Source organism: Achromobacter sp. SX5, from assembly GCF_056711425.1.
In genome coordinates this window covers 2866265-2979007 of sequence record NZ_CM160041.1, presented here as the reverse complement: position 1 = coordinate 2979007, position 112743 = coordinate 2866265, and the positions used below count along the sequence as shown (strand labels likewise).

Below are 112743 nucleotides of genomic sequence, written 5' to 3'. Positions count from 1 at the left end.
GACAAGCTGGATGCGCTGGTCAACGAGTTGTCCAGCGGCGAACGCCAGCGCCTAGGATTGGTGCGCGCGCTGGCGCTGGACCCGCGCGTGCTGCTGCTGGATGAGCCGACCGCTGCGCTGGACCAGGCCGCTACCGGACGGGTGGAAGAGGAGCTGCGGCGCTACCTGGACGGCGGTGCGGCGATCCTGATGGTCACGCACAGCGCCGAGCAGGCGCGTCGCATGGCGCGCCGCGCCTGGCGCATGGAGCAGGGGAGGCTGGAGGCGCTATGGACGTGATCAAACTGGATACGCTGGATCTGGTCGTCGCGTCTTTGCTGGTGGTGCTGAGCGCCGGGATCTCGTTCGCGCTGCGCGTGAACGTGCAGCGACAGCTGCTGTGGGCGGCGCTGCGCACGGTGGTGCAGCTGCTGCTGGTCGGCCATATTCTGCGCATCGTGTTCGCGCATGCGGCGCCCTGGCTGACCGCGCTGGTGGTGGCGGTGATGATGGCGCTGGCGGCGCGCGAGGTGGCCGCGCGCCCCAAGGCCCGGCTGGTCGGGCATGGCAACGGCTGGGTGGGCGCGGCGGCGGTGGCGGCGACGACCCTCATCACCGTGATGTTCATCCTCAACACCGCGCTGCACCCGGAGCCCTGGTACGACCCGCGCTATGCGATCGCGCTGATCGGCATCGTGCTGGGCAGCGTGCTCAACGCCGCCAGCCTGGCGCTGGATGGAATGCTGTCGGGCGTGCGGCGCGAAAAGCTGGCGATCGAGGCCCGGCTGTCGCTGGGCGCGCCGGCGCGCCAGGCCTTCTCGGCGCTGTTGCGCGAATCGGTGCGGCGCGGCATCGTGCCCAGCATCAACCAGATGTCGGCGGCGGGCATCATCACGCTGCCGGGCATCATGACCGGCCAGATCATCGCCGGCATGGACCCGATAGAGGCCGCGAAGTACCAGATCCTGCTGATGTTCCTGCTGTGCGGCGCCAGCGGCATGGCCGCCATGGGCGCGGCGTATGGAGCCATGCGGCGTCTTACGGACGAGCGCGGACGGCTGCGGCTGGATCGGCTGCAGGCCTGAGGCGCGAAAAAAAAACCGGCAGCCCCGCAAGGCTGCCGGTTTTTTTGCGTCGCGTCGCGCCGTTTAGGCGATGGCGGCGAGCGCCTGGTTCAGCGTGGCGCTGGGGCGCATGGCCTGGCTGGCCTTGGCCTGGTCGGGCTGGTAGTAGCCGCCGATGTCCACCGGCTTGCCTTGGGCGGCCTTCAGTTCGGCCAGGATCGTGTCCTCGCCGTCGGCCAGGGCGCGGGCGACGGGGGCGAACTGGCCGGCCAGTTCGCGGTCGTCGGTCTGCGCGGCCAGGGCCTGGGCCCAGTACATGGCCAGGTAGTAGTGGCTGCCACGGTTGTCCAGGCCGCCGACCTTGCGCTCGGGCGACTTGTTCTCGTCCAGGAACTTGGCGGTGGCCAGGTCCAGCGTCTTGGCCAGCACCAGGGCGCGGGCGTTGTCATAGGCGCGGCCCAGGTGATCCAGCGAGGCGGCCAGCGCCATGAATTCGCCCAGCGAATCCCAGCGCAGGAAGCCTTCTTCCAGGAACTGCTGCACGTGCTTGGGCGCCGAACCGCCGGCGCCGGTTTCGAACAGGCCGCCGCCGGCGACCAGCGGCACGATGGACAGCATCTTGGCGCTGGTGCCCAGTTCCATGATGGGGAACAGGTCGGTCAGGTAGTCGCGCAGCACGTTGCCGGTCACCGAGATGGTGTCCTGGCCCGCGCGGATGCGCTTGAGCGAGAACTTGGTGGCTTCGACCGGGCTGAGGATGCGCAGGTCCAGGCCGCTGGTGTCGTGGTCGTTCAGGTACTGCTTGACCTTGGCGATGACCTGCGCGTCGTGGGCGCGGTTCTCGTCCAGCCAGAACACGGCCGGCGTCTTGCTGACGCGGGCGCGGGTGACGGCCAGCTTGACCCAATCCTGGATCGCGGCGTCCTTGGTCTGGCACATGCGCCACAGGTCACCGGCCTCGACGGCCTGTTCCAGCAGCACGGCGCCGGCGGCGTCGGTCACGCGGACGGTGCCGGCGGCCGGGATCACGAAGGTCTTGTTGTGCGAACCGTATTCCTCGGCGGCCTGGGCCATCAGGCCGACGTTGGGCACGCTGCCCATGGTGACCGGGTTGAAGGCGCCGTTGGCCTTGCAGTCGTCGATCACGGCCTGATAGACGCCGGCGTAGCTGCGGTCGGGGATCACGGCCTTGGCGTCCTGCAGTTCGCCGGCGGCGTTCCACATCTTGCCCGAGTCGCGGATCATGGCGGGCATGGAAGCGTCGACGATGACGTCGCTGGGCACGTGCAGATTGGTGATGCCGCGGTCGGAGTTGACCATGGCCAGTGCCGGCAGCGTCTTGTATGCGGCGTCGATGTCGGCGGTGATGGCGGCCTGCTGGTCGGCCGGCAGCGACTGGATCTTGGCGTAGAGGTCGCCGATGCCGTTGTTCGGGTCGAAGCCGGCCTGGGCCAGCGCGTCGGCGTGCTTGGCCAGCACGTCCTTGTAGAACACGGACACCACGTGGCCGAAGATGACGGGGTCGGAGACCTTCATCATGGTGGCCTTCAGGTGCACCGAGAACAGCACGCCCTGGGCGCGCGCGTCGTCGACCTGGGTCTGCAGGAAGGACTTGAGCTTGGCGGCGGACATGACGGCGGCGTCGATGATCTCGCCGGCCTTGACCGGGGTCTTGTCCTTCAGGACGGTGACGGCGCCGTCAGCGGCGACCAGTTCGATTTTCACGTCGCCGGCGGCGGCGATCAGCGCCGACTTCTCGGTGCCGTAGAAATCGCCTTCGCTCATGTGCGACACGTGCGACTTGGAGTCGGACGACCAGGCGCCCATCTTGTGCGGGTGCTTGCGCGCGTAGTTCTTGACCGACAGCGGGGCGCGGCGGTCGGAGTTGCCTTCGCGCAGGACCGGGTTGACGGCGCTGCCCTTGACCCTGTCGTAGCGGGCCTTGATGTCGCGCTCGGTGTCGTTGACCGGGGCGTCGGGGTAGTCGGGCAGCTTGTAGCCCTGTTGCTGCAGTTCCTTGATGGCGGCCTTCAGCTGCGGCATGGAGGCGCTGATGTTGGGCAGCTTGATGATGTTGGCTTCCGGCTGCACGGCCAGCGCGCCCAGCTCGGCCAGGGCGTCGCCCAGCTTCTGGCTGTCGTCGAGGTAGTCCGGGAACACGGCGATGATGCGGCCGGCCAGGGAGATGTCGCGGGTCTCGACGGTGATGCCGGCGGGTTTGGTGTAGGCCTGGACGATGGGCAGCAGCGAACGGGTTGCGAGCGCCGGCGCTTCGTCGGTGAGGGTATAGATAATCTTCGGAGTAAGAGACATGATCCTTGAATCTGTTCGGCAGGCGCTAGGCGCAAACCCGAACATGCTATGCGGCGCGAAGCCGGTAGATGTTGTCGAGAGTGGGTTCGTCCGGGCAGGCGCGCAGGCCGTGAGCGTCTGCCCAGCATGGCCGGCGCCCGCCCTTTTTTGTTTGGCCGGCCGGGGAGGGCCGGTTGTACCGGCCGGACCCAGGTCCGCCTCCAGGGAGGTGCGACTGCCACGAACCTTACATTGTAATACCGCGGCCCGTCTGGCGCGCAGGAAAAACGGCGGTGTCGGGCGCGGGATACGCGCAGGCGCAGGCGATAAAACGGGGACGCATTATTTCGGGCAGGCCCGCCGCGGGTCTCGTTTGACAAAGCGCGGCGCTTGGAGGAAGCTACGGCCCATGAATTTCCGCGCCGTTCGCATTTCGCTGATTATTACCATCATTCCTGGAATGGTGGGTTAGCGCGCGACCGCAACAGTCACAGCCACCCGCCCCACGAGGCGGGTTTTTTGTGGCCGCCTCTGCCGGGCAAAGCCAACCCCCAAAGCAGAGAACCGCATGTCCGCAACTCCTTCCGCCAGTTCAGAAGCCGCTAACCCCGCCGCATTCCAGCACGGCAACGCCTCGCCGATGGAATACCTGAGGCAGATCCTCACGGCCCGCGTCTACGACATCGCCCGCGAGACCGAACTGGACCCCGCCCGCGGCCTGTCCGCGCGCCTGGGCAACACCGTGCTGCTCAAGCGCGAGGACAACCAGCCGGTGTTTTCCTTCAAGGTGCGCGGCGCCTACAACAAGATGCGCAACACCCCGCAGGCCGCGCTGGACCGCGGCGTGATCACGGCCTCGGCCGGCAATCATGCGCAAGGCGTGGCGATCTCGGCCGCCAAGCTCGGCGTGCGCGCCACCATCGTGGTGCCGCAGACCGCGCCGCAGGTAAAGGTGGACGCGGTCCGCGCCCACGGCGGGCCGACGGTGACGGTGGTGCAGGCGGGCGATTCGTACAGCGACGCCTATGCCCGCGCCCAGACGCTGGCCGCGCAGCATGCGCTGACTTTCATCCCGGCGTTCGACGATCCCTACGTGATCGCCGGCCAGGGCACGGTGGGCATGGAGATACTGCGCCAGCATGCGGGCGCGCCGCACGCGATCTTCGTGCCGATCGGCGGCGGCAGCCTGGCGGCCGGCGTGTCGGCCTACGTCAAGGCGGTGGCGCCCGAGGTCAAAGTGATCGGCGTGCAGACCCAGGATTCCTGCGCCATGGCGCAGTCGTTGCGCGCCGGCGAACGGGTCAGCCTGGCCGAAGTGGGGCTGTTCTCGGACGGCACGGCGGTCAAGCTGGTGGGCGAGGAAACCTTCCGCCTGTGCCGCGCGCACCTGGACGAGGTGCTCCTGGTGGACACGGACGCGGTCTGCGCGGCGATCAAGGACGTATTCCTGGACACGCGCAGCGTGCTGGAGCCGGCCGGCGCACTGGCGGTGGCGGGCCTGAAGCAGTATGTGGAACGCGAAGGCGTGCAGGGCTGTTCGCTGGTCGCCATCACGTCGGGCGCCAACATGAACTTCGACCGCATGCGTTTCGTGGCCGACCGCGCCGAGGTGGGCGAGGCGCGCGAAGCGGTGTTCGCCGTGACCGTGCCCGAGGAGCGCGGCAGTTTCCGGCGCTTTTGCCGCGTGATCGGCCAGCGCAGCGTGACGGAGTTCAACTACCGCATCGCCGATGCCCATACCGCGCACATTTTCGTCGGCGTGCAGATCGCGCGGCGCGGCGACGCCGCCGAGATCATGGCGGCGCTGCAGGAACAGGGTTTTTCCGTGGGAGACCTGACCAATAACGAGCTGTCGCGCCAGCACATCCGCTACATGGTGGGCGGGCGCTCGCCGCTGGCCGGCGGTGAACGCCTGTTCCGCTTCGAGTTCCCGGAGCGCCCGGGCGCGCTGATGAAGTTCCTGTCGGAGATGGCGCCCAACTGGAACATCAGCCTGTTCCATTACCGCAACCAGGGCGCGGACTTCAGTTCGGCGCTGGTCGGCATCCAGGCGCCGCTGGCCGACAGCGGCGCGCTCGACGCCTTTCTGCGCGAGCTGGGCTACGCCCATTTCGAGGAAACCGACAACGAGGCGTATCGCCAGTTCCTGGTTTGAACCGGGTTTATCCGGGCTTGCAGCCCGGCTTGTTATTGCGGGCCGAGCTTGCGTATCAGCGCGTCCAGCGCCTCCATCTCATCGGGCAGCAGGTCCGTCAGCGGCGCGCGCACCGGGCCGGCGTCGTGCCCGACCAGCCGGGCGCCGGCCTTGACGATGCTGACCGCATAGCCCGGCACGCGGTTGCGGATGTCCAGGTAGGGCAGGAAGAACGTGTCCAGCAACTGGTTGGCCGTGTCGTGGTCGCCGGCCGCGATGGCGCGATAGAACGCCATGGCCGTGCGCGGCACGAAGTTGAACACCGCCGAGGAATACACGGGCACGCCCAGCGCGCGGTAGGCGGCGGCGTAGACCTCGGCCGTGGGCAGCCCGCCCAGATACGAAAAGCGGTCGCCCAGCTTGCGGCGGATGCGCACCATGGCCTCGATGTCGCCCACGCCGTCCTTGAAGCCGATCAGGTTGGGGCAGCGTTCGGCCAGCTGGGCCAGGCTGTCGGCCGACAGGCGCGATTGCGCGCGGTTGTAGACGATGACGCCGATCTTCACCGACTTGCAGACCTGTTCGACGTGGGCCGCGATGCCTTGCTGCGAGGCTTCCGTCAGGTAGTGAGGCAGCAGCAGGATGCCCTTGGCGCCCAGGCGTTCGGCCTCCTGGGCATAGGCGATGGCGCTGCGCGTAGGCCCGCCCGCGCCGGCCAGGATAGGCACCTTGCCGGCGCAGGTCTGCACCGCGGTCCGGATGACGTCGGCATATTCCTGCGGCGCCAGCGAGAAGAATTCACCCGTGCCGCCGGCGGCGAACAGCGCGGTGGCGCCATAGGGCGCCAGCCATTCCAGGCGCTGCGCATAGCCCCTGGCGTTGAAGTCTCCGTTCTGGTCGAAGTCCGTCACGGGGAAGGACAGCAAGCCGTCCGAAACAATGTTCTTGAGTTCCTGCGGAGTCGTCATGGGGGCGCTCGTCCTGGGTGGTTTTTTGATTCAAGAGGTAGGTCATCGTACAACATGAAAACTGGGATAACAAGGAAGGGTCTGGCTAAATATGCGGCATTAAAGGGGAAACCCGAAATATATTTTTTATGTCGTTTGGAATTATTCTTGTAGTTGTACGATAACTAGCCTGCCGAGCGGACGCGGCGCATATCCTGGAGAGGAGACAGCATGAACCCGAGCAAGAGACAGTTCCTGGGCGGCGCCGCGGCGCTGTGCCTGGCGCCATGGTTGCCCGCGGGGGCGCAGCCGTCCGGCTGGCCGACCCGGCCGGTGCGCATCATCGTGCCATATCCGCCGGGCGGATCATCCGACATCATCGCCCGCCTGCTGGCGCCGCGGCTGAGCGAAGCCTTGTCGCAGACGGTGGTGGTCGAGAACAAGCCCGGGGCCAACGGCAATCTGGGCGCCGGGCTGGTGGTGCAGGCCGCGGGCGAAGGCCATACCGTGTTGCTGTGCGACGTGGGCGCGCTGGCCATCAGTCCGTCGGTCTATACCAAGCTGTCTTTCGACCCCTCCAAGGACTTGCGCGCCGTCGGCATGCTGGCCTATTCGCCGCACGTGCTGGCCGTGCATCCGGACGTGCCGGCGCGCACCGTGCCCGAACTGGTCGCGCTGTCCAGGAAGCAGCGCCTGAATTTCGCCGTGACGGCCATCGGCAGCGCGCCGCACCTGGCCGCAGTGGCGGTGCAGCAGGCCACCGGCGCGCAATGGGAGTACGTGCCGTACAAAGGCGGCTCGCAGGCGGTGACCGACACCATCGGCGGGCAGACCCAGATCATCATGAACGGCCTGCTGGCCACGCTGCCCCATATCCGCGCCGGCAAGCTGCGTCCGATCGCGATCTCCAAGCGCGAACGCATGCAGCTGGTGCCCGACCTGCCGACCATTTCCGAGCAGGGCGTGGCCGGCTTCGAATCCGGCACCTGGCAGGGCGTGATGGCGCCGGCGACCTTCACCGATCCGGTGGCCGAGCGCCTGTCCACGCTGATGGCGCAGATCGTCAACCAGCCCGAGGTCAAGGCTCAGCTCAACGAGCAGGGCGCAGAAATCGTCACGCGCAATCCCGCCGAGCTGGCGCAGTTCTTCGCCGGCGAACGCGCGCGTTGGGCCACGGTGGTCAAGAGCACCGACATCCGCCTGGATTGACGCCGGGCGCGCCGGCATGGAATCCTGGCGGCAGGCCCCGGCGCGCGGGGCGGAGCATGCAGCCATGAAAATGCGTGAAACAGCGGTATTGGCGGCCGGCCTGGCGGCGCTGTCCGCCGTTGCCGGCGCCCGGGGCGCGACGCCCGCCGTGCCGCAGCCGCCGCCTTCGGCCCGAGTCATTCCCGACACTTGCGTGGGCGCCGCCTGCCCACGGCTCTTCAATCCCGAGCCGGCGCCCGAGCCGTGCCTGGGCACGGGCTGCGCCAATGCCGGCAGGCCGCCGGGTCCGCCTCCGGCGCCCGGCAGCAGCCCGGGCCGCCAGCCGGGATGGGTCAGCCCGGCGCCGTCGCTCCTGCCGCCCATGCCTGCGCCGCGGGGCCAGCCCAGCGGGCCGCTGACGCCCGCGCCGCCGTTGCCGGTGCCGCGTTGATATATACAAATTTAATAATCGGAATTCAGACGGGCGAAATGTACGACGCTTTGCAGCAGTTCATGCCTTTATCGCCGGGCGAGCATGTATTGGCTCCCTTGCTTGAGCGGTCGGCGGCCGTGGTCAACCGAGCGGCCGAACTTGGAGGTGTAGCTCATCCGAGCACTCGGGCCGCGTTGCACGCACTGTTGCGCAGCATGAATTCCTATTACAGCAACGGGATCGAAGGCCAAAGCACAACCCCCAGGAACATCGACGCAGCTTTACATGGCAAGTACTCGAACAAGCCCGAAATTGCACAATTGCAGCGTGTTGCCGTGGCTCATATCGAGGCGGAACGGCAACTGGAAGGTCTGGCCGAGAGCCATTCGCCGCTGAGCGCCGATTTCGCTAGGCTCGCTCATCGAGCCATGTATGGCCGCCTTGCTCCGGCGGACAGAATCAGCAAGGACGGCCTATCCGTCGAACCGGGAGAGCTGCGGGAGGTTGATGTCGTCGTCGGTCGCCACCATCCGCCCGTCTGGCGCGCTTTGCCACGGTTCATGGAGTCGTTCACCGCGCACTATGACCGGCAACGGGCCGGTGATGCACAGCTTATCGCCATCGCCTGCGCGCATCATCGGATGGCCTGGATGCATCCTTTCTCCGACGGCAATGGTCGCTCCGCGCGATTGCAAACTCACGCTGCCATGTTGCCAATTACCCGGGGCCTATGGTCGGTCAATCGTGGCCTGGCTCGAAATGTCGCGGACTACTACGGCTATCTGGCCGGTGCGGACGCGCCGCGGCAAGGCGATCTGGATGGGCGCGGCAACCTCACTCAAAAGGGCCTGTTGCAATGGATCGAATATTTCCTGGGGGTATGTGAAGACCAGGTTTCCTACATGAGGGAAATGTTGGCGCTGGACTCGATGAAAGAAAAAATCAAGGCGTCGGTCCTGGTGGAAACGGCGAAGGGACGGTTGCGGCCCGAGGCCGCGTTGCCCATTTACCATCTGTTTGCCGCAGGTCCCACCACGCGCGGAGAGTTCATTCAGATGACCGGCCTGGGCGAACGCACGGGGCGCGCTCTATTGGCGGCGGCCCTGAAGTCCGGCCTGGTCGCTTCCGATACGTCCCATGCCCCGGTCAGGTTCGCTTTTCCACTCGATTCCTTGCCGATTCTGCTTCCTGCCTTGTATGGCGTGGAGCAATAGCGCCTGAAGCGCGTGCCGGGAAAGTGGCCGGCGTGGCCCCTTCACCCCGGACTGCCCGACAACGCCAACACCAGCGCCAGGCACAGCAGCGCCCCGCAAGCGGCCAGCGCGTAAGGCAGAAGCCCGGCGTAGACGGCGCGTTCCTGGCCGCGGCCGTGCGCAAGTCCGGCGGCGATGGACATCCGCACCGGCGAAAAAATGCCCAGCGAGGTCCCCGACACGTGCAGCAATGCGGCCGCGGCGGGCACGTTCAGGCCGGCTTGCAGCGCCAGCGATAGCTGGGACGGCATGAACAGGCTGTTCGGCGCGTTGCCGCTGTTGGCCAGGATGCCGAAGGCGCCGGCCAGCACGGGCGTGATCAGCACGGTCCAGTCGCGCAGGCTGGAGAAAAGGCCGTCGGCGTAGGCCTGCGAGATGCCGGCGCCGGCCAGCACCTCGGCCATCATGGCGAACAGGAACACCGAGTACACGGCGTGGCGGCCGGTGGTCCAGGCGGCGCGCGCCTGCGCGGCCAGGACTTGCGGCTGGCGTCGCAGCGCGGCCAGCGCCAGCGCGCCGGCGATGAGCCAGCTGCCCGCATGCAGCAAGGGCTGCCAGCCCGGCAGGTCGGCGTACGGGCGGAAGTCGGCCGGCGCCGAGAGCGCATGGTTCAGGCCAGGCAGCAGCCGGGTCGCCACCAGCCAGGCGATCATGACGATGTAGGGCAGGGCGCCGCCGGCGGCGGCCTGCAACTGCGCGCGGCCGGGGCGGCGGTCGAGCAGGAAGCGCGCGACGATGAGCGGGCCGTAGGCCGCCAGCAGCGCGGTCTCGGGACCGAGCAGCGCGGTGGCCGCGGCCAGCGCCGCCAGGCTCACGGTCATCCAGCCGGCTTCGCGCCAGTGTTCGGATGCGGCGGCGCGCAGCCTCGCGCGCGCGGCGGTGCGCCAGTACAGCGCCATCCATAGCGCCGTCAGCAACGCCACGGGCACCAGGCTGTAGAGCGCCAGCTGCGAGGCCGGCACGCGCGCATAGGCCGAGGCCAGCAGCGTGCCGCTGCCCATCGCGCCCCACGGAATCAGGGTCTGGCTGAGCAGCGCGAAGACCATGGTTTCGCGCGGCTGCAGCTTGAGCGGACGGATCAGCAGCACCGTGCCCAGCATGCCCACGCCGAAGCCGGTGGCCGCTTCGGCGAACGGACCCACCAGGAAGCAGGCGAAGTACAGCCGCCTGCGCCGCGCCAGCGTATCGCCCGGGCCGTCGGCGCCGGCCGCCTTGCCGGCGGGATGCTGGGCGGCCATGTGCCAGAACAGCAGTCCGCCGAGGATATAGGGCGTGATGATCGCGCCGATCCACAGGCCGCGCGTGAGCGCCTGCCCCAGTTGCCCGCCGTCGAATGGCGCGGGCGCGGCCCCCAGCGCCACGGCCAGCGCGGCCGCCAGCCCCAGGATGGCCGCGACCGTGGTGTTCACGCGTCCGCTGGCGATGGCGGCAATGACGATGAGGGCGGGCAGGGACCAGAGCAGATACGTCATGAGGGAGTCGTGCGCAGGCAGGGGCCGGGCGTTGCAGTGTATGCCGGTTGCGCCGGGCGGGCCGTGGTGGGCCGGCGCGTCATGGGGGATTGCCTGCCGTACGCCAGCCTTGCGGCCCGATGTAAATAATGCAGGGACGAGATGATGTGGCTGAATGGCAAAATGACGCCATAGCGTTCTACAAAGAGAACGCTGAATGAGCCGCGCGGCACCCGCTGATTCCGGAGATCCACGCCAACGCCCCGCATGCCAAGTACGTCGCGCGCAAGGGCGAGATCAACGCCTGGGACAACCCCGAGTTCGTCGAAGCCGTGAAGGCCACGGGCCGCAAGACCCTCATCATCGCCGGCACCATCACCAGCGTCTGCATGGCTTTCCCCGCCATCAGCGCCGTGGCCGACGGCTACAAAATATTCGCCGTGATCGACACGTCGGGCACCTATAGCAAGATGGCCCAGGAAATCACGCTGGCGCGCGTGGTGCAGGCCGGCGTGGTGCCGATGGACACCGCCGCCGTCGCCTCCGAACTGTAAAAGACCTGGAACCGCGAAGACGCGGCCCAGTGGGCCGAGGTCTACACCAAGGTGTTCCCGGCCTACCAGCTGCTGATCGAAAGCTACGCCAAGGCGCAGGAAGTGGTGAAGAACAACGAAGTGCTGGATTCGCAGCGCTGATGTTCTTGCGCTAAATGTCTCGCGCAGCTCCCTTCCTACGTGTTGTCGTCCAGCGTAGGATGGGTGCAGCGCGAGAATCCTTGGACAAGAACTCGAATATCAAGCGCGCGTAACCCATCGGGCCGGCGTACGCCGGCCTTCAACCGCTTGTCATTTCCGCGGGCCATCCATTCACTGCCCGCCGTAAATATTCCCCGCAATGCCGCCGGCCACGCCGCCGATGGCCGCGCCCGTCCAGCCGCTGCCGCCGGCGATGGCGGCGATGCCGGCGCCGGCCGCGGCGCCGATGGCCGCGCCCGACAGGGTGCCTTGCTGTTTGGAACTCATGTTGGTGCAGCCGGCCAGCGACACCATCGCCAGGCCGATGACGATCGAGCTAACTGTTTTCATGGCGGTCTCCTAGCGCGCGCGTTTCGTGCCGGGCACGACGATTTCGAACCAGAGCGTTTCGACCACCGGGCGGTCCATCCTCGTCGGGTTCGCCGCATACCAGTTGTCCAGGCTTTCACGCACCGAGTCCAGGGTCTGCGTCTGCAGTCCCTTGGCGAAGCGCGGGACCAGGCTCTGGGCGTCGGTGGGGGCGTGGCGCCGCTGGTAGGCCTGTTCCACCTGCAGCAGGTTGGCCATGCCCAGCAGGTAGGCTTTTTTCAAGTTGGGGTCGGACTGCGACCATTGCTGGCCGGTGAGGATGGGGGCTCCCTCGGAGGCGGCCGCGGCGCCGGTGGCGGGGGCCAGCAAGGCGAGGGCTAGAACTGCGGGACCGAACAGGTGTTTCACTTTCATCGCATCGCTCCTCAAGGGAACAGGGATAGAAAAACAACCTTCTGACGCCGTGCGCGCAGTTCGCTCGCGACGCAAGCGATATGCGGTATCGAAGAATTTATGCTTGAAAACTTGCTTGCGCAAGAGGGGGGACACATGGTTTAGTTGTACGGCATTGCGAGCGGCAGCGTCGGCAAGCATGGCGCCTCGAGACCGGCAGCGATGGCAGTCCAATCATCGGAGGAGGAGTCATGCGTACGTTCAATCGCAGGGCCGCTGCATTGCTGGCGGGCGGATTGGTGGCGGTGCTGGCGGGCTGTGCCGCGCCGGGAAGCAAGAAAGACACCATCGATATGGCCGGGCTGTCGCAGCCGGTGGAGATCGTGCGCGATCGCCACGGGGTGTCGCACATCTACGCGCAGAATCAGGCGGACCTGTTCTTCGCGCAGGGCTTCAGCGCCGCGCGCGACCGGCTGTGGCAGCTGGATCTGTGGCGCCGCCAGGGCGAGGGCAAGATGGCCGAACAGTTCGGCCCGCGCTTCATCGAGCAGGACCGCGCCGCGCGCCTGTTCCTGTTCCGCGGCGATATGCAGGCCGAATACGCCAGCTACCATCCGCAGGGCCAGGCGATCCTGACCGCGTTCGCGGCGGGCATCAACGCCTACGTCGACTGGGTCAAGGCGCATCCCGACCAGATGCCGCCGGAATTCAAGCTGACCGGCACCGAGCCCGGCTACTGGAGTCCGCAGACCTCGCTCATCCGCATCTACGGCCTGACGCGCAACCTCAACGAAGAAGTCAGAATGGCGCAGCGGGTGGCCGCGCTGGGCTTGAACACGGTCCAGGGCCTGAGCACTTTCGAGCCGCCGCTGGCGCTGCAGGTGCCGGCCGGGCTGGACGTGAAGCAGGTGGACAGCAAGGTGCTCGCCAATTACAGCCTGGCGCGCACCGGCCAGAAGTTCGTGGCGGCGGATTTTCCGCGCAGCCCGCTGGCCGAAGACCAGCGCGCGGCGCTGGCAAGCCGCCTGTCGGCGGGCATGATGGCCGCGCTGGACCCCGCGTTCGATCCCATGGCGACCCGCTACGAGAGCAACAACTGGACCATAGGCGGACAGCACACGGCCACCGGCAAGCCCATACTGGCGGGCGATCCGCACCGTTCGATCACGATGCCGTCGCTGCGCTACATGGTGCATCTGAACGCGCCGGGCTGGAACGTGATCGGCGCCGGCGAGCCGGCGCTGCCCGGCGTTTCCATGGGGCACAACGACCGCATCGCATTCGGGCTGACGATCTTCGCCTTCGGCGACGAGGAAGACCTCTACGTCTACGATACCAATCCGTCCAATCCCAATGAGTACCGCTACCGCGGCGGCTGGGAGAAGATGCGCCAGGTGGAGGAGTCGATTCCGGTGCGCGGCCAGCCGGCGGCGACGCGGCAGCTGAAGTTCACGCGCCACGGTCCGGTGATTTATGAAGATCCGGTGCGGCGCAAGGCTTATGCGCTGCGGGCGGCCTATCTGGAATATCCGGGCACGGCCGCCTATCTGGCCAGCCTGCGGCTGAACCAGGCGCAGAACTGGAACGAGTTCGTGGCCGGCATGGAAAAGCACTACACGCCCAGCGAGAACATGGTGTACGCCGACGTGGACGGCAATATCGGCTGGTTCGGCGGCAGCATCGCGCCGATCCGTCCGCGCGCCGACTGGTCGGGCATGCTGCCCGTGCCCGGCAACGGCGACTTCGAATGGCGCGGCGTGCTGCCCGGCAGCGCGCTGCCGCGCGTCTACAACCCGCCCGAGGGCTACTTCGCCACGGCCAACGAGTTCAACCTGCCGGCCGATTACCGCTACCGGGACATGTCGGCGCGCACCTGGGCCGAACCCTACCGCGTGCAGCGCATCCGCGAAGTACTGGCCGACGGCAAGGGGCTGACGGTGCAGAACTCGCAGGCCCTGCAGTTCGACAACCTGTCGATTCCGGCGCGCACGCTAGCCGGCTACGCCAAGTCGCTGAACTCCGCCGATCCGCAGTTGAGCCGGGCCTTGAGCCTGCTGAAGGACTGGGACTACAAGACGGGCACCGACAGCCGCGCCGCCACGGTCTATGAGTTCTGGCTGCCCGAAGTGGTCAAGCGCGTGTCCGACCTGTATGTGCCCGCCGCGGGCCGCAGCGTCTTTGGCGAGCTGTCCACGCGCAAGACGCTGGAGAAGCTGGCCGCGCCGGACGCCGCCTTCGGCCAGCGGCCGGAGCAGGGCCGCGACGCGCTGCTGCTGGCCGCGCTGGGCGACGGCGTGCAGAAGCTGCAGGCCAAGCTCGGCTCGGACCCGGCCCAGTGGCAATGGGGCAAGCTGCACCACATCCAGTTCGAGCACAGCCTGGCCGGCCTGCTGCCCGAGGCCACCGCCAAGGCCTACGGCACGCCGCGCTATCCGGTGGGCGGCGACAACGACACGGTGCATCGCGCCACGTTCCGCAAGTCGGACTTCCGCCAGATCAGCGGCGCCTCGTACCGCCAGGTGATCGACGTGTCCAACTGGGACAATTCGCGTGTGCAGAACGTGCCCGGCCAGTCCGCCGATCCGCGCAGCCCGTACTACCAGAACCTGCTCAAGGGCTGGGCCACCGGCGAGTACTTCCCCATGGCGTTCAGCCGCGCCAAGGTGGATAGCGAGCGGGCCGATACGCTGACGCTGCGGCCGGCGGGCAAGTAGGAGGGGCGCTTGTCAGATTGACAAGGGTGCTTACGCACGGTTTCGTGCCTGAACCGTCGATGCCAGTTAAGGTCTGGATAGCAGCGCGCGCCGCCCGCCCGGCGGCGCGTTCAAGCTGAATCTCCGCGCGCAAAAGCGCGCGGAGGTTTTCGTACCTGGAGTCAGAAACGACCGATGCATTCGCCTTTCCACTTCACCGCAGCGCATAAGTCCCCGTCCCGAACATCCATGAGCTGGCTGCAGGAGCGCAAGCAGTTCGTCAAGGCGTTACTTTCCAATCCCGCGGCCATCGGCGCCGTGGCGCCGTCCGGCCCGGCCCTGGCCGCGGCCATCACCTCGGCCATTCCGCCCAATGCGGGCAAAGTGCTGGAGCTCGGCTGCGGCACCGGCGTGTTCACCCGGGAAATGCTGCGCCGGGGCGTGGACCCGGCGCGCATGGTGCTGGTGGAGCAGGACGCGGCCATGAGCTCCAGCCTGCGTACGCAGTTTCCCCAGGCCGCCGTGCTGCAGGTCTGCGCGCTGGAGCTGTCGCGCCACAGCCATCCCGAGCTGGAAGGCATAGGCGCGGCGATCTGCGGACTGCCATTGCGCAATATGAGCGGCGCGCTTCATCACCGGCTGCTGACCGCGGTGTTCGACGCCATGTCGGAGGGCGGCTCGATGCAGCTGTTCACCTACGGCATGCGTTGCCCGGTGTCGCCCGGCGTGCTGGACGCCTGCGGCCTGTCGGCCCGCCGGATCGGGTTCGTGCCGCTCAATCTGCCGCCGGCCTCGGTCTTCAGCCTGGCCAGACGGGCGTAGCCAGCGCGGATTTTGAAACTTTTGCCTTCAGCGCCGAGCGTCGGCGCCTAGCCGCGGCCGTACAAGGCGCCGCGCATTTCGGCCGACGCGCCGAGCCGCCTGGACAGTTCGTCGGCGCGTTCGAGTATCAGCGCCTCGAACCGGGCCGCGTCCACCGTCTTCAGGCGCTCGGACGGCCCGGCGATGGTGAGCGCGCCGACGAACATATCGTCCTGGCCGATCACCGGCACGGACCACGACGAGGTGTAGGGGTCGCGCGCGCCGCAGGAAAAGATGGGCAGGGCGGTGTCGCCGCGCTGCTGGATGCCTTGCGCCCAGATCGCGAACACCTGGCCGGTGGAGGACTTGTCGGGCGGCATCACGCTGCCGGCGATGACCTGGCTGTGCAGCCCTTCGTGCGGCTGATGGCGGAACAGGCATAGCCGCTGCCCCGGCTCGCCGCCCTCGACGTAATAGGCCGCGCTTTCTCCGGTATCGGCCGAGAGGTTTTCCAGTATGGGCATCACCACGGCCGACAGGTCGAAGCCGCGCTCGTACACCCGCGCCAGAAACAGCACGCGCGGCCCCAGCCCATAGCGCCCGTCGGCCTCGCGCACCACGTAGCCGCAGCGCGCCAGCGAATTGAGCAGGCGGAAGATCGTGGTCTTGTGCAGCGGCAGGCGCTGCGCGAAATCGGCCAGCGACAGGTGTTCGGCCCCGGGCCGGAAACAATCCAGCACGCTCAGCGCCCGTTCCACCGCCACCACGCCGTCGTTACTCATCGAGTGCTCCAAGTATGTTGAATTTGCTGGTTGATTGTACTAGATACAACGGCATTTCATAAAAATACAATGAAGCCATTCCCAATCCGGAGAAAGAGATGGCGAGTTCGATGCTGGTGGTCACCGCGCACGTGGGCGACTTCGTCTGGCGTTGCGGCGGCGCGATGGCGCTGCATGCGCAGCGTGGCGTGGACGTGCACCTGGTGTGCCTGAGCTATGGCGAAAACGGCGAGTCCAATTCGGCGTGGGGGGATGACACCGCGCGCGATGACGTGAAGGCGCAGCGCCGCGCCGAGGCCGAGGCCGCGGCCGACATCCTGGGCGTGAGTTCGCTGGATTTTCATGACCTGGGCGACTACCCGATGCCGGAATCGGCGGACTCCGTGCGCCGCATTTCCGAAACCCTGCGCCGTACGCGGGCGTCGGTGGTGCTGACGCATCCGGAGCACGATCCCTCCAATCTGGACCATTGCCGCACGTTCGAAATGACGCTGCGCGCGCGCATGCAGGCCATGGCGCCCGGGCATGGCGCCGACTTCGTGGTGCCGCCGCAGGTGCTGTGTTTCGAACCGCACCAGACCGAGCTTTGCGGCTTCAGGCCCAACGTGCTGCTGGATATCACGCAAGTGTGGGACCGCAAGTGGGCGGCCATGCAGGCCATGCCGACGCAGCGCAATCTGTGGGCCTATTACGAACGCGTGGCGCTGCAGCGCGGCGCGCAGGCCGGCCGTCGCGGCAAGACCGGGGGCGCGCGCTACGGCGAGGCCTTCCAGAGCATTTTCCCGGCCGTCGTGTCGGCCCTGATGGAGTGAACGTGATGTCCGATGTGTTTACCGAAGGTCTTTGCAGCACCTTGCTGGCCGACGTGGGCGCGCGCGCGATGCACGCGCCGATCAAGCCGCTGCGGGCGGGATGGCTGTTGCGCGGCCGCGCGCTCACCGTGTCGGTGCCGGCCGGCGACAACCTGGCGATTCATGCCGCGCTGGCCGCCGCGCGGCCGGGCGACGTGCTGGTGGTCGACGCCCAGGGCTACGCGGACCGCGCCGTGATGGGCGGAATCATGTGCGCCCAGGCGGCGGCGGCCGGCCTCAGCGGCGTCGTGGTCGACGGCGCCATGCGCGACGCCGCCGAGCTGCGCGCCGGCGCGCTGCCGGTGTTCGCCGCGGCGCTGTCGCCGGCGGGGCCGACCAAGACCGGCGGCGGCAGCGTCGGCCGCCCGATCCGGTGCGGCGGCGTGGCCGTCAATCCGGGCGACTGGGTGCTGGGCGACGACGACGGCCTGGTCGTGTTCAGCCCCGACGAAAGCGACGCCTTGATCACCGCGGCGCTGGCCAAGGGCCGCGCCGAAGCGTTGCGCATGGCAGCCATCGCCCGCGGCGAACTCAGGCCGGCCTGGCTCGACGAGGCGTTGGGGCGCGCCACGCTGGACATCGCGCCGGCGCGCTAGTCGGACCCCGCACAAGAAGATTCCCGCATTACCTACAGGAGGAAGACAATGTTGCTCAAACAAACGCTGGGCGCCATCGCCCTGGTCGCAGCGCTTGCGCCCATGTCCCAGGCCCAGGCCGAATATCCGGAACGTCCCATCCGCATGGTCGTGCCGTTCGCGGCCGGCGGCCCGGCCGACATGGTCGGGCGCGAATTCGCCAAACTGTTCGGCGACCGCCTCGGGCAGCCGGTGGTGGTGGTGAACGCCGGCGGCGGCCACGGCGTGCCGGCCCTGAACCAGGTGCTGGGCGCCGAAGCGGACGGCTATACGCTGCTGATGCCGGCCTCCGGCAACATGACGGTGCCGTCCAAGGCGATGCAAGGCAAGAACGTGCTGGAACTGCTGGCGCCGATCAGCCTGCTGACCGAGAGCCCGCACGTGCTGGTGGTCAACGCCAAGCTGCCGGTGGATTCGGTGCAGGGCCTGGTCGATTACGCCCGCGCCCATCCCGGCAAGGTCAATTTCGGCTCGGCGGGCGTGGGCGGCGTGGCCCACCTGGGCATGGAGCTTTTCAAGAGCAACGCCAAGATCGACGTGGTGCACGTGCCGTATCGGGGCACCTCGCAGGTGCTGACGGACCTGGCCTCGGGCCAGGTGCAGGCGCTGTTCAGCAGCATGCCTTCGCTCAAGCCCATGATCGACAAGGGTTCGATCAGGGCGCTGGCCATGAGCGCGCCCAGCAAGGGCGCCGACACGGCCACGCTGCCGCTGGTTTCGCAGACCGTGCCGGGCGTGTCGTACACGACCTGGTATGGCCTGTTCGCCAAGGCGGGCACGCCGCCCGAGGTGCTGGCGAAGCTGAACCAGGCCGTGATCGAAACGCTGAAGAATCCCGAGCTGAACCAGAAGTTCGAATCCCAGGGCGTGGAGTTCGTGTCCAGTTCGCCGCAAGGGCTGGCCGACATCGTGCGGCGCGACACGAAGCAATGGACGGCGCTGATCGAGCAGGCGGGCATCGAGATCGAATGAAGGCGCGCGCCTGGCCGGGCGCGTATAGTGGCAGCATGAAGATCCGTCACTCAGCCCTCAAGCCAGTTCTTGCCGCGCTCGCCTGCGCGGCGGTCGCCGCCTGCGCCGATAGTCCGCCCCGGCAAACGGATATGGACTATCGGAGCCGGCCGCCTTCGGCCGCGCACGGAAGCCAGAGCGCGCCGGGCCAGCGCCTGACCATCCAGTCCGGCGAAGGCGAAAAACTGAATCTTCCCTGGTTCATCCAGGACACCCAGGACTGGATCAACAGTAATTGAACCGGCCGCTCAGCGCGAGCCGGGCCTGGCCAGCGCCAGGCCGGGATGGGGCGCCCGCGCGCACAGGATCGAGCCGGACACCGATTCGGTGCAGAACAGCTTGCGGCGGTCATCCATGCCGAATGCGATGTTGGTGGTGGACGCGCCCGCCGGACTGCGCCACACGATGAGCGGTTCGGCGCGGTGGTTGAGCAGCCAGACATACCCCAGGCCGGGATTGCAGACCAGCAGATTGCCTGCCTCGTCCACCGCCAGGCCGTCCGGCCCGCTGGGGCCGTACGAGGTGAAGAACTGGCTTGCCTTGCTGACGCTGCCGTCGGCCATCAGCGGCACGCGCCACACGCAGTTGCCGCGCGTGACCGCCAGGTACAGCACCTTGCCGTCGGGCGACAGCGCCACGCCGTTGGGGCTGGGCACGTTGTCCAGCAGGCAGTCCAGGCCGCCATCGGGGCGCAGGCGGTACAGCCGGCCGGTGGGGTCGTGCAGGCCGCTCTGGCCCTGGTCGGTGAAGTACAGATTGCCCCGGGCGTCGAAGATCAGGTCGTTCACGCCCTTGAAGCGCTCGCTGTTGCGGCGCGCCAGATAGGGCGCGACCTGGCCGCTCGCGATGTCCAGCGTCATCAGGCCATTCTTGTAGTCGGTGATCAGCAGGCGGCCGTCGTCCAGGAACTTCATGCCGTTGGGCTCGCCGTCGTACTCGGCCACGAGCGACCACTCGCGGTCCGGCCCGATACGGAACACGCGGCCCCACGGAATGTCGGCCACATACAGATTGCCGTGACGGTCGAACACGGGGCCTTCCAGAAAGGAGTCGACGGGCGCGCCGCCGCGGTTGGCGTCCGCCCAGTCGCTGCGTTCGGGACGGCGCCAGCGCTCGGGCATGGACGTCCAGACTTCGAATTGCGCCAACTCGGGCGCTTGCGCGTAAAACATGGCGTCTCCCCGGGGCCTACTTGGCGGCGTAGCCGATGCTGCGCGCCACCTTGCCCCACATCGCGTTGCTGTCGGCCAGGATGCGGCCGAACTCGGCGGCGTCGACCGCGCGCGGTTCGGCGCCCATCTTGGTCGCGAAGGTCTGCATTTCTTCCGAGGCCATGGCCTTGGCGACCTCGCGCTGCAGGCGTTCGGTGACCTCGGGCGGCGTGCCCTTGGGCGCCCACAGGCCGGTCCAGTTGACCACGCCGAAATCCTTCACGCCGGCTTCCGAAAAGGTCGGCACCTCGGGCAGCACGGCCAGCCGCTGCGTGCCGCTGACGGCCAGCAGCCGCAATTGTCCGCCTTGCACCGGGCCCATGACGCCGGTGGTGGAGGCGAACTGGAAGTCGATCACTTTGCCCAGCACCGCCTGGGTGGCTTCGGCCGCGCCCTTGAAAGGCACGTGCATGAACTTTACGCCGGTCGCCAGCGCCAGGCCTTCGGCGGCGAAGTGCGGCGTGGTGCCCGGGCCGCCCGAGCCATAGGTGACCGTGTCGGGCTTGGCGCGCGCCTGCGCGATGAGGTCATCGAGCTTGCGGTACGGGCTGTCGGCCGATACCGCCAGCGCCATCGGCGCGAACACGAAAGCCGAGATCGGCTGCAGGTCTTTGGCGGGATCGAAGGGCAGCTGCTTGAAGATATGGGGCAGCAGCGAGTAGGTCGTGTCGTTGGCCAGCAGCGTGTAGCCGTCCGGCGCGGCGCGGGCCACCTGGCTCACGCCGATGGTGCCGGTGGCGCCGGGCTTGTTCTCCACGATGAAGCTTTGGCCGGTCTGCGTCGACAGCATCTGCGCCATCTTGCGCGTGGCCACGTCGACCGCGCCGCCGGGGCCGTAGGGCACCACCACCCGCACCGGGCGGCTGGGCCAGGCGTCGGCGGCTTGCGCCGCCCCGCAGGCCAGGAGCGGCAGGGCGGCGGCAAGCATGAATGCGCGGGCTTGGATACGGTAGGTCATTTGTCTTCCTCCTGTTTTTCGTCGTGCGTCAGGCCCGCGGGCGGGCCAGCACGTCCAGCGCGTTGCGCGCGGCGGCCACGCCCATGTTGACGTAGGCCGCGCTGGTCACGCCGCCGATGTGCGGGCTGAGAATGATGCGGGGTTCCTGCTGGAACGGATGGCCGGGCGCCATGGGTTCGACCGCGAAGCTGTCCAGGCCGGCGGCTCGGACGTGGCCCGAGCGCACCGCCTGCAGCAGCGCGTCCTCGTCGACCAGGCCGCCGCGCGCGGTGTTCACCAGGATCACGCCGGGCCGGCACTGGGCCAGCGTCTGCGCATTGACCATGCCGCGGTTCTCGTCGGTGAGCGGGCAATGCAGCGACACCACGTCGGACTCGCGCCAGATCGTGTCCAGCGGCACGCTTGCGAGGTAGTCCGGCAGGTTCGCGGCGTAGGGGTCGAAGCCGATCACGCGCATGCCCAGCCCGTGCGCCATGGCCGCCATGCGCCGGCCGATGGCGCCCAGGCCGACCAGGCCGATGGTCTTGCCGCCCAGCTCCAGGCTTTTGTGGGTGGACTTGTCCCAGTGGCCCGCGCGCATGCGCTGGTCCAGCCCCACGACGGACTTGGCGCAGGCCAGCAGCAGCGCCAGCGCCTGTTCGGCCACGGCGGCGGCGTTCACGCCCACCGCCGCGACGACCTCGATGCCGCGCTGGGCGGCGGCGGTCTTGTCGATGGTGTCGGTGCCGCTGCCGTGCTTGGAAATCACCCGCAGCGCCGGGGCCGCGTCCATCGCGGCCGCGCCCACGCGGTTGTAGCGCACGATGATGGCCACCGGATTGTGCTCGCGGCACAGTGCGACGATGCCTTCTTCGGTGGGAGTCTGGCCGGCGTAGACCAGTTCGAAATCCTGCAGCAGCGCCTGCGCCTCGGGCGCCAGGTCGGCCGCGGTCACGACGATGGCGGGCTTGCCCGCAGCGGCGGCGCTCACAGCGATTCTCCTTCCTTCAGGACGCCGGCGGCGCGCAGCGCGGCGGCGAGCCACTTGGCTTCGGTGTCGCCGGCCTGGATCGCGGCGATGCGCGCGGCTTCGTCGCGCACCTTCTTCTCGGCCGCGGGCAGCAGGCCTTCGATCTTTTCGCGTTCGACCACCACCACGCCGTCGGCGTCGCCGATGATGAAGTCGCCCGGATTGACCGTCACGCCGCCCACCGAGACGGGATGACCGATGCGGCCGGGCACGTTCTTGGTGGGGCCGTTGGGATTGGCGCCGGCGGCGAACACCGGGTAGTCCATTTCAATGATTTCCGCCGTGTCGCGCGCGGCGCCGTCCATCACCACGCCGGCGATGCCCAGCTTGCGGCAGGCGTTCATCATGATGGTGCCCATCAGCGCCGAGCTGAGATCGCCCTTGCCGTCGATCACCAGCACGTCGCCCGGCCGTGCCAGGGACATCGCCGCGTGGATCATGAGGTTGTCGCCGGGGCGGACCTCCACGGTCAGCGCCGTGCCGGCCAGTTTCATGCCGGGATGCAGCGGGCGGATGCGGCCGTTGAGCGCGCCGCGGCGACCGGCCACGTCGGCCAGGATGGCGGGTTGCAGTTGCGCGGCGCGGCGCACGATCTCGGCGTCGACGCGCGGGAAGTCCTTGATGATGTCCTGATTGGCCATGAGTGTTCCTGTAGAGAGTAGGGAATCGGGGCGGGGGATCAGGCCGGCTTGATGCCGGCCTCGCGGATGACCTTGCCCCATTTGTCGAAGTCGGCCTTGCGGATCTGGTCCAGGGCCTGCGGCGTGCCGCCGGCCAGCGTGATGCCGAGCTGCCCGGCCAGTTCGACCAGCGCGGGGCTTTGCAGCGCGCGGCCGATACCGGCGTTGAGCCGGGCGATCGCCTCGGCGGGCGTGGCGGCCGGCGCGAACACCGCCTGCCACTGCTCCACCACGAAATCGTCGTAGCCCGCCTCGGCCATCGTGGGCACGCCGGGCAGGGCGGGCAGCCGTTGCGCCGAGGTGGCGGCAAGCGCGCGCAGCGCGCCGGTCTGCACGTGCGGCAGGGCAGCCGCCGCCGGAATGAAGGCGAACTGGACCTGGCCGGCCAGCGTGTCCTGCAGCGCCGGGGTGTCGCCCTTGTAGGGCACGTGCAGGAAGCGCGCGCCGCTTTTCTGCTGCAGCAGCTCGCCCTGCATGTGCAGGATGGTGCCCGTGCCCCCGGAGGCATAGGCCAGGCTTTCCGGGGCCTTGGTCCCGGCCGCGACCAGTTCGGCCACGCTTGCGTAGGGCTGCGCCTTGCCGACCACTAGCAGATGCGGGATCGTTCCTATGAGGATGACGGGCGCGAAATCGGCGATGGGGTCGTAGGTGAGCTTGCCCAGCACGTGCGGCGCGATCGCCTGCGGACCGATGGACGTGCCCAGCAGCGTCAGGCCGTCGGGGTCGGCCCGGGCCACGCGGGCCGCGCCGATGGTGCCGGTGGCGCCGGGGCGGTTGTCCACGATCACGCGCGTGGACAGCAGCGCGTCGAGCTGCTGCGCGATGGCGCGGCCCAGCACGTCGGTGCTGCCGCCTGCCGGGTAGGGCACCACCCAGGTGATGGTCTTGCCGGCCGGCCATGGCTGCGCGGCGCGCGCGCCGAAGGCGGCGCCGGCGGCCAGCGCCGCGCCGGTCGCCAGAAAGTGGCGCCGGGCAGGGGAGAGCGGGGCATGCATGGGAAGTCTCCGTGATGTCTGGGTCATGCCGGGAAGCCGTAAAGGGCTGCCGGGTTGTCCACCAGGACCTGGCGCAGCCGGGCGCCGCCGGTCCAGTCGGCCAGCCGGTCGAGCTGGCGCGCGTCGTCCGGCATGGGTTGCATGCCGGCGGAGGCCGACGCGTGGGGCCAGTCGCTGCCCCACACGACGCGTTCGGGATTGGCGTCCAGGTAGCCGCGCGCCAGCGTATCGAGCGCGGCGTCCTCGACGCTGCGCCGCGGGCTGACGATGTAGCCGCCCGACAGCTTGATCCAGGCGCGGCCGCGTTCGAGCAGGCGCAGCACCAGCGCATGGGCCGGGTGCGCGCCGGCCTGTTGCGGGCCGATGCGCGCCATGTGGTCGAACACGATGGGCGCGGGCAGCGCCGACAGCAGCGGCGCCAGCGCCGCCAACCGGTCGGGCGCCATCAGCAGCTGCACATGCCAGCCCAGCGGCGCCACGCGCGCGGCCAGCGGCAGGATCTGGTCGGCGCGGCTGTTCACGCCCAGGGAAAGATTGAGCCGGATGCCGCGCACGCCGGCCTCGTGCAGGGCCTGGAGCTGCGCATCGCTTTCGCTGCCGTCGATCACCGCCACGCCGCGCGCCTGTTCGCCCAGCAGCGTCAGCCCGTCCAGCATGGCGCGGTTGTCGGCGCCGTAGGTCGACGGCGTCACCAGCACGGGGCGCTGCATGCCCAGCCTGGCCTGGATGTCGCGGTACTGCGCCATCGACGCGTCCGGCGGCGACAGCGTTGCGCCGGGCACGGCCGGGTAGCGGGCGTCATAGGCGTGGATGTGGCAATCGCAGGCGCCGGGCGGGGCGGCCGTGGCCGGCCGCGCCTGGCCACTGGAGTACGGATAGCGAGGCAGCATAGCCGCTTACTCGACCTTGGCGCCCGAGTCCTTGACGATCTTGCCCCAGCGGATGCGGTCGTCGTGGATCAGCTTGGAGAACTCCTCGGGCGTGCTGCTGAGCACGCGCGCGCCTTGTTCCCGGTACTTGGCGCCCAGGTCCGGGGCCTGCAGCGCCTTGTTGAATTCGGCGTTCAGGCGCTGCACGATGTCCTTGGGGGTGCCGGCCGGCGCGGCCAGGCCGAACCAGGTCACGGCTTCGAAGCCGGGAAAGCCGCGTTCGGCGATGGTGGGCACGTCCGGCATATCGGGCACGCGCTGCGCCGACGTCACCGCCAGCGCCCGCATCTTGCCGTTGCGCACGTGGCCGATCAGTGTGGGCACCGACGACAGATACATGTCGATCTGGCCGCCGATCAGGTCGTTGGAGGCCTGGGCCGCGCCCTTGTACGGAATGTGCGTGAGCTGGATGCCGGCGGCGTTCTGCAATTGCACCGCGGCCAGGTGCGCCACGGTGCCGTTGCCCGAACTGGCGAAGTTCAGCGAGCCCGGCTTGGCCTTGGCCGCCGCGATCATGTCGTCGAAGGACTTCAGCGGCGAATTGGCTGGCACCACGATCACCAGCGGCGCGTCGGCGACCAGGCCGATGGCGGTGAGATCCTTTTCCGGGTCGTAGGGCAGCTTGGCGTAAAGCGTGGGATTGATCGCCAGGTTGCTGGTCTGGCCCAGCACCAGCGAATAGCCGTCCGGCGCCGACTTGGCGACCGCGTCCACGCCGATATTGCCGCCCGAGCCGGGGCGGTTCTCGGTCACGATGTTCCAGCCCGTATTGCCGGCCACCTTGATCGCGGCTTCGCGCGCCAGCACGTCGGTGCCGCCGCCGGGCGGGAACGGGACGATCAGGCGGATGGGCTTGTTGGGATAGTCCTGGGCCGCGCCCAGGCTGCTTACGCATGCCAGGGCCAATGCGGACAGGACGCGAGCGATCTGCTTCATGATTAGTCTCCGATCTTGTTTTAGGTGCTGCATTGTCGATCGGTGTTCCGGACAATACAATGCAAGTCCGTACAGTGAAACGTGTTGCGTAGAATGAAAAGCGAACAGACCCCCGATACCGACGACGCTCCGGCCGAGGAAGGCGTGGTGGCGGTGCGCCGCGCGATGAGCATCCTGGAGGCGTTCGGCGTGGACGACACGCACCTGACGCTGGCCGAACTGAGCCGGCGCACCGGCTGCCATCGCTCCACCGTGCTGCGCCTGGCGCGCACGCTGGCGATGGACGACTACCTGGCCCAGCGCCCGGACGGCACCTGGCGGCTGGCGCGCGCCGCCGGCTGGCTGGGCGCGTGCTACCAGGCCACCTTCAACATCGCGGAAGTGGTGCAGCCGGTGCTGCGCGAGCTGTCGGCGGCCACCGGAGAGAGCGCGACGTTCTACGTGCGCGAGGGCAAGCAGCGCATCTGCATGGCGCGCGTGGAAGGCCCGAAGTCGATCCGCCACCATGTGCGCGTCGGCGCCGCGCTGCCGCTGGAGCTGGGCAGCCCGGGCCGCGTCCTGCTGGCGTTTTCCGGAGAGCCGGGCGAGCCTTATGAATCCGTGCGCCGCGCGGGCTACATGCTTTCCCTGGGCGAACGCGACGCCGAGGTATCCAGCATTTCAGCGCCGGTCTATGGCATCAACTGGACCTTGCAGGGCGCGATCTGCATTTCGGGACCGATTTCGCGGCTGACGGAAGCGGTGCTGCTGGAACACAAAGAAGCGATTCTGGCGGCGGCCAGCAGGCTGTCGAGGTCGATGATGGGTGTGCGGCAGGGGCAGGGGCGGTGAGGAGGGGGCCGCGTCTCATTGCTACATTACGGCGACAAGTAGTTCAGATCGGAGCCGATAAAGCCAAGTGTCCTATGCGCATAATGTGTATTATGTAAAGTTAGAGTTATGCGATTCGGTGCCACCACCGCGGCATCGCAGCCAAAATAATTCAATAATCGTTGTATGATCGAATCATGAATGAAGATCAAGCCATCTCCGCCCTGAGCGCCCTTGCCCATCCCCAACGCTTGCGGACCTTTCGCGCGCTGGTCGTGGCCGGCGTGCCCGGGCTCATGCCCAGCGTGCTGGCCGAACAACTCGGCGTCGCGCGCAACACGCTGTCCTTCCATCTGAAGGAACTGGCCCACGCCGGCCTGGTCAGCGTCGAGCAGCAAGGACGCAACCTGATCTATCGCGCCGATTTTTCGCGGATGAGCGGATTGCTTGGCTACCTCACGGAGCATTGCTGCCAAGGTGCTCCCTGCGAGGCGTCCGAATCCGGCGTCTGCACGACTTGTTGAACATCCACTCGCTCCTGCCAGGAATTTTCATGTCGCATTCCCCTTTCAACGTACTTTTTCTTTGCACCGGCAATTCCGCGCGCTCGATCCTGGCAGAAGGCCTGCTCAATGGCCTGGGCGCCGACCGCTTTCGGGCGTACTCCGCGGGCAGCACGCCCAAGGGCGAAGTGCATCCGCTGGCCCTCGCCACGCTCGTATCCTATGCGCTGCCGGCGGACGGCTACCGCAGCAAGAGCTGGGACGAGTTTGCCGGTCCCGAGGCCCCGAAAATGGATTTCATCATCACGGTATGCGATAACGCGGCTGGTGAAGCCTGCCCGGTATGGCCGGGCCATCCGATGACGGCGCATTGGGGCATATCGGACCCCGCGGCGCACGAGGGAAGCGAGCAAGAGCGCCTGAAGGCGTTCCATGACGCGGCGCGCATGCTCAAGCGCCGTATCGAACTCTTCCTGTCCTTGCCGCTCGAACGTCTGGACGCCCTGTCGCTTCAGGCCGAGCTGCGCGGTATCGGCCAGTCCGGGGAGTAAGCCGATGTCGTCCAGTACGCAGGCCGTGGCCGTTGCGGGTCGGCGCCCCGCCATGAATCTGTTCGAGCGCTATCTCACGCTGTGGGTATTTCTCTGCATTGTGCTGGGCGTGGCGCTGGGCCGGCTCATGCCGGCCTTGTTCCAGGCCGTGGGGCGCTGGGAAATCGCCCAGGTCAATCTGCCCGTGGGCATCCTGATCTGGGTGATGATCATTCCGATGCTGCTCAAGGTTGATTTTGGGGCGCTGGGCCAGGTCAGGCAGCACTGGCGCGGCATTGGTGTGACGCTGTTCATCAACTGGGCCGTCAAGCCATTCTCGATGGCCGTGCTGGGCTGGTTGTTCATTCGCCAGATCTTTGCGCCGTGGCTGCCCGCCGATCAGCTCGATAGCTACATTGCGGGCCTGATTCTGCTGGCTGCCGCGCCGTGCACCGCCATGGTGTTCGTCTGGAGCCGCCTGACCGGCGGCGATCCGGTGTTCACGCTGTCACAGGTGGCGCTGAACGACACGATCATGGTGTTCGCGTTCGCGCCCGTGGTCGGGCTGCTGCTGGGCCTGTCGGCCATTACCGTGCCCTGGGATACTTTGCTGGTGTCCGTGGGCTTGTACATCGTGATTCCGGTGGTTCTCGCCCAACTTTGGCGCCGCGCGCTGCTGCGCCGCGGCCAGGCGGCGTTCGAGGCGGCGCTCGATCGGATCGGGCCGTTTTCGATGGCGGCGCTGCTGCTGACGCTGGTGCTGTTGTTCGCGTTCCAGGGCGAAGCCATCATGGGCCAGCCCCTGGTGATCGCTATGCTGGCGGTACCTATTCTGATCCAGGTGCTTTTCAATTCGGGACTGGCGTACTGGCTCAACCGCCGCGTCGGCGAAAAGCACAACATTGCGTGCCCATCCGCTTTGATCGGCGCATCCAATTTCTTTGAACTCGCGGTCGCCGCCGCGATCAGCCTGTTCGGCTTCCAGTCCGGCGCCGCGCTGGCGACGGTGGTGGGCGTGCTCATCGAGGTGCCCGTCATGCTGCTCGTGGTGCGGGTCGTCAATCGGAGCAAAGGCTGGTATGACGCGGGCGTTCGGCGGATCTGACATCAACAGAGGTATTTCATGAGTTTCACCACCGCCGACCCCCTGGCCGGTTTGCCCAACATCGATCCCGCGCTGTTCCAGCGGCCGGACCCGGCCGGACTTTTCCCGGCCGCCCGGGCCACGCACGCGCCGCGCTTTCTGCTGCTGTATGGCTCGCTGCGAGAGCGTTCCTACAGCCGCCTGGTGGCCGAGGAAGCCGCGCGGCTGCTGCAGGCGCTGGGAGGCGAAACCCGGGTGTTCAACCCATCCGGCCTGCCGCTGGTCGACGATGCCGGCGAGGACCATCCCAAGGTCCGGGAGCTGCATGAACTGGTCCAGTGGGCCGAAGGCATGGTGTGGAGTTCGCCGGAGCGCCACGGCGCGATGACGGGGTTGATGAAGACGCAGATCGACTGGATTCCGCTGTCGGTGGGCGCCGTGCGCCCGACCCAGGGCAAGACCTTGGCGGTCATGCAGGTGTCGGGCGGATCGCAGTCGTTTAATGCGGTGAATCAGATGCGGGTGCTGGGGCGCTGGATGCGCATGCTGACCATTCCGAACCAGTCCTCGGTGGCCAAGGCCTACCAGGAGTTCGACGACGCAGGGCGCATGAAGCCCTCCCCTTACTACGACCGTATCGTCGACGTGGTCGAGGAGTTGATGAAGTTCACTCTGCTCACCCGCGATGTCGCGCCCTATCTCGTGGACCGCTACAGCGAACGCAAGGAAACCGCGATCGCCCTGTCGAAGCGGATGAAGCAGGGTTCCATCTAGGTTCCGCGGGCCTCATTCCGGCATGAGGTAGTACGCGAGCATGGATACGACAACGCTGAAAGGCCTGCGCCCACACCCTTGCTTTATAGTGAATTTAGTGAAATTATCAGGAATCAATAATTTCCCTAATTTCTATAAACATGGACCCTGTCCGCAACCCCTATGCGCCTGGCGCCGGCAGCCCTCCCCCTGAACTGGCCGGCCGCGACGATGTTCGTGAAAAGGTACGCATTTGCCTGGCGCGGCTGCGCCTGGGCCGGCCAGCCAAAAGCGTATTGCTGCTTGGCCTGCGGGGCGTCGGGAAAACGGTGCTGCTGGATCAGATGCGTAACGAAGCGGAGGCCTCGGGCGCCCAGACCGTCCGTATCGAAGCGCCGGAGCACAAATCCCTGCCTGCCCTTTTGGCGCCTCAGCTTCGCCTGGCGTTGCTGCGGCTGAGCCGGATGGACGCGGCCAAGGAGTTCGCGGTGCGGGGATTGCGCGCATTGGCGGGTTTTGCGGGCAAGCTCAAGGTCGTGTTCGGAGATATCGAGGTGGGCATCGATTACGATGCCGAGCCCGGCCTTGCCGACAATGGCGACCTGGAGGGCGATCTTTCGGCCCTGCTGGAGCAGGTTGGCCACGCTGCCAGGGCCGCGGACACGGTGGCGGTGCTATTCATCGATGAACTCCAGTATGTGGAGTCGGACCAGCTTGCCGCATTGATTTCGGCGCTGCATCGATGCGCCCAGCAGAAGCTGCCGGTCACTGTGGTGGGCGCAGGGCTGCCGCAATTGCGCGGCCGAATGGGTGAGGCGAAATCCTATGCCGAACGGTTGTTCGATTTTTCGGAGATCGGCGCATTGAGTCAGGAAGACGCCAAGTTGGCCATCACCGTGCCCGCAAACGAGGAAGGCGTCGTGGTCGAGCCGGCAGCGGTGGATCTGATCGTCGCGCAAACCCAGGGCTACCCTTACTTCCTGCAGGAGTGGGGAAAATGCGCCTGGGACGTCGCCGATGCGAGCCCGATAACGGCCGACGATGTCGCGACGGCTTCGCGTGAAGCCGTCGCGGCATTGGACGAGAGTTTCTTTCGGGTTCGCTTCGATCGGCTTACACAGTCGGAAAAGAAGTACCTGCGCGGTATGGCGGAGCTCGGCCCGGGTCCGCACCGCTCGGGCGATATCGCCCAGCAGCTCGGCCGGACCGTCGCGTCCTTCGGGCCGGTACGCGGCGCCCTGATCGCGAAGGGCATGATCTGGAGTCCTACACATGGCGATACGGCTTTTACCGTTCCGCTTTTCGATGACTTCATGAAGCGCATCATGCCCGGCGATGCGTGGCGAGCTACATGACGTCCGGCGCCGCCCCGCAACACTCCCCCTACTGCGCCACCGCCTGCCAGCCGCCCTGCGCCGCGGCGGTGCGCTTCAGTTCGCTTTCGGTCACTGCGCGCCCGTAGTCCCGCTCCCGGACCTTGCCGTCAGGCCCGATGGCGAAACTGTGCAGGCCCGAGCTGCCGTGGCTGGCGGGCCATGCGACGAAGGAGCAGCCCGAGGCGTCCGCGGTCGGCAGGTAGGCGTAGCGATAGCCGTGCAAGGCGGCGTCGGCAGGCACGTCCGGGCCCATCACCAGCGCGTCGTCGTCCAGCGGGCTGGCGGCCGAGGCCGAGGCGGCGTCCCAGTACAGGCCGTCCTGCCGGCCCTGCGTGCTGACGATGCGCTGCGCCGGCTGGCCGTTGCCGGCCGTTTTGCGGTAGCTGTCCTGGGCGGCGCAGAGCCGTCGCAGGGTGTCGATGGCGGCTTCTTCGTTGCGGGCGATGCGGCGGTGCTGCATTTCCTGCACGCCGGCACGCAGGTCGAAACGCCAGCCGTTGTTTTGCTTGACCAGCGGCGCGGGGAACGACCAATCGTGTTCGCCGACCACGAATTCGGCGGTGGCGGGGCTGGTGTCGACGATCTTGTGCTGCCTGGACCAGGCCGCGAGGAAGGCGTAGATGTCGTCGCGGTCGATGCTGTCGCGCGGGACGAAGCGGCGGAAGTCGCTGCCCAGCACCTGCCTGAGGCCGTCGTCGTCGCCGGTCGCCACGGCCTGCACCAGGGCGTCGGCGGCCGCCTGCGGCGTGGCGAAGGCCGCCTGGGCCGCGTGGCCCTGAGTGGCCGCCAGGGCCAGGATGGCCGCCGCTGCGAGGCGGCCCAGAGTGTGTTGTGCGGTCTTCATCGTCTTCCATGCCCCCTTTCGATATGTGCGCCGCCCGAGCGTCCGGCCCGGCCCGAGGAGTGCGCGCCGGCGCCGGGCCCGGCCCGGCCTGCGGAGTGCGCCGCCGGCCTGTCATTGCCGCGGGTGCTGGCGTGGCGCGTGGGCGCCGGGCGGTCCACGCCGCGCAGCGCGTTGTCGCGGTTGGCGCTGCGCGAGCGTTCGATGGCCGCGTTGCGCGCGTCGTTGCGTTGCCGCGGCGCGTTGTGTGCGGCGGGCCGCGCGGCTTCGGGCCGATGCTGCGCGGCCCGCGCCCCTGCCCCTGCCCTTGCGCCGTCGGCCGCGGGCCGGCGGTCGTGCATGACCTGTTGGGCGTGATCGCGGCGCGCCTGGTCGGCCGACGGACGGTGCGCGGTGGCGCCGACGCGGCGCTGGGCGTCGTAGCGCTGGCGGGTCGCGGAGTTGCGATAAGGCGTGGCGCCGCGCCGCGCGGGATCGTGGTTCCAGGTCACGTTGTTGCTGCGCGCGTCCAGCCGGCGGTTGACGTTGATGTGGTTGTAGCGGTTGACGTCGATGTCCACGTCGTTGTGGCCCCAGTCGAAGCCGCCCCACAGCGAGTCGGTGATGGCGATGCCGGCGCCGAACGCCAGCCCGCTGACCATGGCCGAGGCGAACATGGACCCGGGCGGCGGCGGGTAGTAGGCCGGCGGGTACGAGGGATAGGGCCAGGTGCCGTAGGTGGTGGCGGGGTTGTAGGACGGCACGTAGACCACGTCGGGAGACGCGGGCTCGATGGTCACGACGGTGGCGCCGCCTTCGGTCTGGGTGGAGACCTTCTGCTGCGCGTCGCTGTTGAGCGTGCCGGCGGCCTGGGCCTGGGCCCGCAGGCGCTGGACCGAGGACATGACGTCCTCGGGCTGGTCCAGGAAGGCGTCGCCGACGTTGCGCACCCAGTCGGGCTGGCGGCCCATCATGTCCAGCACCGAGGGAAAGGCCGCCAGCGACATGACGCTGGGGTCCCAGGGCTGGTCCTGCACCGCCTTGACGGCGGCGTCGCCGCTCAGGCTGGTGTGCCCGGCCGACCAGGCCGCGGCCGCCGCGACGTCGTCGGGATAGGTCGACGCCATCAGCAGCTGCGACAGCAGCGCGTCCGGATAGAGCGCCACCGGCGCCAGCATCTGGTCGAGCTGTTCCTTGCCGAATGACGATTGCGCGTGGGCCGCCGTGCTTGCGCACAGCAGCGCCAATGTGATGAAGAAATGCCGTAATAGCCGTCTCATGGACCTCTCCAACTGGGACACCCGGATACCGCCGCAAGCCCCCCTCGGGCGTTGCCGGACCGGGAAATGCTCTGGGCGCGCCAGAGCGCTCAAGGTTTTCGGTGCATGGCCTCCTACAGAAGCGTGAAGAGAAGTTTGGAAAGCGTGCTCTTCAAGGGCCACTGCGTGGCGACCAGCAGCAGCAAGGGCAGCGCCGCGGGCAACGCGATCCTGAGCAGAATGGATTTGCTGATCACCGCCGGCCGCATGGCCGCCACGGATTGGTACATGGCCTGCACGTCCGCGACCGGGCCGAGCTCGGGCGCGTCGAGTATGGGCTGTTCCGCGATCTGCGCCTTGTGTATCCAGCGGGCGTCGACCAGCCTGCCGTGCTCGCTCAGCAAGGCGCCGTAGTCCAGCAGCGCCTGGCGCTTGGCGTGCGCGAGCATCGAAGAGAACACCAGCAGCGGCGCCAGTCCGATCAGTATCAGCACCAGCAGCAAGGTGGCGACCTGCACGTACAGCGTCGGGACGGCCACGCCGTGATAGAACACGGTGTGCGCCCACGCGCCGGCGACCACGGCCGACACCGAGAACAGGAACGGCGCATAGACCATGGGCAGCCGGTCCAGGAAGCCCAGCCCGCCCATGCGGTCGGGATGCATCACCACCAGCTTCAGCGGCAGGCGCGCGATGCGCAGCAGCAGGATGCCGACCAGCGTGAGCCGCCATACCCATGCCAGCAGCAGCACGGAGAACAGCGGCCGCGTCACCAGCAGGAACCACCAGGCGCCGAACGCCATGCGCTCGCCGTCGGCCGGCGTCCAGCGCAGCTCGTCCGGGTTGGGCGACACCAGGAAGGCGGCCGTCCAGGCGGCGGCCAGCACGCCGATCACGAGCCACGGCGATACCTGCCGCTTGAGCCGGATGACGTCTTCGACGATGCCGTCGAAACGCGCGGCCAGCGCGTCGTCCACCAGCCCGGAGCGCTTGAATTCGCGCAGGCAGACGAGCAGGTTCTTCTGCGCGACGACCTCGGCCAGCACCAGCAGCGGGATGGCGACCAGGCACCGGATGTGGATGCCGAAATGGCCCAGCAGGGATTCGGTGGCCTGCGCGTCGGCCGGCCCGCTCAGCCAGGATGCGACCACCAGCGGCAGCCACGCCACCAGGGCGTAGATGAGCGCGCGCCGCTTGACGCCGCCGCCGCGGGGCGCAAGGCCGATGCGGCGTTCCAGGCGCGACAGCGCGTCGCCCTGGACCAGGAGAAACGGCTCGTCGGTCGGCCGCTTGGGGACATCCGCATTCATGGTGCACCTCGGTCGGGGTTGGTATGGCGATGAGGTTCGAGCGCGCTTGACGGTTGGCGCGTTTGGCCGGACACTCGCCGCGTTGCTGGGAAGTTCAATGGGTTTTCCGATCTCACGCTTATTGGAGAGGCCTCATGTCCTGGACTCAGATCGCGGTCGATTTTTTCGTTCATCTGGCGCCCTTCACGCGTTTCGTCCTGTGGCTGTTGTTCTTCCTGCTGCTGCCGCTCATCTGCGAGCGCTGCCGCATTCCGGGCGTGCTGGGATTCCTGGTGGTGGGCTTTCTGCTGGGGCCGGCCGGCTTCAATCTGCTGCAGCCCGAGATGCCGATCGCCGAACTCGCTTCCGAGCTGGGCGTGGCGCTGCTGCTGTTTTTCATCGGCTACGAAATCGATTTCGCCCTGCTCAAGCGCGCCCGGGTCCAGGTGCTGGTGTTCGGCGTGCTCACCTTCGGCGGCGCCTTCGCGCTGGGATTCGGCGTGGCGCGGGCCTGCGGCTACGGCGCCAACGCGTCGCTGCTCATCGGCTCGCTGATCGCCTCGCACACGCTGCTGGCCTACCCCGTCGTCAAGCAGTTCGGGCTGACCCAGCGCGTCAGCGTCACGGTGGCCTCGGGCGCCACGGTGATCACGGACGTGGCCGCCATGCTGGTGCTGGCGGTCTGTCTGGTGACCCATGAAAACGGTTTCTCGGTGGCCGCCATCGAACTCCAGCTGCTGCAGATCGCCGTGTTCATCCCGCTGGTCGTGGTCGGCGGGCCGTGGATCCTGCGTCACGTGCTGCAGCGCATGCGGCGCGACGAGTCGCGCATCATCGTGTTCTTCCTGGCGGTCGCGTGCGCGACGCAGATGGCCAAGCTCTTCGGCCTGGACGGCATCGTGGGCGCGTTCCTGGCCGGCATCGCCGTGCGCCAGGCGGTGCCGCAATCGCGCAACGCCGGCGTGATGAAGCTGATCAGCGACACCTTCCTGATTCCGGCGTTCTTCATGACGACCGGAATGATGCTGCACCCGGTCGACGCCTTGATGACGTTCGTGAACCAGCCGGTGCTGGCGTTCGGGCTGCTGTTCGCGCTGGTGATCGGCAAGGCCGTGGCCGCGGCCGCGCTGGGGCTGCTGTTCCGCTATCCGGCCGCCGAAGCAGGCCTGGTGTGGAGCCTGACCCTGCCCCAGGTGGCGGCCACCCTGGCCGCCGCGACGGTGGCCTACCGCACGCTCAATGCGCAGGGCGAGCCGCTGATCGATACGCCGGTGCTCAACGTGGTGCTGATGCTGGTGGTGCTGACCTCGCTGGTCGCACCGGTCCTGACGCAGCGCTATGCGCGCAGGCTGGCCGACAAGGAGCCGCCGCCCGCGGCCATGCCCGCGCCGCCGGTCGAAACCGCGGGCCCCTGACGCTGGCGCGATGGTCGGCATGGGCGTCGCGCCTCAGAAGCCGCTTTCGCGGATGGCCAGGCTGGCCAGATAGCGCCAGCCCGCCAGCAGGCGGCTGCGCGGCGCGCCGGTGAAATAGGCCTTGCCGCGCTGCTCGCGCAACAGCGCCAAGGGCTGGTCCAGCGACACGCGCACGGCGTAGAGCGCATATTCGGGAATCAGCGCGTCGTGCTTCTGGAACGCGGGAATCGGGCCGTCGTGCACGGTCGCCAGCGTCGGCGCGGGCAGTTGCGCCAGGCGGGCCGGCGCGATGGCGTCGATGCGCCCGCACTGCCGCCCGGGCGTGGACTCGAAATAGAAGCAGCCGGCGTCGCCGGGCCGCAGCGCATGGATGTCGTCTTCGGCCACGTAGGCCTCGACGATCCAGTCGTCGGGGTTCACCAGGCGTCCCAGCGCCAGGCGCGGACCGACCCAGGTGCCCGCGCGCACTTCCGGCGCCACGTCCAGCCATACGCCGTCGAACGGCGCGCGCAGGGTCAGCCGGGATTTTTCGGCGGCCACGGATTCGGCGTTGGCGCGGCTGAGCGCCAGCGATTCGATGGTGGCGGCCTGCTGGTCCAGCCCGCCGGACTGGTCCAGCAGCCCCGCGAGGCGGGCCGAGCCGCCGCGGATCGCCGCTTGCGCCGCTTCGGCCTGGCTCGCCAGTTCCGGATTGTCCAGGCGCACCAGCACGGCGCCGGCCGCCACCCTGCCCGGCTCGGCGCGCAGCTCCACGCGCGCGGCCGTCGGCGCATAGGCGGCCCACTGCTGCGCCGGGCGCGCCAGCGCCGGGGCGCGCACCGAGGTCGGCGCGGGCACGGCAAGCCAGGCCAGCAGCAGCAAGGGGGCCAGCCACAGCAGGCCGCGCCGCCAGCCGCGGGTTTCGCGGCGGCGCTGCGACCAGGTGCGCATCTCGCGCCAGCACGGACGCACGATGAAGAAGCCAACCTCGACCAGGAACAGGAACACGCCCAGCGCCTTGAAGAAGAAGTGATAGACCGCCACCGCGATCCCGAGATAGACGGTCAGGCGATAGATCCAGGTCACCCAGGCGAACGCGATGAGCCGGCGGCGCAGCGGCGCGGCGAACGGTTCCGGCCACGGTTCGCGCCAGCCCAGCAGCCCGCGCCGCAGCGCCGTGCGCGCCAGCGCCCCGGCGCGTTCGTGCAGGTTGGGCATGTCCAGCAGGTCCGACAGGATGAAATAACCGTCGAAGCGCATGAACGGGCTGGCGTTGAGCAGCAGCGACAGGACCCAGCTCGTGGTCGCGAGGTAGAAGCAGGCCTGGCGCAGGATGCCGGGCGGCAGCAAGGCCCAGGCCAGGGTCGCGAGGCCGGCGATGGCCAGCTCGGTGCAGATGCCGGCGGCGGCGATCAGCAGGCGCTTGCGCGACGACGCCAGGCGCCACGATTCGCTGGTGTCGGTGTACAGCATGGGCCACATCACCAGGAAGGCCACGCCCATGTGCCCGACCCGTACGCCGAAATGCGTGGCCATGAGGGCATGGCCGAGCTCGTGCAGGGTCTTGGCGGTGAGCAGCGCCAGCGCGAAGCCCAGCGCGCCCTGCCACGACACCGATTCGAACAGCGTGTGCTGGAAAGTATCCCACTGGCGCAGCGTCAGCGCGATGCCCGCCAGCGACAGCGCGACGATGATCCACGGCGTGGCCGGATGGAACAGAAAGCGCAGGACGCGATACAGGCGGCCCAGCCTGTAGGTCGGGTGGATCAACGGGATGCGGAAGAACAGGTAGTTGTGCAGCCACCATTGCGGCCGGCTCCAGGGCCTGCGCGGCTGCGCCTGCGCCATGGCCTGGCTTTGCGACGGCGCCGGACGCAGCAGGTCGTTGGCGCGCAGGAAGTCGGCGAACTGGCGCAGCTGGCCGGCTTCGGGCCGCAGCGCGGTGCGCCGGCCGATATCGGCCAGCATGTCCTGCGGCATCATGCGCCAGCGCGACAGGAATTCGAATTCCAGCCAGCCGATGCGGAAATGGCGGTTGCGCACCGGGTCTTCGATGACCCAGGCCGGGCTGCCGTCCGGATGGGGGCCGGCGGCGAACAGGCGCAGGTCCTCGCGCAGGCGCGGCAGGGGTTCCATGACGGACGACGGCATCATGGGCGGCCTCTCACAATCCCAGGAACGCGCGCAGCGCGGCCAGCGGCCGGCGGATCAGCTCGAAGCCCAGCACCGACTGGCCGCCCGCCAGGCGCGCGGTGCCTTTGAGGCCGATGCGCGCTTCCTCGCCGGCGTCGACGCTGGCGCGCAGCCGGTAGCTGGCCACGCCCTCGGGCGTGAGCGCCGCCTGGTAGCTGGTTTCGATGACCTTGCCGCGCAGCGGCTGCATCGGCCGCACGGTCAGGTACAGGTCGACCGGCGCGCCGACTTCCAGCGCGATGGCGTCGGAGGCCGGCAGCTGGATCAGCATCGCCGGTTTGGCCGGGTCGGCCAGCTGCATGATGCGTTCGCCCGTCGCCACCGGCTTGCCGATCCAGTCGTTGGCGTCGCCGAACACCGCCACGCCGGCGCGCGGCGCGCGCGTCTCCAGCCGTTGCAGCTGCGAGCGTATCGAGGCCAGCTCGGCGCGCCGCTCTTCGGCCCGGCTTTGCAGCAGGGTCAGCCTGGCGCGGCTGTCCTCGTTGCGAAACGCCGTCTGGCTGGCGGCCAGGTACTCGGCGTCGGCCACGGCCACCGCGCGCGCGGCGACCTGCAGGCGGTGGCTGAGCGTGGTGTCGTCCAGCGAGAACAGCAACTGGCCGGCCTGCACTTCCTGGTTAGGCCGCACGTGCACGGCCTTGACCACGCCGTCCAGCGGCGCGCTGATCATCTCCAGGTCCAGCGAGGTGACTTCGGCCGGCGCCAGCGCGCGCTGGCGCACCGGCAGAAAGCACAAGGCCGCCAGCAGCACCAGCGCCAGCCGCAGCATCCAGGCGCGGCGGCGCCGCGGCCGGCGCCCGGCGCGCCCGGCCAGCAGCTCCCAGCTGTAGGACCAGCTCTGGGCCAGGCGGCCCATGACGGCGCGGTGCGCCGCCGTGGGCGGCTGTTCCAGCAGGTATACCGCCCAGCCCAGCGGCGTGCCGTCGCGGCGCTTGAGCGGCAGCAGCCACGCGCCGGCCGGCCACCATTCCCGCCAGCCCTGCGCCACCAGTTCGGCGCCGGGCGCCGTGGCGGGCGGCGGCTCCAGCCAGTCCCGGCCCTCGCCGGCCTGGGCGCGCAGCCATTTGCGCGCCTGCCCCAGCCACACCAGGTAAGGAGAATCATGGTCGGCCGACACCAGCCCCGAGACGTTCAGCAGGCGCCAATCGGCGCCCGTGTCCTCGTAGACCAGGGCCTGCCGGTAGTTCAGCAGCGGATGCGCGTCGTTGGCGACGTGAAAGCTCAGCTGCTGCACGTCGTCGGCCTGGCGCGCCAGGCCTTCGATCTCCGTCAGCTGCAGCAACAGGAGGATGTCGTCCTGCATGGGCCTCACCGGGGAAAGCCGAAATCGGCGATGCCGCTCATGCCCGGCAGCAGTTCGCGCCCGGGGTCTTCCGCCCTGCCCTCCAGTTCGATCGACTGCGCCACGGCGTCGACCCGCGCGTTGACCGCGGTGACGCGCGCCTGGTATTGCTTGCCGGTCTCGACCACGTTGAGCTGGAACGCCGTGCCGGCCTGGACCCGGCCCAGCTGGCGCGACGGCAGGTTCAGCCGCAGGCGCGGCGGCCCGTCGCCGACCAGGTCGATCAGCGGCGCGCCGGCGTTGACGGTTTCGAAGGGACGCACGTACACCTTGGCGATGCGGCCCGAGAACGGCGCGGCCACGGTGCAGTAATCGACCTGGGCCTGGGCCAGCGCCTGGGCGGCCGCGGCGCGCTCGGCGGCGGCGCGCGCCAGCGCGACCTCGGTGTCGCCGGCGGCGTCCAGTTTGCGCAGCCCGGTTTTGGCGCGCAGGTTCTCGCGCGCGCCGGCCAGTTCGGCCGAGGCCATGCGCAGCCGCGCCTGGGGTTCCTCGCAATCCAGGCGGAACACGACCTCGCCCTTCTCCACGTGGCGGCCCAGCTGCGCCTGCGTCGATTGCAGGCGGCCCGCCATCGGCGCGGCCAGCGTGCTCTCGGGGTCGGCCGCCAGCAACACCCGGATGGCGTTCGGATCGCTGGACAGTTCGGGCAAGGCGGCCGGCGCCAGGTCCTGGGCCTGCGCCGGCAGGCCGGCCGCCGCCAGGACCAGGGCAAGAAACGCGCGCGGCCGCGGCACGGGCAGCTTCATCATTTCGCCTCGCCTTGGGCCAGCAGCGTGGTGCGCTCCCAGCCGTTCATGGTCTTCTGGATCTCCGCGGCCAGCGTGGCGACGTCGTGGTTGGCGATGACGTCGGGCATCACGTCCAGGCCGACGGAGTTGTAGAGCCGTCCCCAGGCCGCCTGGGCGTCCGAGTAGGCGGCGTAGCGCTGGTATTGCGACAGCAGCCAGCGCGCGTCGGCGCGGATGTATTCCAGCTTGGAATCGGCGGAGATGCTGGCGCTGGCCTCGGCGTAGTCGCGCAGCCTGCCGTCGACCTGCGAGCTCTGGTCGGCGAACTCGAACTGTTCGCGCGCCAGGTAGTAGCGCTGGGCGGCCACGCGCACCTGCGTCAGCACCGCCATGGACAGCGCCAGGCGGCGCAGGTCGGCGACCTTGCTCTGGTTTTCGCCGGCCGCCTGCAGCGCCGGCCCCTTGAGCAGGCTCAGCAGGTTCCACGACACCCGCACGCCCACGGAGGACCAGCTGTTGTTGTAGAGGTATTCGTTGGAGTCGTAGTGCGCGCCGGCATTGAAGCTGATGTGCGGCCACAGCTCGGCCTTGGCGATGCGGATGTCGTTGTCCGTGACCCGCTTGCGATACCACTCCTCCATGATTTCCGGACGGTTCTCCAGCGCCAGCTGCTCCAGCGCGGGAACGTTCATGGTGGGCATGGGGATGGGCGGCGGATTCTCGTCGGCCACCTGGAAGTCCGTGCCGGGCGGCAGCGACATCAGGGCGGCCAGCTCGGCGCGCGCCAGCTCCAGGTCCTGGCGCCGGGTGGACAGCAGGCTGACGGCGTCCAGCAGCGCGCGCTGGTAGGCCAGCGCCTCCTGGCGCGGCAGCAGGCCGCGGCGCTCGGCTTCGCGCGCGTTGTCCAGCCCGGTGCGCACGCGCGCCAGCAGGTCGTCCACCGAGGCGATCAGGCGCTGCGCGCCGACCGCGCGCCAGTAGGCGTTGCGCACGTCCTGCAGCACGTTCTGCACCACTTTGCGGCGGCGTTCCTCGGCCATCAGCACCTGGTCCATCTTCTGCTGCGAGCGCTCGTAGGCGACCACGAAGTCCAGGGTGCTCCAGCTCAGCTCCAGGTCCGCCAGCCGGTGGTAGCGCTGTTCCGAGGTGGACGGGCGCAGGCTGACCTCGCCGTCCTCGATGCCGATGGAGGTGCCGCCGGAGTCGTTGGACCGGTCGGTATAGCCGGCCGAGGCGATCAGCTTGGGCAGCATCTCGTGGCGGGTCACGTCCACCAGGTTGCGCGACAGCGCGCTTTCCATCAGCTTGAGGCGGTAATCGAGGTTGTATTTCAGCGCGCGCGCCGAGGCCTCGTAGAAAGTGATCGGATGCGTGATCGGTTCCTGGTCCGAATACATCATCTTGCGATCCTGCTCGATACGCGCCAGGACTTCATCGTGCGTATACGGGCTGGCCAACTGGCTGGATGAACAGGCGCTCAGGCCCATCACGGCCAACGCCAGCACATTCGCGCGAACCACGAGCTTGCGCTTCATACCGCTCCCCCTTCCGTCTTCACCGAATTCTGTTGTTCCGCCGCCAGCCAGCGCTCGCGCCATGCGTCGCTGGCGTTGGCGCGGATCTGGCCGCTGAAGGACTGGGCCGCGCGCGCGGGCGGCTCGGGCCGCGCCTGGGCGCCGGCGCTTCTGCCTGCCTCGGGCATGCGCAACTCCTTGTAGGTAAACACCGAATCGTCGCGCAGCAGGCCGTCGGCCGACAGGAACACGTTGGCGTAACGCGTCTGCAGGCAGGCATCCTGGTAGCGCGCCTGCCATTGCAGCGCCTGGATGGTCCGGGTCAGCGGCGTCTCGTGGTCCTGGCCCAGGTCCGCGGCCACCGAATGCAGCATGATCTCGGGCGGCATGGCCAGCTCCGGCCGCTGCCCGCGCACGCTGGCGTCCAGATAGCGCTCGAACGCCAGCGTGTCGCGCACGGCCGGCGTGACGTAGACCACGGGGTCCACCTGCAGGTCCGAACGGAACGCCGGTTCGGTTTCGCGGCCGAACAGCGCATACGGGTCGGGCGGCGCGAAGTAGTCGGCTTCGAGCTTCAGGACGATGGTCAGGCGCGCCTCGGATTGCAGGCCGGCCAGGTCCGAGATCGTGTAGATGAACGGGTCCTGCAGGATGGGCCCGCGGCCCCGGGCCGCCTGTACTTCCGGGTTGCTCAGGTCGACTTCGTAGCGGTAGCTGCCGTCGGCGTTCATGACGAGAACGCCGTAGCGGCCCGCCAGCGCCTGACCGACCTGCCCGGCCGCGGCCCCTTCCTGCTGCGGCCGGATGCCGGTCACGGAAAGCGCGTCGCCGCCGTCCACGTCGCTGTCGTTGGGCAGCACGTTGCCCTGCACCACCGGCGGGCCGGAAACGTCGTCCACATAGGCCGTGTCGTCGCGCGCCTGCGGCGTGTCGTCGCGGCCCGAGATCGTGACCGTCAGCCGGGCCTGCGCCAGCGCGCCGTCGGCGTCGCGCATGGTGTAGGTGAACACCTCCGTCAGCGTATCGGAGGCGGTTCTCAAGGCCTGCACCACGGGATTGTCGTTGTCGACCACGTACTGGTATTCGCCATTGGCGCCCATGACCAGCGTTCCGTACCGGCCGGCGATCGGGCCGAGCGCGCCGGGCGCGGCCGGCCCCAGGCCGACGCCAATCACCGTCTTGGTATCGCCGGCGTCCACGTCCGTATCGTTGGCCAGCACGTTGCCGGCCGGGTTCACGCCGGGCACGCCGTTGTTCAGCCCTCCGGCCTCCACCGCCGCGGCCACGTCGTCATGCGCGACGGGGGCGTCGTTCTGGCCCACGATCATGATGACCAGCGTGGCGCTGTCCTGCAGGCCGCCGCTGTCCGATATGGTGTAGGTGAAGACATCGCGCAGGGTGTCGCGGGCCAGGCGCAGCCGGTCCACCTCGGGCAGCGAATTGTCCAGCACGTAGGAATAGGTGCCGTCGGCGTTGACGATCAGGTCGCCATAGGCGCCGCGCAGCACGGCGCCCACGGCGCCGGCGGTTCCGCCTCCGGCCGCCGGACCCGTGCGGATGCCCACCACCGTCACCGGCTCGCCTTCGGCGTCGAAGTTGCGCAGCGTCACGTCGCCCACGGGATTGCGGCCGGGGAACGGCTGGTTGTCGCGCACGCCCTGCTCCACCGCGACCCCGACCACCGGGTTGGCCAGCGGGGCATCGTTCACGCCCTGGATGGTGATGCTCAGCTGGGCATGGCTGGTCAGTCCGCCGCCATCGACCACGCGGTAGGTGAATACCTCCACCAGCGTCTGGCCGGCGTCCAGCGCGGCCACGGCCTCGTTGGTTTCGTCGGCGTGATACGTGTAGCTGCCGTCCGCGGCGATTTCCAGCCAGCCGTACAGCCCGTCGATGCGCTGCGGCGCCGTGCCCGTCACCGCCGTGAAGCCGGCGATGCCGGCGCCCACGCGTATGCCGTCGACGGCCTTGGTGTCGCCGGCGTCGACGTCGGTATCGTTGGGCAGCACATTGCCGGCCGCGTCCACCGCCGGCGACAGCGACGTGGCGGGCACCGCGGTGTCCGCGTCGTCCTTGGCCACGGGGGCGTCGTAACTGCCGGCGATGGTGATGGTCAGCGTCGCGGTGTGCGTCAGGCCGGCCAGGTCCCGCACGGTATAGGTGTAGGTCTCCTGCAGCGACTGGCCCGCCCGCAGCTGCTGCACGGCCGCCAGCGTGTCGTCGACCTCGTAGCGGTACGAGCCGTCGGCCTGCAGGTACAGGGTTCCGTACAGGCCCGCGGCGGGTCCGCCCACGACGCCCGCGGCCGCCTGCGAATTCTGCACGGCCGATACGGTGCTGCGGTCGCCGGCGTCCACGTCAGCGTCGTTGGCCAGCACGTTGCCGATGGCGGGCGAGCCCGGCGTGCCGTTGTCGGTGCCGCCGGCCTCCTTGGCGCTGCCGGTATCGTTCTTCGCGACCGGCGCGTCGTCGGCCCCGCGTATGGTCACCGTGAGCTGGCCGTCGCTGGTCAGGCCGGCGGCGTCGCTGAGCCGGAAAGTGAAGTACTCGACCAGCGTGTCGGTGGGCAGGCGCAGCGCCTGGACTGCCGCCAGCGCGTTGTCCACCACATAGGAATACGTGCCGTCGGCGTCGATGCGCAGCGTGCCGTAGCGGCCCTGCAGGGTCGTGCCGGCGGCGCGCATGGCTGCGCCGTCCCTGGGCTGGCCGGCGGCGAAGCCGGCGATGTGCAGGGTGTCGCCGGTATCCGGATCGGCGCCCGCCGCCGGCAGCAGATTGCCGCTGGGGTCCAGCCCGCCGGAGCCGTTGTTTGTGCCGCCCTTCTCTTCGGCCGTGATCGCCTGCGCCACGGCCTGGGGGGCGTCGTCCGCGCCGGCGATGGTGATGCGCAGCACGGCGCTGGATTCCAGCCTGCCCACGTCGCGGATCTTGTAGGTGAAGTCCTCGAACAGGGACGCGCCCGCCGGCAGCGCCTGCACGACGGGGTTGTCGTCGTCGACCGCGTACACATAAGTGCCGTCGGCCAGCAGCGTGAGCGTGCCGTAGGCGCCGGTGACCACCATGACCTGACCGGCCGCGTCCGGCACGGCGCCGCCGCCCGCGCCGCCGGCGCGCGCGCCGGTCACGCTGAGCTTTTCGCCGTAGGCCGCGCCGTCCACGTCGCCGTCGTTGTCCAGCACATTGCCCTGCGCGGCCTGGCCGCCGGAGGTGTTGGCGGCGCCGCCGGCCTCGACCGCCGCGCCGTCGTCGTCGGCCGCGACCGGGGCGTCGTTCTGGCCCAGGATGCGTATGCGCAGCTCGGCCTGGTCGCTCAGGTTGTCGGGATCGGAAACCGTGTAGGTGAACACATCCACCAGCGTGTCGCCGGCCGTGCGCAGGGCCTGCACCAGCGGATCGGTTTCGTTCAGGGCATAGCTGAAGGTGCCGTCGCTGTTCAGGGTCAGGGTGCCGTACTTGCCGGAGATGGGGGCGCCCACCGGCCTCATCGTTCCGCCGTCGGCCTCGGCGCCCGCGCGCACTTGGGTGACCGCCAGGGCGTCGCCGTCCGGATCGATGTCGTTGACGGTCACGTCTCCCGTGGCGGTGCGCCCGGGCGTGGCGTTGTCGACGCCGCCGCGTTCCTGGGCTACGGCGACGATGTCGCTGGCCACCGGCTGGTCGGCCACGCCGTGGATGCGGATGGTCAGCACCGCGCTGCTCTGGCCGCCGTCGGCGTCCTGCAGGCCATAGACGAAGCGCTCGTCGACCGTGCCGTCGGGGCCCAGCGCGATCAGCGTGGCGTTGAGGCTGTCGATCTCATAGACGTAGCTGCCGTCGCTGTTGATGCGCAGCACGCCATACAGCCCGTTGATGGTCTTCTCGACGCCGGCGGCCACGGCTTCCTGCGGGCCGCCCTCGGCGCCGATGGCGTTGACCGCCGCGGTCTCCATGGCGTTGTCCACGTCGCTGTCCAGCAGGGCCGGGTCGTCGACGGTGTACGGGTCGGTGATGACGTTGCCTTGCGGATTGCGCGGCACGCCGGTGATGGTGTTGCTGGCCACGTCCACGCTGGCGGTATAGCCTTGCGCCAGGTTGTCGGCCGCCACCGGGTTGTCGTTGGCGCCGTGGATGGTGATGACCAGCGAGGCCAGCGCGTTCAGGCCGCCCGCGTCCGTGACGACGTAGTCGAAGGTTTCGCGCAGCACGTCGCCCTGGTTCAGGGCCTGCACGGCCGCGTTGTCGTCATTGACCGTGTAGACATAGCTGCCGTCGGCGCCCAGCCGCAGCGTGCCGTAGAGGCCGGCAATCAGCGCGCCGTTTGCCGAGGTGGTGCCGGCCGGGATGGGCTGCGCGGGCGCGGGGCTGGGGCCGGTGTGATTGCGGGCCTGCGTGACGCTGCGCGTGTCGCCGGCGTCCACGTCGCTGTCGTTGCCCAGCACATTGCCGCTGGCGGGGCTGCCGCCGGTGTCGTTGGCCGTGCCGCCCTTCTCCTCGGCTGAGCCGGCGTCGTCCCGCGCCTCGGGCGCGTCGTTGGCGCCGGTCAGCGTGATGACGAGCCGGGCCGAACTGGCCAGGCCGCCGCTGTCGCGCAGGTTGTACGTGAACGCGTCCGTCAGGGCCGGGCTATTGGCCAGCAGCGCCTGGACGGTCGGGTCCAGGTTGTTCACCACATAGCGGTAGCCGCCGTCGGCGTTGATGTACAGCGTGCCGTAAAGCCCCGCCACCGCGGCCTCGCCGCTCAGCGGATCGACCGTCACCGTGCCGCCGGCGCCGCTGGCCTGGGTCACGCTGAGCACGTCGCCGTTGGTCTGGATGTCCACGTCGAGGTCGTTGTCCAGCACGTTGCCGGCCGGATCGACGCCGGGCACGTCGTTGTCCACGCCGCCGGCCTCCTCGGCGCGGTCGGCGTCGTCCACGCCCACGGGCGCGTCGTTGACCGCGATCACGCTGATGTCCACCGTATCGGTGTCGCTGAGGTTGTCGTCGCCCGCTTCGAAAGGCGTGCCGTCTCCGTCGGCGTCGCCGCGCTGGCCCAGGTCTTCGGTCAGGATGGTCAGGCGTTCGTTGCCGTTGTAGTTGGCGCCCGGCGTGTAGACCAGCGTGGCCAGCGCCGCGTTCAGCGCGTTCTGGCTGCCGCGCAGCTGCAGCACGCCGGAACCGAGCGCGCCCGCCACCAGCTCGACCTCGCCCAGCGTGAGCGTGAGGCCGCCATGCTGCACGCTCAACGTGACCTGCATGACGCCGTTGCCGGCATCCGGATCGTCGATGGACAGGCCGGCGATCGCCAGCGCGGTGTCCTCGTCCACGGACAGCGCGCCGGGCACGGTGTTGACCGGGCCGTCGTTGCGCTCGACGTAGCCGACGTTGCCGGCCGCGGTCGTTCCCAGGTCGCCGAAGCTGGCCAGCACCTGGCCCTTCGGCGAGGCGCCGTCGCTGTCGATGCGCGCGTTCACCACGCCGGTCGGCCCGGCCACCGTGATGGTGGCCGGCGCGTCGATGCGGAACACGCCCGCGCCCAGCACGCCGAAGTAGTAATAGCCGTTGGCGTCGGTGGTGGTGGTCCAGCTGCGGTTGTCGGCGGCGGTGGACAGGTCGTTGTCCGCCCCGCCCCAGGTCAGCGTGACCGTCTGGCCCGCCAATGCCGGGCCGTCCGGCGCGGTGGACGCGGTGGCGCTGTCGGTGTCGTTCCAGAGCGTGCCTTCGACGCGGCTCAGGCCCGCGGCGTCGCCGTCCAGGTAGGTGTTGGGTCCGGCGCCGCTGCCCGTGCGTTCGCCGCCCACCGAGCCCGCGGCGCCGACCTGGGTGCCCGCGAAGCTCTGGAAGCTGTCCGGCAGGCTGGTGTAGGTCAGGTTTGCCGAGGTGTCGGCCAGCGCCACGTTGTTGGGCAGCTGCGCGCCATAGGCGAGGCTGACCGTCGAGCCGGCCGCCAGGGCGTCCAGCCTGAGGGTGACGCTGCCGCCGTCCACCACCACCGACACGCCCGGCGGATAGCCGCCAGGCGCATAGGTGACGCCGTCGATCGTCAGGCCGGTGACGGTGAGATTCTGCCCGCCGGCGGGCAACGTGTCGGTCAGCACGACGTCGTAGGCAGTGGCCGTGCCGGTATTGCCGAAGCTCACCGCATAGCTGGCCTGGCCCGTCGCGCCGCCGGCGCCGGGGTCGAAACCGGTGACCGACTTCTGCATGTTGTCTATCTTCGGCTCCACCACGCGTTCGACGATGGTGTTCGTTCCGAACCGCACTTCCGCGCCGCTCAGGAAATCGGCCCGCACGGCCAGCTGGCCGCCGGCCGCCACGCCGGCGGCGTTGTCCACCCGCGCGTTGAACTCGAAGTACAGCCCCTCGAAATCCGCGTCCTGGTTCAGGTTCACCAGGTTGCCCAGCCGCAGCACGATCACGCGCGGATCGCTGGTGTCGATGGCGCCGGTGTTCAGCACGCCCTGCGGGCCCACGCCCGACAGATCGGGGTTGAGCAGCGTGCTGGCCTCGTCCATCACGCCGCCGTCGATATACGCGTTGCCCGAGGCGAACAGGCCCGCGAGATCTGTGGTCAGGCCCGGCGAGCCGTTGGCGAGCGCGTCGGCCAGCAGGCCCAGCAAGGCCGAGCCGTCGTTCATGAAGGTCAGCCCGGGCGGCAGGTAGACGCGGATCGAGGCATCGGGCTGGGTGCCTTCGGGCACCAGCAGCGCCACCCGGTAGTGCACGATTTCGCCGACCGCGACGTCCTGCGGATCGGCCGTGGACGGCGTGCCGCCCGCGGTGTCGGGCAGCCCGCCCACGTGGCTGATGGTGCCCGAGGCCGCCACGTCTTCGCTGTGCAGGCTGGTCACGCGGTAGTCGTTGAGCGCGCCCGAGCCGAGCTCGCCGTCGGCGCCCGTGCGTTCTCCGCTGTTGGCGCCGTCCAGGCTGCTCCATTGGACGGTGACCAGGTTATCGACCTTGCCGGAGGTGCCGGTGGTTTCGTTGAGCACGCCCTTGAATTGCAGCACCAGGGTGGCGCCCTTCGGAATATCCAGCTTGGCCCCGTCGGTCAACTGCAGCACGCCGTTCTGGATCACGAAGTCGCCGCCCGTCAGCGTGGCTCCACCGTATAGCGTCACGCCGACGATCTGCGCGCCGCTCAGCTCGGTGGGCAGCACGTCGGACAGGCGCACGTCGAAGGCGTCCACGTCGGTCGAGGCGGTGCCGTTGCCCACGGTGATGGTGTAGGTGATCTCGTCGCCCCGGTCCACGCCCACGGGAGAACCGGTGGTGACCGCGGTGTGCGACACCGACAGCGTGGGTTCGACGACGGTGGCCGACGGCAGCCCGCCGGTCGCGGCCACGTTGCGGTCCACCGGCGTGGCGCCGTTGGGCGTGTCGCCGTCCGGGTCGCTGTAGGTCAGCGAGGCGTTGTTGGTCAGGGTGCGGCCGGCCTGGTTGCCCGTCACGTTGGTGGCGATCAGGCCCACGCGGATCACGAAGCTGTTGTCGGCCGCGTTGTTGTTCGCCAGCGCGTTGCTGGCGCTGAAGCTCAGCACCAGGTCGGCGCCGTTGGCGCCCGATCCGGACACGCTGGCCACCGTCACCGCGCCGGCGAAGTCCGCCGTCAGGCTGCCGCTGGCGGCGAGCTGCGTGATCAGCTGGTAGCCGTCGATGCCGAAGCTGGTGTCGAGCGCGAAGCCATCCGGGATCAGGTCGGACAGGCGCAGGTTCTGCGTGCCGCCTTCGGGCAGGGTCACGACGATGTCGTAGAGCATGCGTTCGCCGATCACCAGATTGCTGCCGCCGGTATGCGCGGCGCTGGAGTCGGTCGGGTCCAGGCTGCCGCCCGCGTAGCGCACGGTGACGGTCGGCGCGGCCGATTGCGCGGCCGCCGTGTCGGTCAGGTCGGTGGGCGTGAAGTCCGCGCCGCCCTTCTCGCTGGCGTAGTGCGTCAGCGCCGCCGCGCTCTGCAGGGTGCTGGACGCGGCAAGCGTGTTGCTGGCCACCACATCGTAGGTGATGACCACCATGTTCTGGCCGCTGTCGTCGGCGGCGGTGCCGACCCGCCCCGCAAGCAGCGTCGGCTGTCCGTTCGCGTCCAGGAAAGTGATGGTGGCGCCCGACACGCTGTAGTCCCGGCCCAGCACCAGAACGGTGCCGTCGCCGCGCGCGATGCGCAGGTTGGCGGTGTCGAGCGACCCGCCCAGAAAGGCCAGGCCCGGCGGAATCTGCAGCGTGACCGAGACATCGTAAGCGCCGCCGCCGCCGGTGTTCTCGATGCCGGTGGCCAGGCGCAACACGTCGCCGCCGTCCATTCCGGCGACCGATCCTTCCAGGCTGGCGAGATCCGTGATGCTGCCATTAAAGCCCGCGCCGGTGCTGCCCGGCGGGTTCCAGCTGCCGGTCGCGCCGGTGACCGTGCCGCCGGTGGCGCCGACCACGCCGTGCTTGATCGCCAGCGAAGGTTCGGCCACGGACTGGATCAGCACGTTGTCGTTGTCCACCAGCGGCGCGTGGTCCACGGTCGTCTGTTGCGTGGACTGGCCCAGCACGGTGATGGAGCGCTGGTCCGCGAAGGGCTGGTTGCTGACGCGCAGCGTGAACAGCACTTCGATGCGGTTCTGGCCCGCGGGATCGCCCTGCATGGCGAAGCTGCCGAAGTCGAATACCAGCGCGCCGCCGGGGCCCGCGCTGACCGAGACCGCCGAGCCCGGATGGCTGTCGCCCAGGCCGTACGACCAGCGATGGTCGCCGATGCCGGCCGACCAGGCGCCGGAGGGGTCGAACACCGGCGCCGGCAGGTAGGCGGTCAGCTTCAGGTTTTCGTAGTCGCCGGTCTGCAGGTCGTAGCGCAGCACGAAGGTCACCACGTCGCCGGGCTGCAATTCGTAGGACGGCGGCACCGTGCTGCCGTTGACCTGGAACACGCCGATGTCCACGTTGCCGTTCGGAACCGTCACGGTCACGTTGGAGCCGTCGGACTGCACCGGCCCGACGTTGAGCCGGCTCTGGATGATGGTGCCTGCCAAAAGCGCGCTATTGCGCAGCGTGTCGCCTTCGTTGATCTCGGGCTGCGTGTAGCCGCCCTGGTAGGCCTCGTCCACCGTGGCCTGGTAGCTGATGACCGCCCGGGTGGCCGACTGGCGCGTGCCGTCGCTGGCGATGTCGCCGATCAGCGCGTCCATGCTCAGCCCGGCCTTGGCGATGGAGGCCGCCAGGTCGAAGATGATCTGCGTGCCCGCCGCGGTCTTGTCGCCCAGGGTGTAGACCAGCGCGACGGTGTACTGCTTGCCGTCCTGGGTGAAAGTCATGAGCGGCGTGCCGGTGAAGCTCAGGCCGTCTCCCAGCACGTCGGTGATGGTCAGGCTGCCCTGCCCCAGCGCCGACTTGCCGATGGCGAAGTAATCGGAGAGCGTGACGTCGTACCGGTAGCTCAGCACGTCGCCGGGCGAGACGCCGGCCACGCCGTTGTCGGCGTCTATGGCGGAACTCTTGTGCAGCGCCACCGACTTGGCGACGAAGCTGACGTCTTCGCCGCGCCCAGCCACGGGCACCCACGGCAGGTTGGCGGGTATGTCGCGCGGGTCCAGCGGCGTCCACCGGCCCACGGAGGTCGCGCTCGGCACCTCGATCGTGCGCGGCGCGCCGGTGTCGGGATCGAGCACATGGTCGCCGTCGGCGGTGGCCTGCGCGACGAAGAAGCGCACCTGCGTGTCGGCCGGCGCGTCCAGGGTCGCATAGGTGATCTCGTACGACGCCACGTAGGGCTTGAGCGCCAGCGCGGCGTTGATGGCGGCGGTGTCGGTCAGCACGCGGCCGTCGGCCAGCGTCACGCGGGTCAGCATGCCGCCGGCGCCGGGCGCGATGCTCAGCACCCGGATGCTGTCGGGCAGGTTCTGCGAGATCACCACGTTGTTCAGCGTCTGGCCGGGCGCGGGCGTGGCGGTCACGGTCAGCGTGTGCGGGTAGTTCTCGCCCGTGGCCGTCTCGCCCTCGGTCATGTCCAGCGTTTGCGTCACTTCGAACGGCGTGGAGCGCAACGCGTAGGTATGCCAGCCGCTTTCGAACAGCGCGGGGTCCTGCTGCGGATTGTCCAGCGGATCGTTGCCGTACTGGAAGCCGGCGCGCAGGCTGACGTTGTGGTCCTTGTTCACGTCGGCCAACGGACTCATGCGCAACGTGATGTCCACTTCGATCGAGGGCTGGTCCTTGCCGAATCCCGCGTAGGGCAAGGCCAGCACCACCAGCTGATCGCCCGGGCGGTAGCCGTACTGCGAGGCCTGCAGGATCACCGGATTGCCGTTGGCGTCGCGCGCCAGCGGATGCTGGGCGGTTCCATCGGGTCCGAACGTGACCACATAACCGTTGAGCGTTATGCCCATGGTGCTGGCCGACACGAAGCTCACGCCGTCGTCGCCGTCGTAGCCGGTAACGGGGATCAGGATGTCGATGTACGGCGCGTAGCCCTCCTGGCTGGAGGGGTTGCTGATCACGGCGCGTATCTGCGCGGTGTCGCCCAGCAGGATGTCCTCGCCGCTGCCGTCCAGGGCCAGCGTGGGCGCGGCGTCGGCCAGCAGTCCGTCGAACGCGGCCAGGGCCGACGCCTCGATCTGCAGCCGGCTTTCGATGGCGCCGGTGCGCACCTCCAGCACCCAGTCGCCGCCTGCGGTCGGGCTGCCGGTGTCGTTGGTCGAGGCGGCCACGTCCGCGCCGGTGGCGCCGGCCAGCGCGCCGATGAGCGCCTGGCCGCTGTCGCCGCCGCCCGTGCCGCAGCCGTAGAGCAGGATGTCGGCGTCGGCGCTCAGGTAGGCGCCCCACCCCGCCGCGCGCAGCGTGTCGGCCGACTGCGCGCTCAGCGTGCTGCTGCCCAGCGTGAACTGGCCCGGCGCGCCGTGGCTGAGGATCTGCACCGAATCCACCGGGCCCAGCGCCTGCAGCGCCTGGCGCACCGCGGCGATGCCGTCCTGGGCGGGGTTGACCACCAGCACCTTGGTGCCGGGCGTGGCGCTGTCGGCCAGCGCCTGGGCGCCGGCCAGCCGTCCGTCGATGACCAGCAGATTCTTGCCGGCCGCTGGCGCGGCGCCGTCGGCGGCCTGCGCGTCCGGATGATCGGCCTGCGAGTCGCTTTGCTGGCGGTCGGCGGCAACCGCGGCGGCGGCGTCGTAAAGTAGCCGCGGTTCGAGAGCCAGTGCCCGGGTCATGGGGCGAAAGATCGGCAAAGTACTCATGGCCTTGCTCCTCCTCGATGCATGTCCCGGCATGGACCGCGACGCTGCGCCGCTATTGCTGAACAGGCGGCTCAACGATCTGGCGTTGAACCCGGTTTGTCGTCGTTATTCCGAACGCGGACCCGCCGGCTTGCGGCGCTTGCGCCGCACCCCTCCGGCGCGGCGGCCCGTCACGCTATTTAGAAATCATTTGTCATGAAACGCGGCGGTTAATTCGTTGCAATTGAAAAAATAATGCGAAAGCCTGCCCCGCGCTATCCGAAATACGAAATCTCGGGACCGATTGTTGCCATGGCGCACGCCACGGTTAAATAGATTTACCGCAGATACTTGTAGTTACCTGAGGCGCGCCGCATGACTGCTTGCCGATTATCGGAAACGAGGCGGAAAATGCCGTGAAGCGGCCGGGGCGGATTTGGAAGGAGTTTCAATCGACGCGGAAGCGGCTGCGGTCCTCTCCCCTGATCCAGTTCGGCGGCCTGCCTATGCCGTTCCAGGTCTGGCCGGTTTCCGGGTGGCGATAGCGCACCAGGTCGGAAAGGTCGGGACCGAATAATTGTTCGGCGGTGATGCCGTATTCGCGGATTTTCTGGCGCATGTCGGCCAGCACTACCTGCAGCTCCTGCCGGCGCAGGCGATTCGCCTCCACTTCGAGACACCGTATGCGCTGCTTGACCTGCCGGTAGTTTTCCGTCATAAAGTCAACCCGATGGTGAATTCGCGATAAAAAAAGTAATAGCAAGCTGTTTATTACGCTATCCGAAAAGCGAAATATTCGAGGGGTTTTTCTTAATATGCCGATTCAAGCTGCCTATTTGCGGCATGTTTATTCGGGGCTTGAGCCCCTGCAGGCGTTTGATGTGGTGTATGGCAGTACTTTCGAGCATCGGCTGGTGTCCTCGCAATTGGCGAACATGGAGCATCAGCGGCTCGTCCTCGGCGACGTCCGGCTGGAAATGGGACGGTACGAATTCCCGGTAATCGCCAACGGCAGCATGCCGAAAGACGGAATCTGCATCGCCTTCATGGCCGAGGGCAGCGACGTCACGCGATACAACACCGAGGCCATCGGCGCCGAAGAGATACAGGTCTATCCGCCCGGGGTCGAGCTTCTTTACCACGCGACCGGGCTTTCGCGCTGGGTCAACTTCACCGTGCCCGAAGAACGCCTGCAGAACGTCGCCATTGCGCGCACCGGCAGGCCGTTGCGGATGAAAAGGCGCGCGGCCTATTCGGTGCGGCTGCGCGCCGGCGGGCGCGGCGTCCTGGGCACGCTGACCAGCGACGCGATGGTGATGGCGCGGCGCCTGTCCGCCGACGGCGGCATGGCGCCGGCCCTGGTCGAGACGATCTGCGAGTCGCTGGTCGCCGGCTACGTGGACGCGCTGACGTCCGCCGAGCCGCTGGACAAGGCCGACGACTTGCCGGTGGCGGAACGCCATCGGCGCCTGGTCATGGCGTGCGAGCGCCTGGTGCTTTCCGGAGAGGCCGCGGATATCGCGCTCGGCGAAGTCGCGCGGCGCAGCGGCTATACCCTGCGCTCGCTGGAGATGATTTTTCGCCGCAGCGTCGGCATGACGCCGGGGCGCTGGTTCATGACGGCGCGGCTCAACGGCGCGCTGCGTGACCTGCTTACCTGCAGCCGCAGCGCCACCGTTTCCGACATCGCGATGAAATGGGGTTTTCGCCATATGTCCAGATTCGCCGAATACTACAGGCGGACGTTCGGAGAGCTGCCCAGCGCCACCCTGGCCCGCACGGGCGTGCGGCCGTAGGCAGGCCCGGGCGCGGCCTCAGAAACTCACCGCCAGCCCCACCGAAAAGCCCGACACGTTATTGCCGAACACATAGCGCCCCACCACGCGGGTGCGGGTGATGAACACGTTGTAGGCGCTCGAATCCAGCTCCAGGCCCGCGCCCACCGAGGTCAGGCGGTCGAAACCCAGTATGCCCTTCTGGTCGCCCAGGAATTCGGAGTGCGTCAGCTCCAGCACGTAGCGCAGCGGCCGTTGCAGCAGGATCGCGCCGGTCGGCGCGCGGTAGCGCGCCCACAGGTTCGCGGACTGGGCGACGGCGTTGCCGCTGACCGCTGCCGAGCTGTCGAAGCTCTGCAGCCGGATGTCGGAATAGCGCAGTTCCACGTCCACTTCATAGCCGGGCCGGTAGTGCTCGTAGTCCAGCATGATGGAGCCGCCCAGGCCGTAGGCGTTGAGCGAGCCGCGGTCCAGGAAGTCGATGTCCTTGCCGGTGCGCTGCCCCACGTACCAGCTGGCCGCGCGCAGGTCGCTGGTGACGTTGCCCAGCGCGAAGTTGAAGATGGGCCGCAGCTTGAGCTCGTCGGTCAGCTTGAAGTCCCAGCCTATACCGCCGGTGGCGGAGACGCTGTTCCATTTGGTCGGGATGCGGCGGGTTTCGGCGCCCTGGGTGGCGACGAAGGTCGGGTCGTAGCGGCTGCCGGCCAGCACGCCTTCCAGGTAGACGGGGAAGGAATCGGAGATCGTGTCGCCGCCGCCCAGCTGGGTCATGAAGAACTCGTTCGATCCGGTGGTCGAACCGCCGCCGCTGCCGATGTTCAGCGAACTGGTGGTGATGTCGGGAACGATGGAGAACGACATCAGCGCCAGCACGCCGTTGGCGCGCTTTTGCAGGTCGTCCTTGCTCAGCCGCAGGCCCTGGCTCCAGGCCGCCGCGGGCGCGGCGCAGGCCGCGGCCAGCAGTGTCCAGGCGCCCAGGCGGGCGGCCGCCCGTTTCTTTCCCAACCGCCTATGCTTGCTTGCCATGGGAGCCTTCCTATTTGGCGCCGCCGGCCGGATCGACCATGGACTGCCGCTGCGCCACCAGCAAGGCGTCGCTCTGGTCGATGCGTATGGTGCCGATGCGCGGGAACTCGAAGTCGATGATGATGTACAGGGCCGCCGTCATGACCACGGCATAGATCACCTGGTGCAGCAGCGTCTTGCGCCTGGTCGAGGCCAGGTTCAGGCCGACGAGGCCGGCCGCGACCAGCGTCAGGAAGCCCAGGAACACGTAGGTCGCGATGGGCGGATGCACCTTCTGCGCCACGGTCTGGGCGCTGGCGACGTCGAACATTTCGTTGACCGCGCCGACGTAGGAAGCGGCGAACGGCGGCACGCTGGCGCGCGCGGCCTGCATCGAGGTGGCCCAGATCTGCGTCTGCAGCGCCGAGACCTCGGAGGCGATCGCGTCGCGGCGCTCCAGGTCGGCCACGTTGCGGTAGTACTCGATGCGCTTGTCCACGTAGCGGCGGAACTGGTCGCGCAACTGGGGCTGGTCGCCGGCGTGGACCATGTCGATGCGCAGCCAGGCGGTGCCGATGGCGTTGACCTCCTGCACCAGCAGCTCGCGGCGGTCGGCCATGCGCTGGGCCGCGCCGGAGAACGTGAAGGCCACCAGCAGGCCCAGCAGCGCGAATACCGAGCCTTCGATCACCGCGGCGCCGGAGCCGGACTTTTCGTCGGCCCCGCGCCCCAGCCATTTGCCCAGCTGCATCGCGATCAGCAGCAGCACGAAGAACGCGACGGTCAATCCCGCAAGCAGTAGCGAGTAATTCATTCGATCACCCTAGGTATCGTCGTTATTGATGGAAAATCTTCATCGCCAGGCGCTCCCCACCTGGATGTAGAACGCGTTCTGGTCCTTGCTGTGGGCCACGTCTATGCCCACCGCCAGCCCCAGCTTGCGCGCGATCAGGTAGCGAAAGCCCGCGCCCACGCTGACCACGGTCGTCGCGTCGGAAAAAGTCGTCCAGTTGCCGTAGGCCTTGCCCACGCCGCCGAATCCCAGCAGCGACCAGCGCGGCGTGGCGTGCCAGCGCAGTTCGGCTTCCAGCGCCAGGGCGTCGCGGTCCTGGTAGCGGCCGCGCGAGACGCCGCGCAGGTCGACATAGGGTTGCGCATAGAACGGCACGGCGCCGCGCGTGAACTGTCCGTCGCCGCGCAGGCCCAGGGTCCAGCGCGGCGCGACCGGCGTCCAGTGATAGCCGCGGGCGCGGTAGCTTTCGAAGGATTGGTCGCTGCCCAGCCAGCTGCGCGAGAACTGGGCTTCCAGCTCGGCATAGGTGCCGCGGTTGGGATAGAACATGTTGTCGCGCGTGTCGTAGTCCAGCACCAGCCCGGCCTTGCCGATGCGCTGGGCCATCTCTGCCGCCGAAAGCTCGCTGGCGGCCTCGCCGGTAAAGCGCGTGTCCGAGCGGAAATAGGTGTAGCGCGGGCCGACGTACCAGGGCGTGTCCGCGACCCTGGCCAGCACCTGCTGCACCAGGAACGTGCCCTTCACTTCGTAGCTGCGCCCGTGGCTGAAGGCGCCGTAGTATTCGAGATTGGCGCGTCCCTGGGCCAGCGCGCCCAGGTAGCGGTAGCGGTCGCCGTCCCAGCTATGGAAGTGGAACAGCCCGGCGCCGCGCGAGCCGTTCTCGGTGGCCAGTCCGCCGATGCCGGTGATGTTGGGCGGGGCCTTGCGCGCCTCGCCGGCCTGGTCGGCGGCCTCGGCCTGCCCGGCCGACTCGGAGAAGTACAGCAGCATCAGGCCGCCGCCATAGCCGACGGCCGGCTCGGTGATCACGACGGGCACGGGCAAGGCGCCCTGGTGGCGCAGCAGGAAGTCACTGGTGTCGAAGTCGCCGTCGCTCGAATCGGTGAACGACGGCGTTTCGCCGCGAGCCGGGGCATGCGCCATCAGGCCGCACAGGATCGTGGCCATGACCATGCGCATCATCTCGTATCGGCGCCCGCCATGAACCAGCGCAGATAGGGATTGGCCTGCGCCAAGCGGGCCAGAGCCGCCGCGCTCTCGCTCCATTCGGCCAGGTCGCCGCGGTAGGCGGCCAGCGCGCTGCGATAGAACAGGTCCAGCGCGCCGCGCTCGCTCTCTATCTCCTGGGTCAGCGATTGGGCGTGCGGCCCCAGCGGCGGGTCGCTGCGCAGCGCCAGCAGGGCCGGCAACGTGCGCACGACTTCGCGCGGCCGGACCCAGGGGGCGTACTCGATGGCCGGACGGTCGTCGGTCACGGGCGCCGCATCGCCGGCGAAGCGCGCCAGCCCTTCCCTGTCGGTCACCCAGGTGGCCAGCAGCGCCGCCGGCGAGCCCACGCCCACTTCCGCCAGGGCCTGGCGCAATTGCGGCTGGGCCATGCGCGCGGCGATGCGGCCGGCGTCCAGCGGCATGGGCTGCATGGAGCCCACCAGCAGCATCTCGTGCATTTCGGTGGTCCAGAGCGTGGCGTGCGGAAACACCGCGATGAAGCTGGCCACCAGGGCGCGCGTGTCGTCCAGGTTCTGCGTGGGCAGCGGCAGCCATTGCGCGACCACGCCCTTGGGATTCAGGCGCGACGCCGCCAGTTGGTAGAAGTCGCGCGAATAGAGATTGACCACGCCGGCGGCCGAGGGCGGCGGCGGTTCCAGGGTGATCAGGTCGTAGTGGTCGTCGCGGGTCAGCAGCTCGCGCCGGCCGTCGCGCAGGCGGCGTTCCAGGGCCGGGTCGGCGGCGGCGTCGTAGCTGCCCTTGAACAAAGACCCCGCGCGCAGCACGCCGGGCAGCAGTTCGGCGACCACGCGGCGGTCCAGGCCGGGATAGCGCGACAAGGCGCCGGCGGTGATGCCGGTGCCATAGCCGATCACCAGGGCCGAGCGCGGCTCGCCGGCATGGACGATCAGCGGCAGCAGCGCCTGCAGCCGCATGTAGCGCAGCGACGGCATGGCGTCGCCGGAATTGGACACGCCCTGGATGTAGAGCCGGCGGAAGCGTTTCTCGCCCGCGCCGCGCTCCACGACGGCGACGGTGCCGCCATGGCTTTCCTCGTAGAACACCAGCGTGCTGTCCTTGGCGCCCGGCAGCAGCCGCGCCAGGTGATCGGCCGGCAGCGCCCAGCCCACGATCAGTACGGCGCCCAGCAGCGCCGCCGCCACGGCACGCGTCATCGGCGCGCGCGCGCGCCAGGCCGCCGCAATGCCGATGGCGCAGGCGATCGCGGCCAGCAGCGCCAGGCCGCGCGCGGCGCCCAGGCGCGGCAGCAGCACGAAAGCGACCAGCAGCGTGCCGGCGATCCCGCCCAGCGTATTGCCGGCCAGCACCAGCCCCGCGCCCTGCCCGCGCCGGGCGGGCGGCACCGCGATGCGCAGCACGGCGGGAAACGCCGCGCCCAACAGCAGCGTCGGCGCCAGCACCACCACCGCGGCCACCACGGCGAAGCGCGCGCTCATGCCGGCCAGTCCGCTGTCGCTCCAGCGCCGCACTGCGGCCTCGGCCAGCGTCTGTGCCTGGATCAGCCAGGGGCCCAGCAGCGCCATGGCCACCAGCGCGGCCACCCCGGCGCCGGCGATCAGGAGCGCGAATACGCGCCACGGGTCGCGCAGGCGGTGCTCCCAGCGCGCGTACAGCGCCGCGCCCAGGGCCAGCCCGCCAAGATAGACCGCAAGCACCACGGAGAAAGCGAACGCCCGCGTGCTCATGAAAGGAACCACCATCTGCGACCACAGCACTTCGTAGCCCATCGCGACCGCGCCGGCGGCGCTATACAGGCCGATGGCCAGCCATGCGCCTTCCGGCTGCGCGGCCGGGCTTGCCGCCTGCTCGCGGACCGGGGCTGCCTGGGCGCGGCGTTGCAGCGCCCAGGCGCCGCCCGCGGCGGCGAGATTCAGGCCCGCCGCCGCGCAGGCCGTGCCGAATACGCCGTAGGCCGGGATCAGCACGAAGGCCGGCAGCAAGGCACCGGCGATGGCGCCAGCGGTGTTGGCGGCGTACAGCACGCCGCCGGCCCGTCCGACCTGGCCGGCGCCGCAGGCCCGCAGCAATACCGGCAGGGTTCCGCCCATCAGCATTGGCGGCACGGCCACCAGCGCCAGTATCGCCAGCCAGGCCAGCCACGGCATGGCCTGTTCCGCGCGCGCGAACGGCAGCGCGCCGCGGGCCAGCGCCCAGGTCACCGCCAGGGCCAGAAAAGCCACGCAGAGCTCGATGCCGGCGTACAGGCGCATGGGCCGCAAGCTGCGGTCGGCCAGCCGGCCCAGCCAGGCGCTGCCCACGGCCAGGCCGAAGAAAAAGCCGCTGACGGCGATCGCGATGGCGTGGACTTCCACGCCCACGATCAGCGACAGCTGCTTGATCCACACGATCTGGAATATCAATGCGGCCGTGCCGGAAAGCGCCAGCAGGCCGGCCGCGGCCCACAGGCCGCCGGCGGCGCCGGCACGCGCGTCGGCCGTGGCCGGAGCCGGCATTTCTCGCAGCGCTGAATTCATAAAGTCCTGCTATCCCGGGTTTACGCAGTCAGGCGGCGGGCCGAAGGTGTCCGGACCCGCCGCCGCCCTGCCCTACTTGCCTTGCTTCTTGGCGGCTTCTTCGAACTGCTTTTCGATCGCGCGGTCCACTTCGGCCTGCACCTGGTCCACGCTGAAGGTGGCCGGGCGCTGGCTGGGCGGATACTCGATGAACGTCTGCAGGAACTGCGCAGCCTTCATCGAGGCCATCAGCACCAGATAGTCGTTCTTCACCAGCCAGTCGTAGTACTGGTTCGAGACCACGTCGGCGCGTTCATACGGGTCCATGCGCAGGTTGAAAAGCTTGGGCACGCGCAGGCACACGAACGGATCCTTCCAGACATCGAAGCCGCCGGGCGCCTGCTGTTCGCAGAACACGGCCTTCCAGTTCTGGTAGCGCATGGCCACCAGCATGCCGTCGTCGTTGAAGTAATAGAAGTCGTTACGCGCGCTTTCCGGGTCCTTGCCGGTCAGGTAGTCGAGCTGGTTGTAGCCGTCCAGGTGGACCTTGTAGCTCTTGCTCGCGCCGTTCGGCGTCCAGCCCTTGAGCAGACGTTGCTTGACGTCCGTGTCGCCCACCGCGGCCAGCAGCGTGGGGAACCAGTCCAGGCCCGACACGATGCCCGTCTTGACCTCGCCCGCCGGGATATGGCCCGGCCAGCGCACCATCGCCGGCACGCGGTATGCGCCTTCCCAGTTGGAGTTCTTTTCGTTGCGGAACGGCGTGGTCGCCGCGTCCGGCCAACTGAACTGGTTGGGACCGTTGTCGGTGGTGTAGATCACGATGGTGTTGTCGGCGATGCCCAGGTCGTCGAGCTTCTTGAGCAGCTTGCCCACGTCCTGGTCATGCTCCCACATGCCGTCGGCGTAGTCGTTGCCCGGCATGCCGCTCTTGCCGCGGTGCGCGTCGCGGATGTGGGTGTAGACGTGCATGCGCGTGGTGTTCATCCACACGAAGAACGGCTTGTCGCCCTTGCCGTGCTTGTCGAGGTAGTCGAGCGCCGCGCCGACCGTCTCGTCGTCGATGGTTTCCATGCGCTTTTTCGTCAGCGCCCCGGTGTCTTCCACCTTGCCGTCGGCCGAAGCCTTGATCACGCCGCGCGGCGTGAAGTTCTTCACGAACGAATCGTCGGCGCCCTTGGGCCAGTACGGACGCTCCGGTTCTTCCTCGGCGTTCAGGTGATACAGGTTGCCGAAGAATTCGTCGAAGCCGTGCTTGGTGGGCAGGTACTCGTCACGGTCGCCGAGGTGGTTCTTGCCGAACTGCGCGGTCACGTAGCCGTGCGACTTCAGCGCCTGGGCGATGGTGATGTCGCGGTCCTGCAGGCCGACCGGCACGCCGGGCATGCCGACCTTGGACAGGCCGGTGCGGCGCGGCACCTGCCCGGTGATGAAGGTCGACCGCCCCGCCGTGCAGCTGTTTTCGGCGTAGTAGTCGGTGAAGATCAGCCCTTCCTTGGCGATCCGGTCGATGTTCGGCGTGGTGTAGCCGACCACGCCCCTGGAGTAGGCGCTGATGTTCGTCTGGCCGATGTCGTCGCCGAAGATGACGAGTATGTTCGGCTTCTTGCCGGAATCCTGGCCCTTGGCCTGCGCGCCCTGGGCATGCGCCGCCCCGGCCATCGCCAGCCCTCCTGCGGCGATGAGCGCCGCTCCCAACCATCGTGTTGCTTTCATTACCGCTCTCCTTGCCCGTGCTCGGGCCCCTGGGTCAACAAAAAGATCAAGGCTTCTCGAAGCCGTAGACCTGCTTCCACTCCTGCTGCATGTCGACGACCGTCCAGCCGCGGGCGCGGGCCTCGTCCAGCGCCTTGTCCAGGCGGCCGAAGCTCGACTGCCGGTCATAGGCCCATTCGCGCTTGGCGTCGGTGTGATGAACCAGCCCGGCGAAGCGCCTGCCGGGGCCGGCCATGGTCCACTGCAGCATCTGCAGGTCGCCGTCGGAGTTGCCGAAGGCCAGGATCGGGCGGCGCCCGATGCCGTGCTGGATCGCCACCGGCTTGCCGGGGCCGTCGTCGTTGAACGCCAGCTTGGCCTGGCGCATCAGCCGCGGCTGGCCCTGGTCCAGCTGGTAGACCGTGGTCACGCTGCTGCCGATCACCTGTTCGGGCGGGATGCCGTAGGCGGCCTGCGTCCATGGCCGCATGAATTCGACCTCGCCGCCGGAAACGATGTAGGTCTTGAAATCGTGCGCGCGCAGATAGTCCAGCAGTTCGCGCATGGGGGCGTAGGTCATGCTGGTGTACGGCAGGCCGGTGCGCGGATGGCGCGCGGTCTTGAGCCAGTCCTGCACGCTCTGGGTGAAATCGGCCGTGGTCATGCCGCCGTGGGTCGCGGCCACGATCTCCAGCATGCCGCGTTGGCCGCTCTTGGCCAGCGCGGCGCGGTCGCCCTCCAGCACGGCCTTGAACGGCTGGCGGCTGCGCCATTCGGGATGGGATGGCGCCAGGGCCTGCACCCGGTCCAGCGAGAATTGCAGCTCGAAATACATGGGCTGCTCGCTCCACAGCGTGCCGTCGTTGTCGAACACGGCGATGCGCTCGTCCGGCGCGACGAAGTCGGGGCTGCCGGGCGTGGCCACGGCCTGCACGAACTCGACGATGGCGCTGCGCGAAGGCCCGTCGTTCCAGGACGGCAGCGCAGCCTGCGGCCGCGATTGCGGTTCGGTGGCCGCGCAGCCGGCCAGCAGGCCCAGCGCCAGCAGCCAGGTCCAGGCGGTCAGGCGCCGCAGGCTTTGAAGTGGATCGATACGCCGCATCATTGTCTCCCCATGCGTGTTGCTCGTCGCGGTTGTACGGAATTCAGTTCCGCCGGCAAGGCGTGGCGGTCCGGGGCGCGGCGGCGCCAGGCCTTGCGCCAGCCGCGGCTGGCGGAGGCGAGCTGCCCGCGCCAGCCGGCATGCCCGGCGCCTGCGCCATACGCCTGGCGCAGCGCGTTTTCCGCCAGGCTGCGATCGGCCGGCGACATCCGCGCCAGCGCGCCGCGCAGCCCGACGGCGCCGCGGATGCGCCGCAGCCAGCGATAGCACGCGCTCAGGCCCGGCTCGGCGCCGCGCGCCTCGCGCCGCCAGGCGCGCCAGTAATAGGGTTCGCTGGCGCGCCAGCGCGCCTGCGCGCGTCGCAGGCCGGCCCGCAGCGCGCGCGCGAGCCGGCGCCACCAGGGCCAGCCCAGCCACAGCGCCAGCGCGGCGACGGCCGCGGCCAGCAGCGCCTGCATGGCGCCGGCGGGCAGCGCCCAGCGCAGGCCATGGCGCAGCTGCGCCAGGTCGTCGGCCAGCGAGAACGGCACCGCGGCCGCAGGCGCGGCGGCCACTTCGACTTCGCGGCCGGGCAGCGTCTGCGCGCGGGGTTCGCCGCTGGCGCCATCGGTCCAGTGCAGCGTGATGGGCGGCAAGGCGTAATGGCCAGGCTCCCGGGCCACGTAATCGGCCCGGTCGATGCGCTGGCCGCCCTTGAAGCGGCCGCGTCCGTCGGTCAGCGTCGTGACCTCGGGTTCGCGCGGATAGCGCTTGAAGTTCGGCACCTCGTCCAGCGGCGCGGGCTGCAGCAGCATGGCCTGCACGCCGTCGGCGCGCTGGGTGATGCTGCGCGTGATGCGTCCGCCCTGCACCAGCGGGTCGGGGGCGAGCGTGTAGTCCTGGGTGACGGTGAGTGCGCCCGCGACTTCACCGGGCTGCGCCTGCCCGGCGAACTCGATCTGCAGGGGCGCGCTGGCGGCCGTCGCGGCCGCGCCCGAGGGGCCGAGCTGCGCGCTCACGCTCAGCGCGGGGATGGCGATCGTGCCGGGCGCGGCCGCGCTCAGCAGGAAGGTGTAGCGCAGGCCGTTCAGCGGCACGCCGTCGCGGGTGTCGCGGATCAGTTCGGCCTGGCCGGAAGGCGGCGTCACCATCAGGCCGTTCACTTCCAGCGTGGGCAGTTGCGGCGGCTGGGTGAACCAGGTCGTGGTCATCACGTCCAGTTGCAGCTGCAGCGTGGCGCCGGTCTGCGCCTGCGCGGGCGCGCGCGCCGTGACGTACAGCTGCGGCGTGTCCTGGGCCCGGGCGGGCGCGGCCAGGATCAGCAGCAGCAACAGCAGCCAGCGGGTCAATGCGCGCATCATGGCCGCACCCCCGCGTCCTGGGCCGCGAACTTGCCGCGCAAAAAGCGCGCCGGCGACAGGGTCAGATTGCGCAGCCACACTTCCGCCGAGGCGGCCTGCTGCACCTGCACCGTGGCGAGCTGGCCGGCCTTGGCGCTGCGGTCGGCGATGGTCTGGTCCGGCGGTTCGGCCTGTTCGCCCTGCTGCTCCTGGCTCATGGCCGCCAGCAGCCGCGTCACGATGCCGCGATTGACCACGGCCGGCTCCCAGCCGGGCTTGAGCGCCAGCGCGCGGTCATAGGCGGCGAGCGCGGCGTCGTAGCGCCGCAGCCGGACCTGGGTGTTGCCCACGTAGAAATAGGCGTCGGCGCTGGTCAGTTGCGAAAACGCCTTCAGCGCGGCGGCGTAGTCGCCGGCGGCGTAGGCCGCGCGTCCCTTCCAGTAGGGGTCGGTGTAGTGGGCGGCGGCCGCCTGGTAATCGCCGCGTTCGAATGCGAGCCGGCCCTGCTGGTCGGGCGTCAGGAAAGCGTCGGCCAGGCCGCCGGCGCGCGTATCGGGCGGCGCGCCCAGCGCCAGCACGCCCGCCACCAGGCAAGCCTGCCAGCTCACGCGCCAGCCGCGCCGGACCGCGACCAGCGCCAGCAGCGCCAGGGGCCAGCACAGCCAGTAGCCGGCGTCCTTCCAGTGCGGCGGTCCGGAAAGCGCGTCCTGCACCGCTTCGAAGTGCTGCTGCGCGTGCAGCGTGATCCAGTCCAGGTCGTCGGCGCTGGCCGTCAGGCTGCCCAGCGGCGCGCCGGCGGCGCGGGCCATATCGCGCAGCGCCGCCTCGTCGATGCCGCCCTGCGGCTGGCTGCGGCCAACGGCCATGATCAATACCTGCAGGTTGGCGGCGGCCTGGGCGCGCTGGCGCACCGCGTCCGCGGGCGCGGCGCCGTCGGTCATCAGCAGCAGCGTCCCGCCTGCGCGCTCGGCCGCCAGCACTTGCGCCGCCTGGTCGATGGCGCCGGCCACGTCGCGCCCTTCGCTCTGGATCAGTCCGGTGGACAGAGCCTGTACGAACAGGTCCAGCAGGTCGCGGTCATCGGTGGGCGGCAGCACCAGGTGGCTGCTGCCCGCGTAGGCGATCAGCCCGGTCTTGGCCCCGGCGCGGCGCGCCGCCAGGTCGCGCACGGTCTGCTTGGCGGCCTCCAGCCGCGACGGCGGCACGTCGGTCGCGTCCATCGAGGCCGACAGGTCCACCGCGACCACCAGCGGCGCCGTGTTGTCGAGGAAGCCGGGCTCGTCGCGCTGCCATGCCGGCCCGGCGGCGGCCACCGACGCCAGCGCCAGGAACAGCGCCAGCAGATCGAGCGGACGCGGACCGCGCGCGCCGGCCACGCGCACGGTCAGGTAAGGCAGCAGAAGCGGGGCGATGCCGTGGCCGCGGCCGATGCCGGCCTGGCCGGCGCGCCCGGCCCACCACAGCGCGGCCGCCAGCGCCACGCCCAGCAGGAACCACGGCCGCAGGAAATGGAAGGCGCTCAGGTCCATGCGTCCTCCCTGCGCTTTTCCCGGCCCGCGTCCCCGCGGGCGCCGAGCCAGCCGCGCAAAGCGCCCGCCACGTGCCATAGCGCCAGCAGGCCGATGGCCGCCAGCAGCGGCACCCAGAAGTATTCGCGCGTGGGCTGGTGGCGCAGCGTCTTGACCTCCTGCGGCGTGAGACGGTCGAGTGTGTCGTACACCGCCTGCAGCGCGGCCAGGTCGGCGGCCTGGAAAAAGCTGCCGCCGGTGGCGCGCGCGATCGCCTGCAGCGCGCCGAAATCCACGCGGTCCTCGCCGCTGGCCCTGGGATCGCCGATGCCGATGGTGTGCACGGTGATGTGGTGCGCGGCGGCCAGCTCGGCCGCGCGCGGCGGCGGCACGGCGCTGCCGGTGTCGTTGCCGTCGGTCAGCAGGATCATCACCTTGTCGCGCTCGTCGGCCGCGTCCAGCATGCGGATGCCCAGCCCGATCGCGTCGCCGATGGCGGTGTTCGGCCCCGCCATGCCGACGGCGGTCTGGTCCAGCAGCAGCTGCAGCGTGGCGTGGTCGCGCGTCAGCGAGGCCTGCGGATAGGCGCCGGTGCCGAACACGATCAGGCCCAGCCTGTCGTTCTTGCGCTTGGCGATGAAGTCGGCCACCACCGCCTTGACGGCCTGCCAGCGCGTCGCCGGCCGGCCCTGCGCATCGCGGAAGTCGGCGCTGTCCATGGACTGGGAAATGTCCACGGCCAGCAGGATGTCGCGCACCGGTTCCGTATGGGTCAGCGGCGGCTCCACCCATTGCGGACGCGCCAGCGCCAGCAGCACCAGCAGCCAGACCGCGACGTTGAGCCACAGCTGGCCGCGGCCGGCCTGGACGCCCGGGCGCGACGGCGATTTGCCGGTAAGCCGCGCCATGGCGTCGAAGAACGGCGTGCGCAAGGCGCTGCGCGCCTGCACGTAGGGAGGCAGATAGCGGTAGGCCAGCCATGCCAGCGGCGCGGCGGCCAGCAGCCAGAGGTATTCAAGCCGCCACATGGCCGTGCTCCGTCCGGTGCTTTTCCATCCACAGGCGGCTGGCGGCCAGCAGCGCGCGCAGCGCCGCCGGATCGAGTCCGCGCACCGCCGCGTCGGGCGCATAGGCCAGCGTCGCCAGCAGGCGCGCGCCGTCGTAGGGCATGGCCGGGCCGCAGCGCCCCATCCAGGCCAGCCAGGCCGGGCCGGCCAGCGACGGCAGCGCGTCGTCGCCCGGACTTGCGGCCAGCGCGGTGCGCTTGAGCAGATCCGGCAGGCGGCGCAGCGCCAGCGGATCGGCGGCGGCCGCGGTTTCCAGGCGTCCGAGTTCGGCCAGCGCCTCGCGCCGGTAGCGGTTGTCGCGATGCCGGCGCCAGGCGCGCGCGCCAAACCAGATGGCCGCGGCGGCGGCGGCCAGGGCCACCGCGGCCCAGCCCCAGGTCTGCGGCCAGTAGGAAACCGGCGGCGGCAGCGGCAGCTCGCGCAATTGGTCCAGGCCGGGCGGCGCGGCGCTCATGTCCGCCCTCCCCCCGGCCGCAGGCGGCCCAGTTCGCGGCGCAGCTGCATCAGCTCGTCCTGCGCCGTGTCTATGGTCAGCAGCGGCACGCGGCTGCGCCGCAGCAGGTCGGCCACTTCGCGCAGCCGGCCGCTGAAGAAATCCGCCAGCGGCTGGCGTTCGCGCTGCCGCCCCACCGCGATCTCCAGCTGCAATTCGCCCTGGGTCACCAGCAGGCGGCCGCGCCGCGGAATGTTCTGCGCCATGGGGTCGAACACCAGCACCGCGATCACGTCGTTGTGGGCGGCCAGTTGCCGCAGGCGGCGCAGCGTCTCGTCGTCTGCGCCCGCGAAATCGCTAACGATGCAGACCAGGCAGTCGTGCGGCGCCTGGGCCAGGGCCGCGCGCAGCGCGGCGTTCAGGCCTTCGGGGCGCGGCGGCCCGGGGCGTTCGGCCGACAGGCCGCGATTGGCGCGCACGATCTCCGCCAGGAAACCGCGCACGCGGTCGCGGCTGCGCAGCGGCTTGACGCCGCGCTGGCCCTCGTCGTCGAACACGATGCCGCCGACCCGGTCGCCGGCGCGCAGCGCCATCCACGCGGCCGCGGCGGACAGTCTTGCGCCCACCGCGCACTTGAAGGCCCGCACCGAACCGAAATACATGTTCATGCGCTGGTCCGCCAGCACCAGCGTGGGCCGATCGCGTTCCTCGGTATAGGCGCGCACGTAGGGCTTGCCATAGCGCAGCGAGGCCCGCAGGTCCAGCTGGCGCAGGTCGTCGCCGGCCACATAGCGGCGCAATTCCGCGAAATCCAGGCCCCGTCCGCGCAGCCGCGAGCTATGCAGGCCGGCCAGCACGCTGCTCAGCGGCTGGCGCGCCAGGAACGACAGCCCCGCCACGGCGCCTTCGAGGGCGACCAGCTCGGCCAGCGGAGGATGCACGGGATGCGGCTGCATGGGCCATCCTCAGGCGGGCACCGCGACGCTGTCGAGCAGCCGGTCGATCACCGCGTCGGCGGTCACGCCGTCGGCGACGGCGTCGTAGGACAGATGCAGGCGATGGCGCAGGATCGGATGGGCGACTTCGCGCACGTCGTCCGGCGAGCTGAAATCGGCGCCGGCCAGCCAGGCGTGCACGCGCGCGGCCCGGTCCAGCGCGATGGCGCCGCGCGGGCTGGCGCCGACCTGTATCCAGCGCGCCAGCTCCGTGTCGGCCGGGCTGCGCGTGGCGTTGACCAGGTCCACGATATAGCGGTCGACCGCGGCGGCCACGTGCACCGCCGCCGCTTCGGCGCGGCAGGCGAACAGGTCTTCCTGCGACAGCCTGTCGGTGCCCGCATGGGAATCGGACGGCTGGCGCAACAGCGCCAGCATCGCCACCTCGTCGGCCGCCGCGGGATAGCCGAAGCAGATCTTCATCAGGAAGCGGTCCATCTGCGCCTCCGGCAAGGGATAGGTGCCTTCCTGCTCTATGGGGTTCTGCGTGGCCAGCACCATGAACAGCTCGGGCATGGCGCGCGTCACGCCGCCCACCGTGATCTGGCGTTCCTCCATCGCTTCCAGCAAGGCCGACTGCACCTTGGCGGGCGCGCGGTTGACCTCATCGGCCAGGATCAGGTTGCCGAACAGCGGTCCTTGCTGGAACGTCACCCGGTTGCGCCCTTCGGCATCCTGCTGCAGCACGTCGGCGCCGGTGATGTCCGACGGCAGCAGGTCCGGCGTGAACTGGATGCGGCTCATGTCCGCCGCCAGGTGCGCGGCCAGCGTCTTGACGGTGCGCGTCTTGGCCAGGCCCGGCAGGCTTTCGAGCAACACGTGGCCGTCGGCCAGCAGCGCGATAATGATTTCGCGGATCACCCGCTCCTGGCCCAGCACCGAGCCGGACACTGCTTTTTCGAGCGCGAGAATGCCGTCGCGGTTCGCCATGCCCCTCCCCCGTAGACATCAAAACTGAAACGCGTTGCTCAGCGGCTTGCGACGCTTGCCTGTCTGGCCTGGGCCGTTTTCCATTGCTCCGGCGTCATGACGGTCCGGAAGCCGAGGTGCGACATGGGATTGAGCGGATCGGTGCCGCGCCGCGCGCTGGCGCGGTAGCTGATGCAATAGGTGTCGCTGCACAGGAAGGAGCCGCCGCGCGTCACGCGCTTGGGCGCCGAGGGCGGCACGATGCCGTCGTCCGGATCGAAGCTGTCGGACGGGCCGGCCGGGTCCTTGGGGGGCTGGCGGAACTGCGACTGGATCTGGAAGGCGTCGGCGCGGTACCAGTCGGCCGTCCACTGCCAGACGTTGCCGGCCATGTCGTAGAGGCCGTAGCCATTGGGCGTGTAGCTGCCCACCGGCGTCGTGCCGACCTGCACTTTTTCGTCCTTCACCACCGGGAACGGCTGCGCCTGCCGGGTGTCCCAGATGTTGGCCATGGCCTGCCCCTGCGGCAGCAATTCGTTGCCCCAGCTATAGGTGGCCTGCTCCAGGCCGCCGCGGGCGGCGTACTCCCATTCGGCCTCGGTGGGCAGGCGCTTGCCGGCCCACTTGGCGTAGGCCTGCGCGTCCTCGTACGACACCTGGACCACGGGATGGTCGTCCTTGCCGTCGATATTGCTGTTGGGGCCTTGCGGATGGCGCCAGTTGGCGCCCGGCACGAAACGCCACCAGCGCGAATAATCGCGCAGCGACACCTCGGTTTCGGTGCCGACGAACACCATGGCGCCGGGCACCAGCGCGCTCTCCGGCGGACGCGGCGTGCCGGCGGGCAACTGCGGCTGCAGGTCTTCCCAGCGGGGTTTTCTTTCCGCCGTGGTGACGTAGCCGGTGGCTTCGACGAAACGCCGGAATTGCGCGTTGGTCACGTCGTTGACGTCCATCCAGAAACCGCTGACGCGGACCTTGTGCGCGGGACGTTCGTTGGGCTGCGACATCTTGTGGTCGTTGCCCATGAGGAATGCGTTGCCCGGTATCCATGCCATGCCGGCCGGACCGTTCTTGCCGTCGCCCAGCTTGACCACCGGCGCCTGGGGCGCGGAGGCGTCCGCGGAGCCCGCCAGATACGCGCCGAACGCGGCCGCAGCACCGAGAATCGCAGCCATTGCCAAACCGATCTTCAGCCCTTGCTTCACTTGCTTCTCCATCCTGGTAAGTCAAAGCCGAATGCCACGCATGGTGCGGTAATGCTGTTTTTATTTCTTGTTATCGCCGGGAAAACCCGCAAGGGAAAACCCGGAAAGAAAACGCCTTTTAATGGCGTGCAGGCAGCGGTGCGAAAGCGGCGCTTGCCGCAGCGCGGTATTTTCCGTGCGAGTAGAGAAGATAATGCGTATCGCGCAAATACGCTATCCGAAAAGCGAAATCTCGGTGGCGTTCGGAAGGGTTTGTTGGATTAATAGTAATGCGCGCGTCACAGCCGCCGGGTATGCGCTTCAGCGCGCCGGATAATCACACCCGGCCGCGATATTGGCGGTTTTAACGATGCAACCTTATATGTATATCGAAACAATATCGAACGGAAATATTGACGCCGTGTATTAGCCGGCGGCTTTTCTTCGCGATTCGCGCTTTCCTAGGGTTTCTCTGGATAACACTTGATTGTCGGATTGTCGACAATGCAACAACAGTACAAATTTTTCCAGAGATCCGGGAGAGCTGAAATGCGTCTGACGAAACTGGAAGGACCCAGCGTTTGGAGAAGCGAGGAATTCGGCGGCCAGGAAGACTGGTGCCAGCGCCTCACGGAAGCGGAGCTGGCGGAGATCATGGCCGCGGTGCGCCATTGCCAAAGCCGCGGCACTCCCCTGTTCGAGATCGGCCGGGATGAATTTCCGCTGGACCGGCTGGCGCGGCGCTTCGAGCGCATCCGCGGGGAACTGGAAGGCGGACGCGGCTTCACCGTGCTGCGCGGGCTGGACCCCGCCAGCCTGGACCCGGAAGCCTGCAAACTCGTGATCTGGGGGCTGGCCCAGTACCTGGGCACGCCCGAGCCGCAGGACCGTTCGGGCAGCCTGCTGCACAGCGTGACCAATACCGGCAAGACCATCGCCAACAGCGATACCGCGCGCGGTTATGAAACCGACGACGAGCTGAAATTCCATAACGACGGCGGCGACGTCTTCATGCTGCTGTGCCTGCGCACCGCCAAGGAAGGCGGCGTCAGCAAACTGGTCAGCGCGGGCGCCCTGTTCAACGCCATCCTGCAGGAGCGCCCCGATTTGGCGGCGGTGCTGCAGCAGCCCTTTTATTTCGATTCGCGCGCGCAGAACCTGAACGAGAAGAAAGTCCAGGTGGTGCCGGTTTTCACCGAGCACATGGGTTATCTGAACGTGCTGTACAAGCGCCGCTACATCGTGACCGCCCAGCGCTTCGAGGACGTGCCGCGCCTGACGCCCGAGCAGGTTGAGGCGCTGGACATATTCGACCGCCTGTGCGCGGACCCCGCCCTGCAGCTCTCGTTCAGCATGCAGCCCGGCGATATCCAGATCGGCAACAACTATTCGATCCTGCACGCGCGCACCAAATACGTGGATTACGACGATCCGCAGCGCCGCCGCCATCTTTACCGCCTGTGGCTGACGCTGGAGAACAGCCGTCCGCTGCCCGAGGTGTTCGGGACGACGCGGGAGTTCGGGCCGTCATATGCGCGGCGCCAGCAGCGCGCGCAGGCCAACATGGAGCAGTGAACGTGGGCCAGGTACAGTTTCTTTCCCTTCCCGACCAGATCGTCAGCCGGCTGACCGAGGACATCCTGAAGGGCGTCTACCTGCCCGGCCAGCGGCTCAAGGAGCAGGAGCTGGCGCTCAAGATGGGCACCAGCCGCGCGCCGTTGCGCGAAGCCTTCCGGGTGCTGGAGCGCGACGGCCTGATCGAGATCCTGCCGTGGCGCGGCGTGCGCATCGTCGAGCCCACCTATGACGAGGTCAGGGATCTCTTCGAGGCCCGCGCCGACATGTTCGGCCTGTGCGTCAGGCACGTGGCCGTCCATGGCGAGCCGGCCCTGCTCGAGCGGATCGACGGCGATATCGACGCGCTGATCCGGCAGACCGACGCCGGCTGCGACGAGCGCGAATACAAGGAAATGACCAACGCCATCAGTTCGCAGATGTACGCGCAGATCCAGAACCGGTACACGCGCGCGTTCATCGAGAACCTGCGGCAGAAGATGCTCTGGCACTACTGCTACATGGGCATTTCCTCTTATGCGGGGCGCCAGGAAGCCAACCAGTACTGGCGCGAGTTGGCCCGCGCCCTGCTGGCGCGCGAGCCGCTGGCGGCCGAGGCGGCCGCGCATCGCATCATGGCGGCGTCCAAGGACGTGGCGCTGCGCCTGCTGGAAGAAAAACTGGCCACTCCAGCGGAGCCCGGCATGAAGTAGCGGCACGGCATGCAACGCGCCCGGCAGAGGCGCGGCGGCCCCAATCGAGGAGACAGGTGATGGTGAGTATCAAACAGATGTTCGCCGGCCTCGCCCTGGCGGCGTTGCAGGTATTGCCGGGTTCGGGTCTCGCCGCACCGGCCTGGCCCGAGCGGCCGGTCACGGTCGTGATCGCCTATCCGGCCGGCGGCGCCGCCGACGTGGTCGCGCGCATCGTGCTGAACGAACTGGCGGCAAACCTGGGGCAGCCCTTCATCGCCGAATCCAGGCCCGGCGCGAATTCCAACATCGGGGCGGAATGGGTGGCGCGGGCCAGGCCCGACGGCTACACGCTGCTGGTCAGCGGTCCGTGGTTCGCCATCAACCAGTACATCGAGACCGGCAGGCGCTGGCAGCCCGACAGCCTGGTCCCGGTGGCGCGTTTCGCGCTCACCGACAACCTGCTGGCGGTGCCGGCCAGCGCGCCGTACCGGGACCTTGCGGGCTATGTGGCCCATGCGCGCGGGCAGACCGATCCGCCCCTGCAGTACGCCAGCCCGGGCGCCGGATCGACGCAGCGCATGGCGGCCGAGCTGTTTCTCGCGCAGGCCGGCATCAAGGTGGATTCCGTCCAGTACAAGGGCGCCCCGCCCATCATCCCGGACCTGGTCAGCGGCCGCGTGTCCATGGCGGTGCTGGCCGCGGCCAATGTGACCTCGCTGATCCAGGCGGGCAAGCTGAAGGGCCTGGCGACCTTCGGCGAGACGCGCGGGCCGAGCACGCCCGATATTCCCACCATGGCCGAGCAAGGCTATCCCAAAGCGGTGGTGACTTCCTGGTTCGGCCTGCATGCGCCGGCGGGCACGCCGCCGGAAGTGATACGCCGGCTTTCCGACAGCGTCGGGAAAGTCGTGTCGAAACCGGCGGTGCAGGCCGCGTTGCGGGCCGCGGACGCGCAGCCCGCGTTCCTGGACTCGCAGGACTTCGCCGCCTACATACGCAGCCAGCAAACCCTGTGGCAAGAGCTTGCCGCCGATCTCGAAGGAAAAAAATGAGCGCCGTGCATGTCGTCGTGGAAAGCGGCGACCGGCTGGGAGAAGTCCCGCTGTGGTCGCCATCGCGCCGGGTCCTGTACTGGATCGACGTGCGCAAGCCGGCGCTGTACTGCTGGGCGCCGGACACGGGCCGGGTGCGCGCCCTGCCCTTGCCCGAGCCGGTAGGCAGTTTTTGCGAAACCGGTCGCGGCCGGCTGCTGCTGGCGCTGAAGTCCGGCCTGTACTTCATGGACCCGGACAGCGGTGCGCTGCAGGCCTGGTTCGATCCCGAGCCGCAACTGCCGGGCAATCGGCTGAACGACGGCAAGTGCGACAGGCAGGGACGGTTCTGGGTCGGCAGCATGAACGACGGCGACCGGCTCCCGACGGGCACGCTCTACAGCGTGCGCGGCGACGGCCGGGCGGCGGGCCACGTGTCCGGCATCACGATACCGAATTCGCTGGCCTGGAGCCCGGACGGCAAGAAGATGTACTTCGCCGATACGCCGGCGCGGCGCATCCTGGTCTACGACTTCGATCCCGACGACGGCGTGCCTGCCAACCCGCGCACCTTCGTGGACCTGGCCGGCCATCCGGGCCGCCCGGACGGCGCCACCGTCGACGCCGAGGGCTGCCTGTGGAGCGCCCTCGTCCATGCCGGCCAGGTGGTGCGCTACACGCCGCAGGGGCGCGAGGACCGGGTCATCACGCTGCCGGTGACCGGCGTGACCTCGTGCGCCTTCGGCGGCGCGCGCATGGAGACGCTGTTCGTCACCACCGCCACCCAGGGGCTGTCGGAACAGGCGCTGCGCGAGCAGCCGCTGGCCGGCGCCCTGTTCGCGGTGGACGCCGGCGTTTCAGGCATAGGCGAGACGCCTTTCGCCGAGGGAGAAACCGAAGCACGCGGCACGACGCCGGCGCAGTGAGCGCCATCCAAAATCCACTAAACGAGGAAAGCCCATGTCCACTCCCCTCACCGGCGGCCGCGTCATCGCGGAAATACTCCAGGCGCATGGCGTCGAACACGTGTTCTTCATGGACGCCATCCTGCGCCGCGCGCTGGTGGAAATGGAGAAGCTGGGTATCCGGCGGATACTGGCCCACTCGGAAATCGCCGCGGCCTACATGGCCGACGGCTACGCCCGGATCACGGGCCGGCCCGCCGTATGCATGGCCCAGTCTGTGGGCGCGGCGAACCTGGGCGCGGGCCTGCAGGATGCGTTCCTGGCGCAGACGCCCATCGTCGCGCTGACCGGCAGGCAGCCCGCGGCCATGCAGTACCGCAACGCCTACCAGGAATTGCCGCACGCGCCCATGTTCCGGTCCACGGCCAAGCACAGCATGCGGGTCGACGGCGTCGAACAATTGCCGCACGTCCTGCGCCAGGCCTTCCGGGAGGCCGTGACCGGCCGGCCGGGGCCGGTGCATATCGACGTGGCCGGCCACACGGGCGACGCGATCGGCGCGGCGGTGCTGGATGGATATCCTGCCGCGGCGCGGCCGTTTTCGTCATTGCCCGGCTTCCGGGCGCAGGCGGAGGCGCGGCGGGTCGAGGCGGCCGCCGCGATGGTGGCGCGCGCCGAGCGGCCGGTCATCGTCGCCGACCTCGGGGTATGCACATCGGGCGCGCAGCAGGCCTTGCGCCGCTATGCCGAGCACGCCTCGATCCCGGTGGTGATGTCGCTGGACGCCAAGGCGGTGCTGCCCGAGGCGCATCCGCTCAACGGCGGCGTCGCGGGCACGTATTCGCGCGCCTGCGCCAACCGCATCGTCGGCGCGGCCGATCTGGTGATCTACGCCGGCAGCGTGATCGGCGACCACATCAGCCACAACTGGACCCTGCCCGCGCAGGACGTGCCGGTGATCCAGATCGACGCCGACCCGGCGCAGCTGGGCCGCAACTATCCCGGCGCGCTGGGCCTGGCGGGCGATACGCGCAGCGTGCTGGAACAGCTGACGCAGGCCTGCCCTGCCGCCGAGCGCGCGGCCTGGGTGGACCGGGTCCAGGGCTACGTGCGCGAATGGAACGAGGCGGCCGCGCCGGCCCGGGCCAGCGACAGCGTGCCCATCCGCCCCGAACGGCTTTGCGCCGAGCTGAGCGAGGTCTTGCCGGCCGATGCGATCCTGGTGTCCGACACCGGCTACTCCTCGCAGTGGAGCGGCACCTATGTGGCGCTGCGCCACGAAGGCCAGCGCTACCTGCGCGCCGCCGGCTCGCTGGGCTGGGGCTTTCCGGCCTCGCTGGGCGCGAAGTTCGCCGCGCCCGATGCGACGGTGGTGTGCTTCACCGGCGACGGCGGCTTCATGTACCACATGCCGGAGCTGGAGACGGCGCTGCGCTGGGGGCTGAAGACCATCACCGTGGTCAACAACAACCATTGCCTGGCACAGGGCACGCGCTCGATCCTGAGCGCGTACGAAGGGTCCGACGGCAGGCGCGAAGAGATCTATCACTACCGGCCCATGGACTTCGCGGCCATCGCGCAGGCCATGGGCGCGGTGGGCTTACGGGTGACCCGTCCGGCCGATTTCGCCGCGGCCTTCGAGCAGGCGCGCGCCAGCGACCTGCCGGTCGTGATCGACGTGGTCACCGATGCGCAGGCGCTGGCGCCCCTGCCCTGGACGCCCTGAACACGGTCTAAGGAGAACGACATGGGAAGCAGACTGCGCGCGCTGGCTGGCGCCATTTCCGTATGCTTTGCCGGCCATGCGGCGACGGCCGCCGCCGCACAGCCGGACTATCCGTCCCGGCCCATCCGCATGATCGTGCCGTACGCGGTGGGCGGCACCACCGATCTGGTCGCCCGCCAGTACGCGGACCTGCTGGGACGCGAACTGAAGCAGACCGTGGTGGTGGAAAACCGGCCGGGCGCCTCCACCAATATCGGCAACAAGCTGGTGGCCGACGCCGAGCCCGACGGCTACACCCTGCTGTACGGCACGGGGCAGATGACGCAGACGCTGACCTTCGGCCCCTTCCCCGCCATCGACCCGACTACCGCGCTGGCGCCGGTCAGCCTGATCCTGACCTCTCCGCAGATGATCGCGAGCAACAAGGAACAGAAATTCTCCACGCCCGAAGAACTGATCCAGGCGGCCCGCGCCCAGCCCAGGGCCATCAGCATCGCGTCGGCGCAGCTGCAGCTCTACGTCAACGTGCTGGGCGCGCGCGCCGGCATCGAACTGCTGCACGTGCCCTACAAGGGCGGCGCGCCCGCGGTGACCGACACCATAGGCGGACGCACCAATCTGGTGATGGGGCAGCCGCCGGTGCTGCTGCCTTTCATCCGCAACGGCGTGCTCAAGCCCATCGCCGTGCTGTCGAAGGACCGCATCGCCGCCCTGCCCGAGGTCCGCACCTTTGCCGAGGCCGGCGTGGCGTCGCTGGACCTGGTGAGCTGGAACGGCGTGTTCGCGCCCAGAGGCACGCCGCCCGCGGTGATAGACCGGCTGGCGCAGGCCACCCGGGCCGCGCTGGCCGATCCCTCGCTGGAACGCCTGGCCGAGGACGGCCTGACCATACAGTCCAGCACGCCCGCGCAGCTGGCCGCGCGCGTGGCCGGCGACGTGCGCGCGTGGAAGCAACTGGCGCAGGACAACCCCGAACTGGCGCAGGCGCGCTGACCGACGACCGAGGAGACGACATGCAACAGACCACGGACAGCGCCCCGCGCGGCGTCATTCTGGTGACCGGCGGCAGCCGCGGCATCGGCGCGGCGATCTGCGAGCGGGCCGCGCGCGACGGCTATGACGTATGCATCAACTATCGCAGCAATGAGGAACAGGCGCAGGCGGTGGCCGAGCAAGTCCGCGGCCACGGCCGCAAGGCGCTGACGGTGCAGGCCGACGTGGCCGACGCCGCGCAGATCGCCGCCATGTTCCGCCAGGCCGACCGCGAGCTGGGCAGCCTGACCGCGCTGGTCAATAACGCCGGCACCAGCGGGCGCATCGGCCGCGTGGACGCGCTGGAGGCGCCGGACCTGCAGGCGATTTTCGCGCTCAACGTCATGGGCAGCTTCCTGTGCTGCGGCGAGGCCATACGCCGGATGTCGACGCGCCATGGCGGCAAGGGCGGCAATATCGTCAACATGTCCTCGGCGGCCGCGCGGCTGGGCGCGGCCGGGCGCAACGTGCATTACGCGGCCAGCAAGCGCGCGCTGGAAGCGCTGACCTTCGGGCTGGCGCAGGAGGTGGCCGCCGAGGGGATACGCGTGAACGCCGTGGCGCCGGGCGTCATCGACACGGAGATCCACTCGCGCGAACGGCTCGCGCAGATGGCGCCGCAATTGCCGATGCAGCGCCCCGGCACCGCCGTCGAGGTCGCCGACACCGTGATGTGGCTGCTGTCGCCGGCGGCCGGCTACGTGTCGGGCGCCAACGTCGGCGTGTCGGGCGCGCGCTAGGCCGGGCCGGCGCCCAGTCCGCGGATCAGTATGTCCGCATAGGCCTCGCACAGACCGGTGTCGCCCAGCGTGCCGGTCAGCAGGTGCAGCCAGCTCGCGCCCATCGCGAGCGAAATCGCGGCCTCGATCTCGGGGCCGTTGCGCACTTCCCCGCGGTCGCAGGCGCGCTGGAAAATCTCCCGCAGATTGTTCTTGCGGCGGTCGACGAATTCATCGCGCAGCAGGCTCAGCGTCTGCGGGTCGGACTGGGCTTCGGCGACGATGCTGCGCAGCGCTTCGCCGGCGCGCGTGCCGCTCCACCAGTGCCACAGCGCGGCCAGGAAATCGGTGAGTTCAGCGCGCAGATCGCCTTGGCGCGAGGTGGCCAGCCCGGCTTCGCCCGAGCGCTCGTAGACCTCGACGATGAGCGCCGCCTTGTTCTTCCACCAGCGGTAGATGGAAGGCTTGCTGGAGCCGGCCCGCTTGACCACGGCGTCCAGTGTGAAGCCGGCGTAGCCGGATTCCTCGAGGATGGCGGCGGCCGCCTCGATGATGGCGCGATGGGTTTCCTCGCTGCGCACGGCGCCGTGCGACACGCGCGATCGCTTCTGGGTTCTGGATTCCACGTCGGCTGCTCCTGGTTGCAACGCCCTCGGTCCGGCGCGGCTGCATATCGCCATGCGCGCATCGGACTGTTCTACGGATGTAGGTAATTCTCGTCGAAATCGGATTGTCTTAACGATACCGAGAGTATATATTTTGGCCTAACGATACTAACGGTATTTATAGGCCATCCGATGTCAGCCGCTCCTCCTCCCCTCCCGGGCCGCCTCTATGCGCTGGCCGTCGCCGCGCTGGGCGCCGCGATAGGCTCCACCTTTCCGCTGGCCGCGATCCTGGCGCAAGGCGACATCGGCGGCGGCCTGTCGGCCAGCGCGGACGCGACCGCGTGGCTGACGACGATATACAACGTCGGCCAGATCTTCTGCCTGCCCATCGTGATGACGTCGGCCGCCGCCTTCGGACGCGGCCGCAGCATGCGCTGGGCCGGCCTGGGCTTCGCGCTGGCGTCGGCGGCCGTGGCGCTGTCGCCGCAACTGGCCTGGGCGCTGGTGATGCGCTTTGCGCAGGGATTCTTCGGCGGCATGCTGCCGGTGCTGATGTTCCTGTTGGTCATGACCAGCCTGCCACCGGGGCGCGCCCAGGTGCGCGGGCTGGCGGCGTTCGCCGCGGCCACCTCGCTCGGGGTCGGGCTGGCGGGATGGCTGGCGGCCGAGCTGGTGGCGCTGGGCGGCTGGCGCATGCTGTTCTGGGCCCAGGCCGCGCTGGGCGCGGGCTACTACCTGCTGGCGCGGCGCGCGCTGCCGCAGGATCGCGGCGACATCCACTACCTGAAAGTAAAGGACTGCCCCAGCTACGCGCTGCTGTCGGCCAGCCTGAGCGCGCTGGTCATCGCGATCTCGGAAGGCGAACGGCATTTCTGGTTCGAGAGCTGGTGGATCAGCGCCTGCCTGCTGATGGGCCTGGTGGGCCTGGGACTGGGCGCGGCCAGCCTGCTGCGCGCCAACCGGCCGCTTTTGCACCTGGAGATATTCCGCAAGTCCACGTTCAGCTGGGCCATCGTGCTGCAGATCATTTTCCGCTTCGGCACGCTGTTCGCGGTCTGGATCGCGCCGCAGTACCTGATGCGCATCCACGGCTTCCGGCTGGAGCAGATCTCTTCCATGCTGCTGCCGCTGTCGGCCGGCACGCTGGCCGCCCTGCCCGTCGCGTTCTGGCTGGCGCCGCGCGTGGACCAGCGCCTGGTGCTCAGCGCCAGCCTGGGCCTGTTCGCGCTGGCCTGCGTGCTGAGCGCCTCGCTCAGTCCCGACTGGACGGCGCAGAATTTCGCGCCCGCGCTGCTGGTGGCCGGGCTGGGCCAGGGCCTGTTCTCCGTGGCGACGCTGCGCTTCGCGGTCTACGGCATCGGCAAGACCGACGGCGCGACCTGCGGAATCATCTTCAACTACTCGCGCGTGCTGGGGCTGGTCAGCGGCATCGCCGTGTTCAGCCACGTGGTCAACGAGCGCGAAAAATACCACTCCGCCGTGCTGACCGAAAGCGTGGGCTGGCTGGCCAGCGAACCCGCCGCCCGGCTGCGGCAGACGGCCTCCGGCCTGGCCGACTGGGTATCCGATCCGGGCGGCGCGCAGGCCGCGGCCGTCAGCCGCCTGGCGCGCAGCGTGGCGGGCCAGGCCTACACGCTGAGCTACGGCGACGCCTTCCTGCTGGCCGCCGGCCTGCTGCTGCTGGGCGCGGTGCTGGTATGGGCGCTGCCGCGGCTGCCCAGTCCGCTCGCGCCGCCGGCTCCCGTCCCGTCCGCCAACCCCGTTTGAGATCGCACTTCGCTAGAGGCTGTTCCATGAGTACCGCAACCACTTCCTCCCCTGCTCCCAGCGTGCGCCAGGTCATCCTGCACACCAGCCACCGCGTCCTGGCGGCGTCGGCCATCGTGCTGGCGCTGGGCGGCCTGGTCTACGGCGCCTATGCGCTGTGGCACGGCGCCACCCCTTACGAGCGCACCGACAACGCCTACGTCAAGGGCGACCTGACCTATGTGGCCACCAAGGTCAGCGGCTATGTCCAGAGCGTGGATACGGAGAACAACCGCAAGGTGCAGGCCGGCCAGCGGCTGGTGCAGATCGATCCCAGGGATTACGAGGCGGCGGTGGCCGACGCGGAATCCGCCGTGGCGCTGGCCCGCGCCACGCTGGAGCAGATCGGCGCGCAGCAAACGCTGCAGGCGACCCAGATACGCATCGCCCAGGCCACCGTGACGTCGGCCCGCGCGCAGGCCGAGCGTTCGCAGGCGGATTTCCGGCGCGCGCAATCGCTGGTGCAGCAAGGCGGCGTCAGCCGCGCGCTGTACGACCAGGCCAGCGCGGAACACATCAGGGCCGCCTCCGCGCTCAGCCAGAACCAGGCGCAGGCCGACTACGCCCGCCAGCAGCTCAACGTGCTGCAGGCGCAGCGCGAGGCCGCGCTGGCCAGCCGCGACAGCGCCGAGGCCAGGCTGGAGAAGGCCCGCAACGACCTGGCCGCCACCACCATCGCGGCGCCGCGCGAAGGCCGCGTGGCGGGTCGCAACGTGCGGCCCGGCGAATATGTGGCCGTCGGCACGCGGCTGATGGCGGTGGCGCCCACCCGCGATCTGTGGGTCGAGGCCAATTTGAAAGAAACCCAGCTGGCCCGCATCCGTCCGGGCGACCGGGTCAGCGTGCGCGTGGACGCGATTCCGGACGCGCGCTACTGCGCCACCGTAGAAAGCGTGGCCGGCGCCAGCGGCTCGGAGTTCGCCGTGATTCCGCCGGACAACGCCACCGGCAATTTCACCAAGATCGTGCGCCGCTTTACCGTGCGCATCCTGCTCGATTCCGGCCAGCCCGGGCTGGAGCGGCTGGGCGCGGGCATGTCGGCCGTGCCGACCATCGCCATCGATTCCCGCCCCGGGGCGCAGGCCGCGTGGAATCCGCTGCGCCTGTTCTATCCGGCCTTCACCTGCGCGAGCGAGGAGCAATCATGAAAACCCGCCATTTCGCCCCTGCCCTGGGCCTCGCCGCGGCCTTGCTGCTGTCGGCCTGCGTGACGCCGCCCGACCTCGGCGACAAGCCGGTTCCGGCCGCCGCGCGCGAACTGGCCAGCAACCGCAGCCTGGCGGCGCCGCGGGCCGATTGGCCGGCGCGCCAATGGTGGACGGGCTACGGCGATGCGCAGCTGGACCGGCTGATCGGCCAGGCGCTGGCCCAGGCTCCGTCCATGGCGGTGGCGCAGGCCCGCATCCGGCGCGCGCAGGCCGGCGTGCAAGGCGCCGGCGCCGCGCTGTATCCGCAGCTGGGGCTGACGGGCGGCGTGGCCGAAGCCAAGCCCAGCACCGCCACCGGCGCGCCGGTGGCCGATGCGCTGCGCGGCTGGAACGACAGCGCCCGCGCCGCGCTGGAGTTTTCGTACGAATTCGATTTCTGGGGCAAGAACCGCGCGCTGCTGTCGGCCGCGGTGTCGGAACTGTCGGCGGCGCAGGCCGAAGGCGCTGCCGCCGAACTGAGCCTGTCGACCGCCGTGGCCACGGTCTACGCGGACCTGCTGCGCCTGTACAACGACCGCGACATGCTGGAGGAAGTGCTGCGCATCCGGCAGGAAAGCGAGCGCCTGGTGCAGATGCGTTATCGCGCGGGCTACGATTCCGAGGCCGATCTGCGCCAGGCCCAGGCCGGCCCGCCCGCGGTGCAGGCCGAATTGGCGGCGTCGGACGAACAGATCGGGCTGGCGCGGTTTCGCCTGGTGGCGCTGCTGGGCCTGGGCCCCGACGCCGCGCTGGAGATCCGGCGGCCGGGCAGACCGGTGCTGCGCGCCGCCGGGCTGCCCGCCAACCTGCCGGCCGACCTGCTGGGCAGGCGGCCCGACCTGACCGCGGCGCGTTGGCGCGTGGAGTCGCTGTCCAGCCGGATCGACGCGCGCGAGGCGGACTTCTATCCGAATATCAACCTGAGCGCGGCGCTGGGCCTGCAGGCCCTGGGCGTGGGCAACCTGTTCCGGTCCGGCGCGGACTACGGCTCGGTCGGCGCGGCCTTCAGCCTGCCGATATTCGACGCCGGCCGGCGCCGCGCCGCCTACGGCGTGGCGCGCGCGGATTACGACGCCGCGGTCGCCAACTACGACGCGGCGCTGGCGCAGGCGCTCAACGAGATCGCCGGCATCGTGCTCAATGGCCGCTCGCTGGACGAACAGATCCGCCATGCGCGCGAGGCGCTGGACATGCAGCAGCGCGCCTGGGAACTGGCGCGCGCGCGCTACGCCGGCGGCGCGGCCGATTTCCAGTCGGTGCTGATCGTGGAGGACCGCCTGGCCACGCAGAAACGGGCGGTGGCGGCGCTGGACAGCCGACGCTTCGCGATCGACGTGGCGCTGCATCGCGCGCTGGGCGGCGGCTATGACGATGCCGCGCCCAGGCGCGGCAGCAGCCGGACGTAGAGCAGTTCGCATAGCAGCTCCACCAGGGTCTGCGCCAGGATGACGGCCGGCACCACGGGCACGGCGCCCGGGATCGCCAGGCCCAGCGGCAGCACCACCAGCGAGTTGCGGGTGGCAGCGCTGAACGAGATGGCGCGGGCCTGGCCGGCGGGCAGGCGCCACAGCCGCCCCATGCCCCAGCCGATGGCCGGCGCCAGCACGGCGTATGCCGCGTAGACCGGAACGGCCGCGACCACCGCGTCACGCGCCAGCCCCAGCCGCGGCGCCACCGCCGCGACCACCACGAAGAGCAGCAGCGCCGTGGCTGGAACCGGCAACAGGCCCAGCAGGCGCACCGCGGCGTCGGCCTGCCGGCTGCGGGCGGCGGCGGCCTGGCAGGCCGCGGCCAGCGCCAGCGGCAGCGCGATCAGCCAGACGAAGGCGCGCACGAATGGTTCCCACTGGACCAGCGCCGCGCCCTGCCCGTCCAGGAACACGCCCAGATAGACAGGCAACAGCAGCATCTGCGCGCCGAGCAGCGCCGGCGTGGCGGCCAGCAGCGCGCGCGCGTCGGCCCGGCCCAGGTGGGCGAAGGTCACGACGTAGTCTATGCAGGGCGTGAGCAGCACCAGCAGCATGCCGGCGCGGGCCAGCGGTTCGCCCGGCAGCCAGGGCAGCAGGCCCGCGACCAGCAGCGGGATGGCGATGAAGTTCGCCGTGAGCAGCGCGGCCAAAAACCGCAGATTGCCGGCCGCGCGCCGCAGTTCCGTGAGCGGCACCTGCAGAAAGGTCACGAACAGCATGAAGCCCAGCAGCGGTTCGATGGCGGGCGCCAGTCGCGTCGATGCCGGCACGCACCAGGCCAGAAGCGCTGCGGCCGCGACTGCGGACAGATAGCAGGCGACCTGCCGCTCTTCCAGGAAATCTTTCAAGCGCGCCAACGGCATATCGGGGGGATGGGCCTCTGTTCGGAGGGGGCATCATAGCGCGGGGCTATCCCCTTCCATCCGTCCGATATTGTTCGGAACCGGCGCGCGGAATGTTCAGGACGATTTTTCGATGCCGCCGGCCGCCGCCGGCGCCTTGACCAGGAATTCCTTCAGGCTGGCCACGTTGTTCTTCTTGAAAATGCGGTTCTTGTAGGTGATCACGGTAGCGGGCGACAGGCCCAGTTCGCGCCCCACTTCCTTGGCGGTATGGCCCTGGCGCAGCAGTTCGGCCACCTGGATCTCGCGCCAGGACAGGCCACAGGCCCAGTTCGCCGCGCGCGCCGGTTCGGCGTGCGCGCCGCACAACTGGTGGTGGCGCCGCGCCAGCGCGAGCAGCAGCGGCGCGCGCACGCGCAGCAGCTCGGTGACTTCGGGCCTGTGCATGCGCGAAAAGTACAGGTTCACGTAGCTGATGCCGTCGCCGCGCGCGCCGATGAGCGAAATCTTGCTGGCGAATCCCGGGCGCTCGAAGAGCACGCGCCGGTACTGCGTGTCCGAGATGTGCTCGGGCGACTCCGGGCGGATGATCAGCTCCGGATGGCGCTCGGGCTGGCACGCCATGTCGCGCAGCAGCGCGTAATTGGGGTCGCGGCGGTAAAAGCCGTCGTCCACATAGACGTTGGTGGTCCATTCGATGAGCGACTGGTTCAGCAGGCTGGCCGACGACGAGTACCGCACCTGCCCGTCATGGCCGTACAGCACGTGCGACACATGATCGGCGGCGACGCCCTCGCGCAGGGACAGCAGCAGCGCGGCATGGAACATCGGACCGCCCAGGTCCATCACGGCGGACTCCACCCATCGGTCCGGCTCCGCCGCCGCGGGTAGCGGATTGCTTGTCTCTTCCATGGTTCTGTCATTCCCCGCTTGCGCGTGTTTTTTCCCATTCTACGGTCATCCAGGACCGATGCGTGTCCTCGTCCGTGAGGACATGACGAAGCCATTACACGCTCCTAGAGTGGTAACCGCAACGCAGTGCCATGAGATTAATCAAACTATCAGGGAAAACCATGAAAGAGCTTCCCATCTACGCTTACAAGCGACCCGAGGAGATGGACCACCCTTGCGCCGAGCCGCATCCGGTGGTCGTCGTGGGGGCCGGCGTGACCGGCCTGACGATGGCGCTGGACCTGGCGCGCCGCGGCGTGCCCGTGGTGGTGCTGGATGACGACAATACGGTCGGCGTGCGCGGCCTGGCCTCGCGCGGCATGGTCTGGGCCCAGCGCTCGCTGGACATCCTGGACCGGCTGCGCGCGGTCGGCGGCATCGTCGGCACCGGCGTGCACTGGAACGTCGGCCGCGTGCTGTGCAAGGACCAGGCCGTGGCGTCCTTCACGCTGCAGGACCAGCCCGACATGCGCCACAACGGCTTCGTGAACCTGCAACAGTACTACCTGGAATCCTTCCTGGTCGATGCGCTGGTGCAGGAGCCGCTGGCCGAGTTGCGCTGGCTGAACCGGGTCACCGGCATCGAGCCGGGCAAGAACGGCCCCGCCACGCTGGAGGTCGAGACCCCGGACGGCCCCTACCGCGTCAGCGCGCAATGGGTGATTGCCTGTGACGGCGCCAACAGCCCGATCTGCGGCATGCTGGGCCTGCGCCCGCGGGTGCACGACCGCACCGAGGACCGCTGGGTCATCATCGACATCGTCCTGCGCAACACCACCTGGCCCGAAGAGCGCTGGACCTGGCTGGACGCCCAGAGCAACCACGGCCGCGCGGTCTGGCGCCACAAGATGGCCGACGACACCTGGCGGCTGGACTTCCAGCTGCGTCCCGAAGAGGACGCCGCGCAGGCGGTCACCGAAGCATCCATGCGCCAGCGCGTCTGGGACCTGCTGGGCGAGAAAGTGGAGTTCGACATCGCCTGGCACGGCGTCTGGGCCTACCGCCACGAATGCCTGGACAACCTGCGCCACCACCACGTGCTGTTCGCCGGCGACTCGGCCCACCTGCTCGCGCCCTTCGGCGCGCGCGGCGGCAACGGCGGCATCCAGGACGCGGACAACCTGGGCTGGAAGCTCGCCCTGGTGCTGGCCGGCAAGGCCGACGAGTCGCTGCTGGACACCTATAGCGTGGAACGCCGGCACGCGGCGATGGAAAACATCCGCCAGGCGCGCCGCTCCGCCCGCTTCGTCTATCCGGCCCCGGGCAGCTCGGCCGCCATGTGGCGCGACGCCATCATCGGGCTGGCCCCGACGCACGAAACCGTGGCCCGCATGGTCAATACCGGCCGCCTGTGCATGCCCGCCGTCTATCCCCCCTCGCCGCTGGTGCGCGGCGCGCACGCCCATGCCGGGCGCGCGCTGCCCAACATCGTGCTGCGCCGCGCCGATGGCCTGACGCTGTACGACGTGGCCGGACCGTGGTTCACGGTGCTGGTGTTCGGCGACGCGCTGCCGGCCGGCGCGCCCGCCGGGCAGGACGAGAACTCGCTCGTGAAATGGGTGGCCGTCGGCCCGCTGTGCGATGAACGCGGACGCGCCGCGCTGGCGCACCAGCTCGGCGTCGCGATGGACGGCCAGGCCTGGCTGCTGCGTCCCGACCAGCACGTCATGGCCGCCAGCGCGCCCGAGGTGCAGGACGCCGACGCGCTGCTGGCCTGGGTGGCCGAGGCGCTCGGCCGGGCCTCCGCCCTCTCCTCCTCGTTCCAATCCTTCCCGGAGGCCAGCAGCCTCCCCAAATCCGGAGATGCCAGCCATGTCGCTTTCTCAGCAACAGCTTGACGATCTGCTCGAGCGCCTGGTGGCGCTGACGGACGTGCCCGACCCCGTGGCCCAACGCGACCGCCTCGCGCGGCTGTCGCTGTGCCTGATCGAAGCCCTGGACGACGGCCCCCGGGCCCAGGCGATCCTGGACAAAACGCTGGCGGATCATCCGGATTCGCCGGCGCTGACCCTACCCTGAAGGAGACGGCGCCATGACGCTCAATCCATCGCAGTCCAACCAGTCCATCAAGGGCCTGCACCACTTCGCGTGGCGCTGCCGCGACGCCGAGGAGACCCGCCGCTTCTACGAAGACGTGCTGGGCCTGCCGCTGGTCCACGTCATCAAGGAGGAGCGCGTGCCCTCGACCGGAGAACTGTGCCCCTACGTGCACCTGTTCTTCGAGTTCGCGGACCACTCCTACATCGCCTTCTTCGACCTGGGCGACAACCGGCTGAGCGAGTTCGATCCGGACACCCCGCGCTGGGTCAACCACTTCGCCATGGAGATCGACAGCGAGGCCGAACTGGAGCGCATGCGCCGGCGGCTCGTCGAACACGGCATCGAAGTCGTGGGCCCGACGGACCACCACTTCATCCGCTCGATCTATTTCTTCGACCCCAACGGCATCCGGCTGGAACTGACCGTGCGCGTGCCCAAGGACGAATACGTCAGCCGCAAGCGCCGCAGTGCGCATGACGAACTGGCCGCCTGGACCCTGGACAAGGCCGCCGGCCTCAAGCCCGGCGCCACCGGCACCAGCAGCGCCGAGCGCCGCCGTGAACACGCCGGCTGAGGCCGCCCGCCACCCCCCATCAAGTAAAGGAACACCATGAGCAAACCCTTCGCCTCCCAGGCCGACCTGACGGAAAAAAAGGTCTCCTTCCAACGCCTGTCCGAGAACGCTTACGCCTACGTGGCCGACGGCGATCCCAATTCGGGCGTGATCATCGGCGACGATTGCGTGATGGTGGTCGACGTGACCGCCACGCCGGCCATGGCGCAGGGCCTGATCCGCGCGATCCGCGGCGTGACCGACAAGCCCATCCGCCACGTCGCCCTCACCCACTACCATGCCGTGCGCGTGCTGGGGGCCTCTGCCTTCGCCGCCGAGGGCGCGGTCAACGTGTTCGCCAGCCGCGGCACCCATGACCTGATCGTGGAGCGCGGCCAGGCCGACATGGATTCGGAGATCGGCCGCTTCCCGCGCCTGTTCCAGTCCGTCGAGACCATCCCCGGGCTGACCTGGCCCACTGTGGTGTTCGAACGCGAGCTGACCATCTTCCTGGGCAGCCTGGAAGTGCGCATGATGCACCTCGGGTCCGCCCATACCCGCGGCGACTCGGTGGTGTGGATTCCGTCGCAGGGCATCTGTTTCTCCGGGGACCTGGTGGAGTTCAACGCCGGCGTCTACACCGGCGACGCCCACTTGGCCGACTGGCCGTCCACGCTGGACAAGCTGCAGGCGCTGCAGCCGCGCCAGATGGTGCCGGGCCGCGGCCCCGCGCTGACCACGCCGGAAGGCTGCCGCGAAGCCATCGACTACACGCGCAGCTGGGTGCAGACCCTGTACGGCTGCGCCCAGGACGGCGTGGCCAAGGGCAAGAGCCTGAAGCAGGTCTACGAAGACACGCGCCGCGTGATGGATCCGAAGTTCGGTCACGTCTTCATCTACGAGCACTGCATTCCGTTCGACATCTCCCGCGCCTTTGACGAGGCCAGCGGCATTTCGGTGCCGCGCGTCTGGACCGCCGAGCGCGATCGCGAGATGTGGGCCGCGCTCACCGCCTGATCCTGCGGCCCCCCTGGCGGGGGCCGGCCTCTATCTACGGAGCAATCTGAATATGAAACTCGCCACCCTGACGAACGGCACCCGCGATGGCGAACTGGTCGTCGTGAACCGCAACCTGACGCGCATGCGCGCCGTTGCGCACATCGCCGCGACCCTGCAGCAGGCGCTGGACGACTGGGCCCGCAAGGCCCCGCTGCTGCAGGCCGAATACGAATCGCTGGATTCCGGCGCCGGCCCCAGCCAGTCCTTCGACCCGGCGCGCTGCGCCGCCCCGCTGCCGCGCGCCTACCAATGGCTGGACGCCTCGGCCTACCTGAACCACGTGGACCTGACGCGCCGCGCCCGCGGCGGCGAAATGCCGCCCTCGTTCCTGACCGATCCGGTGATGTATCAGGGCGGCTCGGACGACTTCATGGGGCCGCGCGAAGACATCACGGCCGCCAGCGAGGACCTGGGCGTGGACCTGGAAGCCGAGGTCATCGTGGTCACCGACGACGTGCCGCTGGGCGTGGACGCGGACAAGGCGCTGGACCACGTGGTGCTGCTAGGTCTCATCAACGACGTGACGCTGCGCAACATCGTGCTGCCGGAACTGGCCAAGGGCTTCGGCTTCGTGCAGGGCAAGCCGGCCTCGGCGCTGTCGCCCGTGCTGGTCACGCCCGACGAGCTGTCGCCCTACTGGCGCGGCGGCAAGCTGCACCGCGCCATGCACGTCTGGCTCAACGACAAGCAGATCGGCCAGCCCCAGGCCGGCGAGGAAATGCAGTTCCATTTCGGCGAACTGATCGCGCATGCGGCCCGCACCCGCCGCCTGGGCGCCGGCACGCTGCTGGGCAGCGGCACCATCTCCAACGCCAGCGACGCCGCCGGCGTCTGTTGCCTGGTGGAGGCCCAGGTGCGCGAAAAGCTGCGCGACGGCGCGGTCAGCACGCCCTTCCTCAAGCATGGCGACCGGGTCCGCATCGGCATGCGCGACGACGCGGGCCAGAGCCTGTTCGGCGACATCGAGCAGGCCGTGCGTATCCCGGGCACCCGCCCCCTGCCCCAGACCGCGCCGGCGGCCGAAACGGCCGCGGCCTGAACGGGCAAGGCAAGCTGCGCCGCCGCGCCCGCCCGGCGCGGCGGCGCCCTCTCTGAAGAACACACAAAAGCAGGACCCGCTGCAAGCCCCCAAGGAGACATCCATGCAGACAGAACTTTCCGCCGCCGGCGCCGCGGGCGCTCCCGCTGCGCCCGGCGCACTGGTCAGCGCCGAAGACCGCAAGGTGCTGGCGGCCACGCTGGTCGGTTCGGCCATCGAGTGGTACGACTATTTCATCTACGTCCAGGCCGCCGGCCTGGTGCTGGGGTCGCTGTTCTTTTCCCCCTTCGCCAAAGAAAACCCCGAGCTGTCGCTGATCCTGTCGTTCGCGACGGTGGGCGTGGCCTTTCTGTTCCGGCCGCTGGGCGCTCTGTTCTGCGGCTACATGGGCGACCGCTACGGCCGCAAGCGGGTGCTGGCCGCCACGCTCATCCTGATGGGCGTGTCCACGTCGCTGATCGGCGTGCTGCCCACTTACGCGCAGATCGGCATCTGGGCGCCCATCATGCTGGTGGCGCTGCGGGTGCTGCAGGGCTTCTCGGCCGGCGGCGAATGGGGCGGCGCGGCGCTGATGGCGGTGGAGCACGCGCCCGGCAACCGCCGCGCGCTGTTCGGCGCGTTTCCGCAGATCGGCGTGCCGCTGGGCATGATCGTGGCCACCGGCGTGCTGTGGCTCATCACGGCGGCGATCGGGTCGGAGCGCTTCATGGCCTGGGGCTGGCGCATTTCGTTCCTGCTGTCCATCGCGCTCATCATCGTCGGGGTGATCATCCGCCGCGCGGTGGAGGAATCGCCGGTGTTCCTGGAGATGCGCTCGCGCCGCAGCCATTCCTCGGCGCCGCTGGGCACGCTGCTGCGCAAGCATCCGCGCGAAATCGTGCTGACGACGCTGATCTTCGTGGGCAACAGCACGGGCGGCTACCTGCTGGTGGGTTACTTCATCAGCTATGGCAGCCGGGCGCTGCACATGCCGGCCCAGGAAGTGCTGATGATCTGCACGCTGGCGGCGGTCTGCTGGCTGGGCTCCACGCTGCTGGGCGGCTGGCTGGGCGACCGCATCGGCCGCGTGCGCACCTTCCAGCTGGGCTATGTGCTGCTGGCGCTGTGGGCCATTCCGATGTGGAGCTTCATCGACTCGGGCGACGTCACGCAGTTCGCGTTCGCCCTGGTGGTGATGGCCGTGCCGCTGGGCCTGACCTATGGCCCGCAGGCGGCGCTTTACGCCGAGATGTTCCCGGCGGACGTGCGCTATTCGGGCGTGTCCACGGGCTATGCGCTGGGCTCCATCTTCGGCGGCGCCTTCGCCGCCATGATCGCCCAGGCCATCATCACGGCCACCGGGCTGTCCTGGATGGTGGGCGTCTACCTCATCGTGATGGCGGCGATATCGTTCATCGCAGTGACGCTGGTCAAGGATCGTCCGGGCGCCAACCTGCACGCCGACTGAAGCGGGCCCATGACGCCCCGGCGGGCGTCATGGGTATTGTCCGCAAATCCCGCCGGGGGGGAATAAGATTGCCGCCTTGCAACTGTAGGCGCCCCCCCTGATGCTGTCCTTCTCCGAATTGCTTGCCCAGGGCGCCGCGCACGCCTGGCTGTTCATTCCCAGCGCCATCCTGCTGGGCGCCCTGCACGGGCTGGAGCCCGGCCACTCCAAGACCATGATGGCCGCCTTCATCGTCGCGATCCGCGGCACGGTGTGGCAGGCGGTGCTGCTGGGGCTGACGGCGACGGTGTCGCATACCCTGGTGGTCTGGGGCATCGGCCTGGGCGGCATGCTGCTGTGGCAAGGCGTGGACGCCGAGGCCATAGAGCCCTACTTCCAGCTGGCCTCGGGCGTGGTCATCGTGCTGATCGCGATCTGGATGTGCTGGCGCACCTGGCGCGAACAGCAGGCGGCGCACGGCCACCATCATCACCACCACCATCATCACGACCACGATCACCACCACCATCATCACGACGACGGTGGGCAATACCAGGACGCGCACCAGCGCGCGCACGCCAGCGACATCCAGCGCCGCTTCGCCAACCGGCGCGTCACCAACTGGCAGATCGCGCTGTTCGGCCTGACCGGCGGCCTGATTCCCTGTCCGGCCGCCATCACGGTGCTGCTGCTGTGTCTGCAATTGAAGGAGTTCACGCTGGGCGCGGTGCTGGTGCTGTGTTTTTCCATCGGGCTGGCCATCACGCTGGTGACGGTGGGCGCGGTCGCGGCGCTGGGCGTGCGCCACGCGGCGCGGCATGCGCCCTGGCTGGGCGCGCTGGCGCGGCGGGCGCCGTACCTGTCCGGGGTGCTGATCATAGCCGTGGGCATTTATGTGGGCCTGCTGGGCTGGTCCAACCTGCCGGCGGCCTGAATTCCCGGTCGGCGGGCGCGGTCTTGGAGGGCCGCCGCGATGGGGGGATAATGGTTTTTTCACCCTGCCGAAAGAGGATGCCGATGTCCCGCTGGACCTTTTACTCCGCCCCTGGCACTTGCGCGCTTGCCACCCATATCGCCCTGCATGAAGCCGGCGCCGACTTCGATCTGGTCAAGCTGGATTTCAGCGCCGGGCAGCAGCAAAGCCCCGAGTACCTGCGCGTCAACCCCAAGGGCCGCGTGCCCGCGCTGGCCACCGAACACGGCGTGCTGACCGAGACCCCGGCGCTGCTGGCCTTTGTGGCGCAGCGCTTTCCCGAGGCCGGGCTGGCGCCGCTGGACGATCCGTATGCGTTCGCGCGCATGCAGGAACTGAACAGCTATCTGGCTTCCACCGCCCACGTGGCGCACGCGCACAAGCGGCGCGGGGCGCGCTGGGCCGACGATCCGGCCGCGCACGAGGCCATGCGCGCCAAGGTGCCGCAGGCCATGACCGCCTGCGCGGCCTACCTCGAAACGCAGATCGCCGGCCCCTGGATCGCCGGCGAGCGCTACAGCGTGTCCGACGGCTACCTGTACACCATCGGCAGCTGGCTGGAAGCCGACGGCGTGGACATGGCCAAGTTTCCCAAGCTGACCGACTACCTGGCGCGCGTCGAGGCGCGCCCGGCGGTGCAGCGCGCCCGCGCCGAAGCCCAGGCCTGACGGCCTTGCGGGCGGCCGACAGCGCCGCCCGCCATCCTGCGCTTATTCCGCAGACAGCTTCAGTTTCCTGATCCAGTCGCCGAAGCGCGCGATTTCCGACTGGTAGAACGCGCCCAGCTCCTGCGGCGTGCGGTAGGCGCCTTCGGCCGATTGCGCGTCCAGGCTTTTCTGCACCTCGGGATTGGCCAGCGCGGCCTTGTTGGCCGCGTTCAGTTTCTGCACCACGGCCTCGGGCGTACCGGCCGGCGCGAACAGCGCATACCACTGCGAGAACTCCAGCCCCGGATAGCCGGCCTCGGCCATGGTGGGCACGTCGGGCAGCGCGCGCGTGCGCTGCGGATGGGCGACCGCCAGGATCTTGATGCGGCCGGACGCCTGCTGCGTGGTGGCCGAGGCCGTGCCCACGAAGGCCAGGTCGACCTGGCCGCCCATCGCGTCCGTGACGGCCGGGCTGTCGCCCTTGTACGGTACGTGCACCATGTCCAGGCCGGTGGCGGCCTTGAAGGCCTCGCCGGTGAGGTGGCCCGTGCCGCCCACGCCGCTGCTGCCGAAGGACAGGCGGTGGGTCTTGCCGTAGGCCAGCAGGTCCTGCACGCTGTCGATGCCCAGCCCGGCGTTGACCACCATCACAATGGGCACCGACGCCACCATGGCCACGGGCGTGAAGTCCTTGCTGGCGTCGTAGGGCTGTTTCTTGTACAGCGTGGGATTGGTGCCGTGCGTGGCGCTGTTGCCCATGAGGATGGTGTAGCCGTCCGGCGTGGACTTGGCCACGGCCGACGCGCCTATCATGCCGTTGGCGCCGCTTTTGTTGTCGACCACGATATTGGCCTTCAGCGACTCGCCCATGTAGCGGGCCATCAGGCGCGTCAGGTAATCGTTCGCTCCGCCGGCGGCGTAGGGCGAAATGAACTGCACGGGCCGGTCCGCGGGATATTCCGCGAGCGCAGGCAGGGCCAGGCCCGCGGCCAGCAGCCCTGCTCCGATGCGGCCGGCCAGCCGCAATCCGAATGGACGAAAGTTCAGCATAGGGTGTCTCCTCAGACTGTGCGTGGATTTTTGGAATACCGGAACCGGCTTGCCCTTCGGTTCACGTCGTCCGCAGTCTAAGAGGCGGGCGGCGGCCGTGCGCCGCCCGCTGGCGCGCGCCGCGCAGATTCGGGTCCACTGTGTGGAATTCCGGCGCCCGTTCAGGCCAGCGCCAGCGTGGGCATGGCGTACGGGACGCGGTCGCGGTCCACGTAGCCGCGCAGCTCGGCCTCGATCGAGCGCACGGTGTCGTCCAGGCAGCGCACCACCATCTCCAGCCGGTCGTGCCCCAGGCGCGAGGCCAGCGTGGACACGCTGATGCCGGCGGCCGGCGTGCCATCGGGCGCGCGGATCGCCATGCCGACCGAATGCACCGGCGGCTCGTCCATGACCTTGTTGGTGGCGTAGCCGCGGCGGCGGGTGCTTTCGATACTGGCCCGCAGGGCCGCCTCGGTAAAGCGCGGGCTCTTGCGGCGCGTGCGCTCGACGTTGATGCGGCAGATGCGGTCGATCTCGTCGTCGGGCAGCGCGCTCAGCAGCGCCAGGCCGCTGGCGCCGACGTTCAGCGGCCGGTGCCGGCCCACGTCGTGCACGAACATCTTTATGGGGAAAGCGCCGTCGGCGCGCGCCACGCAGATGCCGTCGAAACCCGAGCGCACGGTCAGGAACACCGTGTCGCCGGTGTGCTCGGCCACCGCTTCCACATAAGGCAGGCAGATGTCGCGCACCGCCAGCTTGGGCGCGGCGGCCAGGCCCAGCTCGTAGGCCAGCGCGCCCAGGTAATAGCGCTTGCTCTGCAGGTCCTGGCGGATCAGCTTTTCGGCCACCATGCCCTGCAGCAGCCGGTGCGCGGTGGGACGTTCCAGCCCGGTGCGCCGATACAGCTCCACCAGCCGGCTGCCGCTGCGGTTGTTGACCGCGATGATGCGCAGCAAGGCGATGGCGCGCTGCAATGACTGGGTGCCCGCGGCGCCGATGGCGCCGCCGGTGCTGGCCTGGTTCATGATGGTCTCCTCGCCCGCGGCCGGGCCGTGGGGCGTGTTTTTAATGGTCTACATTGCGGACGCTTGTTTTGCCGTCATTGTGCCCCCTGCCCCGCGCCGGTTGAAGCGCGAGTTCACGATACGGACTCTTTTTGCGGCGGCCGGCCGGGCCCGGGCGCGGCCCGCGGGCCAAAACGCCGCAACATAGGGGCCTGTTATCTCCGCAACCGAACTGGAAGGCCATGGCACTGGAGCAAGAACTGATCGTCCGCCTGGAGGCGGGCGTGCTGTGGCTGACGCTGAACCGGCCCGACCGCCGCAACGCGCTCAGCCCTGCCCTGTATGAGGTGCTGCGCGACGCGCTGGAGGCCGCCGGGCGCGATCCGGCGGTCGGCGCCGTGGTGCTGGCCGGCGCGGGCGGCGCCTTTTGCGCGGGCGGCGACATGGACCGCATGCGCCGCCAGGCCGAGTCCGCGCCGCCCTCGCCCGCCCAGCGCATCGCCGCCATGCGCGGGCGCACCCGCATCGTCGAATACCTGCACGGCATGCCCAAGCCCGCCATCGCCATGATCCGCGGCGCGGCCGTGGGCGCGGGGCTGTCGCTGGCGCTGGCCTGCGACCTGCGTTATGGGGATGCCAGCGCCAGGCTGCGCACCGGCTTTATCGGCGCGGGCGTGCCGGGCGATTTCGGCGGCCATTATTTCCTGCCGCGCATCGTCGGCCCGGCCAAGGCGCGCGAACTCTACCTGCGCTCGCCGATGCTGTCGGCCGCGCAGGCCGAGCGCCTGGGCCTGCTCAATGCGGTCTACGACCCGGACCGGCTCGAACCGGAGGTGGCCGCCATCGCCGGCGCCCTGGCCCGCGGCCCGCAGCCGGCCGTGGCCCGCATGAAGGAAAACCTCAATGACGGCCTGGCGCTGGACCTGGCCGCCCTGCTCGATCGCGAATGCGAGCGCCACGTCGAATGCGTCGACAGCCCCGATCACCGCGAGGCGGTGCTGGCGTTCACGCAGAAGCGCGCGCCCGTGTTCCAGGGGGCGGCCTGATCCGTCCGGCCGCGCAACAAGTTTCCCGACCATCCAAGTAAGGAGTTTCGATGTCCACACTATGCAAAGACCGGGTCGTGATCGTGACCGGCGCCGGCCGCGGCATCGGCCGCGAATACGCGCTGCAGCTGGCGCGGCTGGGCGCGCGCGTCGTGGTCAACGACCTGAGCGTGTCGCGCTCGGGCGAGGACACCGGCGAGAGCACCGCCGCGGCCGTCGTGCGCGAGATCGTCGAAAGCGGCGGCCAGGCCATCGCCAACCACGAGAACGTGGCCGACTTCGCCGGCGCCCGGCGCATGATCGAGGCGGCGCTGGACCACTACGGCGCGCTGCACGGCCTGGTCAATAACGCCGGCATCCTGCGCGACCGCACGCTGTGCAATATGAGCGAAGAGGAATGGGACGCCGTCATCGAGGTGCACCTGAAAGGCACGTTCGCGCCGTCGCGCCACGCGGCCGCCCACTGGCGCGACCTGTGCAAGAAGACCGGCGAGCCGGTCGGCGGGCGCATCGTGAACACCTCTTCGTCCTCGGGGCTGTACGGCAATATCGGCCAGATCAACTACGGCGCGGCCAAGGCGGGCATCGCCGCCATGACCATCATCGCCGCGCGCGAGCTCAAGCGCTACGGCGTGACGGTCAACGCGATCAATCCCCATGCCCAGACCCGCATGACCGAAGGCCTGCGCGAGCGCAGCGCCGCAGAGATCGAGGCGCGCCATCCGCGCTGGATCGCCCCGGCGGTGGCCTGGCTGGTCAGCGCCGAGAGCAGCGACGTGACCGGCCGCATCTTCGAGCTGGGCGGCGGCCATCTGGCGGCGATGGAAGGCTGGCGCCGCGGCCCCGCGGCCGAGCCGGTCGACGACGCCGCGCGGATCGGGCCGGTGCTGCGCGATCTGGCGCAGCGCGCCCGCCGCAACGTCGATATGAAAGGCCACGATCTGGACTGACCCGGGAGAGCCTGCCGTGATCGACAAGCAAGTGAGTTCCATAGCCGAAGCCGTGGCCGGCATCAAGGATGACTCGGTCATCCTGGTCGGCGGCTTCGGTTCCTCCGGCCGTCCGGCCGATCTGATGGAGGGCCTGCTGGACCTGGGCGTCCGGGGCCTGACCATCGTGGCCAACAACGCCACCGTCGGCGACGACATCGTCAGCGAGCTGATGGCCGCCGGCCGCATCCGCAAGGTGGTGTGTTCGTTTCCGCGCGGCCTCAAGGGCCGCACGATCTTCGACGAGCTGTACGGCGCGGGCAAGATCGAACTGGAGCTGGTGCCGCAGGGCACCCTGGCCGAGCGCATCCGCGCCGGCGCGGCCGGCATCGGCGGTTTCTTCACGCGCACCGCGGCCGGCACCCGCCTGGCCGAGGGCAAGGAAACCCGCGTCATAGACGGGCAGACCTACGTGCTGGAGCGCCCCATCAAAGGCGACGTGGCGCTGCTCAAGGGCCTGCACGGCGACCGCTGGGGCAATCTGGTCTATCACCGCGGCGCGCGCATCAACAACCCCGTCATGGCCGGCGCGGCCAGGCTGGTCGTCGCCCAGGTGCGCGGCATCGTGCCGCTGGGCGCGCTGGACCCGGAACACATCGTCACGCCGGGCGTTTTCGTGGATCGTTTAGTGGAGGTGCCCAATGAGCGCAAGGCTTAGCCGCCAGGATATCGCCCGCGTCGCCGCCCGGGACATACCGGACGGCGCCTGCGTCAACCTCGGCATCGGCCTGCCGACCCTGATCGCCGACCACGTGCCGCCCGGCCGCGAGCTCATGCTGCACAGCGAACAGGGCCTGCTGGGCCTGGGGCCGGCGCCGGCCCCGGGCGAGGAAGACTACGACGTGATCAACGCCGGCAAGCTGCCGGTGACGCTGCTGCCCGGCGCCTCGGTGTTCAGCCACAGCGAATCGTTCCTGATGATCCGCGGCGGCCATATCGACATCGCCTGCCTGGGCGCGTTCCAGGTGGCGGCCAATGGCGACCTGGCCAACTGGACCGTGGACGCCCCCGGCCAGATCCCGGGCGTGGGCGGGGCCATGGACCTGGCGGCCGGCGCCGAACAGGTCTGGGTGTTGATGGAGCACTGCACCCGCGACGGCGCGCCGCGCATCCTGGAGCAATGCAGCTATCCCCTCACCGCGCCGGACTGCGTGGACCGCATCTACACCGATCTGGCGGTGATCGACGTCACCGCCGCGGGACTGGTCGTGCGCCGCCTGGCCGAAGGCTGGACGCTGGAGGCGCTGCAGGCGCTTACCGGCGCCCCGCTGACGCTGGCGCCGGACTGCTCGCCCTACCGCGCCGACCTATAGAGAAGACAAGGAGCACAATGTGCAGACCGCAGTAACCCGCATGCTCGGCATCGAGCATCCCATCGTCCAGGGCGGCATGCAGTGGGTGGCCCGCGCCGAACTCGCCGCGGCCGTCTCCAACGCCGGCGCGCTGGGCATACTGACCGCGCTGACCCAGCCCAGCCCCGAGCACCTGCGCCGCGAAATCGCCCGCATGCGCGAGATGACGGACCGCCCCTTCGGCGTGAACCTGACCTTCCTGCCCACGCTCAAGCCGGTGCCGTACGCCGAGTACCGCGACGCCATCATCGAATCGGGCGTCAAGATCGTGGAGACGGCCGGCAACAATCCCGGCGAACACATGCCGGCCCTGAAGGCCGCCGGCGTGCGCGTGATCCACAAATGCACCACCCCGCGCCATGCCCGCAAGGCGCAGGAGATCGGCGTGGACATCGTGTCCATCGACGGCTATGAGTGCGCCGGCCACGTGGGCGAGAACGACATTCCGGGCCTGATCCTGATTCCGGCCACGGTGGCGCAGGTGTCGATACCGGTGATCGCCTCGGGCGGCTTCGGCGACGCGCGCGGCCTGGTGGCCGCGCTGGCCCTGGGCGCCGAGGGCATCAACATGGGCACGCGCTTCATGTGCACCCGGGAGTCGCCGGTGCACGAGTCGATCAAGCAAGCCATCACCCGCTCCAGCGAAACCGACACCCGGCTGATCCTGCGCAGCCTGCGCAACACCAGCCGCGTCTGGGCCAACCAGCTGTCGGCCGAGGTGGTGGCGCTGGAGCGCGCCGGCGCGGGCATCGACCGCATCGGTCCGCTGGTGGCCGGCGCCAAGGGGCGCGGCGTCTACGAAAGCGGCGACGTCGAAAGCGGCATCTGGACCGTGGGCATGATCCAGGGCCTGATCGACGACATTCCGGCCTGCGGCGACCTGGTGCGCCGCATCATGGACCAGGCCCACGGCCTGGTGTCCGGACGCCTGGCCGCCCTGCTCTGACCCATTCTTTCTTACCTGGAGGCAGCCCATGCTGACTTTGGAAACCCCTTACGAACTCGAAGCCCACGTCGGCAAAGTCCTGGGACGGACCGGCTGGATCGAAGTCACCCAGCCCATGATCGACGAATTCGCCCGCCTGTCGGGCGACGACAACTGGATCCACGTGGACGTGGAGCGGGCCCGGCGCGAACTGCCGGACGGTAAGACCATCGCCCACGGCATGCTGACGTTCTCGCTGATGTCCGGCATGGGCGGCGAGATCGTGCAGGTGCGCCAGCGCGGGCGCGGCATCAACTACGGCTCCAACAAGGTCCGCTTCACCGCGCCGGTGCAGGTGGGCTCGCGCATCTGCCTGGAGCGCAGCCTGGTGGCCTTCGAACGCCTGGAAGGCGCGGTGCGCCTGACCTACGGCAACACCATGTACCGCGAAGGCCAGGAACGCCCGGTCATGGTGGCCGAAACGCTGAACCTGATGTACGAAAAGGGCAAATGATGAGAGTCGACGACGCAGCCGGCACGGGCGCGCCCTATGCGCGTTACGTGCGGCATCTGAAGGCCGGCGAACTGGCCTATCAATTCAGCCCGGCGGCCGGGCGCGCCGTGTTCTTTCCGCGGGTGCGCTGCCCCTACACCGGCCAGGACAGCCTGCAATGGCGCATCAGCGCCGGCATCGGCACCGTGTACAGCACCTCGGTGGTCTACCCGCGCAAGGGCGCGCCCTACAACGTGGCGCTGATCGACCTGGACGAAGGGTTCCGGATGATGAGCCGGGTCGAGGCGGCCGACCCCCTGCAGGTCGCCATCGGCCAGCGCGTGCGCTTTCGCGCCGCGGCCGAGGAAGGCCTGGACGATCCCGTCGCCGTGTTCACGCCGCTGGAGTCCGCATGATGAACGACGATTTCCGACCCGGCCGCGCCGTGGTGGCGGGCGCGGCCGAATCCGACCTGGGCGCCGTGGGCGAGGCCTATACGGCGCTGGACCTGATGGCCCAGGGCGTATACCGCGCCCTGGACGACTGCGGACTGTCCATCAAGGACGTGGACGGCCTGTTCTGCGCCACCACCCAGAGCCGCCTGGCGGGCCTGGCGCTGGCCGAATACCTGCAGCTGCCGGAAGCCTACATCGACTCCACCTCCACCGGCGGCTCGTCGTTCATGGGGCACCTGGCGCGGGCCGAGGCGGCGATCGCCGCCGGCCTGTGCGAGGTCGCCGTGGTGGCCTACGGCAGCACCCAGCGCTCGCTGGGCCGCAAGAACACCAGCCGGCCGGAATGGAACCCCTACGAATCGCCCTACAAGCCCTTCCTGCCGGCCACGGCCTACGCCATGGCGGCCGCCCGTCACATGCATGAATTCGGCACCACCCGCGAGCAGCTGGCCGAAGTCGCCGTGGCGGCGCGCCAGTGGGCGCTGCTGAATCCCATGGCCTGGGAGCGCGAACCCCTGACGGTCGAAGGCGTGCTGTCTTCGCGCATGGTCAGCCATCCGCTCACCATCCGCGACTGCTGCCTGGTCTCCGACGGCGGCGGCGCGCTGGTGCTGACCACGCCGGCGCGGGCGCGCGGGCTGCGCACCGCCCCGGTCTACCTGCTGGGTTCGGGCCATTGCAGCACCCACCTGACCATCAGCAACATGCCCGACCTGGTCAATACCGGCGCGCGTGTGTCCGGCGAGATCGCGTATGCACAGGCCGGCCTGACCGCCTCCGACATGGACGTGGTGGGCCTGTACGACGCCTTCACCATCAACACCGTGCTGTTCCTGGAGGATCTGGGCTTTTGCGCCAAGGGTGAAGGCGGCGCCTTCGTCGCCAACGGCCGCATCGCGCCAGGCGGCCAGTTGCCCGTCAACACCAACGGCGGCGGGTTGTCGTACTGCCACCCCGGCATGTACGGCATCTTCCTGCTGATCGAAGCCGTCCGCCAGTTGCGCGGCGAATGCGGCCAGCGCCAGGTCGAGGGCGCCGAAGTCGCCCTGGCGCATGGCAACGGCGGCGTGCTGTCGTCGCAGTACACGGTGATTCTGGGCGGGGCTTCGACGGTTTAGGTGTTCTCGGGTGTCGCCTTGATGCGGTGTTAGAACTGAGGCGATGCTGGCCGCGTTTATACCGGCTGCGCCTGCGCGAGCACCTTGGCCCGGACCTTTGGCGGCAGGTCGCCGGGCGTTCGCAAATCGACGTGGATGCCCAGCAGGGATTCCAGTTCCTCTTGCAGTCCACCCAGGTCGAACAGGGTGGCTTCCGGCAGCGCGTCGACCAGCAGATCGATATCGCTGCCCTCCCGGTCGGTGCCATGCAGCACGGAACCGAAGACGCGCGGATTTGCTGTGCGATATCGGCCTACTGCTTCGCGTACTGCACTGCGCTTCATGTCTAGCACGACGGACGGTCGCATGAGCATCCTCTCTGGTCGAAACCCGTTCCGATCATAGGCAGCCAAGGGGGGCATTTCAAGAACCGTTTCGGAGAATCGCCCTGGCCCGACTTTCCCGAGCAGCGGCAATTCGCCGGCAAATACCCAATTTCAGTGATTCCCAGCCGAGCGCCAGCGGTATCTAATGCTCACGCCGGGGCGCGAGCATGAAGTAGCTTCAGAGAAATCACTTTAACTAATTCACCTTATATAACTACGAACAATCTCAAATAATCAATCACTTAAAACGATAAGTTAAAGTTGTTTGATGCAGGAAGTGTCGCAATGGGCCAGACGCTTCCTGCATTTTTTTCGGGTAAACCCGAAGAAACTTTCCAGGACATATCCGAGTCGATAATTGTTCAGGTTATTGTCAGATGCTGCCGCCCGGCGGCATCCGCGCCTGCCCTTTCCCGCCGACCCGAGAGCCCCGATGACAAGGTCCGCCGCGCGTTCGTCCGCGAGTCTCCAGCATGCGCCCCCTGCCGCCGGCCTGTCGGTGCTGGATGCGACGATGGTGCTGGTGGGCGTGGTCATCGGCATCGGCATATTCGGCTTTCCTCCGCTGGTGGCCCAGCACGCCGCTTCCGAAGCCGCCTATGTGGCGCTGTGGGTGGCGGGCGGCTGCGTGATGCTGGTGGGGGCGCTGTGCTATGCGGAGCTGGGCTCGGCCTATCCGGGCGCCGGCGGCGAATACCTGTACCTGACGCGGGCCTGGGGCCAGCGCGTGGGCGTGATGTTCGCGTGGGCGCGCTGCACGGTGATCCAGACCGGCGCGATCGCGGTGGTGGCCTATATCTATGGCGATTATGCGCAGCGCCTGGCGCCGCTGGGCGATTACGGCCCTGCCCTGCACGCGGCGCTGTCGGTGGTGGCGCTGACCGCGCTGAACGTGGCGGGCACGCGCTATTCCAAGCGCCTGCAATGGGTGTTCACGCTGCTGACGCTGGCGGCGCTGGCCGCGGTGCTGGTGGCCAGCCTGTCGGCCACCGCGCAAGGCCCGCTGCGCGACGTGGCGCCGATGCCGCTTGCCGGGCATCCGGCCGGCCTGCTGGGCATGGGCATGGTGTTCGTGCTGCTGACGTACGGCGGCTGGAACGAGGCCGCCTATCTGAGCGGCGAACTGCGCGAGCCGGGCCGCAACATGAGCCGCGTGCTGCTGCTGGGCACCGTGGTGGTCACCGCCGCCTATGTGCTGACCAACCTGGCCCTGCTGGAGATCTTCGGGCTGCAGGGGCTGCGCGACACGCCCGCGCTGGGCGCCGACGTCATGCAGCTGGCGGCCGGCCCGTATGCCGCGGCCCTGCTCAGCCTGACGATCTGCGCCACGGCGCTCAGCACCATCAACGGCACCATCATCACCGGCGCCCGCGTGTACTGCGCGCTGGGCCGTGACGTGCCGCGCCTGGGCGCGCTGGCGGCCTGGAACGCGCGCAACGAAACCCCGGCCGCTGCGCTGCTGGCGCAGGGCGCGATCACGCTGGCGCTGATCGGGCTGGGCGCGTTCAGCAAGAACAGCGTGCAGACCCTGGTGGCCTACACCGCGCCGGTGTTCTGGCTGTTCATGCTGCTGGTGGCGGCCTCGGTGTGGCGGCTGCGGCGGCTGGACCCCGACCGTCCGCGCCCGTTCCGGGTGCCGCTGTATCCCCTGCCCCCCTTACTGCTGGCGCTGGTGTGCGCCGGCCTGGTGTATTCGAGCGCCGTCTACGCGGGAGCCGGCGCCCTGATCGGATTGGCCGTCCTGGCGGCGGGCCTGCCCATGCTGCGCCTGGCCCGCCCGCAGCCGCCGCCAGATTAGGCGCGGCGCTTGCAGACGGCTTTACGCAACCCCACGCAAGGAGCCTGCATCATGCAAATCGCGATTCCGTTCCAACGGCCCGGCGTCCGGGCGGCTTCGGCCGCGGCGCTGGCCCTGGCCTGCGTTCTGGGCGCCGCCGCGCAGGCCGCGCCCGCGGCGGCCACCGAACAACAGCAGGACTACGAGCCCAGCGTCGGCCAGGACGGCAAGGACGTCATCTGGGTGCCCACGCCCCAGACCCTGGTCGACAAGATGCTGGACATGGCCAAGGTCACGCCGCGCGACCGGCTGATGGACCTGGGCTCGGGCGACGGCCGTACCGTGATCACCGCCGCCCAGCGCGGCCTGACGGCCCAGGGCATCGAGTACAACCCGGACCTGGTGGCGCTGTCGCGCCGCAACGCCGAGCGCGCCGGCGTGGGCGACCGGGCCACGTTCGTGGCGGCCGACCTGTTCGCCACCGACCTGTCCAAGGCCGACGTCATCACCATGTTCCTGCTGTCGACCATCAACGAAAAACTGCGGCCCAGGCTGCTGGAGCTGGCGCCGGGCACGCGCGTGGTGTCGAACACGTTCCGCATGGGCGACTGGGAGCCGGACGCCGAGGAAACCGTGACCGAGAACTGCAGCAGCTATTGCACCGCGCTGCTGTGGATCGTGCCGGCCAAGGTCCAGGGCAAGTGGGACGTGGACGGCCAGACGCTGCACCTGGAGCAGCACTACCAGAAGCTGTCCGGCAAGCTGGGTTCGGTCCCGATCTCCGATGCGCGGCTCAACGGCGCCGAAATCGCCTTCACGGTGGACGGCGTGCGTTATACGGGCGTGGTCAATGGCAAGACCATGAGCGGCAAGGCCGCGGGCCGCGGGAGCTGGTCGGCCAGGCGCGCCTAGGAATCGTTGCGCCAGGCCATCAGCGAGGCCTCGACGTGGCCGACTTCCTGGGCGCTCATGCCGGCCATGTCGTAGTAGCGCCCGCGTTCGGCCACCACGCCGCGCACGTGGTCCAGGATCTGGCGGGCGGCGGTTTCGGAGCGCAGGCCGAAGCGGCGGTATTCGCTCAGGCAGTTCTGGAACGAGCTTTCGCGCCCGGCCGCGCCGATATGCAGATAGTGCCTGGCAGAGCCTTCCTGCGTCACCACGTCGAACAGCGGCGACAACCGGTAGCTGTGGGCGTTTTCGTCCTTGAGAAAGCCGACGTTCTTCAGGTGGTCGTCGGTGTTGTGCACGGCCACGTTCAGCACCATGCGGGCGTAGAGCTCCTTCAGGTCCTGCACCGGGTTGGACGACACGCGGCGGGCCACGTCGGCCAGGCGGGCGTAGGAATACGTGGCCTTGCCGCGCGGCCCGTCCAGTTCGCGCTTGCCGATCTGGACGGACGGGCTGATGAGCGAGGCCCCGCTCAGAAAATGGCGGCGCGCGACGATGGGGTCCGCGCCCTTGCCCGCCGGCAGCAGTTCGCGGTCGAAGCGATGGGTCAGCAGCACCGCGCCCAGCCGCGTTTCGGCCAGCCGGATCTCGGGAACGGTCAGGCCGATGGCCCTGGCCATCTGCAGGTTGGCGTACTCGACCCGCTGGCGGTCGTAGGAATCGCCCTTGCGCGGGAATTTGGCGATCCACATCTCGCCCTGGTCGTCGCGCACGATGGTCTTGGGGCGCGCCCCGCCGATGTCCCATGAACTGCCCAGGATGTCGCGGTACAGGCCCTTGGGCTTGACGCCCTGGTCGATGTCGGTGAGCAGCCCGGCCAGCGATTCCAGCTGGCTGACTTCGGGCAGGCGGTAGGTCTTGCGCATATTGGGCGTGAGCTGGCGCGCGCTGAAGAACAGCGCCCCCACGCCCATTCCGCGGCCCTTGAGCAACACCTCGTCTTCGGTCACGCGCGCGCCGGCGTTGTCGATGCGCATGACGTTGCGGCCCCAGGCGTCGGGCGCGGCGTCGAATATGGCGCCGAGTTTTTCGTAGCGGCTTTCGGTGCGGAACGTGCTGCGGGCGTCGACCAGCGGCAGGTTCAGCGGGTCCAGCGCGAAGGCGCGCGGGTCATCCACGTAGGACTGCACGTAGGTGAATTCGGCGAAAAAGCGGTTCTCGTCCGTGTCGTCCAGCGTCAACAGGCCGGCCAATACGGCCTCGCCGCGGATGTCGACGTAGACGTACAGCTCGCTTTCGACCGATTTGTGCTTCTTGCCGGTAGCCATGTGCGCAGACGCTTCTTACAGCCGGGTGGGATCGGCCCGGTGCGAGTGCAGCGCGCCCGCGCCGCCGCGGCTGGGCCGGCGCATTGCGTCGAGCCGCTTGCCGACGCCGTCCTGCTCGGGATCGCCGAGCGCGTAGAGCTGGTCCGCGTAGCCGTACTGGAGCAAGGCTTCCACGGCCAGCGCCAGCGACACGCCGCCGTCGCCGCGTTCGAGACGGGCGATGGTGGCGCGCGACACGCCCATGCGGCTGGCCAGCGTGGACTCGGTTTCGGCGCGCCGCAGCCGGGCGGTGCGGATATTGGCGCCGATCCGGGCCAGCGCTTCGGCGGCCTCGAAGCTGGGTTCGATCTTCTTTTTCATGACTCAATAATAGTGCTTAATCTATTGGAATGCACCATAAATGAGGCATGTCAGAAAATAAATTGGGTCATTAATAGCGCATTGAGGCTAGTTTTGCACTATTAATGATGCATTTCCAGCTATCGGATCACTACGGCCTGTTCCAGGCGCAGCGCGCCGCGCCCGGTGTCCAGCGTCACGCGCGCGCCCAGCGGCAAGGTCAGGTTGGGATTGCCGTGGCCGCTGGGCCAGCCGCCCAGCACCGGGATGCCGCGGCCGCGGAACTGGTCCAGGATCAGCGGATACAGCATGCCCTGGGCCTGCGCGTCGTCCATCTGCACGCCCAGGATGCGCGTGAAGTTGCCGACCAGCACGCCCTTGACGCCGTCGAACTTGCCGGCGGCGGCCAGCTGGTTCAGCAGCCGGTCCACGCGCGGCAGCGCCTCGTTGACGTCCTCGATGAAAAGAATCGCGTCGCGCGTGTCGATCTCGTAGGGCGAGCCGATCAGCGCCGCGATCAGGGCGAGGTTGCCGCCCACCAGCCGCCCGGTGGCCGTTCCCGGCACCAGCGGGGTGGCGGGGGCGTCCAGCGGCGGGTCGATCCAGGCGCCCTGCCCGAACTGCCCGCTCAGCATGGCCAGCAGATGCGATTCGGTCGGCTCGCGTTTGCCGGCCAGCATGTCCTGCGCCAGCATCGGGCCGTGGAAGGTCACGAAGCCGGCGCGCCGCTGCAGGGCCAGATGCAGGGCCGTGATGTCGCTGTAGCCGATGAAGGGCTTGGGATGGCGGCGCAGCAGCTCGTAGTCCAGCCCGTCCAGCAGGCGCCACGAGCCGAAGCCGCCTTGCAGGCACCACACCGCACTGACGTCGGGCGCGGCGAAGGCGGCGTGCAGATCGGCCAGCCGCTCGGCGTCGCTGCCGGCCAGGTAGTCGTACGGCGGCTGCAGCCGGATGCGCGAAGCCGGCATGACCTGCGGCGCGTAGCCGCGCTCCTGCAGCCATTCGGCGGCCTGGTCGCTGGCGTCGGGCGCGGCCGAGGCCGGCGCCACGATCGCCACTTTCGCGCCGGGCCGCAGCGCCGGCACCGGCGAGGCGGCAGTGCCCGGCGAAACCGGAGGCGCGGCGGGCGCCGGCGTGGCCGGCCGCCGCGGCGCGACCGGCGCGCGCGACGCACAACCGCCCAGGACGGCGGCGGACAGGCCCAGGGCCCCCGCCTGGATGAGAAAACTGCGGCGCGGGGACGGCTGGCCGTGGTTTGCTGCTTTGCTGCTCATGTCCTTCCTTTGATCAGAACCGCTCATAGCCCAGGCGGTAGCGCCACAGCCCCGGCGCCAGCCCCGCCATGGGCAGGCGGCCGATGCGGATGCGGCGCAGCGCCAGCAGCCGCAGGCCGGCCGTGTCGCAGACGTACTCGATGAATCCCGGCGCCGGCGTCTTCAAGGCGAAGCGCAGATGGGTTTCGTTCTGCCAGCTGACCTTCATGGGCGTGGCCGGACGGCCCTGCCAGGCCAGGCCGCGCTGAAGCCGCGCCAGATCGCCCTCGCCCAGCGCACCCGCGACTTCGGCGATGTATTCGTGCTCGACGTGGCGCGCGTCTTCGACCAGCTTGCGCATCACCGGATATTCCTGCGTATAGACCAGCAGCCCGCTGGCGGCGCGCTCCAGCGGCGTGGCCAGCTTCAGGCCATTGAGCATGCGCTTGAGGAAGCGCAGGCCGGAGCGGTCGCCGGGCATCAGGTTCTCGGGCAGGATCAGGTCGCGCGCCGAGCCGGGTTCGTCGTTGGCGTACAGGCCGGCGGGCTTGTGCAGCAGGATGGTGACGGGCTGCGCGGGTTCCAGCCGGGCGCCGGGCAGCAGCGCGACGGCCTGTTGCGGGGCGACCCGGAAGCCCGGCTCTTCCACGGTCTTGCCGTCCACCGCGACCCAGCCGCCCTCGATATAGCGTTCGGCGTCGCCGCGCGAGCACTGCTGTAGCGCGGCCACGCGCTTGGCCAGGCGCTCGCTGCCGTCGGCCGGCTTGCTGTCCTGGCGGGCGGTATTGCGGGGGGCGTTTCTGGACGCCGCGGCGCGGCGTGGAAGGGTCAGCGTGCCGGCGGCGCGCGTGTGGGGAGGCTTCGACATGGAACTGGCGGATGGCGTGACTGAAACCGCGGGCGCGCACGCCCGCGTCGAGAGGCGAATGTTACGCCCTTGGCCCGGACCCGGGCGCTTGCACGGCCTGCGGCGCGGGCGTTTCGTCGACCCAGGCGTGCAGCAGCGTCTGCGTCACGGCCAGAATGACCGGGCCGATGAACAGGCCCACGATGCCGAAGGCGAACATCCCGCCCAGCACGCCGGCCAGTATCAGCAGCAGCGACAGGTTCACGCCGCGCTTGATCAGCATGGGCCGCAGCAGGTTGTCCAGCATGGCCACCACCAGCGCCCAGGCCAGCAGAATGCCGGCGGCCAGCTTCATGTCGTTCTGGAACAGCCACACCACGCCGCCCAGCATGGGCAAAAACGGGCCCAGCTGGGCCAGGCACAGCATGACCATCAGCGCGGTCAGGATGCCGGCGGCCGGCACGCCGGCGATCCACAGGCCGATGCCGCCCAGCACCGACTGCACCACCGCCGTCACCACGATGCCCAGCGCCACGGCGCGGATCGCCAGCGCGGCCAGCCTGACGGCGGACATGCCGCGCTGCCCGGCCAGCCGGTTGAAAAAGCGCAGCACGAACTGGGCCGCCACGTCGCCGCGGCTGTACAGAATGCCGGCGATCACGACCGTGATCAGCATGTGCATGGCGAACACGCCGACGATGGCGGCGTGGCCGAGCAGCCAGCGCGCGGCGATGGTGAGATACGGTTCCAGCCGGGCCAGCAGCCCGCCCGCGCCGGCATCCGACAGCGCCTGCCATTCGTGGGCGATGCGCGGGCCGGCCAGCGGAATGCTGCCCACCCACGCCGGCGGCGCCAGCAGCGCATAGTCCGGCAGGCGCTTGATGGCCTCCATGATGGCGCCGCCATGCAGCGCCAGGGTGGCGATCACCTGGTACAGCGGCAGCACGATCACGAACAGCAGCAGCAACAGCATGACGATGGTGGCGATCCAGCGGCGTCCGCCGCAGCGGCGCTGGATCGCCAGCAGCACCGGCCAGGTCGCCACGACAATGGTGGTGGCCCAGACCAGGCCCGGCAAAAACGGCCGCAGGATGTAAAGACTGCCTATCGTCAGCCCGGCAAGTATGGCGATGACGAGCAGGACACGGGCGATATCGACCGGTTGACGTGGCTGCACCGGCGGCTCCTGACAGGGCCCGCGGCCCTGGATGGTTGCGCATGGCGGCCGTGTGGCGCCCGCCCGGGTGCCTCGCGCCATAGCGTTTCGCTGCAATGTATCCGAAATTCCCCGGTTCGGGGACAGGGCCGAAGGCGGGCACGCGACTTGCCGGCAACGCCGGGCCTGCCGCGCTTGCGGCGGCCATCTTTAGCGAGGTACGCCATGAGGACCCTGACCACCGCCGGCCTGGTGCTGGCCGTCATGCTGGCCGGCTGCTCCGGCACCGGAACCAGTTCCTACAGCTCCACTTCGTCGCGCCCGTCCGGCTCGACGGCGGCCAATCCGGCCAACTACCACTCGTCCAGCTTCGGCGAGCCCAACAACGAGCCGTTCCAGGGCGTGTATCCGGGCCATTGACGCTACGCCCGGCCCGCCGCGGCGTCAGGGGCGCGAGCCGTCGGCGGGCGGCGCGCCCGCGCTCAGCGCCACAAGGTGGCGCGCCATCTCGCCCAGTTGCGCGTCCTTGGCCTTGAGCTGTTCGGCGTTGTCGTCGGCCCGGGCGGTGGCGGCGGCCAGCGCGGCCTGCAACGCGCGTTCGCGTTCGCGCGCCAGCGCCGCGTCGGCGCGCACCGCGGCCAGATCGGCCTCGAGGCGCTGGCGTTGCTCCTGCGCCTCGGCGCGCGCGGCTTGCGCGCCCTGCTCCGCCTGGCGCCGCTGGGCCTGTTCATCGGCCAGGGCCTTGTCCGACCGCGCCTGCTGTTGTTGCGCGGCGGCCTGGGCGTCATCCAGCCGGGCCTGCAGGCGCTTGACCGCGCCGCGTTCGGCGTCCAGTTCATTGAGCCAGCGGCGTTCATGCGCCGAGTGGCGGGATTGCAGCGCTTCCAGCGCCTGCGCGTGGCGGCTGCGGGACTGGTCGGCATCGGCCAGCAAGGCCTGGGCGGCCGCGCGCGACTCGGCCAGTTCCTGCTGCAGCTGTGCCAGCCTGTCGTCGCGCAGGCGCAGCTGTTCTTCGGCCGCCAGCAGCCGGTCTTCGGCCGCCGCCAGTTGCGAGGTGGCCACGCGCAGCGCTTCCTGCAGGTCGCGCTCGCGCTGGGCCAGGCCGGCCTCGCGCCGCTGCAGCTGCTCGGCGTCGGCCGCCAGCCGGCCGCCCTCCTGCGCCAGTTCTTCCCAGCGTTCACGATAGGCCTGGGCCTGCTGCGCGCGGGCTTCGGCCTGGGCGGCTTCCCAGAAATGCGCGGCGGCCTGGGCCACCGGGTCGGGCACCGCCGGCGCGGCGGCGAAGGCGCCGGGGTCCTTGATGCGCGCGCCCAGGGCGCGGAACCAGGTCTCCAGATACGGGCTGACGGTATTGGGCGACCCGCGCCCGATCTTCTGGCGCACGCGTTCGATGGTGGGCCGCGCGCCTTCCAGCAACAGGGCGTCGGCGGCGCTCCAGACGTCGGTCTCAGTAATTCCGGTGGCCATGGCTGGTTTTCCGTCAGATTTTCAGGATAATTACCCTCGATAAGTGAACCTTATCGCGAGTAATCTATAGAATATGTTAGATATCATACAGCATATGTATGTATTTGAATAAAATGCCGTCGCTGACCCCGAAAACCGCCCTGCCCGTCCTGAATCCCGCCGCGCTGGACGCCCAGGCCCACGCCGCCATGCGCGAGCTGATGCGCGAAGGCAGTTCGGCCAATACCGCGGCCGCCTACCGCGCCGCGATCCGTTACTGGACGGCCTGGTACGGGCTGCGCTACGGCCAGCCCTTCGCCCTGCCCCTGCCCGAGGCCGCGGTCATCCAGTTCGTGGTCGACCACGCGCAGCGCGACACCCCGCAAGGCCTGAAATGGGAGCTGCCGGCGGCGCTGGACCGCGAGCTGGTGCGCCTGAAGGCCAAGAGCCGGCCCGGCCCGCCCAGCCTCAATACGCTGCTGCAGCGCCTGGCGGTGCTGTCCAAGGCCCACGAGCTGCACGGCCATCCCAACCCCTGCCGCGCCGCGCGCGTGCGCGAATTGCTGGCGCGGACCCGCCGTGCCTATGCCGGCCGCGGCGCGGCGCCCGCCCGCAAGGCGGCGCTGACGCGCGAGCCGCTGCAGGCGCTGCTGGCGACTTGCGACGATTCCCTGCGGGGGGTGCGCGACCGCGCCCTGCTGCTGTTCGCCTGGGCCAGCGGCGGGCGGCGCCGTTCCGAGGTGGCGCGCGCCACGGTCGAGAACACCCGGCGCACGGCCGACGGTTTCCTCTACACCCTGGCGCAATCCAAGACCAACCAGTCCGGCGCGCGGCGCGCCGACGACCAGAAGCCCATCGTCGGCCCGGCGGCGCGCGCGCTGGACGACTGGCTGCGTATGAGCGGCATCACCGCGGGCCCGCTGTTTCGCCGCGTGCGCCGCGGCGGCGTGCTGGGCGAGCCGCTGGCGCCCGCGGCGCTGCGCGACATCGTGCAGCAGCGCTGCCGGCTGGCCGGGCTGGAGGGCGACTTCTCGGCGCACAGCCTGCGCTCGGGCTTCGTGACCGAGGCGGGCCGGCAGAACGAGCCGTTGGGCGACACCATGGCGCTGACCGGCCACAGCAGCGTGGCCACGGTCATGGGCTATTTCCGCGCCGGCTCGGCCGCCCGGTCGCCGGCCGCCCGGCTGCTGGACGAGCCCGAGGGCGGCCCACGGTAGAATTCCGGGCAGCTCCCCTGCCTCGACCCGGCCCTCCTCCCTCATGCGAATCCACCTACGCGGGCTCGTGCTTGCGCTCACCATATTCAGCGCGCTCGTGTCCACCGTGAATGCGCTTTATGCCAGCTACCGCGTCCAGCGCGAACAGCTCATCGCCAATACGCTGGAAGCCAACCGCGTCTACGCCGCCAAGCTGGCGGAAAGCACGGGCGTGTTCCTGAAGTCGGCTCAGCGCCGGCTGGAATACAGCGCCCGCCACCTGGCCGCGCGCATCGACGCGCCGGACCTGCTCGCGGCCGAGGCCATGCGGCTGCAGGAACAGGACGACAGCTTCAATACGGTGGCGATCGTCCGGGCCGACGGCACCCTGCTGGCCACCTCGCAGACCCTGCGCGGATACCTGGGCGTGCGGGTCGACACGCCCGGCAGCCGCGCCGCGCTGCAGGCGCGCCAGCCGCTCATCAGCAAGCCGTACGTCTCGCTGACCGGCGTGCTGCTGCTCACCGTCTCCCATCCCATCCTGGCCGAGAACGGCCGCTACCTGGGCTACATCGCGGGCACCATCTATCTGAGCGACGAAGGCGCGCTGCACACGCTGCTGGGCAGGCATCCGTACCAGGACGGCTCCTATCTCTACGTGGTCGACGCCGAGGGCCGGCTGCTCTACCACGAGGACCCCGGCCGCGTGGGCGACAACGTCAGCCGCAATCCGGTGGTGGCCGCCGTGATGCGCGGACAGGCAGGCGCGCAGCGCCTGGTCAATACGCAGGGCGTGGACATGCTGGCCGGCTACGCCAGCGTGCCCGCCAGCGGCTGGGGCGTGATCGCGCAGCGGCCCACCGGGGCGACGCTGGAGCCGCTGGACCGGCTGATCTGGATTCTGGTCGGCTACGCCACGCCGTTCGCGCTGCTGTTCCTGCTGGCCATCTGGTGGTGCGCGCGCAAGATCTCGCAGCCGCTGTCGCAGCTGGCCACCAATGTAGAACACCAGGACATGGCGGTGGCGATGCAGCGCGTGCGTTCGGTGCGCGCCTGGTATTTCGAGGCGCGCCGGCTCAAGCTCGCGGTGATCCGGAGCTTCACCAACCTGCAGGACGAAATCGGCAAGCTCAACCAGGCCAGCATCACCGATCCGCTGACCAGCCTGTACAACCGGCGCGGGCTGCAGGCCGCCGTGCAGCGGCTGCAGGCGGCCGAGGCGCCGTTCGCCGTGGTGGCGCTGGACATCGACCACTTCAAGCGGGTCAACGATACCCACGGCCACGCGGTGGGCGATGAAGTGATCCGCAGCCTGGCGCAATTGATGCGCGACGGTTCACGCCCGTCGGACGTGCTCTGTCGCAACGGCGGCGAGGAGTTCCTGATGCTCCTCCCCGCCGCCGGCGCCCGCGAAGCCGGCAACGTGGCCGAGCGCCTGCGCCGGCGCGTGCAAGCGCAGCAGCTGCCCGGCGTGGGCGCCATCACGATTTCCGCCGGCGTGGCGCAATGGCCGGGGGGCGGCGCGGACGTGGGCGCGGCGTTCCGCGAGGCCGACGAGGCGCTGTACGAC

The 112743-nt window shown here is 69.3% G+C and carries 99 protein-coding genes and 1 pseudogene (2 of these 100 only partly in view); 53 read left to right on the top strand and 47 right to left on the bottom strand.

Translation table 11 applies throughout. The annotated features are described in order from the left end of the window. Window positions 1–279, top strand: partial view of an ABC transporter ATP-binding protein gene (locus AC1M14_RS14025; RefSeq protein WP_102771814.1) — the 3' end only. It extends 336 nt beyond the left edge of the window; 279 of the gene's 615 nt are visible here — the last part of the coding sequence; its start codon lies off the left edge, out of view; it ends in the stop codon at window positions 277–279. Further along, window positions 270–1064: an ABC transporter permease gene (locus tag AC1M14_RS14020; RefSeq protein WP_111825196.1), complete on the top strand. Its 795-nt coding sequence runs from the start codon at window positions 270–272 to the stop codon at window positions 1062–1064. The genes AC1M14_RS14025 and AC1M14_RS14020 overlap by 10 nt, the downstream gene beginning before the upstream one ends. 63 nt (window positions 1065–1127) lie before the next feature. Here the strand turns inward: AC1M14_RS14020 and AC1M14_RS14015 are convergent, their stop codons facing one another. Further along, a complete protein-coding gene (locus AC1M14_RS14015) occupies window positions 1128–3356 on the bottom strand; it encodes an NADP-dependent isocitrate dehydrogenase (protein ID WP_479729839.1) in 2229 nt (742 codons plus the stop codon). Between the two features lie 547 nt (window positions 3357–3903). On the opposite strand from AC1M14_RS14015, the gene ilvA reads away from it, so the two are divergent. Further along, a complete protein-coding gene (ilvA, locus tag AC1M14_RS14010; protein WP_479729838.1) occupies window positions 3904–5490 on the top strand; it encodes a threonine ammonia-lyase, biosynthetic in 1587 nt (528 codons plus the stop codon). A 32-nt stretch (window positions 5491–5522) separates the two neighbouring features. Here the strand turns inward: ilvA and kdgD are convergent, their stop codons facing one another. Then, complete coding sequence (gene kdgD / locus AC1M14_RS14005) at window positions 5523–6437, bottom strand: 5-dehydro-4-deoxyglucarate dehydratase (protein WP_102771095.1); 915 nt, start codon at window positions 6435–6437, stop codon at window positions 5523–5525. A gap of 210 nt (window positions 6438–6647) precedes the next feature. On the opposite strand from kdgD, the gene AC1M14_RS14000 reads away from it, so the two are divergent. The 3 genes from AC1M14_RS14000 to AC1M14_RS13990 all read left to right on the top strand — a co-directional run bounded on the left by AC1M14_RS14000 (window position 6648) and on the right by AC1M14_RS13990 (window position 9251). Then, window positions 6648–7625 (top strand): Bug family tripartite tricarboxylate transporter substrate binding protein, encoded by a 978-nt coding sequence (locus AC1M14_RS14000; RefSeq protein ID WP_479729837.1) that lies wholly within the window; start codon window positions 6648–6650, stop codon window positions 7623–7625. Between the two features lie 64 nt (window positions 7626–7689). Beyond that, window positions 7690–8055 carry a hypothetical protein gene (locus AC1M14_RS13995; protein WP_479729836.1) on the top strand — a complete coding sequence of 122 codons (366 nt, stop codon included), beginning with the start codon at window positions 7690–7692 and terminating at the stop codon, window positions 8053–8055. A 38-nt stretch (window positions 8056–8093) separates the two neighbouring features. Then, the gene (locus AC1M14_RS13990; protein ID WP_479729835.1) at window positions 8094–9251 is read left to right on the top strand and encodes a Fic family protein; all 1158 of its coding nucleotides are present in this window, start codon (window positions 8094–8096) and stop codon (window positions 9249–9251) included. Window positions 9252–9292: 41 nt separating this feature from the next. On the opposite strand, the gene AC1M14_RS13985 is transcribed toward AC1M14_RS13990, so the two are convergent. Next, a complete protein-coding gene (locus tag AC1M14_RS13985) occupies window positions 9293–10762 on the bottom strand; it encodes a hypothetical protein (protein ID WP_479729834.1) in 1470 nt (489 codons plus the stop codon). 212 nt (window positions 10763–10974) lie between these two features. On the opposite strand from AC1M14_RS13985, the pseudogene AC1M14_RS13980 reads away from it, so the two are divergent. Then, window positions 10975–11436: pseudogene (locus AC1M14_RS13980) on the top strand (isochorismatase family protein); the annotation flags it as partial. Between the two features lie 171 nt (window positions 11437–11607). Here the strand turns inward: AC1M14_RS13980 and AC1M14_RS13975 are convergent. Together AC1M14_RS13975 and AC1M14_RS13970 are read right to left on the bottom strand one after the other, a co-directional pair. Then, entirely contained in the window at window positions 11608–11826 is a 219-nt protein-coding gene (locus AC1M14_RS13975) for a hypothetical protein (RefSeq protein WP_102771101.1), read from the bottom strand. 9 nt (window positions 11827–11835) lie between these two features. Further along, window positions 11836–12219: a hypothetical protein gene (locus AC1M14_RS13970; RefSeq protein ID WP_102771102.1), complete on the bottom strand. Its 384-nt coding sequence runs from the start codon at window positions 12217–12219 to the stop codon at window positions 11836–11838. Window positions 12220–12449: 230 nt separating this feature from the next. Between AC1M14_RS13970 and AC1M14_RS13965 the strand changes: the two genes are divergently transcribed. Together AC1M14_RS13965 and AC1M14_RS13960 are read left to right on the top strand one after the other, a co-directional pair. Continuing rightward, window positions 12450–14912, top strand: a complete 2463-nt coding sequence (locus AC1M14_RS13965; RefSeq protein WP_479729833.1) for a penicillin acylase family protein — start codon at window positions 12450–12452, stop codon at window positions 14910–14912. Window positions 14913–15140: 228 nt separating this feature from the next. Further along, complete coding sequence (locus AC1M14_RS13960; RefSeq protein ID WP_246842379.1) at window positions 15141–15713, top strand: class I SAM-dependent methyltransferase; 573 nt, start codon at window positions 15141–15143, stop codon at window positions 15711–15713. A 47-nt stretch (window positions 15714–15760) separates the two neighbouring features. On the opposite strand, the gene AC1M14_RS13955 is transcribed toward AC1M14_RS13960, so the two are convergent. Further along, window positions 15761–16474 carry an IclR family transcriptional regulator gene (locus AC1M14_RS13955; protein WP_102771105.1) on the bottom strand — a complete coding sequence of 238 codons (714 nt, stop codon included), beginning with the start codon at window positions 16472–16474 and terminating at the stop codon, window positions 15761–15763. 98 nt (window positions 16475–16572) lie between these two features. Here AC1M14_RS13955 and AC1M14_RS13950 point away from each other — a divergent pair, with 98 nt between their 5' ends. Genes AC1M14_RS13950 through AC1M14_RS13935 form a run of 4 tightly spaced genes read left to right on the top strand, consistent with a single transcriptional unit; the run spans window position 16573 to window position 19210 of the window. Continuing rightward, entirely contained in the window at window positions 16573–17286 is a 714-nt protein-coding gene (locus AC1M14_RS13950) for a PIG-L deacetylase family protein (protein ID WP_102771106.1), read from the top strand. Between the two features lie 5 nt (window positions 17287–17291). Beyond that, window positions 17292–17921, top strand: coding sequence for an RraA family protein (locus AC1M14_RS13945; protein WP_479729832.1), 630 nt, complete (start codon window positions 17292–17294; stop codon window positions 17919–17921). A gap of 48 nt (window positions 17922–17969) precedes the next feature. After that, window positions 17970–18932 carry a Bug family tripartite tricarboxylate transporter substrate binding protein gene (locus AC1M14_RS13940; RefSeq protein WP_102771108.1) on the top strand — a complete coding sequence of 321 codons (963 nt, stop codon included), beginning with the start codon at window positions 17970–17972 and terminating at the stop codon, window positions 18930–18932. Between the two features lie 35 nt (window positions 18933–18967). Beyond that, window positions 18968–19210 carry a hypothetical protein gene (locus AC1M14_RS13935; protein ID WP_102771816.1) on the top strand — a complete coding sequence of 81 codons (243 nt, stop codon included), beginning with the start codon at window positions 18968–18970 and terminating at the stop codon, window positions 19208–19210. Between the two features lie 9 nt (window positions 19211–19219). Here the strand turns inward: AC1M14_RS13935 and AC1M14_RS13930 are convergent, their stop codons facing one another. From AC1M14_RS13930 to AC1M14_RS13900, 7 genes are read right to left on the bottom strand one after another with little or no spacing between them, the layout of a single operon-like run. Next, window positions 19220–20143, bottom strand: coding sequence for an SMP-30/gluconolactonase/LRE family protein (locus tag AC1M14_RS13930; RefSeq protein ID WP_111825186.1), 924 nt, complete (start codon window positions 20141–20143; stop codon window positions 19220–19222). A 16-nt stretch (window positions 20144–20159) separates the two neighbouring features. Next, window positions 20160–21140: a Bug family tripartite tricarboxylate transporter substrate binding protein gene (locus AC1M14_RS13925; RefSeq protein ID WP_479729831.1), complete on the bottom strand. Its 981-nt coding sequence runs from the start codon at window positions 21138–21140 to the stop codon at window positions 20160–20162. 28 nt (window positions 21141–21168) lie between these two features. Next, on the bottom strand, window positions 21169–22110 hold the full coding sequence (locus AC1M14_RS13920; protein WP_479729830.1) for an NAD(P)-dependent oxidoreductase: 942 nt from the start codon (window positions 22108–22110) through the stop codon (window positions 21169–21171). Beyond that, window positions 22107–22790, bottom strand: coding sequence for an RraA family protein (locus tag AC1M14_RS13915; protein WP_102771111.1), 684 nt, complete (start codon window positions 22788–22790; stop codon window positions 22107–22109). Before AC1M14_RS13915 ends, AC1M14_RS13920 begins: the two co-directional genes overlap by 4 nt. 38 nt (window positions 22791–22828) lie before the next feature. Next, window positions 22829–23824, bottom strand: a complete 996-nt coding sequence (locus tag AC1M14_RS13910) for a Bug family tripartite tricarboxylate transporter substrate binding protein (RefSeq protein ID WP_479729829.1) — start codon at window positions 23822–23824, stop codon at window positions 22829–22831. 23 nt (window positions 23825–23847) lie between these two features. Continuing rightward, window positions 23848–24714: an amidohydrolase family protein gene (locus AC1M14_RS13905; RefSeq protein ID WP_479729828.1), complete on the bottom strand. Its 867-nt coding sequence runs from the start codon at window positions 24712–24714 to the stop codon at window positions 23848–23850. A 6-nt stretch (window positions 24715–24720) separates the two neighbouring features. Next, entirely contained in the window at window positions 24721–25689 is a 969-nt protein-coding gene (locus AC1M14_RS13900; RefSeq protein ID WP_102771115.1) for a Bug family tripartite tricarboxylate transporter substrate binding protein, read from the bottom strand. 93 nt (window positions 25690–25782) lie between these two features. On the opposite strand from AC1M14_RS13900, the gene AC1M14_RS13895 reads away from it, so the two are divergent. The 6 genes from AC1M14_RS13895 to AC1M14_RS13870 all read left to right on the top strand — a co-directional run bounded on the left by AC1M14_RS13895 (window position 25783) and on the right by AC1M14_RS13870 (window position 30724). Continuing rightward, window positions 25783–26520 carry an IclR family transcriptional regulator gene (locus AC1M14_RS13895; protein WP_479729827.1) on the top strand — a complete coding sequence of 246 codons (738 nt, stop codon included), beginning with the start codon at window positions 25783–25785 and terminating at the stop codon, window positions 26518–26520. A gap of 176 nt (window positions 26521–26696) precedes the next feature. Further along, on the top strand, window positions 26697–27023 hold the full coding sequence (locus AC1M14_RS13890; RefSeq protein ID WP_102771117.1) for an ArsR/SmtB family transcription factor: 327 nt from the start codon (window positions 26697–26699) through the stop codon (window positions 27021–27023). Window positions 27024–27052: 29 nt separating this feature from the next. Next, entirely contained in the window at window positions 27053–27553 is a 501-nt protein-coding gene (locus AC1M14_RS13885) for an arsenate reductase ArsC (RefSeq protein ID WP_479731804.1), read from the top strand. A gap of 4 nt (window positions 27554–27557) precedes the next feature. Continuing rightward, complete coding sequence (arsB, locus tag AC1M14_RS13880) at window positions 27558–28637, top strand: ACR3 family arsenite efflux transporter (RefSeq protein ID WP_102771119.1); 1080 nt, start codon at window positions 27558–27560, stop codon at window positions 28635–28637. A gap of 18 nt (window positions 28638–28655) precedes the next feature. Then, window positions 28656–29390 carry an arsenical resistance protein ArsH gene (arsH, locus tag AC1M14_RS13875; protein ID WP_102771120.1) on the top strand — a complete coding sequence of 245 codons (735 nt, stop codon included), beginning with the start codon at window positions 28656–28658 and terminating at the stop codon, window positions 29388–29390. Window positions 29391–29530: 140 nt separating this feature from the next. After that, complete coding sequence (locus AC1M14_RS13870; protein ID WP_111825179.1) at window positions 29531–30724, top strand: ATP-binding protein; 1194 nt, start codon at window positions 29531–29533, stop codon at window positions 30722–30724. 28 nt (window positions 30725–30752) lie between these two features. Here the strand turns inward: AC1M14_RS13870 and AC1M14_RS13865 are convergent, their stop codons facing one another. The 3 genes from AC1M14_RS13865 to AC1M14_RS13855 all read right to left on the bottom strand — a co-directional run bounded on the left by AC1M14_RS13865 (window position 30753) and on the right by AC1M14_RS13855 (window position 34134). After that, the gene (locus AC1M14_RS13865; RefSeq protein WP_102771122.1) at window positions 30753–31589 is read right to left on the bottom strand and encodes a DUF2950 family protein; all 837 of its coding nucleotides are present in this window, start codon (window positions 31587–31589) and stop codon (window positions 30753–30755) included. Continuing rightward, window positions 31586–32845, bottom strand: coding sequence for a DUF3300 domain-containing protein (locus tag AC1M14_RS13860; protein ID WP_479729826.1), 1260 nt, complete (start codon window positions 32843–32845; stop codon window positions 31586–31588). The genes AC1M14_RS13865 and AC1M14_RS13860 overlap by 4 nt, the downstream gene beginning before the upstream one ends. 113 nt (window positions 32846–32958) lie before the next feature. Beyond that, complete coding sequence (locus AC1M14_RS13855) at window positions 32959–34134, bottom strand: hypothetical protein (RefSeq protein WP_479729825.1); 1176 nt, start codon at window positions 34132–34134, stop codon at window positions 32959–32961. A gap of 134 nt (window positions 34135–34268) precedes the next feature. On the opposite strand from AC1M14_RS13855, the gene AC1M14_RS13850 reads away from it, so the two are divergent. Further along, entirely contained in the window at window positions 34269–35528 is a 1260-nt protein-coding gene (locus AC1M14_RS13850; RefSeq protein WP_479729824.1) for a cation:proton antiporter, read from the top strand. Window positions 35529–35561: 33 nt separating this feature from the next. Here the strand turns inward: AC1M14_RS13850 and AC1M14_RS13845 are convergent, their stop codons facing one another. From AC1M14_RS13845 to AC1M14_RS13820, 6 genes are all read right to left on the bottom strand, one after another. After that, window positions 35562–37661, bottom strand: a complete 2100-nt coding sequence (locus tag AC1M14_RS13845; RefSeq protein ID WP_479729823.1) for a site-2 protease family protein — start codon at window positions 37659–37661, stop codon at window positions 35562–35564. 10 nt (window positions 37662–37671) lie between these two features. Further along, window positions 37672–39003, bottom strand: coding sequence for an efflux RND transporter periplasmic adaptor subunit (locus AC1M14_RS13840; RefSeq protein WP_479729822.1), 1332 nt, complete (start codon window positions 39001–39003; stop codon window positions 37672–37674). A 5-nt stretch (window positions 39004–39008) separates the two neighbouring features. After that, window positions 39009–39791: an efflux RND transporter periplasmic adaptor subunit gene (locus AC1M14_RS13835; protein ID WP_246842378.1), complete on the bottom strand. Its 783-nt coding sequence runs from the start codon at window positions 39789–39791 to the stop codon at window positions 39009–39011. Next, the gene (locus tag AC1M14_RS13830) at window positions 39788–41305 is read right to left on the bottom strand and encodes a TolC family protein (protein WP_102771128.1); all 1518 of its coding nucleotides are present in this window, start codon (window positions 41303–41305) and stop codon (window positions 39788–39790) included. The genes AC1M14_RS13835 and AC1M14_RS13830 overlap by 4 nt, the downstream gene beginning before the upstream one ends. Continuing rightward, complete coding sequence (locus AC1M14_RS13825) at window positions 41302–52455, bottom strand: VCBS domain-containing protein (RefSeq protein WP_479729821.1); 11154 nt, start codon at window positions 52453–52455, stop codon at window positions 41302–41304. The genes AC1M14_RS13830 and AC1M14_RS13825 overlap by 4 nt, the downstream gene beginning before the upstream one ends. A 427-nt stretch (window positions 52456–52882) precedes the next feature. Continuing rightward, window positions 52883–53152: an H-NS histone family protein gene (locus AC1M14_RS13820; RefSeq protein ID WP_102771130.1), complete on the bottom strand. Its 270-nt coding sequence runs from the start codon at window positions 53150–53152 to the stop codon at window positions 52883–52885. Window positions 53153–53249: 97 nt separating this feature from the next. Between AC1M14_RS13820 and AC1M14_RS13815 the strand changes: the two genes are divergently transcribed. Continuing rightward, window positions 53250–54230 carry an AraC family transcriptional regulator gene (locus AC1M14_RS13815; RefSeq protein ID WP_102771131.1) on the top strand — a complete coding sequence of 327 codons (981 nt, stop codon included), beginning with the start codon at window positions 53250–53252 and terminating at the stop codon, window positions 54228–54230. 18 nt (window positions 54231–54248) lie between these two features. Here AC1M14_RS13815 and AC1M14_RS13810 read toward each other — a convergent pair whose 3' ends face one another. The 13 genes from AC1M14_RS13810 to AC1M14_RS13750 all read right to left on the bottom strand — a co-directional run bounded on the left by AC1M14_RS13810 (window position 54249) and on the right by AC1M14_RS13750 (window position 69926). Next, complete coding sequence (locus tag AC1M14_RS13810) at window positions 54249–55235, bottom strand: hypothetical protein (RefSeq protein ID WP_246842377.1); 987 nt, start codon at window positions 55233–55235, stop codon at window positions 54249–54251. 10 nt (window positions 55236–55245) lie between these two features. Next, window positions 55246–56028: a bestrophin-like domain gene (locus AC1M14_RS13805; RefSeq protein WP_111825172.1), complete on the bottom strand. Its 783-nt coding sequence runs from the start codon at window positions 56026–56028 to the stop codon at window positions 55246–55248. Window positions 56029–56067: 39 nt separating this feature from the next. Then, complete coding sequence (locus tag AC1M14_RS13800) at window positions 56068–57180, bottom strand: BamA/TamA family outer membrane protein (protein ID WP_479731803.1); 1113 nt, start codon at window positions 57178–57180, stop codon at window positions 56068–56070. Window positions 57181–57185: 5 nt separating this feature from the next. Then, on the bottom strand, window positions 57186–59711 hold the full coding sequence (locus AC1M14_RS13795) for a spermidine synthase (protein ID WP_479729820.1): 2526 nt from the start codon (window positions 59709–59711) through the stop codon (window positions 57186–57188). 72 nt (window positions 59712–59783) lie between these two features. Next, window positions 59784–61406: an arylsulfatase gene (locus tag AC1M14_RS13790; RefSeq protein WP_102771134.1), complete on the bottom strand. Its 1623-nt coding sequence runs from the start codon at window positions 61404–61406 to the stop codon at window positions 59784–59786. Window positions 61407–61452: 46 nt separating this feature from the next. Then, on the bottom strand, window positions 61453–62487 hold the full coding sequence (locus AC1M14_RS13785; RefSeq protein WP_479729819.1) for an HAD family hydrolase: 1035 nt from the start codon (window positions 62485–62487) through the stop codon (window positions 61453–61455). Next, on the bottom strand, window positions 62487–63827 hold the full coding sequence (locus tag AC1M14_RS13780; RefSeq protein ID WP_246842376.1) for a hypothetical protein: 1341 nt from the start codon (window positions 63825–63827) through the stop codon (window positions 62487–62489). Before AC1M14_RS13780 ends, AC1M14_RS13785 begins: the two co-directional genes overlap by 1 nt. Further along, window positions 63824–65335 carry a vWA domain-containing protein gene (locus tag AC1M14_RS13775; protein WP_479729818.1) on the bottom strand — a complete coding sequence of 504 codons (1512 nt, stop codon included), beginning with the start codon at window positions 65333–65335 and terminating at the stop codon, window positions 63824–63826. The genes AC1M14_RS13780 and AC1M14_RS13775 overlap by 4 nt, the downstream gene beginning before the upstream one ends. After that, a complete protein-coding gene (locus AC1M14_RS13770) occupies window positions 65326–66342 on the bottom strand; it encodes a VWA domain-containing protein (protein ID WP_102771137.1) in 1017 nt (338 codons plus the stop codon). Before AC1M14_RS13770 ends, AC1M14_RS13775 begins: the two co-directional genes overlap by 10 nt. After that, window positions 66329–66835: a DUF4381 domain-containing protein gene (locus AC1M14_RS13765; protein WP_479729817.1), complete on the bottom strand. Its 507-nt coding sequence runs from the start codon at window positions 66833–66835 to the stop codon at window positions 66329–66331. Before AC1M14_RS13765 ends, AC1M14_RS13770 begins: the two co-directional genes overlap by 14 nt. Further along, the gene (locus AC1M14_RS13760; RefSeq protein WP_102771139.1) at window positions 66832–67770 is read right to left on the bottom strand and encodes a DUF58 domain-containing protein; all 939 of its coding nucleotides are present in this window, start codon (window positions 67768–67770) and stop codon (window positions 66832–66834) included. The genes AC1M14_RS13765 and AC1M14_RS13760 overlap by 4 nt, the downstream gene beginning before the upstream one ends. Window positions 67771–67779: 9 nt before the next feature. Further along, window positions 67780–68739, bottom strand: coding sequence for an AAA family ATPase (locus tag AC1M14_RS13755; protein ID WP_479729816.1), 960 nt, complete (start codon window positions 68737–68739; stop codon window positions 67780–67782). Window positions 68740–68777: 38 nt separating this feature from the next. Further along, window positions 68778–69926: a formylglycine-generating enzyme family protein gene (locus AC1M14_RS13750; RefSeq protein WP_102771821.1), complete on the bottom strand. Its 1149-nt coding sequence runs from the start codon at window positions 69924–69926 to the stop codon at window positions 68778–68780. Between AC1M14_RS13750 and AC1M14_RS13745 the strand changes: the two genes are divergently transcribed. From AC1M14_RS13745 to AC1M14_RS13710, 8 genes are all read left to right on the top strand, one after another. Continuing rightward, window positions 69918–70190, top strand: a complete 273-nt coding sequence (locus AC1M14_RS13745) for a hypothetical protein (protein WP_479731842.1) — start codon at window positions 69918–69920, stop codon at window positions 70188–70190. The two genes, AC1M14_RS13750 and AC1M14_RS13745, sit on opposite strands and share 9 nt — an antisense overlap. A 264-nt stretch (window positions 70191–70454) precedes the next feature. After that, window positions 70455–71480 carry a TauD/TfdA family dioxygenase gene (locus AC1M14_RS13740; RefSeq protein ID WP_479729815.1) on the top strand — a complete coding sequence of 342 codons (1026 nt, stop codon included), beginning with the start codon at window positions 70455–70457 and terminating at the stop codon, window positions 71478–71480. Between the two features lie 2 nt (window positions 71481–71482). Next, complete coding sequence (locus tag AC1M14_RS13735; protein WP_479729814.1) at window positions 71483–72172, top strand: GntR family transcriptional regulator; 690 nt, start codon at window positions 71483–71485, stop codon at window positions 72170–72172. Between the two features lie 59 nt (window positions 72173–72231). Beyond that, a complete protein-coding gene (locus tag AC1M14_RS13730) occupies window positions 72232–73206 on the top strand; it encodes a Bug family tripartite tricarboxylate transporter substrate binding protein (RefSeq protein ID WP_102771143.1) in 975 nt (324 codons plus the stop codon). Continuing rightward, window positions 73203–74111 carry an SMP-30/gluconolactonase/LRE family protein gene (locus tag AC1M14_RS13725; protein WP_209165356.1) on the top strand — a complete coding sequence of 303 codons (909 nt, stop codon included), beginning with the start codon at window positions 73203–73205 and terminating at the stop codon, window positions 74109–74111. Before AC1M14_RS13730 ends, AC1M14_RS13725 begins: the two co-directional genes overlap by 4 nt. 34 nt (window positions 74112–74145) lie before the next feature. After that, complete coding sequence (locus tag AC1M14_RS13720) at window positions 74146–75816, top strand: thiamine pyrophosphate-binding protein (RefSeq protein ID WP_479729813.1); 1671 nt, start codon at window positions 74146–74148, stop codon at window positions 75814–75816. Between the two features lie 21 nt (window positions 75817–75837). After that, on the top strand, window positions 75838–76809 hold the full coding sequence (locus AC1M14_RS13715; RefSeq protein WP_479729812.1) for a Bug family tripartite tricarboxylate transporter substrate binding protein: 972 nt from the start codon (window positions 75838–75840) through the stop codon (window positions 76807–76809). A gap of 20 nt (window positions 76810–76829) precedes the next feature. Then, window positions 76830–77588, top strand: coding sequence for an SDR family oxidoreductase (locus AC1M14_RS13710; protein ID WP_209165359.1), 759 nt, complete (start codon window positions 76830–76832; stop codon window positions 77586–77588). Here the strand turns inward: AC1M14_RS13710 and AC1M14_RS13705 are convergent. Further along, window positions 77585–78193, bottom strand: coding sequence for a TetR/AcrR family transcriptional regulator (locus tag AC1M14_RS13705; protein WP_209165360.1), 609 nt, complete (start codon window positions 78191–78193; stop codon window positions 77585–77587). The genes AC1M14_RS13710 and AC1M14_RS13705 overlap by 4 nt on opposite strands. A gap of 171 nt (window positions 78194–78364) precedes the next feature. Here AC1M14_RS13705 and AC1M14_RS13700 point away from each other — a divergent pair, with 171 nt between their 5' ends. From AC1M14_RS13700 to AC1M14_RS13690, 3 genes are read left to right on the top strand one after another with little or no spacing between them, the layout of a single operon-like run. After that, complete coding sequence (locus AC1M14_RS13700; protein ID WP_479729811.1) at window positions 78365–79942, top strand: MFS transporter; 1578 nt, start codon at window positions 78365–78367, stop codon at window positions 79940–79942. A 26-nt stretch (window positions 79943–79968) separates the two neighbouring features. After that, window positions 79969–81129 carry an HlyD family secretion protein gene (locus AC1M14_RS13695; RefSeq protein ID WP_181390869.1) on the top strand — a complete coding sequence of 387 codons (1161 nt, stop codon included), beginning with the start codon at window positions 79969–79971 and terminating at the stop codon, window positions 81127–81129. Next, the gene (locus tag AC1M14_RS13690) at window positions 81126–82574 is read left to right on the top strand and encodes an efflux transporter outer membrane subunit (protein ID WP_479729810.1); all 1449 of its coding nucleotides are present in this window, start codon (window positions 81126–81128) and stop codon (window positions 82572–82574) included. The genes AC1M14_RS13695 and AC1M14_RS13690 overlap by 4 nt, the downstream gene beginning before the upstream one ends. On the opposite strand, the gene AC1M14_RS13685 is transcribed toward AC1M14_RS13690, so the two are convergent. Beyond that, a complete protein-coding gene (locus tag AC1M14_RS13685) occupies window positions 82532–83500 on the bottom strand; it encodes an arsenic resistance protein (protein WP_479729809.1) in 969 nt (322 codons plus the stop codon). The two genes, AC1M14_RS13690 and AC1M14_RS13685, sit on opposite strands and share 43 nt — an antisense overlap. 96 nt (window positions 83501–83596) lie before the next feature. Then, a complete protein-coding gene (locus tag AC1M14_RS13680; RefSeq protein WP_479729808.1) occupies window positions 83597–84391 on the bottom strand; it encodes a helix-turn-helix transcriptional regulator in 795 nt (264 codons plus the stop codon). A gap of 161 nt (window positions 84392–84552) precedes the next feature. Between AC1M14_RS13680 and AC1M14_RS13675 the strand changes: the two genes are divergently transcribed. From AC1M14_RS13675 to AC1M14_RS13640, 8 genes are all read left to right on the top strand, one after another. Further along, window positions 84553–86268, top strand: a complete 1716-nt coding sequence (locus tag AC1M14_RS13675) for an FAD-dependent oxidoreductase (RefSeq protein WP_479729807.1) — start codon at window positions 84553–84555, stop codon at window positions 86266–86268. After that, complete coding sequence (locus AC1M14_RS13670) at window positions 86243–86449, top strand: DUF2783 domain-containing protein (RefSeq protein ID WP_102771153.1); 207 nt, start codon at window positions 86243–86245, stop codon at window positions 86447–86449. Before AC1M14_RS13675 ends, AC1M14_RS13670 begins: the two co-directional genes overlap by 26 nt. Before the next feature lie 13 nt (window positions 86450–86462). Further along, entirely contained in the window at window positions 86463–87044 is a 582-nt protein-coding gene (locus AC1M14_RS13665; protein WP_111825163.1) for a VOC family protein, read from the top strand. Between the two features lie 36 nt (window positions 87045–87080). Then, the gene (locus AC1M14_RS13660) at window positions 87081–88040 is read left to right on the top strand and encodes an MBL fold metallo-hydrolase (RefSeq protein ID WP_102771155.1); all 960 of its coding nucleotides are present in this window, start codon (window positions 87081–87083) and stop codon (window positions 88038–88040) included. Between the two features lie 52 nt (window positions 88041–88092). Further along, complete coding sequence (locus AC1M14_RS13655) at window positions 88093–89121, top strand: fumarylacetoacetate hydrolase family protein (protein ID WP_479729806.1); 1029 nt, start codon at window positions 88093–88095, stop codon at window positions 89119–89121. 103 nt (window positions 89122–89224) lie between these two features. Further along, window positions 89225–90568: an MFS transporter gene (locus AC1M14_RS13650; protein ID WP_209165368.1), complete on the top strand. Its 1344-nt coding sequence runs from the start codon at window positions 89225–89227 to the stop codon at window positions 90566–90568. A gap of 100 nt (window positions 90569–90668) precedes the next feature. Then, complete coding sequence (locus AC1M14_RS13645; protein WP_479729805.1) at window positions 90669–91481, top strand: nickel/cobalt efflux transporter; 813 nt, start codon at window positions 90669–90671, stop codon at window positions 91479–91481. Window positions 91482–91564: 83 nt separating this feature from the next. Further along, window positions 91565–92188, top strand: a complete 624-nt coding sequence (locus tag AC1M14_RS13640) for a glutathione S-transferase N-terminal domain-containing protein (protein ID WP_209165369.1) — start codon at window positions 91565–91567, stop codon at window positions 92186–92188. Between the two features lie 42 nt (window positions 92189–92230). On the opposite strand, the gene AC1M14_RS13635 is transcribed toward AC1M14_RS13640, so the two are convergent. Together AC1M14_RS13635 and AC1M14_RS13630 are read right to left on the bottom strand one after the other, a co-directional pair. Then, the gene (locus AC1M14_RS13635) at window positions 92231–93217 is read right to left on the bottom strand and encodes a Bug family tripartite tricarboxylate transporter substrate binding protein (RefSeq protein ID WP_102771160.1); all 987 of its coding nucleotides are present in this window, start codon (window positions 93215–93217) and stop codon (window positions 92231–92233) included. Window positions 93218–93378: 161 nt separating this feature from the next. Beyond that, a complete protein-coding gene (locus AC1M14_RS13630) occupies window positions 93379–94221 on the bottom strand; it encodes an IclR family transcriptional regulator (protein WP_102771161.1) in 843 nt (280 codons plus the stop codon). A 221-nt stretch (window positions 94222–94442) separates the two neighbouring features. Here AC1M14_RS13630 and AC1M14_RS13625 point away from each other — a divergent pair, with 221 nt between their 5' ends. The 8 genes from AC1M14_RS13625 to AC1M14_RS13590 are packed head-to-tail and all read left to right on the top strand — an operon-like array spanning window position 94443 to window position 100578. Further along, the gene (locus tag AC1M14_RS13625; RefSeq protein ID WP_479729804.1) at window positions 94443–95246 is read left to right on the top strand and encodes an enoyl-CoA hydratase-related protein; all 804 of its coding nucleotides are present in this window, start codon (window positions 94443–94445) and stop codon (window positions 95244–95246) included. 50 nt (window positions 95247–95296) lie between these two features. Next, window positions 95297–96196, top strand: a complete 900-nt coding sequence (locus AC1M14_RS13620) for an SDR family NAD(P)-dependent oxidoreductase (RefSeq protein WP_479729803.1) — start codon at window positions 95297–95299, stop codon at window positions 96194–96196. A 16-nt stretch (window positions 96197–96212) separates the two neighbouring features. After that, window positions 96213–96893: a 3-oxoacid CoA-transferase subunit A gene (locus AC1M14_RS13615; protein WP_102771165.1), complete on the top strand. Its 681-nt coding sequence runs from the start codon at window positions 96213–96215 to the stop codon at window positions 96891–96893. Next, window positions 96877–97548, top strand: a complete 672-nt coding sequence (locus tag AC1M14_RS13610; protein ID WP_102771166.1) for a 3-oxoacid CoA-transferase subunit B — start codon at window positions 96877–96879, stop codon at window positions 97546–97548. The genes AC1M14_RS13615 and AC1M14_RS13610 overlap by 17 nt, the downstream gene beginning before the upstream one ends. Window positions 97549–97567: 19 nt before the next feature. Next, window positions 97568–98533, top strand: coding sequence for an NAD(P)H-dependent flavin oxidoreductase (locus tag AC1M14_RS13605; RefSeq protein WP_209165372.1), 966 nt, complete (start codon window positions 97568–97570; stop codon window positions 98531–98533). Window positions 98534–98561: 28 nt separating this feature from the next. Continuing rightward, the gene (locus tag AC1M14_RS13600; RefSeq protein ID WP_102771168.1) at window positions 98562–99026 is read left to right on the top strand and encodes a MaoC family dehydratase; all 465 of its coding nucleotides are present in this window, start codon (window positions 98562–98564) and stop codon (window positions 99024–99026) included. Continuing rightward, a complete protein-coding gene (locus AC1M14_RS13595) occupies window positions 99023–99421 on the top strand; it encodes a Zn-ribbon domain-containing OB-fold protein (RefSeq protein WP_479729802.1) in 399 nt (132 codons plus the stop codon). Before AC1M14_RS13600 ends, AC1M14_RS13595 begins: the two co-directional genes overlap by 4 nt. Next, the gene (locus AC1M14_RS13590) at window positions 99421–100578 is read left to right on the top strand and encodes an acetyl-CoA acetyltransferase (RefSeq protein ID WP_479731802.1); all 1158 of its coding nucleotides are present in this window, start codon (window positions 99421–99423) and stop codon (window positions 100576–100578) included. The genes AC1M14_RS13595 and AC1M14_RS13590 overlap by 1 nt, the downstream gene beginning before the upstream one ends. A gap of 56 nt (window positions 100579–100634) precedes the next feature. Here the strand turns inward: AC1M14_RS13590 and AC1M14_RS13585 are convergent, their stop codons facing one another. Further along, window positions 100635–100925: a nucleotidyltransferase family protein gene (locus AC1M14_RS13585; RefSeq protein WP_479729801.1), complete on the bottom strand. Its 291-nt coding sequence runs from the start codon at window positions 100923–100925 to the stop codon at window positions 100635–100637. Window positions 100926–101376: 451 nt separating this feature from the next. On the opposite strand from AC1M14_RS13585, the gene AC1M14_RS13580 reads away from it, so the two are divergent. Both AC1M14_RS13580 and AC1M14_RS13575 read left to right on the top strand, forming a co-directional pair. Then, window positions 101377–102741: an APC family permease gene (locus AC1M14_RS13580; RefSeq protein WP_479729800.1), complete on the top strand. Its 1365-nt coding sequence runs from the start codon at window positions 101377–101379 to the stop codon at window positions 102739–102741. Between the two features lie 51 nt (window positions 102742–102792). Beyond that, on the top strand, window positions 102793–103632 hold the full coding sequence (locus tag AC1M14_RS13575; protein WP_102771171.1) for an SAM-dependent methyltransferase: 840 nt from the start codon (window positions 102793–102795) through the stop codon (window positions 103630–103632). Here the strand turns inward: AC1M14_RS13575 and AC1M14_RS13570 are convergent. The 5 genes from AC1M14_RS13570 to ydiK form a co-directional block, all read right to left on the bottom strand. Beyond that, window positions 103629–104936, bottom strand: a complete 1308-nt coding sequence (locus AC1M14_RS13570) for a type II toxin-antitoxin system HipA family toxin (RefSeq protein ID WP_102771172.1) — start codon at window positions 104934–104936, stop codon at window positions 103629–103631. The genes AC1M14_RS13575 and AC1M14_RS13570 overlap by 4 nt on opposite strands. Before the next feature lie 15 nt (window positions 104937–104951). Then, window positions 104952–105296 (bottom strand): helix-turn-helix transcriptional regulator, encoded by a 345-nt coding sequence (locus AC1M14_RS13565; protein ID WP_111825150.1) that lies wholly within the window; start codon window positions 105294–105296, stop codon window positions 104952–104954. 119 nt (window positions 105297–105415) lie between these two features. Further along, window positions 105416–106549 (bottom strand): S66 peptidase family protein, encoded by a 1134-nt coding sequence (locus AC1M14_RS13560; RefSeq protein WP_479729799.1) that lies wholly within the window; start codon window positions 106547–106549, stop codon window positions 105416–105418. Window positions 106550–106562: 13 nt separating this feature from the next. Continuing rightward, a complete protein-coding gene (locus AC1M14_RS13555) occupies window positions 106563–107396 on the bottom strand; it encodes an RNA pseudouridine synthase (protein WP_102771174.1) in 834 nt (277 codons plus the stop codon). A 61-nt stretch (window positions 107397–107457) separates the two neighbouring features. Beyond that, window positions 107458–108552 (bottom strand): AI-2E family transporter YdiK, encoded by a 1095-nt coding sequence (gene ydiK, locus AC1M14_RS13550; RefSeq protein ID WP_479729798.1) that lies wholly within the window; start codon window positions 108550–108552, stop codon window positions 107458–107460. A gap of 204 nt (window positions 108553–108756) precedes the next feature. Between ydiK and AC1M14_RS13545 the strand changes: the two genes are divergently transcribed. Then, a complete protein-coding gene (locus tag AC1M14_RS13545) occupies window positions 108757–108951 on the top strand; it encodes a hypothetical protein (protein ID WP_102771178.1) in 195 nt (64 codons plus the stop codon). Between the two features lie 24 nt (window positions 108952–108975). Here the strand turns inward: AC1M14_RS13545 and AC1M14_RS13540 are convergent, their stop codons facing one another. Beyond that, window positions 108976–109998, bottom strand: a complete 1023-nt coding sequence (locus AC1M14_RS13540; protein ID WP_479729797.1) for a DNA-binding protein — start codon at window positions 109996–109998, stop codon at window positions 108976–108978. Between the two features lie 98 nt (window positions 109999–110096). On the opposite strand from AC1M14_RS13540, the gene AC1M14_RS13535 reads away from it, so the two are divergent. Together AC1M14_RS13535 and AC1M14_RS13530 are read left to right on the top strand one after the other, a co-directional pair. Next, window positions 110097–111194 (top strand): site-specific integrase, encoded by a 1098-nt coding sequence (locus AC1M14_RS13535; protein WP_479729796.1) that lies wholly within the window; start codon window positions 110097–110099, stop codon window positions 111192–111194. 97 nt (window positions 111195–111291) lie between these two features. Further along, window positions 111292–112743: the 5' portion of a sensor domain-containing diguanylate cyclase gene (locus tag AC1M14_RS13530; RefSeq protein WP_348639085.1), read on the top strand. Its footprint extends 45 nt past the window's final position; only the first 1452 of its 1497 coding nucleotides appear in the window; its start codon is at window positions 111292–111294; the stop codon falls past the right edge of the window.

Coding starts and splice junctions, on each gene's coding strand:
- AC1M14_RS14020 (WP_111825196.1), top strand. CDS start 270: ATGGACGTGATCAAACTGGATACGCTGGATCTGGTCGTCGCGTCTTTG.
- AC1M14_RS14015 (WP_479729839.1), bottom strand. CDS start 3,356: ATGTCTCTTACTCCGAAGATTATCTATACCCTCACCGACGAAGCGCCG.
- ilvA (WP_479729838.1), top strand. CDS start 3,904: ATGTCCGCAACTCCTTCCGCCAGTTCAGAAGCCGCTAACCCCGCCGCA.
- kdgD (WP_102771095.1), bottom strand. CDS start 6,437: ATGACGACTCCGCAGGAACTCAAGAACATTGTTTCGGACGGCTTGCTG.
- AC1M14_RS14000 (WP_479729837.1), top strand. CDS start 6,648: ATGAACCCGAGCAAGAGACAGTTCCTGGGCGGCGCCGCGGCGCTGTGC.
- AC1M14_RS13995 (WP_479729836.1), top strand. CDS start 7,690: ATGAAAATGCGTGAAACAGCGGTATTGGCGGCCGGCCTGGCGGCGCTG.
- AC1M14_RS13990 (WP_479729835.1), top strand. CDS start 8,094: ATGTACGACGCTTTGCAGCAGTTCATGCCTTTATCGCCGGGCGAGCAT.
- AC1M14_RS13985 (WP_479729834.1), bottom strand. CDS start 10,762: ATGACGTATCTGCTCTGGTCCCTGCCCGCCCTCATCGTCATTGCCGCC.
- AC1M14_RS13975 (WP_102771101.1), bottom strand. CDS start 11,826: ATGAAAACAGTTAGCTCGATCGTCATCGGCCTGGCGATGGTGTCGCTG.
- AC1M14_RS13970 (WP_102771102.1), bottom strand. CDS start 12,219: ATGAAAGTGAAACACCTGTTCGGTCCCGCAGTTCTAGCCCTCGCCTTG.
- AC1M14_RS13965 (WP_479729833.1), top strand. CDS start 12,450: ATGCGTACGTTCAATCGCAGGGCCGCTGCATTGCTGGCGGGCGGATTG.
- AC1M14_RS13960 (WP_246842379.1), top strand. CDS start 15,141: ATGAGCTGGCTGCAGGAGCGCAAGCAGTTCGTCAAGGCGTTACTTTCC.
- AC1M14_RS13955 (WP_102771105.1), bottom strand. CDS start 16,474: ATGAGTAACGACGGCGTGGTGGCGGTGGAACGGGCGCTGAGCGTGCTG.
- AC1M14_RS13950 (WP_102771106.1), top strand. CDS start 16,573: ATGGCGAGTTCGATGCTGGTGGTCACCGCGCACGTGGGCGACTTCGTC.
- AC1M14_RS13945 (WP_479729832.1), top strand. CDS start 17,292: ATGTCCGATGTGTTTACCGAAGGTCTTTGCAGCACCTTGCTGGCCGAC.
- AC1M14_RS13940 (WP_102771108.1), top strand. CDS start 17,970: ATGTTGCTCAAACAAACGCTGGGCGCCATCGCCCTGGTCGCAGCGCTT.
- AC1M14_RS13935 (WP_102771816.1), top strand. CDS start 18,968: ATGAAGATCCGTCACTCAGCCCTCAAGCCAGTTCTTGCCGCGCTCGCC.
- AC1M14_RS13930 (WP_111825186.1), bottom strand. CDS start 20,143: ATGTTTTACGCGCAAGCGCCCGAGTTGGCGCAATTCGAAGTCTGGACG.
- AC1M14_RS13925 (WP_479729831.1), bottom strand. CDS start 21,140: ATGACCTACCGTATCCAAGCCCGCGCATTCATGCTTGCCGCCGCCCTG.
- AC1M14_RS13915 (WP_102771111.1), bottom strand. CDS start 22,790: ATGGCCAATCAGGACATCATCAAGGACTTCCCGCGCGTCGACGCCGAG.
- AC1M14_RS13910 (WP_479729829.1), bottom strand. CDS start 23,824: ATGCATGCCCCGCTCTCCCCTGCCCGGCGCCACTTTCTGGCGACCGGC.
- AC1M14_RS13905 (WP_479729828.1), bottom strand. CDS start 24,714: ATGCTGCCTCGCTATCCGTACTCCAGTGGCCAGGCGCGGCCGGCCACG.
- AC1M14_RS13900 (WP_102771115.1), bottom strand. CDS start 25,689: ATGAAGCAGATCGCTCGCGTCCTGTCCGCATTGGCCCTGGCATGCGTA.
- AC1M14_RS13895 (WP_479729827.1), top strand. CDS start 25,783: ATGAAAAGCGAACAGACCCCCGATACCGACGACGCTCCGGCCGAGGAA.
- AC1M14_RS13890 (WP_102771117.1), top strand. CDS start 26,697: ATGAATGAAGATCAAGCCATCTCCGCCCTGAGCGCCCTTGCCCATCCC.
- AC1M14_RS13885 (WP_479731804.1), top strand. CDS start 27,053: ATGTCGCATTCCCCTTTCAACGTACTTTTTCTTTGCACCGGCAATTCC.
- arsB (WP_102771119.1), top strand. CDS start 27,558: ATGTCGTCCAGTACGCAGGCCGTGGCCGTTGCGGGTCGGCGCCCCGCC.
- arsH (WP_102771120.1), top strand. CDS start 28,656: ATGAGTTTCACCACCGCCGACCCCCTGGCCGGTTTGCCCAACATCGAT.
- AC1M14_RS13870 (WP_111825179.1), top strand. CDS start 29,531: ATGGACCCTGTCCGCAACCCCTATGCGCCTGGCGCCGGCAGCCCTCCC.
- AC1M14_RS13865 (WP_102771122.1), bottom strand. CDS start 31,589: ATGAAGACCGCACAACACACTCTGGGCCGCCTCGCAGCGGCGGCCATC.
- AC1M14_RS13860 (WP_479729826.1), bottom strand. CDS start 32,845: ATGAGACGGCTATTACGGCATTTCTTCATCACATTGGCGCTGCTGTGC.
- AC1M14_RS13855 (WP_479729825.1), bottom strand. CDS start 34,134: ATGAATGCGGATGTCCCCAAGCGGCCGACCGACGAGCCGTTTCTCCTG.
- AC1M14_RS13850 (WP_479729824.1), top strand. CDS start 34,269: ATGTCCTGGACTCAGATCGCGGTCGATTTTTTCGTTCATCTGGCGCCC.
- AC1M14_RS13845 (WP_479729823.1), bottom strand. CDS start 37,661: ATGATGCCGTCGTCCGTCATGGAACCCCTGCCGCGCCTGCGCGAGGAC.
- AC1M14_RS13840 (WP_479729822.1), bottom strand. CDS start 39,003: ATGCAGGACGACATCCTCCTGTTGCTGCAGCTGACGGAGATCGAAGGC.
- AC1M14_RS13835 (WP_246842378.1), bottom strand. CDS start 39,791: ATGATGAAGCTGCCCGTGCCGCGGCCGCGCGCGTTTCTTGCCCTGGTC.
- AC1M14_RS13830 (WP_102771128.1), bottom strand. CDS start 41,305: ATGAAGCGCAAGCTCGTGGTTCGCGCGAATGTGCTGGCGTTGGCCGTG.
- AC1M14_RS13825 (WP_479729821.1), bottom strand. CDS start 52,455: ATGAGTACTTTGCCGATCTTTCGCCCCATGACCCGGGCACTGGCTCTC.
- AC1M14_RS13820 (WP_102771130.1), bottom strand. CDS start 53,152: ATGACGGAAAACTACCGGCAGGTCAAGCAGCGCATACGGTGTCTCGAA.
- AC1M14_RS13815 (WP_102771131.1), top strand. CDS start 53,250: ATGCCGATTCAAGCTGCCTATTTGCGGCATGTTTATTCGGGGCTTGAG.
- AC1M14_RS13810 (WP_246842377.1), bottom strand. CDS start 55,235: ATGGCAAGCAAGCATAGGCGGTTGGGAAAGAAACGGGCGGCCGCCCGC.
- AC1M14_RS13805 (WP_111825172.1), bottom strand. CDS start 56,028: ATGAATTACTCGCTACTGCTTGCGGGATTGACCGTCGCGTTCTTCGTG.
- AC1M14_RS13800 (WP_479731803.1), bottom strand. CDS start 57,180: ATGGTCATGGCCACGATCCTGTGCGGCCTGATGGCGCATGCCCCGGCT.
- AC1M14_RS13795 (WP_479729820.1), bottom strand. CDS start 59,711: ATGAATTCAGCGCTGCGAGAAATGCCGGCTCCGGCCACGGCCGACGCG.
- AC1M14_RS13790 (WP_102771134.1), bottom strand. CDS start 61,406: ATGAAAGCAACACGATGGTTGGGAGCGGCGCTCATCGCCGCAGGAGGG.
- AC1M14_RS13785 (WP_479729819.1), bottom strand. CDS start 62,487: ATGCGGCGTATCGATCCACTTCAAAGCCTGCGGCGCCTGACCGCCTGG.
- AC1M14_RS13780 (WP_246842376.1), bottom strand. CDS start 63,827: ATGATGCGCGCATTGACCCGCTGGCTGCTGTTGCTGCTGCTGATCCTG.
- AC1M14_RS13775 (WP_479729818.1), bottom strand. CDS start 65,335: ATGGACCTGAGCGCCTTCCATTTCCTGCGGCCGTGGTTCCTGCTGGGC.
- AC1M14_RS13770 (WP_102771137.1), bottom strand. CDS start 66,342: ATGTGGCGGCTTGAATACCTCTGGCTGCTGGCCGCCGCGCCGCTGGCA.
- AC1M14_RS13765 (WP_479729817.1), bottom strand. CDS start 66,835: ATGAGCGCCGCGCCGCCCGGCCTGGACCAATTGCGCGAGCTGCCGCTG.
- AC1M14_RS13760 (WP_102771139.1), bottom strand. CDS start 67,770: ATGCAGCCGCATCCCGTGCATCCTCCGCTGGCCGAGCTGGTCGCCCTC.
- AC1M14_RS13755 (WP_479729816.1), bottom strand. CDS start 68,739: ATGGCGAACCGCGACGGCATTCTCGCGCTCGAAAAAGCAGTGTCCGGC.
- AC1M14_RS13740 (WP_479729815.1), top strand. CDS start 70,455: ATGCGTCTGACGAAACTGGAAGGACCCAGCGTTTGGAGAAGCGAGGAA.
- AC1M14_RS13730 (WP_102771143.1), top strand. CDS start 72,232: ATGGTGAGTATCAAACAGATGTTCGCCGGCCTCGCCCTGGCGGCGTTG.
- AC1M14_RS13725 (WP_209165356.1), top strand. CDS start 73,203: ATGAGCGCCGTGCATGTCGTCGTGGAAAGCGGCGACCGGCTGGGAGAA.
- AC1M14_RS13720 (WP_479729813.1), top strand. CDS start 74,146: ATGTCCACTCCCCTCACCGGCGGCCGCGTCATCGCGGAAATACTCCAG.
- AC1M14_RS13715 (WP_479729812.1), top strand. CDS start 75,838: ATGGGAAGCAGACTGCGCGCGCTGGCTGGCGCCATTTCCGTATGCTTT.
- AC1M14_RS13710 (WP_209165359.1), top strand. CDS start 76,830: ATGCAACAGACCACGGACAGCGCCCCGCGCGGCGTCATTCTGGTGACC.
- AC1M14_RS13700 (WP_479729811.1), top strand. CDS start 78,365: ATGTCAGCCGCTCCTCCTCCCCTCCCGGGCCGCCTCTATGCGCTGGCC.
- AC1M14_RS13695 (WP_181390869.1), top strand. CDS start 79,969: ATGAGTACCGCAACCACTTCCTCCCCTGCTCCCAGCGTGCGCCAGGTC.
- AC1M14_RS13690 (WP_479729810.1), top strand. CDS start 81,126: ATGAAAACCCGCCATTTCGCCCCTGCCCTGGGCCTCGCCGCGGCCTTG.
- AC1M14_RS13685 (WP_479729809.1), bottom strand. CDS start 83,500: ATGCCGTTGGCGCGCTTGAAAGATTTCCTGGAAGAGCGGCAGGTCGCC.
- AC1M14_RS13680 (WP_479729808.1), bottom strand. CDS start 84,391: ATGGAAGAGACAAGCAATCCGCTACCCGCGGCGGCGGAGCCGGACCGA.
- AC1M14_RS13675 (WP_479729807.1), top strand. CDS start 84,553: ATGAAAGAGCTTCCCATCTACGCTTACAAGCGACCCGAGGAGATGGAC.
- AC1M14_RS13670 (WP_102771153.1), top strand. CDS start 86,243: ATGTCGCTTTCTCAGCAACAGCTTGACGATCTGCTCGAGCGCCTGGTG.
- AC1M14_RS13665 (WP_111825163.1), top strand. CDS start 86,463: ATGACGCTCAATCCATCGCAGTCCAACCAGTCCATCAAGGGCCTGCAC.
- AC1M14_RS13660 (WP_102771155.1), top strand. CDS start 87,081: ATGAGCAAACCCTTCGCCTCCCAGGCCGACCTGACGGAAAAAAAGGTC.
- AC1M14_RS13655 (WP_479729806.1), top strand. CDS start 88,093: ATGAAACTCGCCACCCTGACGAACGGCACCCGCGATGGCGAACTGGTC.
- AC1M14_RS13650 (WP_209165368.1), top strand. CDS start 89,225: ATGCAGACAGAACTTTCCGCCGCCGGCGCCGCGGGCGCTCCCGCTGCG.
- AC1M14_RS13645 (WP_479729805.1), top strand. CDS start 90,669: ATGCTGTCCTTCTCCGAATTGCTTGCCCAGGGCGCCGCGCACGCCTGG.
- AC1M14_RS13640 (WP_209165369.1), top strand. CDS start 91,565: ATGTCCCGCTGGACCTTTTACTCCGCCCCTGGCACTTGCGCGCTTGCC.
- AC1M14_RS13635 (WP_102771160.1), bottom strand. CDS start 93,217: ATGCTGAACTTTCGTCCATTCGGATTGCGGCTGGCCGGCCGCATCGGA.
- AC1M14_RS13630 (WP_102771161.1), bottom strand. CDS start 94,221: ATGAACCAGGCCAGCACCGGCGGCGCCATCGGCGCCGCGGGCACCCAG.
- AC1M14_RS13625 (WP_479729804.1), top strand. CDS start 94,443: ATGGCACTGGAGCAAGAACTGATCGTCCGCCTGGAGGCGGGCGTGCTG.
- AC1M14_RS13620 (WP_479729803.1), top strand. CDS start 95,297: ATGTCCACACTATGCAAAGACCGGGTCGTGATCGTGACCGGCGCCGGC.
- AC1M14_RS13610 (WP_102771166.1), top strand. CDS start 96,877: ATGAGCGCAAGGCTTAGCCGCCAGGATATCGCCCGCGTCGCCGCCCGG.
- AC1M14_RS13600 (WP_102771168.1), top strand. CDS start 98,562: ATGCTGACTTTGGAAACCCCTTACGAACTCGAAGCCCACGTCGGCAAA.
- AC1M14_RS13595 (WP_479729802.1), top strand. CDS start 99,023: ATGATGAGAGTCGACGACGCAGCCGGCACGGGCGCGCCCTATGCGCGT.
- AC1M14_RS13590 (WP_479731802.1), top strand. CDS start 99,421: ATGAACGACGATTTCCGACCCGGCCGCGCCGTGGTGGCGGGCGCGGCC.
- AC1M14_RS13585 (WP_479729801.1), bottom strand. CDS start 100,925: ATGCGACCGTCCGTCGTGCTAGACATGAAGCGCAGTGCAGTACGCGAA.
- AC1M14_RS13580 (WP_479729800.1), top strand. CDS start 101,377: ATGACAAGGTCCGCCGCGCGTTCGTCCGCGAGTCTCCAGCATGCGCCC.
- AC1M14_RS13575 (WP_102771171.1), top strand. CDS start 102,793: ATGCAAATCGCGATTCCGTTCCAACGGCCCGGCGTCCGGGCGGCTTCG.
- AC1M14_RS13570 (WP_102771172.1), bottom strand. CDS start 104,936: ATGGCTACCGGCAAGAAGCACAAATCGGTCGAAAGCGAGCTGTACGTC.
- AC1M14_RS13565 (WP_111825150.1), bottom strand. CDS start 105,296: ATGAAAAAGAAGATCGAACCCAGCTTCGAGGCCGCCGAAGCGCTGGCC.
- AC1M14_RS13560 (WP_479729799.1), bottom strand. CDS start 106,549: ATGAGCAGCAAAGCAGCAAACCACGGCCAGCCGTCCCCGCGCCGCAGT.
- AC1M14_RS13555 (WP_102771174.1), bottom strand. CDS start 107,396: ATGTCGAAGCCTCCCCACACGCGCGCCGCCGGCACGCTGACCCTTCCA.
- AC1M14_RS13545 (WP_102771178.1), top strand. CDS start 108,757: ATGAGGACCCTGACCACCGCCGGCCTGGTGCTGGCCGTCATGCTGGCC.
- AC1M14_RS13540 (WP_479729797.1), bottom strand. CDS start 109,998: ATGGCCACCGGAATTACTGAGACCGACGTCTGGAGCGCCGCCGACGCC.
- AC1M14_RS13535 (WP_479729796.1), top strand. CDS start 110,097: ATGTATTTGAATAAAATGCCGTCGCTGACCCCGAAAACCGCCCTGCCC.